The organism is Streptomyces sp. NPDC030021, from assembly GCF_055574035.1.
In genome coordinates this window covers 207,190-288,736 of sequence record NZ_JBVIAH010000002.1, presented here as the reverse complement: position 1 = coordinate 288,736, position 81,547 = coordinate 207,190, and the positions used below count along the sequence as shown (strand labels likewise).

Genomic DNA, 81,547 nt, shown 5'->3' with positions numbered 1-81,547 from the left:
CGCGGGAACGCCCCCCCTCCCTTCCTGTGGGTGCGAGACCACCTACAAGATGTTCTCCACTTTCTAGCCCCTTGGCCCGTTGTTTCCTCTGGGGGGGGGGGGCGCCCCCCCCCCCCCCCCCGCCACCCCTTTCCCCTTTCCGCGCCCACTGGAGACCGCCCATGCGCACGCGTACCCGCAGCCGCACCCGTAGCCGCACCCGCACCCTCCTGCACGGTCTGCTCCTCGGCCTGCTGCTCGGCGGCGCGGGCCTGCTGCCGGTCACCGCGGCGAGCGCCGCGGACAACGGCACGTGGGGGGTGTTCCCGACACCCGCGGCCGGTGCGGCGATGACCGACCGCGCGTACTTCTTCCACCAGGGCGCGGCCGGGAGCACGCTGAGCGACAGCGTGACGATCGTGAACTCCTCCGACAAGGAGCTGGCGTTCCAGGTCTTCGCCACCGACGCCGTGAACACCCCGGCGGGCGGCGCCTTCGCGCTGCTGCCGGTGGAGGCGAAGCCGAAGGACGTCGGCGCGTGGGTCACGCTGACGCCGGAGACCGCGAGCACCGTCACCGTGCCCGCCAAGGGCCGCAAGGACATCCCGTTCACCGTGAAGGTCCCGGCGGACGCGACGCCCGGTGACCACGTCGGCGGGATCGTCGCCCTGGGCACCGCCGTGGAGGGCGTGCAGCAGGAAGGCAAGGTCCAGGTCGGGGTGAAGCGCTCGGTGGGCGCCCGGCTGTACTTCCGGGTCCCGGGGCCGGTCACGGCGGGGCTGAGCGTGGAGGACGTACGGGTCAGCCGCTCGGCGCCGCTGCTGCCCTGGGTGCGCAACGCCCGCGCCACGATCTCGTACGCGCTGGTCAACCGGGGCAACGTGGTCGTCGAGCCCAAGGTGGCGGTGTCCGCCGAGGGGTTGTTCGGGCGCGAGGTGCTGGACCGGCCCGCCCGCGAGCTGAAGCTGTCCCTGCTGCCGGGCCAGCGGATCGAACTGACCGAACCGTGGCCGGACGCCCCCCAGTCGGACTGGGTGACCGTCAAGATCACGGCGGGCGCGGCGGCCCACCCCGATCTGGTCTCGGAGTCCGGGACCGACTTCATCGCCGTGCCCTGGCCGGCCGTGGGCCTGCTCCTGGTACTGGCGGGCGCGGGCGCCATGGTGTGGGTACTGCGCCGCCGCCGCGCGGCGGGCGAACAGCCGCAGTCCGTACCGGACCTGGCCCGGACGCACTGACCGCCGTCGTTGCCCGCGAACGACGCCGTCCGGCGGTCACGGCAGCAGCCCCCGGCCGGGGGAAGGTGGCCGGGGGCTGCTGGGACTGCTGGGGGCGGGGCGGGTCAGTGGTTGCGGGGGAAGCCCAGGTCCACGCCGAGGTGGCCCTCGGCCGGGTCCGGCCAGCGGGTCGTGACGACCTTGCCGCGGGTGTAGAAGTGGATGCCGTCGTTGCCGTAGATGTGGTGGTCGCCGAAGAGCGAGTCCTTCCAGCCACCGAAGGAGTGGTAGCCCACCGGCACCGGGATCGGGACGTTGACGCCGACCATGCCGGCCTCGATCTCCAGCTGGAAGCGGCGCGCGGCGCCGCCGTCGCGGGTGAAGATCGCGGTGCCGTTGCCGAACGGCGAGGCGTTGATGAGGGCCACGCCCTCCTCGTAGGTCTCGGCGCGCAGCACGCACAGCACCGGTCCGAAGATCTCGTCGCGGTAGGCGTCGGAGTCGGTCTTCACGCGGTCCAGCAGGGACAGGCCGATCCAGTGGCCCTTCTCGTTGCCCTCGACCGTGAAGCCGGTGCCGTCGAGGACGACCTCCGCGCCCTGGTCGGCCGCGCCCTTGACGTACGAGGCGACCTTGTCGCGGTGGGCGGCGGTGATCAGCGGGCCCATCTCGGAGGTCGGGTCGTTGCCGGGGCCGATCTTGATCTTCTCGGCGCGCTCGCGGATCTTCTCGACGAGCTCGTCGCCGATCGCGCCGACGGCCACGACGGCGGAGATCGCCATGCAGCGCTCACCGGCCGAGCCGTAGGCCGCGGACACGGCCGCGTCGGCGGCGGCGTCCAGGTCGGCGTCCGGCAGGACCAGCATGTGGTTCTTGGCGCCGCCCAGGGCCTGGACGCGCTTGCCGTTGGCCGAGGCGGTGGTGTGGATGTGGCGGGCGATCGGGGTCGAGCCGACGAAGGAGACGGCCGCGATCCCCGGGTGGGCGAGCAGCGCGTCCACGGCCACCTTGTCGCCGTGGACGACGTTCAGCACGCCGTCCGGCAGACCGGCCTCGCTCGCCAGTTCGGCGAGCTTGTTGGCGGCCGACGGGTCCTTCTCGCTCGGCTTGAGGATGAAGGTGTTTCCGCAGGCCACGGCCAGCGGGAACATCCACATCGGGACCATCGCCGGAAAGTTGAACGGGGTGATGCCCGCGACGACGCCCAGGGGCTGGCGGATCGAGGAGACGTCCACCCGGTTGGAGACCGACGTGGACAGCTCGCCCTTGAGCTGCGTGGTGATGCCGCAGGCCAGCTCGACGATCTCCAGGCCGCGGGCGACCTCGCCCAGCGCGTCCGAGTGGACCTTGCCGTGCTCAGCGGTGATCAGGGCGGCGATGGCGTCGCGGTTGGCGTCCAGCAGGGCGCGGTAGGCGAACAGCACCTTGGTGCGGGCGGCCAGCGAGGACTGGCCCCAGCTGAGGTAGGCCTCCTTGGCGACCTGTACCGCCGCGTCGACCTCGTCGGCCGAGGCGAGCGCCACCTGTGTGGTGACCTCGCCGGTGGCCGGGTCGGTGACCGGGCCGTAGTTGCCCGACGCGCCCTCGACGGTCTTGCCACCGATCCAGTGGTTGACGGTCTTCATTGCCTTGCTCCTTCACAGATGGCGACGTCGCTGCGCGGCTTGCCGGTCGTACTCTTCACGGGCCGTGGCAGCGGCCTTGCGGGTCGCGGTCTCGGCCACAGGAACATCCCACCACGCCTGTGCCGGGGGTGGGCCCGACACAGTGTCGGGCGTTCGGGTCTGTACGTAGACACATGTGGGTCGGGTCGCCGAACGGGCCTCGGCGAGGGCTTCGCGCAGGTCACGCGTGGTGCGGGCGCGGATCACGGCCATTCCGAGGGAGCCCGCGTTGGCCGCGAGGTCCACCGGAAGGGGGTCCCCCGTGTATCCGGAGTCGGGCGCCCGGAAGCGGTAGGCGGTGCCGAAGCCCTCGCCGCCCACGGCCCCCGACAGGCCTCCGATGGAGGCGTAGCCGTGGTTGTCGAGGATTACCACCTTGATCGGGATGCCCTCCTGGACGGCCGTGACGATCTCGGTCGGATTCATCAGGTACGTCCCGTCGCCGACCAGCGCCCACACCGGCCGGCCGGGTGCGGCCAGCGCCACGCCGATCGCCGCCGGGATCTCGTAGCCCATGCAGGAGTACCCGTACTCCACGTGGTACTGGTCCTGCGACCGGGCCCGCCACAGCTTGTGCAGGTCGCCGGGGAGGGAGCCGGCCGCGTTGATCAGGATGTCGGTGTCGTCGACCAGGGCGTCGAGCAGCCCGAGCACCTGGGCCTGGGTGGGTGCGGCGTCCTCCGCCGCCTCCGGGACGGCGTAGGCCCCCTCGACGCGGCTCTCCCAGCGCGCCCGCTCCGCCGCGTACCGCGCCCCGTACGCCGGGTCCGTGCGATGGCCGGCGAGGGCGCCCCGCAGCTCGTCGAGTCCCTCGCGGGCGTCGGCGACCAGGGGCAGGGCGGCGAGTTTGTGGGCGTCGTACGGGTCCAGGTTGAGGCCGAGGAACCGGACGGCGGGGTTCTGGAAGAGGGTCGCGGAGGCGGTGGTGAAATCGGTCAGCCGGGTTCCGGCGGCGATGACGAGGTCGGCCTCCCGGGCGAGCGCGGCGGCGGTGGAGGTGCCGGTGTGACCGATCCCGCCCACGTCGGCGGGGTGCCCGTACGGCAGGACGCCCTTGCCCGCCTGGGTGACGGCGACCGGAATCCCCGTGGCCTCGGCGAAGGCGGCCAGCGCCGCGCGGGCCTCGCTGTGCCGGATCCCGCCGCCGGCGACGATCAGCGGGCGCGCGGAGCCCCGTACGGCCTCGGCGGCGCGGGCCAGCTCGTGCCGGTCGGGCCGCGGCCGGCGCACGCCCCACACGCGCTCGGCGAAGAACTCCTCCGGCCAGTCGTACGCCTGCGCCTGCACGTCCTGCGGCAGCGCGAGGGTGACGGCGCCGGTCTGCACGGGGTCGGTGAGCACCCGTACGGCCTGGAGGGCGGCCGGGATCAGGGCCTCGGGGCGGGTGATCCGGTCGAAGTGGCGGGAGACGGGGCGCAGGGTGTCGTTGACGGAGATGTCCCCGGCGTACGGGACCTCCAGCTGCTGGAGCACGGGGTCGGCGGGCCGGGTGGCGAAGGTGTCGCCGGGCAGCAGGAGCACCGGGATCCGGTTGATGGTGGCGAGGGCGGCGCCGGTGACGAGGTTGGTGGCGCCGGGCCCGATGGAGGTGGTGACGGCGTGCGCGGAGAGGCGGCCGCACTGGCGGGCGTATCCGACGGCGGCGTGCACCATGGCCTGCTCGTTGCGGCCCTGGAGGAAGGGCATGGCCTCGGGCCCGCTCTCCAGGAGGGCCTGGCCGATGCCCGCCACGTTCCCGTGCCCGAAGATGCCCCAGGTGGCGGCGATCAGCCGGTGCCGGTGTCCGTCGCGCTCGGTGTACTGGCGGGACAGGAAGCGGACGAGCGCCTGCGCGACGGTGAGCCTCACCGGTGGTCCTCCGTTCGGGAGAAGGGCAGCCGGGGGTCGATGTCCTGCCCGTCCCAGCTGCCGCGGATCCAGCCGTGGTCGGGGTGGTCGCGGATCAGCCACTCCCGGGTCGCGCCCGGTCCGGCCATCACGTTCAGGTAGTACATGTCGTGCCCGGGGGCGGCCATGGACGGCCCGTGCCAGCCGTCGGGGATCAGCACCGCGTCCCCGGTCCGCACCTCGGTGAGGATGTCGGTCTTCCCGGCCGGGGAGGGGGTGACGCGCTGGTAGCCGAGGCCGGGGGTGTCCCCGTGCGGGGCGATCTCGAAGTAGTAGATCTCCTCCAGGCGGGACTCCTCGCCGGGGTGGTGCTCGTCGTGCTTGTGGGGCGGGTACGAGGACCAGTTCCCGCCGGGGGTGAGCACCTCGACGGCGATGAGCCGGTCGCAGTCGAAGCCGTCCGGGCCGGCGGCGGCGAAGTTGTTGACCTGCCGCGAGCACTGGCCCGCGCCGCGGAGCTCTACGGGGACGCCGGCGGCGGGGCCGTACCGGGCGGGCAGCCGTGTCGCACACCGCGCACCGGCCAGCGCGAACCGGCCCCCCGCGGCCGACCGGACCTCCGCGTCCGCGTCCCGCGGCAGGTAGACGAAGTCGGTGATGCCGTTGAACACCCCTTCTCGCCCCGTCAGTTCGAACACCTGCGGCTCCGCTGCGGGGGCGCCGCCCCCGAACCCCCGCGCCTCAAACGCCGGCGAGGCTGGATTTGCCCCTGGGCCAGAGCCCCCGTCCTCCGGACCCGCCGGAGGACGGGAGGCAGGATTCGGGGCAGAGCCCCGCTCTTTCAGCCCCGCCAGGGGGTACCTCCCAGCGGTAGCTGGGGGAGTTTGAGGCGCGGGTCCGGGCAGAGCCCGGCAGCGGACCTGGCACCCGCCCGACAGGGGGAGCACGATCCACTCGTACTCCCCGCACGCGTGCGCGTACACCTCCCCCGGGGCCAGGTCGAGGATCATCAACCTCGTCCACTCCATCCCCCACTCAGACACCACCGGCACGCCCCAGCACCTCCTCCACCTCGTGAGAGAACGGCATCGCCGCCGCGCACGCCAGCCGCGTGGCGACGATCGCCCCGGCCGCGTTCGCGTACCGCATCACCCGCTCCAGTTCCCACCCCGCCAGCAGCCCATGGCACAGCGCCCCGCCGAACGCGTCCCCCGCGCCCAGCCCGTTGACCACCTCCACCGGCACCGGCGGGACCTCCGCCACCGTGCCGTCGCGGTGGACCGCCAGTACGCCCTCCGGGCCGCGCTTGACGACCGCCAGTTCCACACCCGCCGCGAGCAGCGCCCGCGCCGCCGCATGCGGGTCCGACTCGCCCGTGGCGATCTCGCACTCCTCCGCGTTCCCCACGGCCACCGTCGCCGACCGCAGCGCCCGCTCGTAGTACGGCCCGGGTTTCTCCCGCCACAGCATCGGCCGCCAGTCCAGGTCGAAGACGGTCGTCCCGGTCCGCGCGCGGGCCTCCAGCGCCGCCAGCGTCGCCGCCCGTGAGGGCTCCTCGCTCAGGCCCGTACCCGTCATCCAGAACACGCGGGCCGCCCGTACCGCCGCCAGGTCCACCTCGTCCGCCACGATCTGCAGATCCGGTGCCTTCGGCAGCCGGTAGAAGTACAGCGGGAAGTGGTCCGGCGGGAAGATCTCGCAGAAGGTGATGGGGGTCGGCAGCCCGGCGACCTCGGCGACCCACCGGTCGTCCACCCCGAACCCCCGCAGCTCGGACCGCAGATACCCGCCGAAGGGGTCCGCTCCGGTGCGGGTGATCACCGCCACCCGGCGTCCCAGCCGGGCCGCGGCGACGGCCACGTTGGTCGGGGAGCCGCCCAGGAACTTGCCGAACGTCTCCGCCTCGGCCAGTGGTATGCCCGTCGTCAACGGGTAGAGATCCACCCCGATCCGGCCCATCGTGATCAGGTCGAACGCGAACGGATCGCCGGTGCCGGTCACAGTCAGTCCTCCCATTGGTCCTCCACCCTAAGGTGGCCGTTATGACGTCCTCCCCGCCCGCGTTGACCCGTATCCGCATCGGTTCGGCTCCGGACTCCTGGGGTGTCTGGTTTCCCGACGACCCCCGGCAGACCCCGTGGGAACGCTTCCTCGACGAGGTCGCCGACGCCGGGTACGAGTGGATCGAACTCGGCCCCTACGGCTATCTGCCCACCGATCCCGCCCGCCTCGCCGGGGAAACGGCCAAGCGCGGGCTGCGCGTCTCGGCCGGAACCGTCTTCACCGGACTCCATCACGGGCCCGCCGTGTGGGAGGACACCTGGGAGCACGTGTCGCGGATCGCGGCGCTCACCCAGGCCATGGGCGCGGCCCATCTCGTCGTCATCCCCTCCTTCTGGCGGGACGACAAGACCGGGGAGGTGCTGGAGGACCGCACCCTCACCCCCGCCCAATGGCGTGAACTGACCTCGCAGACCGAGCGCCTCGGCCGGGAGGTCCAGGACCGGTACGGGCTGCGGATCGTCGTCCACCCGCACGCCGACACCCACATCGACACCCCTTCGAACGTGGCCCGCTTCCTGGACGCCACCGACCCCGGGCTGGTCTCGCTCTGTCTGGACACGGGGCACTACGCGTACTGCGGCGGGGACAGCGTGCAGGCCGTGGAGACCTTCGGCGAGCGGATCGGCTACCTCCACCTCAAGCAGGTGGATCCGCGGATCCTCGCCGAAGTCGTCGCGGAGGGGCTGCCCTTCGGGCCGGCCGTGGGCCGTGGCGTGATGTGCGAACCGCCCTCGGGGGTGCCCGCGCTGGAACCGGTGCTCGCGGCGGCCCAGCGTCTGGACGTGGACCTGTTCGCCATCGTGGAGCAGGACATGTACCCCTGTCCGCCCGACCGGCCGCTGCCGATCGCCCGGCGGACCCGCGCCTACCTCCGCTCCTGCGGCGCCCGCTGACCCTTCGGAAGGAAGAGGAGTACGACATGAGCACGCTCGGCATCGCCGTCATCGGCACCGGGAAGATGGGCGCCGACCACGTCCGCCGGATCGGGCGGACGGTGGGCGGGGCCCGTGTGGTGGCCGTGGCCGACCCGGACGGGGACCGGGTCAAGGAGGTCGCGGGCACCCTGGACGGGGCGACGGCGCACACCGACCCGGCGGCTGCGATAGCCGCGCCCGGGGTCCAGGCCGTGCTGATCGCCTCGCCCGGACCCGCCCACGAGGAGGCGATCCTGCACGCCCTGGAGCGGGAGCTGCCGGTGCTGTGCGAGAAGCCGCTGACCCCGGACCCGGCGGGGGCGCTGCGCGTCATGGAGGCCGAACAGCGACTGGGGCGGCGCCTGGTGCAGGTGGGGTTCATGCGGCGGTACGACGCCGAGTACGCCCGGCTGAAGGAGCTGCTGGACGCGGGCGGGATCGGGCGGCCCCTCTTCCTGCACTGCCGGCACCGCAATGCCTCCTCGCCGTCCTTCTTCACCAGCGACATGCTGATCAGTGACTCGGTGGTGCACGAGGTGGACGCGGCCCGCTGGCTGCTGGGGCAGGAGATCACCGCCGTCACCGTGCTCTCCCCGCGGCCCACGGCGGCGGCTCCCGAGGGGCTGAGGGATCCCCGGCTGGTGTTGCTGGAGACCTCCGGCGGGGCCGTCGTCGACGTGGAGATCTTCGTCAACTGCGGTTTCGGCTACCAGGTGCAGTGCGAGGCGGTCGGCGAGGCGGGCAGCGCCCGGATCGGCGACGGACACGCGATGGTGGTGCAGTCGGCGGGCCGGTGGGGCGGCGCCATCGATCAGGACTTCACGGTGCGCTTCGCCGATGCCTACGACCGCCAGCTGCGGAGCTGGGTGGCCGCGGCCGCGCGCGGCCGGGTGGCGGGGCCCGACGCGTGGGACGGCTACGCGGCGGCCGCCGTCTCCGAGGCGGGCCTCGCGGCGGCGCGCACCGGCGTACGAGCCGCCGTGGAGCTGACGGAACGGCCGGCCCTGTACCGCTGACGCCCCGCCAATTCCCCACCTGACCCCTGTGGCCCTCTTGTCACAGGGGTCCCCCTTCTGTCACGCATGTCCGCATTACGCGGGTCTTCCGTCACAGAAGATCGACAGCCCCTCCCTTGCCGTCACTCCGCGTCGTTCCCCGGGCACAACCCGAGTGAACGTCACTGTCCACGCGCCGGCTCCCCCGACGGCCTCCCGGCCGGCCCCGCGGCGTGGACAAGGAGGTGTCCAGCATGAGCGACCGACAGCTGTGGTCGTACAAGGAGATCGCCGCCCACATCCGGGTCCAGCCGGACACCGTGCGCTCCTACCGCAAGCACGGGCTGCTGCCCACGCCCGACCACGTGGAGGCGGGCAAGCCCTACTGGTACGCCGATACCGTGCGCGCCTGGGTGGCCCGCCGGCCCGGGAACCGGGGCCGCCGCGAGGACTGACTCCCGCGGCGCCGGGTGAGGGGCCCGTCCTGGTCATCACCGCCGGGACCAGGAGGCTGCGGACGACCATGGCGTCCATGAGGACCGCCGGCGCGATCCCGAGCCCCAGCATCTTGGTGTCGGTCACCCGGGAGGTGCCGATCGCCACCATCACCACCGCCAGGATCACGGCCGCCGCGGCGATCAGCCCGCGGTGCGGGCCGGCCCGAACGCGCCCACCGCGCCCACCGCCGTACCGGTGAGCGCGGTGCCCGCGTACGCGCCCCCGCGAGGCTTCCCGGGTGATCCATTCAGCCAATTACATACAGTTCGCCCATACCGGCCAGTTTTCCCACCAGGATCGAGAAACCGGGAGCCGATACTCGCCTTGATACCCCCCAGGGGTATAATCTCGAAGTGTCGGGAGGACGGTGGAGCCATCGGCCGCCCCTCCCGGTGACCGGCACACGCCCCTGAAGAGGAGAACGACATGACCGCCGAGACGGACACCCAGACCACCACCGTCTACCGGGTGACCGGCATGACCTGCGGACACTGCGAGGGCGCGGTGACCACCGAGATCTCCGCCCTGCCGGGCGTCAGCACGGTCAAGGCCGTCGCCGCGACCGGCGAGGTCACCGTGGTCTCCGCCGCCCCGCTCGCGGACGAGGACGTCCGCGCCGCCGTGGACGAGGCCGGCTACGAGTTCGCCGGACAGGTCTGAGCGGCCCGCCCCACCCGCACGGCACCCGCGGCAGCCCCGCGGCACCCTGCCGGGCCGTGCCGGCCAGCTCATACTGGTCCCGTACGGCCCGGCCATCCCTCTGGAGCCGGAACATGAGCAGCAGCACAGTGCACGACGGACCGATAACGGCGGTCGAACTCTCGATCGGCGGGATGACCTGCGCCTCCTGCGCCGCCCGCATCGAGAAGAAGCTCAACCGGATGGACGGCGTCGAAGCCTCGGTGAACTACGCCACCGAGAAGGCCCGCGTCTCCTACAGCGGCGACGTGCAGGTCGCCGATCTGATCGCGACCGTCGTCAAGACCGGTTACACCGCCGAGGAGCCCCCGCCGCCGCCCGCCCCGGAAGCCGCCGAGGAAGCGCGGAGCGAGGCGGCCGGGACGGCCGAGGCCCCCGACCCGGCGCTCGCCGCACTGCGGCAGCGCCTGCTGGTCTCCGTCACGCTCGCCCTGCCCGTCGTCCTGCTCGCAATGATCCCGGCCCTCCAGTTCGACAACTGGCAGTGGCTCTCCCTGACCCTCGCGGCCCCCGTCGTCATCTGGGGCGGATACCCCTTCCACAAGGCCGCCTGGACCAACGCCCGGCACGGCGCCGCCACCATGGACACCCTCGTCTCGGTCGGCACGCTGGCCGCCTTCACCTGGTCGCTGTGGGCCCTGTTCTTCGGCCACGCGGGCATGCCCGGCATGCGCCACGGCTTCGCCCTCTTCACAGTTCAGGGGGGCACCATCTCCCGCACCGACGGTTCCTCCGCCATCTACCTGGAGGTCGCGGCCGGCGTCGTCTCCTTCATCCTCCTGGGCCGCTACCTGGAGGCCCGCTCCAAGCGGAAGGCGGGCGCGGCCCTCAGGGCCCTGCTGGAACTGGGAGCCAAGGACGTCGTCGTCCTGCGCGCGGGCCAGGAGGTCCGGATCCCGGTAGGTGCGCTCGCGGTCGGCGACCGGTTCGTCGTCCGCCCCGGTGAGAAGATCGCCACCGACGGCACCGTCGTCGAGGGCAGCTCCGCCGTGGACGCCTCCATGCTGACCGGCGAGTCCGTACCGGTCGACGTCGCCGTGGGCGACTCCGTCACCGGAGCCACCGTCAACACCTCCGGACGCCTGGTCGTCGAGGCCACCCGGATCGGCGCCGACACCCAGCTCGCCCGGATGGCGAAGATGGTGGAGGACGCGCAGAACGGCAAGGCCGAGGTGCAGCGCCTCGCCGACCAGATCTCCGGGATCTTCGTCCCCGTCGTCCTGGTGCTCGCCATCGGCACCTGGATCACCTGGCTGCTGATCACCGACGACCCCACCGCCGCCTTCACCGCCGCCGTGGCCGTCCTGATCATCGCCTGCCCGTGCGCCCTGGGCCTGGCCACCCCGACCGCGCTGATGGTCGGCACCGGGCGGGGCGCGCAGCTCGGCATCCTGATCAAGGGCCCCGAGGTGCTGGAATCCACCCGCCGCGTGGACACCGTCGTCCTGGACAAGACCGGCACCGTCACCACCGGCCGGATGACCCTCGGCGGCGTCTTCACCGCCGCGGGCGTCGACGAACGCGAACTCCTGCGCCTGGCCGGATCCCTGGAGCACGCCTCGGAGCACCCGATCGCCCGGGCCGTCGCCGCCGGGGCTGCGGAGCGGGCCGGCTCCCTGCCGGTTCCGGAGTCCTTCGAGAACGTCGCCGGGCTCGGCGTCCAGGGCGTGGTCGACGGACACGCCGTCCTGGTGGGCCGCGAGCGGCTGCTGGCCGACTGGTCGATCGAGCTGCCGGCCCCACTGGCCGAGGCCAAGTCGGCCGCCGAGGCCGCGGGCAGCACCGCCGTCCTGGTGGCCTGGGACGGCGCGGCACGCGGGGTCCTGACCGTGGCCGACGCGGTCAAGGAGACCAGCGCCGAGGCGGTCTCCCGGCTGCGGGCGCTGGGCCTCACCCCGGTCCTGCTGACGGGCGACAACAAGGCCGTCGCCGCGACGGTGGCCCGCGAGGTGGGCATCGACGAGGTGATCGCCGAGGTCCTCCCGCAGGACAAGGTGGACGTCGTACGCCGCCTGCAGGCGCAGGGCCGTACGGTCGCGATGGTCGGCGACGGGGTCAACGACGCGGCCGCGCTGGCCCAGGCGGACCTGGGGCTGGCCATGGGCACCGGCACGGACGCGGCCATCGAGGCGGGCGACCTCACCCTCGTACGGGGTGACCTGCGGGTCGCGGCGGACGCGATCCGGCTCTCGCGCCGGACGCTGGCCACGATCAAGGGCAACCTGTTCTGGGCCTTCGGCTACAACGTGGCGGCCCTGCCGCTGGCGGCCGCCGGTCTGCTCAATCCGATGATCGCGGGGGCCGCGATGGCCTTCTCCTCGGTCTTCGTGGTGACCAACAGCCTCCGGTTGCGGTCCTTCCGCTAGTAACCTCTCTCCTCATGGTCCGCACACTTCCTTCACGGGAGACGCAGATCACAGTGACCGCAACGTAACCATCCGGGGTCGTCGTGGGTCTAATGGGGCGATACCAAGAACGTCTTGGGGGACGTTTCACGGAGACCTGGGGGGTTTCCGTGGGTATCAGCCGGCCGGGACACGTACCCGCGGGAGGCTTTGAGCGGCCCTCCCGGACGAACGGGTCCCGGCACACCGACGCCCCGGCTCGGGTCCCGTGGGGGGAATCCGTTTCGGGGAAAAGGGAAGCGCCCCGACCGTCGACCCGTGGGGGGATCGACGGCGGGGCGCTTCTCGCATGCTCAGGGTTACCTGCGGTGCGCTCCGCGCGGCCGCACGCCGCGCGGAGGAAAGCCTCGGGTCAGCGGGCTTCTACGGGAACGAAGTCGCGCAGGACCTCGCCGGTGTAGATCTGGCGCGGGCGACCGATGCGGGAACCCGGCTCCTTGATCATCTCGTGCCACTGGGCGATCCAGCCGGGAAGGCGGCCGAGCGCGAAGAGCACGGTGAACATCTCGGTGGGGAAGCCCATCGCCCGGTAGATGAGACCAGTATAGAAGTCCACGTTCGGGTAGAGGTTGCGCTCGACGAAGTAGTCGTCGGCCAGCGCGTGCTCTTCCAGCTTGAGCGCGATGTCGAGCAGCTCGTCGCTCTTGCCGAGCGCCGAGAGGACGTCGTGCGCCGCCGCCTTGATGATCTTCGCCCGGGGGTCGAAGCTCTTGTAGACGCGGTGCCCGAAGCCCATGAGGCGGACGCCGTCTTCCTTGTTCTTCACCTTGCGGATGAAGGCGTCGACGTCGCCGCCGTCGTTCTTGATGCCTTCCAGCATCTCGAGGACGGACTGGTTGGCGCCACCGTGCAGCGGACCCCACAGGGCCGAGATGCCGGCGGAGATCGAGGCGAACATGTTCGCCTGCGAGGAGCCGACCAGGCGCACGGTGGAGGTGGAGCAGTTCTGCTCGTGGTCCGCGTGCAGGATCAGCAGCTTGTCGAGCGCGGAGACCACGACCGGGTCCAGGTCGTACTCCTGGGCCGGCACGGAGAAGGTCATGCGCAGGAAGTTCTCGACGTAGCCGAGGTCGTTGCGCGGGTAGACCACCGGGTGGCCGACCGACTTCTTGTACGCGTAGGCCGCGATCGTCGGGAGCTTGGCCAGCAGGCGGATCGTCGAGAGGTTGCGCTGCGTCTCGTCGAACGGGTTGTGGCTGTCCTGGTAGAACGTCGACAGCGCGCTGACCACGGAGGACAGCATCGCCATCGGGTGCGCGTCCCGCGGGAAGCCGTCGTAGAAGCGCTTCACGTCCTCGTGCAGCAGCGTGTGCTGGGTGATCTCGTTGCGGAACGACGCGAGCTGGTCGACGGTCGGCAGCTCACCGTTGATCAGCAGGTACGCGACCTCGATGAAGGTCGAACGCTCGGCCAGCTGCTCGATCGGGTAACCGCGGTAGCGCAGGATGCCCTGCTCACCGTCGAGGTAGGTGATCGCGGACTTGTAGGCCGCGGTGTTGCCGTAGCCACTGTCCAAGGTGACGAGCCCGGTCTGGGCCCGCAGCTTCGAGATGTCGAAGCCCTGGTCACCGACGGTGCTTTCGACCACCGGGTAGGTGTATTCACCGTCCGCGTACCGGAGTACTACAGAGTTGTCGCTCACGTCATCCCTCACCGACGTAGTGCCTCTTCTTCGAGGTGCCCTGACTGCCTCTACCTTCCCCCATTTGGCGCAGGAGAGTGCACTCGGGGTCGGCCTTTGGTGCTTTTGACGGCACTGAGTGCCGCCAACCTGCTCATCCTGCCCCCCCGCACCGGTTGCCGGAACCCCAAATGATCGATCATCTAGGTGATGTTTCCCACCGGTATCCGGCCGGACAGCCTGGCAGCGACCGCCGTGTACCTCCTGCCTGCGGAAACGGTACGCACCGCCTGGCCGAGGGCCTTGCGGGACCCGACGAGGACGACCAGTTTCTTCGCCCTGGTCACCGCCGTGTAGAGCAAGTTGCGCTGGAGCATCATCCAGGCCCCGGTGGTGACGGGGATCACCACTGCCGGATATTCACTCCCCTGTGAACGGTGAATGGTGACGGCGTACGCGTGGGCCAGCTCGTCGAGCTCACCGAATTCGTACACGATCTCCTCATCCTCCTCCGTCCGCACCGTCAGGCGCTGTTCGTCCACGTCCAGGCCGGTGACCACGCCGACCGTGCCGTTGAAGACACCGTTGGCGCCCTTCTCGTAGTTGTTCCGGATCTGGGTCACCTTGTCGCCCACCCGGAAGACCCGGCCGCCGAACCTCTTCTCCGGCAGGTTCGGCCGGGCCGGTGTCATCGCCTGCTGCAGCAGTCCGTTGAGGTTTCCGGCGCCGGCCGGGCCGCGGTGCATCGGCGCGAGAACCTGGACGTCCCGCCGCGGGTCGAGCCCGAATCTGGCCGGAATCCTTCGGGCCGCCACGTCCACGGCCAGCACCCCGGCCGCCTCGGTGTCCTCCTCCGGGAAGAGGAAGAAGTCCGGCAGCCCGTCCGTGATCGGCGGCAACCCGGTGTTGATCCGGTGGGCGTTGGTGACCACGCCGGACTGCTGGGCCTGCCGGAAGATCCGGGTCAGGCGCACCGCGGGCACCGGGCCGTCCTCGGCCAGCAGGTCCCGCAGCACCTCCCCGGCGCCGACCGACGGCAGCTGGTCCACATCGCCGACCAGCAGCAGGTGTGCCCCCGGCGCCACCGCCTTGACCAGCTTGTTGGCCAGCAGCAGGTCCAGCATCGAGGCCTCGTCGACGACGACCAGGTCCGCGTCCAGCGGCCGCTCCCGGTCGTACGCCGCGTCCCCGCCCGGTTTGAGCTCCAGCAGCCGGTGCACCGTGGAGGCCTCGGCCCCGGTGAGCTCCGCCAGCCGCTTCGCCGCCCGGCCGGTGGGCGCGGCCAGCACCACCTTGGCCTTCTTCGCCCGCGCCAGCTCGACGATCGAACGCACGGTGAAGGACTTCCCGCAGCCGGGCCCGCCCGTGAGGACGGCGACCCGGCGGGTCAGCGCCAGCTTCACGGCGTCCCGCTGCTCGGGGGCGAGCGTGGCCCCCGTCCGCCCGGCGAGCCAGCCCAGGGCCTTCTCCCAGTCCACGTCCTGGAAGCCCGGCATCCGGTCGTCCTCGGCGTGCAGCAGCCGGCGTACCTGCCCCACCAGGGACAGCTCGGCCCGGTGGAAGGGCACCAGGTACACGGCGGTCAGCGGGTCCGGCCCGCCCTGCGGATCCGGTACGGACTCCCGTACGACCCCTTCCGGGTCGGCGGCGAGCTCGGCCAGGCAGTCGATCACCAGCCCCGTGTCCACCTGGAGCAGCTTGACCCCGTCGGCGATGAGCCGGTCCTCGGGCAGGAAGCAGTGCCCCTGGTCCGTGGACTGGGACAGGGCGTACTGGAGGCCGGCCTTCACCCGTTCGGGGCTGTCGTGCGGGATGCCGACGGCCTGGGCGATGCGGTCGGCGGTGAGGAAGCCGATGCCCCACACGTCGGCGGCGAGCCGGTAGGGCTGGTTCTTCACCACGGAGATGGAGGCGTCCCCGTACTTCTTGTAGATGCGCACGGCGATGGAGGTGGAGACGCCGACGCCCTGGAGGAAGACCATGACCTCCTTGATGGCCTTCTGCTCCTCCCAGGCCGCGCCGATCAGCTTCGTCCGCTTGGGACCGAGCCCGGGTACCTCGATCAGCCTCTTCGGCTCGCCCTCGATGACGTCGAGGGTGTCGGTGCCGAAGTGGTCCACGATCCGCTCGGCGATCTTCGGGCCGATGCCCTTGATCAGGCCGGAGCCGAGGTAGCGGCGGATGCCCTGGATGGTCGCCGGGAGCACGGTCCGGTAGTTCTCCACGGTGAACTGCTTGCCGTACTGCGGGTGGGAGCCCCAGCGGCCCTCCATGCGCAGGGACTCGCCGGGCTGGGCGCCCAGCAGCGCGCCGACCACCGTGAGCAGATCGCCGCCGCCGCGGCCGGTGTCCACGCGGGCGACCGTGTACCCGCTCTCCTCGTTGGCGTAGGTGATGCGTTCGAGCACGCCGTCGACCACTGCCAGTTGCACCGCCCGCGGCGCCCCGTCTGCTGCTGCCATGACCCGAAACTACCGGGCGGCGCCGACAGTGCGTCAGGCCTGTGGACAACGCGCGGGGGCGGGGCGGCAGGGGCGGGGCGACGGGGGAACGCAAAGGGGGTCCCGCCTCGCGGCCGGACCCCCTCACGGTTACCCCTCCCGTGTCGGACTTCCCGATCCCCCCAGATCCCTCCCCGGAAGCACCGACGCAACATACGACCCGCGATACGCCCGCACGGTTGCATCCGGAGCCACAGCTTTACGTTTCCGTTACCGAATGCCTACTCAAGGTGCCGGTGAATCACCACAGAAGTAGCGTTTCGGGCATGAGCGAATCTTCATTCCAGGACGACGTGCTGGGCGAACTCGGCGACGACAAGCTGACCGAGATCGCCGGGCTGCTCGGCACGGACACCGCCGGCGCCAAGGAGACCGTCGCCGAGACCGTCGGCTCCATGACCGGCGGCCTCCGGAAGAAGGCCGACGCGGACGACGCCGACGGCGTGGAGGTGCGCCAGGCCATCGTCGAGGTGGCCGAGGCCGAGCCGCCACTGGAGGGCGTGGCCACGCTCGGCGGCCTCGGCGGCCTCGGCGGCCTGCTCAGCGGCGGCATGATGGCCGGGGTCCTTGCCAAGGTGAGCAAGCCGGTGGCCGCCGCCGTCTCGAAGCGGACCGGCATCCCCGCGGCCACCATCAGCCGGGTCATCGAGATGCTGCTCCCGGTCGTCCTGGCGGTCCTCGCCAAGCGCGCCTCCGGCAAGGCGGCGGGCACCGGGGCGGCCGGCGCGGCCCCCGCCGCGGGCGGCGGACTCGGCGACCTGCTCGGCGAGATCCTCGGCGGTGGCAAGAAGTAGGCGGCAGGAAATCGCCCTTCAGAGGCCCCACCGGCGCGCCCTCCCCTTAGGGGGTGTCTTGTCGATCAGGGCGGGTCAGGGAGCGGGGTCCGGTGCCATGGGGTCTCCCCAGGCCCGCAGGGCCTAGGGGAAGGATCGCAAGGCGGACGAGGGAGGCGACGCGGAGCGTCGCCGACCGAGGACAACGCGGCGAGGCGCGGTGCCGGACCCCGCGAGCCCGCCCTGATCGGCAGGACACCCCCTAGAGTTGCCCCATGGCTGAGAGCGTGCGGCTCCGCGACCCGGAACCGGGGGACCTGGGGTGGATCGTGCAGCGCCACGGCGCGCTGTACGCCGCCGAGTACGGCTGGAACAGCGACTTCGAGGGCCTGGTCGCCCGGATCGTCGCGGACTTCGCCCAGGACCACGACCCCCACCTGGAACGGGTGTGGATCGCGGAGCTGGACGGCCGGCCCGTCGGCTCGGTGATGTGCGTACGGGAGGAGGGCTCGCCCGGCACCGCCCGGCTGCGGCTGCTCCTGGTCGACCCGCAGGGCCGCGGCCGCGGCGTCGGCACCCTGCTGGTCGACACCGTCGTGGCCTTCGCCCGCTCGGTCGGCTACCGCGAGCTGGTGCTGTGGACCAACGACGTGCTGGCCGACGCCCGCGACATCTACCTGAAGGCCGGGTTCACCCTGATCGCGGAGCGGCCGCACCGCTCGTACGGAGTGAGCCTGACGGGACAGGACTGGCGGCTGCCGCTGCAGGAGGGCTCCCCGCGCTGACGCCCGAACCGACCCCCGTACGGTTCACGGCGCGCGCGGGGGCCAGCGAGGTCAGCGCCACCCCGCCCACCAGCAGTACGGCCGCCAGCCAGCGCAGCCCCGAGACGGACTCCCCGAGGACCAGGGCCGCGGAGGACATCCCGAAGACCGGGACCAGCAGCGAGAACGGGGCCACCGAGGAGGCCGGGTAGCGGCGCAGCAGGTGGCTCCAGGCGGCGAAGCCGAAGACGGTGGACACCCAGGCGACGTAGCCGATGACGGCCGCCCCGGACCAGTCCAGGGCCCGCAGCGCGGCCAGGTCCCGCTCGGGGCCCTCCAGCAGCAGCGAGAGCGCGAACAGCGGCAGCACCGGAACCGTGCACACCCACACCATGAAGTTCAGGGCGTCGGGCGGGGCGGCCTTGCGGGTCAGGACGTTGGACACGCCCCAGCAGGCGGCGGCCGCCACGACCAGCGTGAAGCCGAGCACCGGACCGGAGGTCCCGCCGTCCACCGCGGCGACCGCGATCCCGGCGAGCGCCACGGCCATCCCGAGCACCCGCACCCGGCCCGGCCGCTCGCGCAGCACGACGGCGGCGAGGACGGCGGTGAAGACGGACTGGATCTGCAGGACGAGCGAGGAGAGTCCGGCCGGCATGCCCGCGTCCATGCCGGTGAAGAGCAGGCCGAACTTGGCGACGCCGAGGGCGATCCCGACGCCGGCGATCCACTTCCAGGCGGCCTTGGGCCGCCCGACGAAGAACACGGCGGGCAGGGCTGCGACGAGGAAGCGCAGGGCGGACAGGAGCAGGGGCGGGAAGTGGTCGAGGCCGATCTCGATGACCACGAAGTTGAAGCCCCAGACGGCTGCGACGAGCACGGCGAGGGCGGTGTGTACGGGACGCATGCTTCGAGCATCGGCCGCCCGACCGTGTAGCACCAGCTCGGATGTCTTCCGGGATGGATGAAGCATTGCTTACGGGTATCCGCGGTGCCACGATGGAGGCATGCTCGATCTCGCCCGGCTGCGCGCCCTGCACGCCGTCTCCGTCCACGGCTCGGTCGCGGGCGCGGCGGCCGCCCTCGGCTACACCCCCTCGGCGGTCTCCCAGCAGATCTCCAAGCTGGAACGGGAGACCCGCACCACCCTGCTGGAGCGGCGCGGGCGCGGGGTCGCGCTCACCGAGGAGGCCCGCCATCTGGCCGACGCCGCCCAGGAGTTGCTGGCGATCGTGGAGCGCACCGAGACCACCCTGGAGGAGCGCCGCGGGCAGCCCAGCGGGCTGCTGACGGTGGCCGCGTTCGCCTCGGCGGCGCGCGGGCTGCTGCCGCAGGTGCTGGCCGACCTGGCCCGCCGGCATCCGGCGCTGGACGTCCGGCTCACCGAGGTGGACCCGCACCTGTCCGTGGAACTGGTGGCCCGGGGGGTCACCGATCTCGCGGTGGCCCACGACTGGGACATCGCCCCGCTGCCCGCGCCGGAGGGGATCGAGCAGGCGGTGATCGGGGACGACCTCTGCGACCTGGTCGTACCGGCCGGGCATCCCTTCACCACGCGCCGGGTCATCCGGCGCTCCGACCTCGGCGGCGAGCGCTGGGTCTGCCAGCCGCCCGGCCGGGTCTGCCACGACTGGCTGGTACGGACCCTGCGCACCGCCGGGTTCGAGCCCGACATCGCCCATGTCGCGGAGGAGAACCACACCATCGTCGCCCTGGTCGCGGCCGGGCTCGGGGTGGCCGTCGTACCCCGGCTGGGCACCGGCGCGCTGCCGCCGGGGGCCGTGACCGTACCGCTGGAGCCGGGCCCCGTACGCCGGTTGTACGCCCTGTGGCGGACCGGGGCCGCCCGGCGCCCCGCGATCACCGAGGCGGTACGGAGCCTTCAGGAGCACTGGGCCCAGACGGCCTGGTCCCGGCACTGAGCTGACGCCGCCCGAAACCCCCGTCCCCTGGCGGCGTCAGCTCAGTGCCGGGCCCGCGAGAGGCCCCCGGTCGTCGGCGGGGGCTCCGGTTTCCCGTCCCCTCACCGACCCTCCGGCGCCCACTCTGCCAAGCGCCGGAGCACCGCGCATTGGCCTGGCGTGCACAGTGTCTTGACGGAGAGTCGCCCCGCCGCCCGTGCCCCGGGGCCGGCTCTTGTTGCGCGGGCCGCCACGGCCGGTGTAAACCCGTGATCATGCTGCCCGAGAGAACGTTCCGCAGCGCGGAACTGGCGCCCGCCGACCGTTTCGAGAGCTGGCGGGCGCTGATGTCGGAGACGCATGCGCCCATGGAGATGCGCAGTGAGCACGCCGCCGACTTCTGGGTGAACCAGCGCGTCATCTCGCTCGGCGGGATCACGGTCTATCCGATGGAATGCCATCCCCTGACCTTCCAGCGCACACCGAAGCTGATAGCGAGGTCGGACCCCGAGGCGTTCCACCTCTCGCTGATCAAACGCGGGGCGGGAGCGGTAACGCTGGGCAAGGACACCGTGGTGCACGGTGTGTTCGACATCCACACCAGTGACACGTCACGGCCGTTCGAGATCAGTTCCGGCCCGCATTCCGTCGAGATCATCGGGGTCGAGGTGCCCAAAGCGCTGCTGCCGCTGCCCCCGCACACCGCTGGCCGGGTCATCGGCAAGCGCATCTCGGCCCGGGAGGGAATGGGGGCCCTGCTGGCCACCTTCCTCGGCCAGGTGACCAAGGACAGCCGGTCCTACCGGCCGGCCGAGGGCCCGCGCCTGAGCGGCGTACTGGCCGATCTCGTCGCCTCGCTCTTTGCCGGCGTCCTCGAAGCGGACCGGTCCTTGACCCCGGAGACGCACCGGCGCGCCCTGGCGCTCCGCGTGATGGCCTTCATCCGGGACAACGCCGACGATCCGCTGCTGGACGTCCCCGCGATCGCCGCCGCCCACCACATCTCCGTCAGCTATCTCCACCGGGTGTTCCAGCAGGAGGGGGACGGGGCGACGGTCGCGGCCTTCCTTCAGGGCCAGCGGCTCGCGCGGGCACGCCAGGACCTGGCCGACCCGCTGCACCAGGAGGTGCCCGTGCACGTCATCGGCGCCCGGCGGGGCTTCCGGGACGCGTCCGCGTTCAGCCGGGCGTTCCGCGAGGCCTACGGCCTGCCGCCCGCGGCCTTCCGCGGGCAGGCCCGGGCGGAAGAGACGGCCTAGCCCCGACGGGGTCGGGTGTGTGCCGGGGTGTCCCCGCAGCGCACCGAACGCAACCACCCCGCACGGCGCGCCACCCCGCCACGTTCGGCGACCGAGGAGACACCCCGGCGCGCGGCCGGCCCCGGCGGCCCCCGGCCGACAGGCCCCGCCCGCAGGCCGCCTACCGCCCCGCCCCGCCCGGAGGGGCGACACGCAGCGACACGCCCGACCCCGCCCGAACAGCACCGGTAGGGTCCGGCGCGTGCCGAACCACGCCTCGCGCCGGAACCTGCTCGCCGCAGCCGCCATGGTCGCCGTCACGGCCGCCGGGGCGGCGTCCGCCGCGGTGGGCTCCCACCACACCCCCGACGACTCACGGCCGCCGGGCCGCCGCCCCGGCCGGGCTCGGCTGCGCGCCCTCGTGGAGCGGATGAGCCTCGACGAGAAGGTCGGGCAGCTCTTCGTCTCACGGGCCTACGGGCATTCGGCGACCGAACCCGATCCGGCGGACGCCGAGCAGAACCTGGCGGCGTTCGGGGTGCGCACCGCCGCCGAGCTGGTCTCCCGCTACCACCTGGGCGGGATCGTCTACTTCGCCTGGGCCCACAACACCCGCGCACCGCAGCAGATCGCCGCACTCTCGGTCGGCCTCCAGCAGGCCGCCCTCACCACCGGTGCCCGGATCCCCCTGCTGCTCTCGACCGACCAGGAGCACGGCGCCGTCGCCCGGATCGGCAAGCCCGCGACCCTGCTCCCGGGGGCGATGGCGCTCGGTGCGGCCGGCTCCACCGCCCACGCCCTGCGGGCGGCGCGCATCGCGGGCTCCGAGCTGGCCGCCATGGGCATCCGGCAGGACTACGCGCCGGTGGCCGACGTGAACGTCAACCCGGCCAATCCGGTGATCGGCGTACGGTCCTTCGGCTCCGACCCGCACGCCGTGGCGGAGCTGGTCGCCGCCCAGGTCCGCGGCTACCAGGGGGCCGGGGTCGCCGCCACCGCCAAGCACTTCCCGGGCCACGGGGACACCGAGACCGACAGCCATGTCGGGCTGCCGGTGATGCGGCACACCCGGGCCGCCTGGGAGGAGCTGGACGAGCCGCCCTTCCGGGCGGCGGTGGAGGCGGGCGTGGACGCCATCATGACGGCGCACATCGTCTTCCCCGCGCTCGATCCCTCGGGGGACCCGGCGACCCTCTCCCGGCCGATCGTCACCGGTCTGCTGCGCGAACGCCTCGGCTTCGAGGGGGTGGTGGTCACCGACGCCCTGGACATGGCCGGGGTCCGCCAGAAGTACGGGAACGACCGCGTCCCGGTCCTGGCCCTGCTGGCGGGCTGCGACCAGCTGCTGAACCCGCCGGACCTGGACCTCGCGCACCGCAGCGTGCGGGCGGCCGTGGAGTCGGGCGAGCTGACGGAGGCGCGCGTCGAGGAGTCGGTGCTGCGGATCCTGGAACTGAAGGCCCGCCGGGGACTGTTCGACGAGGCGTACACCACGGGCCGGGAGGTGGACGCCGCCGTGGGCGTCCGGCAGCATCTCGATGCCGCCGACGCGATCGCGGCCGCCACGACGACCCTGCTGGCCGATCCCCGCGGGCTGGTGCCGTTCGATGCGACGGCCGGGCCACGCCTGCTGGTCACCGGGGCGGACCCGGTCTCCCCCACGGGTACGACCGGACCCCCTACGGCCGTACTGGCCCGGGAGCTGACCGCCCTGGGCTGCCGGGCCACGGCGGTGCCGCCCGCCCGCGCCGTGGCCGCCGCGGCCGGTCACGCGGCGGTGCTGGTGTGCACGTACAACGTCCCGGAGGGCGAGAGTCCGCAGCGCACGCTGGTGGCGGAGCTGATCGCCACCGGGGTCCCGGTCGTCTCGCTGGCGGTCCGCAACCCCTACGACCCGGCCCGGCTGCCGGCCTGCGCGGCGGAGCTGGCGACGTACTCCTGGACGGACGTGGAGATGCGGGCGGCGGCCCGGGTGCTCACCGGGGCGCTGCGGCCCGCCGGCCACCTCCCCGTCCCGGTCCCGGGCCGCTACCCGCTGGGCCACGGGCTGACGCGCTGATCGCTCAGGCGCCGGCCCGCGGCCCGCGTGTCCCGCCTGTCCCGCCCCGTCCCGTTTCCCGGTTACGGCCGCAGCTGCGGCTCGCGCTCCGGGTCACGCTGGTCGAGCTGGGCGTCGGGCGCCGCCAGCGGCGCCGCCTTCCCCGCATCGGCGAGCGCGGCGGCCGGGGCCACCCCGGCCCACTGCAGGATCTTCGAGGTGGCGAGGGCCTTCTCGCCGTCCATCAGCTTGGCGACGTTCGCCCCGTGGTTGGCCCCCGGCGCGATCATCACGTAGCTGTCGCGCACGTTGTAGCCGAGGTGGAACGGCTCGGCGCCCCACGGGTCGTTCTGCCCGTACACGAAGAGCATCTGGTGGGCGTTGTCGCGCACCCACCGGTCCACGTCCGCCATCACCCCCGGCTGGAAGGTCATGGGGATGTCGCGGGGCACGAAGTTGCGCGGCGGCTGGTAGCCGTAGCGGCTCAGGCCCTTGAGGTGCGGCTGCTTGATGTCCGGGGAGCCGAGCTGCGTACCCGCCTGGTAGTAGTACGGCGTGTACGTCTCCAGTCCCTGGTCGGCGTAGGCCGAGAAGCCGGAGATCGCGTCGATGCTGTCCCAGATCTGCTGGTCGGTCGCGGTGGCGGCGGCCGGGACGGAGGCGCAGTCGGCGAGCAGGCTGTACTGCCAGAAGGCCCACACGTAGTCGAGCACGACGGCCTCGTAGGCCTTGTCGAGGTCGCCGACGGTGGTGAAGGTCCAGCCGTTCTCGGCGGCGGCGACCGCGTACTTGGCCTCCAGCGGCACGCGGCGCACCAGTGCCTCGCGCTGCACGGCGTTCAGCTTGTCGCGGCACTCCTTGGTGCCGACCTTGGCGAAGAACCGGTCGTAGGCCGAGTCCTCGTTGTTGACGACGTCGTTGGGCGCGACGTACGCGACGACGCCGTCCATGTCGCGCGGGTAGAAGCGCTCGTAGTACGTCGCCGTCATGCCGCCCTTGCTGCCGCCCGTGGCCAGCCAGTTCTTCTTGTAGATCTTCTTCAGGGCGGTGAAGATGCGGTGCTGGTCACTGGCGGCCTGCCAGATGTCCAGGTTGGACCAGTTGGCCGGGTCGGGCCGGGAGGGGGTGAAGAATCGATACTCCAGGGAGACCTGGTTGCCGTCGACGATGGTCGTCGGCTCACTGCGGCGCGGGCTGGTGTTGACGTTGTAGCCGGAGGTGAAGAACACCGACGGCCGCGAGACGTCCTTGTGCAACAGGGTCAGGCGCTGTTTGAAGGTGCCCTTCCACGGCTGCCGGTGGTCCACCGGCTGCTCGTAGTTCAGTACGAAGAAGCGGTAGCCGGGGTACGGCTTCTCCTCGATCAGGCTCATCCCGGGAATGCCGAGGATCTGGTCCTTGATGTCCGTGGCGGCCGCAGGCTGCGCGGCTGTGGCCGCTTGAGCCGTGAAGCCGGCCGCGCCCATGGTGCCGATGAGCACCACGAGCGACAGCAGCCATCCGAGCGTCTTGCGCATTCACCCTCCCCTTGAGTTCACTTCGGTCGCCGTGAACCTAGCCGGGTCAACGCACCACTGACCAGACCCAGTTGGGCCTGTCCCTCAGCACAGGATCCAGCCGGAATCCGCGGACCCGGCCCCCACGCTCCCCCTTACATACACGCAGCGGTTGATCGCACCCACGGTGACAGGCCCGGCATATCGGGTGAATCGCCCGGCCTCGCGCACCGGGGCGCCACCGCGCGGCTGAATGCTCACCGCCATCCGGCGCCGCTCGCCGGAGGCCCGCGCCACGGTCATCGCGCAGGCCTGGTTGCGGCTCTTGTAGACCCGCACCTCGCCCGCCTCGAACGCCACCGTCCGGGCCAGCCGGCCGCCGCAGCCCTCGGTCGCGGCCCGCGCCGCCGGCGGCGCGCACAGCCCGCCCACCGAGAGCCACAGCGCCGCCGTGAACACCCCCAGGGACACGACCCGTCGGCCGCGACTCCTCCACCCCTGCAACACCCTGTCCCCCGATCGGTCGTACGTACCGCACACGCACGCACGTACGACGCCCGAACTCCCCGGATGGTTGCCGCGCACAAGGGCCCGGCCCACCGGCACCGGCCACCCTCCCTCGTACGGGTGCATCCGCCACCCCCCGGCGGAGCAGCGGGAGTTCACACCCGGGACGGCGATTACGCTAGGTGATCGACACCCCGCTCGCCGTGACCGCAGCCGTGGCTGCAGCCGTGAAAGGCCATGAGATGACGAACGACCTGCTCGACCGCAAGCTGGCGCGCGCCTTCACGCACCTGGACGCCGACAGGAGCGGCGTGATCGACGCCGACGACATCATCGCGCTCGGCTCCCGGCTGCTGACGGCCCTCGCGGAGCCGGCCGGCTCGCCCAAGGCGGAGCTGGTGATGGGCGGGCTGGCCGACTTCTGGCAGGACCTGTTCACCGAGCTGGACATCGACCGGGACGGCAAGGTCACGCCCGAGGAGTACAAGCAGGGCATGACCCGCCTGTACGCGCAGGGCGGGCCCGCCTACGACCGCTCGTTCCGCCCGATGATGAGCGCGATCCTGACGGTCGTCGACACCGACGACGACGGGCTCATCAGCCCGCAGGAGTTCCACCGGGCGCAGGAGGCCTTCGACACGCGGCTGAGCCCCGCCGACACCGAGGCGCTCTTCCGCCGCATCGACGCGAACGGGGACGGCTGCCTCAGCGTCGACGAACTGCTCGCCGCGGTACGCGAGTACTACACCGGCACCGACGAGGACGCCCCGGGGAACCTGCTCTTCGGCGAGTTCTGATCCCGGGGCGTCCCCTTTCGGGCCGGTGTCCGCTCAGGCCGCGGCGCGCTCGTCCTCGCCGACGAAGGTGCGCCACAGTTCGGCGTACCGGCCGCCGCGCGCCAGGAGTTCGGTGTGGGTGCCGTCCTCCACGACCCTGCCCCGGTCCATGACCACGACCCGGTCGGCGCGCGCCGCGGTGGTCAGCCGGTGCGCGACCACCAGGGTGGTCCGCTTGCCCGCGAGCCGGTCCGTCGCCTGGTTGACCTGGGCCTCGGTGGCCAGGTCGAGGGCGGCGGTGGCCTCGTCGAGCAGCAGCACGTCCGGGTCGACGAGTTCGGCCCGGGCCAGTGCGATCAGCTGGCGCTGGCCTGCGGAGAGGTTGCGGCCGCGCTCGGCGACCGTGTGCAGATAGCCGCCGTCGAGGGTGGCGATCATGTCGTGGGCGCCGACCGCGCGGGCGGCGGCCTCCACCTCGGCGTCGCTCGCGCCGGGGAGCCCGTAGGCGATGGCGTCGCGGATCGTCCCCGGGAAGAGGTAGGCCTCCTGGGGGACGACGCCCAGGCGGTGGCGGTACGCCGTCAGGTCCAGCTCGCGCAGGTCGGCGCCGTCGGCGGTGACCCGGCCGGAGGTCGGATCGTAGAACCGGGCCACCATCTTGACCAGTGTGGACTTCCCGGCTCCGGTCTCGCCGACGAAGGCGACGGTCTGCCCGGCGGGTATCCGCAGGGTGATACCGGCCAGGGCCTCGCCCTTCTCGCCCCGCTCCTCGGCCGTCCCGTACTGGAAGCGGACGTTCTCGAAGGCGATCTCCCCGCCCAGGGATTCCAGTGCGCGCGGCCGCTCGGGCAGCGGCGTGGTGGTGGGCTCGCGCAGCAGCCCCTGGATGCGGCCGAGGGCGACCGTGGCCTGCTGGTAGCCGTCGAAGACCTGGGAGAGCTGCTGGACGGGTGCGAAGAACAGGTCGATGTAGAGCAGGTACGCGACCAGCGCGCCGGTGGTGAGCGTCCCGGCCTCCACCCGGCCCGCGCCGACGATCAGCACGGCGGCCGCGGCGCCCGAGGACAGCAGCTGCACGAAGGGGAAGTAGACGGATATCAGCCACTGGCCGCGGACCCGGGCCTCGCGGTACGAGTGGCTGCGCTCGGCGAAGCGCTTGGCGCCCGAGCCCTCGCGGCGGAAGGCCTGGACGATGCGCAGACCCGAGACGGACTCCTGGAGGTCGGCGTTGACCAGGCTGACCCGGTCGCGGGCGAGCTCGTAGGCGGCGACGGACCTGCGGCGGAACACGATGGTGCCGACGACCAGGACGGGCAGGGTCGCGAAGACGATCAGCGCGAGCTCGACGTCCAGGACGAGCAGCGCGATCAGGATGCCGAAGAAGGTGAAGACGGAGACCACGGCGGTGACGAGCCCGGTCTGCAGGAAGGAGCTCAGCGAGTCCACGTCGGTGGTCATCCGGGTCATGATCTTGCCGGTCAGCTCGCGCTCGTAGTAGTCGAGGCCGAGTCGCTGGAGCTGGGCGAAGATCTTGACGCGCAGGGCGTACAGCACGCGCTCGCCGGTACGGCCCGTCATCCGGGTCTCGGCGAACTGCGCGGCCCACTGGGCGACGACGACGGCGAGGGCGAGCCCGGCGGCCACCCAGACGGCGCCGAGCACGGCCTGCTCCACGCCCTGGTCGATGCCGTGTCGGATCAGGATCGGCAGCAGCAGTCCGGCCCCCGCGTCCGCGGCGACGAGGCCGAGGCTGATGGCGAGCGGCGCCCAGAACCCGTGGAGCAGGCGGCGCAGGCCGTAGCTCTCCTCGGCGGCCGCGGCGCGGGTCTCGTCCACCTCGGGCAGGTCGTCGGCGGGCGGCAGCGCGGCCACCTGCGCGAGCAGTTCGGGGGTGGCGGGCATGCCGGAGACGGACCCGGCCATGGAATGCCCGGCTCCGGGCGCGCCACCCGCGGCGGCGGGGGCGGCGCCGGGAGCGGGGGCGGCCGTGTCGTCGGGCTCGTCCTGGCGGCGCCAGAGCTCGGGGGTGACCCCGCCGGCGACCCGGCGCTTGGCGTTGACGGGCTCCGAGTCGATCTCGGCCTCAAGCTCGATGCCGCGTTCGAGGTCCCGGTCGAGCTCGCGCTCGAACTCGGTCATCACCCGGGCGTCCGGGGTCCGCGGCGAGGCGGCGCCGAGCGCGTCGGGGTCGGTGAGCAGCCTGCGGAAGAGCGCGGACCGGCTCTCCAGCTCCTCGTGCGTGCCGATGTCGGCGAGCCGCCCGCGGTCGAGTACGGCGATCCGGTCGGCCAGCGCGAGCGTGGAGCGGCGGTGGGCGATCAGCAGGGTGGTCCGGCCCGCCATGACGGAGCGCAGGGCCTCGTGGATCTCGTGCTCGACGCGGGCGTCCACGGCGGAGGTGGCGTCGTCGAGGAGGAGCAGCCGGGGGTCGGTGAGGATGGCGCGGGCGAGGGCGACGCGCTGGCGCTGGCCGCCGGAGAGGGTGAGCCCCTGCTCGCCGACCTTGGTGTCGTACCCGGCGGGCAGGGCCTGGATGAACCCCTCGGCCTGGGCGGCGCGGGCGGCGGCCTCGATCTGTTCCTCGGTGGCGCCGGGGTGCCCGTAGGCGATGTTGGCGCGGATGGTGTCGGAGAAGAGGAAGGAGTCCTCGGGGACCAGGCCTATCGCGCCGCGCAGGGAGTCGTACGTCAGCTCGCGGACGTCGTGGCCGCCGACGCGGACGGCGCCGCCGTCGACGTCGTAGAAGCGGGGCAGCAGCAGCGCGACGGTGGACTTGCCGCTGCCCGAGGAACCGACGACGGCCACGGTCTCGCCCTGGGCCACGGAGAGCGAGAACCCGTCCAGGACCGGCCGCTCGGGGTCGTAGCCGAAGCGGACGTCGTCGAACTCGACGGTGGCGGGCGCGTCGGCGGGCAGCTCGTGGGTGCCCTCGTGGATCTCGGGCTCGGTGTCGATGAGCTCGAAGACGCGCTCCACGCCGGCCCGGGCCTGCTGTCCGACGGTGAGGACCATGGCGAGCATGCGGACGGGTCCGACGAGCTGGGCGAGGTAGGTGGAGAAGGCGACGAAGGTACCGAGGGTGACCTGGCCGTTGGTGGCCATCCAACCGCCGAGGGCCAGCATGGCGACCTGGGCGAGCGCGGGAACGGCCTGGAGGGCGGGGGTGTAGCGCGAGTTGAGCCGGATGGTCCGCATCCGGCCGGCGAACAACCGGCGGCCGGCTTCGCGCAGCTTGCCGGTCTCCTGCTCCTCCTGGCCGAAGCCCTTGACGACGCGGACGCCGGTCACGGCCCCGTCGACGACGGTCGCGACGGCGGCGGCCTGGCCCTGGGCCCACCAGGTGGCGGGGAAGAGCTTCTTGCGGCTGCGCTTGGCTATGAACCACAGCGCGGGGGCCATGAGCAGGGCGACGAGGGTCAGCAGCGGCGAGAGCCAGAGCATGATCCCGAGGGACATCCCGAAGAGCAGGAAGTTGCCGATCGTCATGGGCAGCATGAAGAGCAGGCCCTGGATCAGCTGGAGGTCGCTGGTGGCGCGGCCGACGACCTGGCCGGTGTTCAGCTCGTCCTGCCGCCGCCCGTCGAGGCGGGCGATCGTGGCGTACATGTCGGTGCGCAGGTCGTGCTGCACGTCGAGGGCGAGCCGCCCGCCGTAGTACCTGCGTATGTAGGTCATCACGTACACGAGGAGGGCCGCGGCTATGAGTATCCCGGCCCAGGGGGCCATGGGCTTCGTCCGGTCCCCGATGACGTCATCGATGATCACCTTGGTGACCAGCGGCACGACCGCCATGACGGCCATACCGGCCAGCGAGGAGCCGAGCGCGAGCAGCACATTGGTCCTATACCGCCAGGTGTAGGCCGCCAGCCGCTTGCCCCAGCCCTGTTTCTCCCCAGCTGCTGTCTCTGCCGCCGCCACGTGAGGCCTCCCCGTTCGTCCTGTCCTGCCGGAAGCGCCAACGCTCCGACCGGCGGATTTCATCCCGCCGCAACAATCGCACTGCCGTACGGCGGGGGCGCGCGGACCGCGTCCGACCGGGGCGGGGAGGCGGCGGGGAGACGGCGCAGAGGCGCGGGGGCGCCATCGGGGAGGCGCGGGGGCGGCGGGGCCGGGCCCTGTCAAGTCACGACTTTCCGGATCTGTGCCGACCGGGTCGCGCTGCCGATGCTGGAAGTCGGCCGCCCGCCGACCCGGTGGCGCAGCGAAGGGACCGAGGACCATGTCCACTCACGAACACCCGACCAGCAGCAGCTTCATGCAGCGCACCGTCCGCGCCGTCGTCCCCTACGTCACCGCGTTCCTGATCGCGCTGCTCGCAGCGAAGATCGTCGGAGTGCTGACCGAGAACCCGTGGGCACGGCTGTGGACGGCGCTGGGGGTGGCCGTGGTCAGCCTCCTCCTCCATCCCTACGAGGAGCCGGAAGGGCGGCGTCGCGACTGACGGCCGCCCCGCCCCGCGGCCGACGGGCAGCGGCTGACGGGCAGCGGCTGACGGCTGACGGCTGACGGCTCGGTCACCCCTCAGAGATGCGTCGGGGCGAACATCTTCAGGGTGGCCGGAAGGACCACCACCGAGGGGCCCGGGGTCTTGAGGGCCTGCGCGAGGTCCTCGCGGAGGGACTCCGGGGTGGTGGTGGAGGCCGGGACGCCGAAGGACTGCGCCAGGGCCACGAAGTCGGGTCCGGCCAGCTGGGTTCCGGTGCCGCAGCCGTACTCGCGCAGGATGCCGTAGCCGCCGTCGTCCACGATCAGCCAGGTGACGTCGAGGTCGTGCTGCTTCGCCGTGGCCAGGTCCGCGACGGAGTACATCGCGCCCCCGTCGCCGGACACCGCCAGCACCGGAGTGTCCGGTTCCGCGACGCACGCGCCGAGGGCCGCCGGGAAGGCGTAGCCGAGGCCGCCCGCGCCCTGCGCCGAGTGCATGGTGTTGGGGTGCTGGGGGTCGAAGGCGGACCAGGCCCAGTAGGACAGGATCGTCATGTCCCAGAAGGACGGGGAGCGGGCCGGGAGGGCGGCCCGGATCGAGCCGAGGAGTTCCTGTTCGAGGGCCACGTCCTGGGTGGCGAGGCGGGCCGCGATGTCCGCGAGGAGCAGGCGGACGCGCTCCGGGGCGGTCGGGTCCTCGCGTTCGGCCACCGTCTCCAGCAGGGCCTGCAGCGCCAGGCGGGCGTCCGCGTGGATGCCGAGGCCGGCGTGGTTCGACTCCAGCTTGCCGAGGTCCGCCTCGATCTGGACGACCCGGCCCGTCGGGAAGAACGTGTGGTAGTTCGAGGAGAGTTCACCCAGACCCGAGCCGACCACCAGCAGGACGTCCGCGTCCTCCAGGAAGTCGGTCATGTGGCGGTCCTCCAGCCAGGACTGGAGGGAGAGCGGATGGGTCCAGGGGAAGGCGCCCTTGCCGCCGAAGGTGGTGACGACGGGTGCGTTCAGCCGCTCCGCGAGCTGCTTGAGCTTGCCCGCCGCGTCCGAGCGGACCACACCGCCGCCCGCGATGATCACCGGGCGGGTGGCGTTCTCCAGCCAGTGGGCGGCGAGCGCCGTGAGCTCGGGCCGCGGCGCGAGCTCGTGCGGGGTCGCGTCCACGCCCGTGACCTGCGGGATGACCGTCTCGGCCCGCAGCACGTCCTCCGGGATCTCCACGAACACCGGGCCGTGCGGGGCGCTCAGCGCCGACTCCCAGGCCTCGGCGATCACGGAGGGGATCTGGGAGGGCGTACGGACCGTGTGGACGGACTTCACCACGTCCCGGAACGACGCCGACTGGTCCCGCAGCTCGTGCAGGTGCCCGCGCCGCCCGCCGCCCAGGCCCGCCACCGGGACCTGGGAGGAGATCGCGAGGACCGGGGCCGAGGCGGCCGCCGCCTCCGCCAGGGCGGGCAGCGCCATCAGCGCGCCCGGGCCGGTGGAGAGCAGCAGTGGCACCGCCTCGCCCGTGATCCGGCCGTACGCGTCGGCCGCGAAGCCCGCGTTGTTCTCCGTACGCAGCCCCACGAGGCGCAGGTCGGAGCGGCCGACCGCGTCGAAGAGGGCGAGCGCGTGCTGGCCGGGCAGGCCGAAGACGGTGTTCGCGCCGAGCGAGCGCAGCGTTTCCACGACCAGGTCCCCGCCCGTCCGCCCCGGCGGCGGCGCGAGCGCGGCCGCCTTCTGGGCTTCGGTGGGGCGGAGTACCAGGTCGTGGTCGTGCGTCACTTCGCTTACTTGCCCTTCGCCTGCGCGATCTGTCGCGACATGATCGTGGTCAGCTCGTACGCGGTGTGCGAGGCCGCGACCGAGGTGATCTCGGCGTGATCGTACGCCGGGGCGACCTCGACGACGTCGGCGGAAACGAGGTTGCAGGAGGACAGACCGCGGATGATCTCCAGCAGCTCGCGGGAGGTCATGCCGCCCGCCTCCGGGGTGCCGGTGCCGGGCGCGTGCGCCGGGTCGAGCACGTCGATGTCGATGGAGATGTACAGCGGGCGGTCACCGATGCGCTGGCGCAGCTGGTCGGCGACCTCGTCGGCGCCGCGGCGGTAGACGTCGGCCGAGGTGACGATGCCGAAGCCCATCTTGGCGTCGTCATCCAGGTCCTGCTTGCCGTACAGCGGGCCGCGGGTACCGACGTGGGAGAGCGCCTCGGTGTCGAGGATGCCCTCCTCGACGGCGCGGCGGAACGGGGTGCCGTGGGTGTACTCGGCGCCGAAGTAGGTGTCCCAGGTGTCCAGGTGCGCGTCGAAGTGGAGCAGCGCGACCGGGCCGTGCTTCTTCGCGACGGAGCGGAGCAGCGGCAGGGCGATGGTGTGGTCGCCGCCCAGGGTCATCAGACGGGAGCCCGCGCCGAGGAGCTCGTCGGCGGCGGCCTCGACCGTCTCGACGGCCTCGTTGATGTTGAAGGGGTTCACGGCGATGTCACCGGCGTCGGCGACCTGGGCGAGCGCGAACGGGGAGGCGTCCTGGGCCGGGTTGTACGGGCGCAGCAGGCGCGAGGCCTCGCGGATGGCGTTGCCGCCGAAGCGGGCGCCGGGGCGGTAGGACACGCCGGAGTCGAAGGGCACGCCGACGACGGCGACGTCGGCGGAACCGACCTCGTCGAGGCGGGGCAGACGGGCGAAGGTCGCCGGGCCCGCGTAGCGCGGGATGCGGGAGGAGTCGACGGGGCCGCGCGGCTGCGTGCTCATGGCTGTGCCTCTTTCTCTGGCCTGACGTGTGCGGTACTTCGAGCGTAAGCGGGCCACCCAGGGGTGGGGAGTGTACGTTTCATCCATCCGGCAGAGCTGAAATAGATGGAGTATCCATGCCCGGCCCTCCTCGCGATCCCCGCGATCCCCGCGATCCGGAGTACGGCAGCGGCCCCGCCGGGGAGCCGCTCACCCCGCCGGTGCCCCTCGCCGCGCTGCTCGGCGACCGGGAGCTCGGCCTGCGCCACCTGGCCGGGCCGGCCGCCGCCGGGGTGCACGGGGTGCACGCCTCCGAGATGCCCGACCCCTCCCCGTACCTGCTCGGCGGCGAGCTGCTGCTGACCGCCGGGGCGGGTCCCGCCGACGACCCGGACGGGTACGTGGCCCGGCTGGCCGGAGCGGGGGCGGCCGCGCTCGGCTTCGGCGTGGCCCCGATGCACGAGGAGGTCCCGGCCGCGCTGGCCGAGGCCTGCGCCCGGCACGGGCTGCCGCTGCTGGAGGTCCCGCCGCGGACCCCCTTCTCGGCGGTCGCCCGCGCGGTGGGGCGGCTGATGGCGGAGGCCCGGACCCGGGAGCTGCGCCGGGTCACCGAGGCCCAGCAGGCCCTGGCGGCGGCCGCGGCCCGCCCCGACCCGGTCCCGGCGGTGCTGGCCCGGCTCGCGGCGAGCCTGGGCGGGTCGGTCGCCCTGTGGCCGGGCGGCCGGGCGGCGGGCCCGGAGCTGCCGGCTCCGGCCCGGGAGGCCCTGTCGGCGCTGCTGGCCCGGGTCGGCCGCGAGGGCGGGCCCGCCACCGCCACCGACCGGGCGGGCGGACACCACCTGGCCGCCTACGCCCTGGCCGGGCGGGCGGCGCTGGGCACCGCGACCCCGGCCCGCGCACCCGGCGACCACACCGTGGCCTCGGTGGCCGCCGTCCTGCTGACCCTGCTCACCGCCGAGCGGCCCGCCGGGGCGGAGGCGGCGGCGCTGACCCGGCTGCTGCTCGACGGGAATCCGGCCGCGGCCCTTACGGCCGGGCCCTGGTACGCCGTCCACGCCCGCGGGTCCGGGGCTCCGCAGGCCCTCGCGGCCGCGCTGGGCACCGTACTGCTGGACCCGCACGAGGGCGTCGTACGGCTGCTCACGGACCGGGAGCCCGCCGCGCAGCCCGGCTGGCGGCTCGGGGTGAGCGCCCCGGCCGCGCCCGCCGCCCTGGCCACGGCCGATGCCCAGGCCGCGCGGGCCCTTCGGCGCGCGGAGGCGGCCCGTACCCCGCTGGCCCGCCACACCGACCCCGGCTTCGCGGGCCTGGTCGGCGAGGCCGAGGCGCGCGCCCACGCCGAGGCCCTGCTGGGGCCGCTCTCCCCCGCCCTGCGGGAGACCCTGCGCGGCTGGCTGGCCCACCACGGCAACTGGGACCGCACGGCCGCGGCCCTGGGCGTCCACCGCAACACCGTCCGCCAGCGCGTCGGCCGTGCCGCCGAACTGCTGGACCGGGACCTGGACGACCCGGACGTGCGGATGGAGCTGTGGTTCGCGCTGCGCGTCGGCGACGGGTGAGGGCGAGGACCCCGCTCAGCCGGGGTGGTCGTCCGGCGGGCGGAAGGCGGAGAGCATCTCGACGAAGCGGGCGGAGCCGGTGATCACCCCGGGCTCCTTGCTGCCGGGCGGGGCGGGCTCGACCCCGACCGACTCGATCCCGTCCTCCCCGATCCACAGCAGGCGCGAGCTCAGCCGGTACCCCTCCGGTGCGTCCTCCCACATCTTCCGGACGAGCGGGCCGTAGGCGATCACGCAGGTGTGCAGTTCCGGCCCTTCTACGGCCCACAGCATCAGGTGGCCGTGGAAGGGGACCATCGCGAGGATGCCGTGGGGCGCCGGACGGTCGACGAGGTCGGCGGCGCGCAGCAGGTGGGTCGAGGTGTAGCCGCCCTCGCCCTCGACGTTCACCAGCGGGTTCTCGTCGTCGTTGTACTGGAGGGAGACCGGCGCGGCGTGGAGGTTGGCCATGGCGGCGGCCCACACCTCGGCCTCGTCCACCCGCCAGGAGCTGAACTGGTCGGGCGGGACGGGGGCGGAGAAGTCGCCGCCCACGTGGATCATCACGACGGCCGCGAGCTCCTCGGTGAGGGCCGTCGCCACCGCGTGCCCCTCGCCCACCGAGTCGACGGTGACCAGCCTCGGCATGAGCAGGTGGCGGACCTCGGCGAAGCCCGCCCGGTGCAGTTCGCGCCGCCGCTCGGCGAGCCGCTGCTTCTGGTTCAGGAAGGAGACGGTGGCCGACCGCCAGTTCGTGTGCGGCAGCGCCCGGACCAGCTCGGCAATCTCCGCGAGGTCCAGCGGTGCGCCGGGTTCGCCCTCAGCGGCGAGCGAGAGGTGGCGGTGCTCCCCGAAGCGCATGGGCGGCCCGCTCGCGTTCCCGTCCAGGAAGACGTCGCCCAGGAGCGCCTCAAAGGCGTGCCAGTCGGCGGGGCTGAACCACGCGCACCAGGCCGGTACCGGGGACGGCTGCTCCGACCCGCCGCGCCCCCCGCCCGGTCCGCCGCCCGACCCCCCGCCCACACCCGTGCCGGCCTTTTTCGCTCTCCGGAAAAGTGGCATGCCGGGCAGATTAGGGGAGGGCAAATCAGTACGTGAGACCGCGAACAAGGCATTCTTGAGCGCATTCAGGCCACATTCCGGCCACCACGGCGCGGACGAACCCCCTCCGCCGGGATCACAGCCGGCATCGCCGCCGGGGTCGCCTCCGGAGGGCCGGGGTGAGCCACCCCACCCTTTCTGCGGCGTCTCCACTCTGGACAGCCAGTTTGACTGGCCGGTAACTTAGACTGAGCAAGCGCTTAGGCATGGCGGCGGACCGCCGCGACCGAAGGGAGCCGGCTGTGCGCCGTACCGTTTTCAACGAGGACCACGAGGCATTCCGCGAGACCATCCGCGCCTTCATCGAGGCCGAGGTCGTCCCGGTCTACGACGAGTGGTTCGCAGCCGGTCAGGCGCCGCGCGACTTCTACTACAAGCTCGGCGAGCTGGGCGTCTTTGGCATCAACGTGCCCGAGGAGTTCGGCGGCGCGGGCCTGGACACCCACAAGTTCGAGGCCGTCCTCTACGAAGAGACCTCGCGCGCGGGCGTCAACTTCGGCGGCTCCGGCGTGCACGTGCTGCTCGCCCTCCCCTACATCAAGATGCTGGCCGACATCGAGCAGAAGAAGCGCTACCTGCCGAAGTTCGTCTCCGGCGAGGAGATGTGGGCCCTCGCGATGACCGAGCCGGGCACCGGCTCCGACGTCGCGGGCATGAAGACCACCGCCAAGCTCTCCGAGGACGGCACGCACTACGTCCTCAACGGCTCCAAGACCTTCATCACCGGCGGTGTCCACGCCGACCGCGTCATCGTCTGCGCCCGCACCTCCGCCCCCAGCGAGCAGGACCGCCGCTTCGGCATCTCCCTCTTCGCCGTGGACACCAAGTCCGAGGGCTACTCCATCGGCCGCAAGCTGGACAAGCTGGGCCTGCGCACCTCCGACACCGCCGAGCTGGCGTTCGTCGACGTGAAGGTCCCGGTCGAGGACCTGCTCGGCGAGGAGAACAAGGGCTTCTACTACCTCGGCGCCAACCTGCCCTCCGAGCGCTGGGGCATCGCCTTCGGCGCCTACGCGCAGGCCAAGGCCGCCATCCGGTTCGCCCAGCAGTACGTGACCGAGCGCACCGTCTTCGGCAAGCCGGTCGCCCACTTCCAGAACACCAAGTTCGAGCTGGCCTCCTGCCAGGCCGAGGTGGATGCCGCCGAGGCCGTCGCCGACCGCGCCCTGGAGGCCCTGGACGCCGGTGAGCTGACCGCCGCCGAGGCCGCCTCCGCCAAGCTGTTCTGCACCGAGGTCGCGCACCGCGTCATCGACAAGTGCCTCCAGCTGCACGGCGGTTACGGCTACATGAACGAGTACCCGATCGCCCGTCTGTACGCCGACAACCGCGTGAACCGCATCTACGGCGGCACCAGCGAGGTCATGAAGTCCATCATCGCCAAGTCCATGGGCCTGTAAGGGATTCGGGCACCTACCCTTCCCCCATGAACGAGGCACTGACGACGCTCCTCGATCTGCTCGACCTGGAGCAGATCGAGGAGAACATCTTCCGCGGTACCAGCCGTCCTTCGCTGGTACCGCGCGTCTTCGGCGGTCAGGTCGCGGCCCAGGCTCTGGTCGCAGCCGGCCGGACCGTCCCCGCGGACCGCATCGCGCACTCGCTGCACTCCTACTTCCTGCGCACCGGGGACACCTCCGCGCCCATCGTCTACTCGGTGGACCGGATCCGCGACGGACGTTCCTTCACCACGCGCCGGGTCGTCGCCGTCCAGCACGGCCAGCCGATCTTCCACCTCTCCGCGTCGTTCCAGACGTACGAGGACGGCCTCGACCACCAGGTCGCCATGCCGTCCGCCCCGGACCCGGAGTCCCTGCCCACCGCGGCCGAGTCGCTGCCCGCGTACCGCGAGATCTTCCGCGACCCCGGCACGGTGGAGCGGCTGATCGAGACGCGGGAGGCGGTGGACCTGCGCTACGCGACGACCCCGCCCTGGGGCAGCGTCGGCGAGCCGGTGGAGCCGCGCTCGCAGGTGTGGTTCCGTACGGCCGGCAAGCTGGACAGCGCCGATCCGCTGCTGCACACCTGCCTGGCCACCTACGTCTCCGACATGACCCTGCTGGACTCGGTGCTGCTCGCGCACGGGCGGGGCGGCTGGGCGGTGGGCGACGTGGTCGGCGCCTCGCTGGACCACGCGATGTGGTTCCACCGGCCCTTCCGGGCGGACGAGTGGCTGCTGTACGACCAGGAGTCGCCCTCGGCGGCCGCGGGCCGGGGCCTCGGCCAGGCCCGCATCTGGACGCAGGACGGCCGGCTGGCCGTGACGGTCATCCAGGAGGGTGTCGTACGCGTGCCGCGTGCGTGATCCGCATCCGTCTCAGTCCCACCAGAATCCCCAGTGGTTGCTGCCCGTGACCGCCTCGCCGGCGTAGGCGCGGATGCTGCCGGAGCCCTGCCAGATGTTGTCGGGCGAGAAGGCGAAGTGCTCCGCGGCGACGGGGAGCGCGCGGGCGACCGTACGCGGCGGGGCCGCCACGGACACGTGGAGCTCGTCGAAGCCGAGGGCGACGACGCGGGCACCGAAGCGGTCCTCCCAGGAGCGCAGGACGGCGCTGATGAGGGCGGTGTCGTTCTCGTGGTTGGTCGGGCCGCACCAGCCCATCGCGGTCGGCACGTCGGCCCCGCGGCCCGCGGGGACCAGCGCGAGCCGGGGGCTCGGCAGGAAACCGCTCGCGATCAGCGCGTCCGCGAGCCCACAGGCGACGGCCTCCGGATCCGGCCCGTCCTCCGGCTGGGCGAGCCCGGGCCAGTCCCGGCCGAAGGGAGCGATGAGCTCCTCCCCTTCCTCCCCCTCCTCGGGATCGGGCACCACCGCGCTCCAGAACTCGCGCAGCACCGGCTCGACGTGGTGGTCGTCGGGGTCGGACATCCGCTCCGGCGAGAACTCCCGCTCCTGCCACCACCGCTCCAGGCCACGCCGCCCCTGGAGCAGCACGGCCTGCAGCCCGGCGGCCGCGAGCGCGGGACTCCGGTGAGCGGCGAGCGCCCCGACCCCCACGGCCTCGTCGGACACCCACAGCAACGGCTGGGGCTCCTTCCACCACGCCCGCCGGCCGGGCCTGTCGACGAGCGCACCGGGCGGCAACTCCAGGCCGAGGGACCGCCCTTGGGGATCCTCGGCCAGGATGGACAGCGGGGTGCGCACCTTCGGAGACTTCGACATGCGGCGACCGTAACGACCACCACTGACAACCGGTGCGACAGGCCGAACAGTGCGGAAGAGGGGGGTGAAGTCCCCGCAGGACCTCACCCCCCTCACTGTTCAGCCCGGGTCAGACCGGGTGGTCAGAGGACGATGTCGTATCCGTTCCAGCCGGTACCGACCAGGGTCTTGCCGGTGCTCAGGAAGTCGTAGAGCTCCCCGGCGCGGGTCACCCCGACGTGTTCCGGCGTGCCGTCACTGTTGAGGTCGGCGGGGTAAGGCATCCATTCCCCGATCCACCAGCCGTCGCCGACGAAGGTGCGGGGGCCGAAGGACATGGGGCCGTCGCCGCTGCTGGTGTTCGAGTAGATGTAGAGGTTGCTGTCCTTGTTGTGTCCGAGGATGTCGACCTTCTGATCGTTGTCGAGGTCGGCGAACCGGATGTTGTTCCAGCCGTCGGTCCACCAGCCGTCGCCGATGAACACCCGGGTGCCGAGGGCTTCGGTGCCGGTGCCGCCCTTGTGGGGATGGACCCACAGATTGCCGTCGCTGCCACGGGCGATGACATCGGTGCGGCCGTCGGCATTCATGTCTCCGAAGCCGAGGTCCGCGTACATGTTCCAGCCGGTGCCGATCAGGACGCGATTGCCGAACGGGTTGGCTCCGCCTCGGCCGGTACCCGGGAACAGGTACAGCTCCCCGACGCTGGTGCGCACGACGAGGTCGGTGTATCCGTCGTTGTTGAAGTCGGTGGAGTAGATGTTCGTCCAGTAGTCACGCCAGAAGCCGTTGCCCACGAAGTAGCGGCTGCCGAGCGTGCTGGTACCCGTACCACCGGTGCCCGGGTAGATCCAGAGATCACCGTTGGCGTCGCGGGCCGCCACGTCCGTGTAGCCGTCTCCGTTGTAGTCCGGCCGGCTCTGGGTGCCGCTGGTCCGCTCGGGTGGGGCGACGAAGGTCGACGATGCGGGCGCGACTGCGTGGAAGGCGCCGAAGGTCTCCTGGCCGACGGCCGGTTCGGCCGAGGTCGAGCTGTCTTCGGCTTCAGGCCCGATCTCGAAGTCGTTCCTGTCAGGTGCCGCTCGGGGGCCGGTCGTCGGCTCAGGCGCCCAGCAGGCGGGCAAGCTCCCGGTGGCGGTCCATGTCGCGCCGGGCAAGGCGGCCGAGGCGCCGTCCAAGGTGAAGGTTTCCGTCGCTGACAAGGACGCCGCCCGTAAGGCGGGGGTCGACGGCGTCCTGCTGTCGGTGGGCCGCTCGGACGGCACGGCGCAGTCTGCGTCCGCGCAGGTCGAGGTCGACTACAACTCGTTCCGGGGCGCCTACGGCGGCGACTACGCCTCCCGGCTGCGTCTGGTGGAGCTTCCGGTGTGTGCGCTGACGACTCCCGATCGCGCGGAGTGCCGTACGCAGAAGCCGCTGCAGACACGCAACGACACGCGCACGGGCAAGCTTTCGGCCCAGGTGACGACCCCGGGCAACGTGGCACCGGCGGTGAAGGCCGGCGGCTCACCAGCGATGTCGGCTGCCTCGGGCGGCGCGACCGTCCTGGCCGCGACGGCGGGCGACGCGGGTCCGACGGGGGACTACAAGGCGACCTCGCTGCAGCAATCGGGGGCTTGGAGTGCAGGCGGCTCAACGGGCGCCTTCTCCTGGACCTACCCGGTCGCGACGCCCTCCGTGCCCGGCGGGCTGGCCCCGCAGATCTCGCTCGGCTACAACTCGCACTCGGTCGACGGCCGCACGGGGACGTCCAACAGCCAGGGCTCGTGGATCGGAGATGGCTGGAACTGGGAACCCGGCTTCATCGAGCGCAAGTACAAGCCCTGCAACGACGACAAGACCGGTGGCACGAACACCACCAAGGTCGGTGATCAGTGCTGGTACAACGACAACGCCACGATGTCGCTGGGCGGCAAGTCGACCGAGCTCGTCTACGAGCAGGGCAAGGGCTGGTACCCGGCTTCGGATGCGGGTGAGAAGGTCGAGAAGCTCACCGGCGCCGTCAACGGCGACAACGACGGTGAGCACTGGAAGATCACCACGACCGACGGTACGCAGTACTTCTTCGGTCTGAACCGTCTGCCGGGCTGGAAGGACGCGTCCACGCCGACGACGAACTCGGCCTGGACCGCGCCCGTCTTCGGCAACCAGGCGGGCGAGCCCTGCTACAACGCCTCGTTCGCGAGCGCCTGGTGCAAGCAGGCCTGGCGCTGGCAGCTCGACTACGTCGTCGCCCCCGGCGGCGCCGCGATGGCGTACTACTGGAAGACCGAGACCAACAACTACGGCCGTAACGTCTCGGAGAGCACCGGCAAGGCCACAGTCACGCAGTACATCCGCGGCGGCTGGCTCGACCACATCGACTACGGCCTGCGCTCCGACACCGTCTACAGCGGCAAGGCCATGGCCCAGGTGAAGTTCGGTGTCGGCGAGCGCTGCCTCACCGCCTGCGGCACCTTCGACGAGGCCAACGCCAAGAACTGGCCGGACTCGCCGTACGACCTGTTCTGCAAGGACGGCTCCACGGAGTGCAAGGGTCAATTCTCGCCGACGTTCTGGTCCCGGATGCGCCTCACCGGGATCACCACCACGATCCTCACCGGCGGCGCGTACCAGGACGTCGACTCGTGGACCCTGGATCAGAACTTCCCGCCGGCGGGCGACGGCATATCCACCCCGATGTGGCTGAAGTCCATCACGCGCACCGCCAAGGCGGGTGCCGCCGCGGACATCTCCCTCCCTCCCGTGACCTTCGCGGGTGAGCAGCGGCCCAACCGGGTGGACAAGACAGGGGACGGTCTGGCCCCCTACGTGCGGCTGCGTATGTCCCAGGTCAACACCGAGAGCGGTGGCACGATCGGTGTCACCTACTCCCAGCAGGACTGCACCCCCACCACGCTCCCGGCCGCGGACGCGACGAACACCACCCGCTGCTACCCGGTCAAATGGGCCTGGGAGGGCGAGGACTCCAAGCTCGACTGGTTCAACGCCTACGTCGTCACCCAGATCGTGGAGGGCGACAATCTCCCTTCGACCCCCGACAAGGTGACCTCGTACGCCTACGTCGGCGGAGCCGCCTGGGACAAGGACACCAGCGAGTTCACGAAGGCCGCGGACCGCGTCCACTCCGTCTCCCGCGGCTACGGTCTGGTACAGACCCGTACCGGTGCGGCCAGTGACCCGAAGACGCTTTCGGAGACCCGCTATTTCCGGGGTCTCGACGGCAAAGAAGTCAAGGACGGCACCGGGGCCGCGGTCACCGACCGGCCCGAGTTCGCCGGCATGGTCCGTGAGTCGGCCACCTACGAAGGCGACGACACGAGCAAGCTCGTGAGTGCCACGTCCAGCACCCCATGGCGTTCGGGAGCGGTTGCAAAGCGCCCCCGCCCCGGCCTGCCCGACCTCGTCTCCTACAAAACGGGAAATGAGAAGCAGTCGACCCGCACCACCATCACCGGTGGTACGCGTACGACCGAGACCAGCCGTCACTTCGACGACTACGGCATGGTCGACTGGGAGTCGGCCACGGGCGACACCGCCAAGACGGGCGACGAGTCCTGCACCACCACCACATACGCGCGCAACAACACGAGCTGGATCCTGGACAGGCCCAGCCGTGTCGAGAAGGTCGCAGTACTGTGCGGAACGGCCGCCGGGGGCCCTTCCGACGTCATCAGTGACACCCGCACCTACTTCGACAACGGGCCGCTCGGAAGCGTCCCAGGTCTCGGTCTTCCGACCCGGACCGAAACCATCAACGGCAAGGGCGACGGCTACGAAGCTCTGTCGTCCGTCCCCAGCACCTGTGGGACAGCCAAGAACGAGCTCTGCTACGACGTGCACGGCCGGGCGCTCGCGGCTGCCGACCCGTACGGGAAGGTGACCACCACCGCCTACACACCGGCCGCGGGCGAGCCACCTACCGCAATGACGACGACGAACCCGCTGGGTCACGCCGTCACCAACCAGATCGACCCGCTTCGCGGTCAGCCCACAAAGGTCACCGACGCCAACGGCAAGGTCACCACGACGGCGTACGACGCGCTGGGTCGGGTGACGAAGGCCTGGGCTCCGAACTGGACAATCGAGGACAACCCGGGCTTGCCGAGCCGCGTCTTCGAGTACACCGTCCGCAACAACGGGCCCAACGTCGTCACCTCCAAGACGCTGACCCACGACTATCAGTACTCCACCGTCCACAGCATCCTGGACGGACTGCTGCGCGAACGTCAGACCCAGACCCAGTCACCCGACCTGGCGGGACGTCTGGTCACGGAGACCTTCTACGACACCCGCGGCCTGGCCTGGCGCAACTCCGGCACGTACTACGCCGACGGCCGGCCCTCGCCCGACCTGGTCACGGGAGAGGAGCTCCACTACCCCGCGTCCACGGACACCGTCTTCGACGGCGTCGGCCGCCCAACGGCGTTGATCTCGAAGAAGTTCGGCACCGAGACGAAGCGCGCCACCACCACCTACACCGGTGACACCACCACGGTCGTCCCGCCCCAGGGCGGTACTACGGCGACCACGGTCACCGACGCGCTGGGACGCACGGTCGAGCTCACGCAGTACACGAACGCGGCCAGGACGACCTCGCTGTCGACCCTCTATACCTACGACAGGCTCGGTCGGCTGGGCCAGGTCACCGATTCCGGCAACGCCAAGTGGACATACACGAGCGATGTCCGCGGCCGCCAGATCGAGTCGAACGACCCGGACAAGGGCGTCACCAAGACGGCCTACGACCTCGGCGGCCGCGTCACGGACGTGACCGACTCCCGGGGCATCACGCTGCACACCGACTACGACGAGCTGGGCCGCCCCGTCGCGACCAAGCAGGGCGCGACGACTCTGACCTCGCTGGTGTACGACACCGTCGCCAAGGGGCAGTTGACGGCATCGAGCCGTTTCGTCGACGGCAAGGCCTACGTATCAGAGGTGCTGGACTACAACGACCTTTACCAGCCCCTGGAAACCCAGGTCACCATCCCGTCCACACCCGACACCGGGGCCATGGCGGGCACCTACAGGTGGTCCAACAACTACAACATCACCGGTCAGACCCTCGGCACGAAGCACCCTGCCATGGGCGGCCTCCCGGCCGAGCGTGTCGGTAGCACCTACCAGGAAATCTCCGGCCTGCTGGACAGCATGAGCGCCGGTAACAGCCGCCTGGTCACGGCGATGACCTACGACCACTACGGCCGAACCAGAATCCAGGAACGGGGCTCCAGCGGGCAGGGCATCTATACGTCGAACAAGTACGACGACCACACCGGTGCCCTCATTCGTACGGTGTCCAATCGCGATGTCGAACCGAAGCAGATCGAAGACATCACGTACACGCGGGACCCGGTCGGAAACCTGACTTCGATCGCCGCCGTGTACGGCCAGGACACCGCGCGTACCACCGACACCCAATGCGCCAACCTTGACGCCCTGCGGCGCATCACCGAAGCCTGGACCAACAAGGGAGAGACCTGCGACGCCGCTCCGTCGGCTTCCGTCATCGGCGGCGAGGACGCGTACTGGACCACGTACACCTACGACGCGGTCGGAAACCGCAGGACCGAAACCAAGCACAAGACCGCTTCGGGCCCGACCGCCGACACCGTCCGCACCTACACGGCGCCGACCGCCGGCAAGCACGACCTGCCCAAGGTCACGCGGACCGGCAGCGAGCCCCACGACGAGACGTTCGCCTACGATGCCTCGGGCAACACCAAGACCCGCAAGAGCGGCACGGGTGAGACGCAGTACCTGGACTGGGACGGGGAGGGACACCTCAAGTCCCTGGTGCAGGGCACGTCCACGAACTCGTTCGTCTACACAGCCACGGGTGAACGTCTTCTGCGCAAGGAGAAGGACGCCACCACGCTGTACCTGCCCGGGGGCAACGAGCTGAAGCTCGACAAGGCCGGCACGATCACCGGGACCCGCTACTACGGCGATGTCGCCGTCCGCACGGGCGGCAAGCTCACCTTCACCCTCGTCGACCACCACAACACCGGCACCACCCAGATCACCGCCGACGCCACGCAGACGGTCACCCGTCGCAAGACGGGCCTGTTCGGCGAAGCCCGCAGCACCCAGCCGACGACCTGGACCGGCGAGAAGACATTCATAGGAGGAACGAAGGACAACGACAGCGGCCTGACCCACATCGGAGCCCGCGAATACGACTCCCTGATCGGCCGGTTCATCTCCGTCGACCCGATCATGGACCTCAAGGACTCCCAGCAGCTCCACGGCTACACCTACGCCGCGAACAATCCCCTCTCCTTCTCCGACCCGGACGGTCTGAAGTACTTCGAAGGAAACAACAGCGACGGCGGCTTCGAGTCTTCGCCCCAGAACGTCGTCAATGCTGCCAGGGCTTACAGCGCCGGATACGGGTCGGTGGTCCGGAAAAGCGGCTGCATACTAGCGTGCGGCCGATCCGGGAGCAGCGGAACCGGAACATACGTCAGAGCGCCAGCGAAAGGTTCGAACCAGAAGCCGCCGCCGCCACCGGTGATCTATGTCCGAACAGCTTCCGGATATCCTGCACAGGGAGTCATAAAGGGAAGCCCCGGGGATCCCAACCTCACTACACACACTACCGCCGACATACCGGATCTTCCGTGCTCTGAGGGTGACGACGCTTTCGTTTGCAACGCCCGCAATGCTGGATACAAAGTGGGCGTGATAACTGGGATGACCGGCGGAAGCCTCGGATGGTTTGCACTCCGCGGCGGCTCCATGCGCCCACCCACCCCCGATCCTGTACCCCCTGCCGCTCCGCGCCCTCCTCTGGAGCTCCTCCCAGCCGCGCCGGGCATTCCGGAGGCGCCTCCGCTGTACGGTCCTTTCCATAGACTGGGGGGCGCGAGCAAGACTCAGACCCAAAGCGATACCGATAAGGTGGTCGCGTCTGGCGAGCTGTGGGGGACGGTTCCAAGAGGCGCAATCGAACCTGCGGCGCAAGCCCACAACGGCCCCCTTCCTCATAACGCCCGCGAGGGAAGCTTCGAATTCTACACAACGATTCAACCCACGGCCCTAAGCGTCCGCACCGGATATGTTTCATGGGATGCCGGGCGCGGCCGGAGCGGAATACGAGAATTTGAATTAGAGGGCAAGGATTGGGCCGCGATTCCAGTCTTCGTAACGTCTCAGAGATAGGATGTTCGATGGAAAGGATTCCCACTGAAGGGATGAAGGGCGGGCGACACCTGATCTATGTCGCATACTTCGAGGTCACCGAAGAAGAAATTTCCGAGCATTGGGGGGAAGCGGAGCGATTCGAAGATGAATGGGACCTCGGACCGCGACGAATCTACTGCTGGAGGCTTTCGACCGGATCATATGTCTCCCTGAGCAGGGTGGAACATGAAGCGGTACCGGGTTTCGGATTCTACGTTCGAGCCGACAGTGAAGATCCTTCCCTGATGAATTCCCTGCTTCGAGGATTTCTCGAAGAATCACACCTGACTGAAGACAGCATCTCCGAAAAAATGTTCTAGAACGCACGGGCTCCCTCGGATCAGGATGCCCGATGGAACCTTGGCATCGCCCCTCAACCAGGCGATCGTTGCGAGGGATGTCGAACGAAAGGCCCCGACCAAGAGTGACGGCCGGGGCCTTTCGGTGTCATCGCCCTGCGGGCCACCTCACTGACGCGCGAGCTCGTCGAGGAGCGAGCGAGGCCCACCTCCATAAAGAGGGCGTCCCGGCCAGCAAAGTCCGGAGAGTTCATGCAATGTGCGTTCTTTGAACGGTGAGAACTGTCCGGCGCGTTACTCCCCCAGCAGGCCCGCCGCGTCCAGGAAGTACGCCACCATCGGGTCGTAGAAGCGCGGGTCGCGGACGTGGTCGTCCAGGGGGATCGTCACCTGGAGGGTGCCCTCCGCCTCGCCGATGAACAGGGCCGGGTCGTTGCAGTCCGCGTAGCCCACCGCGTCCAGGCCGCGCTGGGCCGCGCAGCCCGCCCAGCCGTGGTCCGCGACGACCAGGTCCGGCAGCGGGCGGTTCTCTGCCGTCAGGCCGTCCAGGATCGCGGCCATCGGCTCCGGCGAGTGGGTGTGCCACAGCGTCGCGCCCCGCTCCAGGACCGCGACGTCGGCGAACTGCCACACCGAGCCCTCGTCCGCCACCAGGCCCTGCGGGATGACGACGATCTCGCAGCCCGCCGCCCGCAGGGCCGCCGCCGTGGCGCGGTGGACGTCCAGGAGGCCGCCCGGGTGACCGGTCGCGAAGAGCACGCTCTGCCGGTCCGCCGCCGCCTTGCGCAGCCGCGCCGCCAGCCGGTCCAGGCCGGCCACCGTCAGCTCGGGGTCGATGGTGTCCTGGCCGAACCGGAACCCGGGGTCGTCCACGACGCCGCACCGCTCCGCCATCACCGCGAGCACGTCCTGCTCGTCCGTCCAGCGGTCGCCCAGTTCCAGGCCCAGCCAGTAGTGCCGGTCGCCGTTGGCGAGCTTCCGGTAGTGGCTCAGGTTGTTGTCGCGCGGCGTGGCGACCTGCCCCGCGATCCGGGTCCGGACCAGGTGGTCGATGAGTTCGGCGCGGGTGGGAACAGGCGGCTCTATCGGCTTCGGCATACGGGCCATTCTGCCGCCGCCGGGGCGGAGGCGGCGCGTCCATTCCGGTCGGCGGACGCCGCGGGTCATGCCGACAGCGCCCCGAACGCACCGTGCGCGAGGCGCCGCAGCAGCGATTCCACCGCCTCGCGCCCCAAGGCCGCCAGGTGCGGGGTGGAGTTGAGCAGGCCGAAGACCGCGTGCACGGCGACCCGTACCTCCGCCTCGACGACCTCCGGATGCAGTTCCCGTACGACCTCCACCCACAGCTCCACGTACTGGCGCTGCAGCTGCCGTACGAGCTTGCGGTCGGCGTCCCGGAGCCGGTCGAGCTCGCGGTCGTGCAGGGTGATCAGCGCCCGGTCGTCGAGCGCGAAGTCGATGTGGCCGTCGATGAGGGAGGACAGCACCCGGGCCGGGTCGCCCGCCGCCTGCGCCACGCGGTGCCGGCCGCCGGTCAGCAGCCGCTCGCTGATGCCGACGAGCAGTTCGGCGAGCATGGCGTCCTTGCCCGCGAAGTGCCGGTACAGGCCCGGGCCGCTGATACCCACCGCGGCCCCTATCTCGTCGACGCCCACGCCGTGGAATCCACGCGCGGCGAAGAGACGAGCGGCCTCACTGAGGATCTGCTCGCGACGGGTGGGTGCGGCCGCTCTGGTGCTCATGGGAAACCATTCTAGACAGGGCCGTTAGCGGTCGTTAACCTAAGCCCCATACACGTTAACGCTCACTAACAGCGTGCACCGAGCAAGTGGAACGAGCAAGGGAGCTCGACCGATGCAGCAGGCACCAGTGCTGACGAGCGCCGCGGACCCGGCGTCCGAGGCCTGGCGGACCAACGAGGCCGCCCACCGCGAGCTGACCGAGGGCCTGCGCGCCCGGCTCGACGCGGCCCGGCTCGGCGGCGGCGAGAAGGCCCGCGCCCGCCACACCGCCCGCGGGAAGCTCCTCCCGCGCGACCGCGTGGACACCCTCCTCGACCCGGGGTCACCCTTTCTGGAGCTGGCCCCGCTGGCCGCCGAGGGCATGTACGGGGGCGCGGCCCCCGCCGCCGGGGTCATCGCGGGCATCGGCCGGGTCAGCGGCCGCGAGTGCGTGATCGTCGCGAACGACGCCACCGTCAAGGGCGGCACGTACTACCCGATGACCGTCAAGAAGCACCTGCGCGCCCAGGAGGTGGCCCTGGAGAACCGTCTCCCCTGCCTCTACCTGGTCGACTCCGGCGGTGCCTTCCTCCCCATGCAGGACGAGGTCTTCCCCGACCGGGAGCACTTCGGCCGCATCTTCTACAACCAGGCCCGCATGTCCGGGGCCGGCATCCCGCAGATCGCCGCCGTCCTCGGCTCCTGCACCGCCGGCGGGGCGTACGTACCGGCCATGAGTGACGAGGCCGTCATCGTCCGCAACCAGGGCACGATCTTCCTCGGCGGCCCGCCGCTGGTGAAGGCCGCCACCGGTGAGGTGGTCACGGCCGAGGAGCTCGGCGGCGGCGAGGTCCACTCCCGGATCTCCGGCGTGACCGACCACCTCGCGGAGGACGACGCGCACGCGCTGCGGATCGTACGGAACATCGTGGCGACCCTGCCCGAGCGCGGGGCCCTGCCCTGGTCGGTCGAGGCGCCGGAAGAGCCCAAGGTGGACCCGTACGGGCTGTACGGCGCGGTCCCCGTCGACTCGCGCACCCCGTACGACGCCCGCGAGATCATCGCCCGGATCGCGGACGGCTCCCGCTTCCAGGAGTTCAAGTCCGAGTTCGGCCAGACGCTGGTCACCGGCTTCGCCCGGATCCACGGACACCCGGTAGGGATCATCGCCAACAACGGCATCCTGTTCGCCGAGTCCGCGCAGAAGGGCGCGCACTTCATCGAGCTGTGCGACCAGCGCGGCATCCCGCTCCTCTTCCTCCAGAACATCTCCGGCTTCATGGTCGGCAAGGACTACGAGGCCGGCGGCATCGCCAAGCACGGCGCCAAGATGGTGACGGCGGTGGCCTGCACCCGGGTGCCGAAGCTGACGGTGGTGGTCGGCGGCTCGTACGGCGCCGGCAACTACTCGATGTGCGGCCGGGCGTACTCGCCCCGCTTCCTGTGGATGTGGCCCAACGCCAAGATCTCGGTCATGGGCGGGGAGCAGGCCGCCTCGGTGCTCGCGACGGTCAAGCGCGACCAGATCGAGGGCGCGGGCCAGGAGTGGCCCGCCGAGGACGAGGAGGCCTTCAAGGCCCCGGTCCGCGCGCAGTACGAGGAGCAGGGCAACGCCTACTACGCCACCGCGCGGCTGTGGGACGACGGGGTCATCGACCCGATGGAAACCCGGCAGGCGCTGGGACTGGCCCTGACCGCGTGCGCGAACGCCCCGCTGGGCGACTCGGGCTTCGGCATCTTCCGTATGTGACGTGAGGACCTCACTGATGTTCAGCACTGTTCTGGTGGCGAACCGGGGCGAGATCGCGGTCCGGGTCATCCGCACCCTGCGCCAGCTCGGCATCCGCTCCGTGGCCGTCTTCAGCGACGCCGACGCGGACGCCCGCCATGTCGGGGAGGCCGACACGGCCGTCCGGATCGGCCCGGCCGCGGCCGCCGAGAGCTATCTGTCGGTGGAGCGGCTGCTGGATGCCGCGAAGCGGACGGGCGCCGAGGCCGTCCACCCCGGCTACGGCTTCCTCGCCGAGAACGCGGCCTTCGCGCAGGCCTGCGCCGACGCCGGCCTCGCCTTCATCGGGCCGCCGGCGAGCGCCATCTCCCTGATGGGCGACAAGATCCGCGCCAAGGAGACCGTGAAGGCGGCGGGCGTGCCCGTGGTCCCCGGCTCCTCGGGCAGCGGCCTGACCGACGCCGAACTGGTCGCCGCCTCGGCGGAGATCGGTATGCCGGTGCTGCTCAAGCCCTCGGCGGGCGGCGGCGGCAAGGGCATGCGGCTGGTACGCGACGAGGCGGTGCTGGCCGAGGAGATCGCGGCGGCCCGCCGCGAGGCGCGGTCCTCCTTCGGCGACGACACCCTGCTGGTCGAGCGGTGGGTGGACCGGCCGCGGCACATCGAGATCCAGGTGCTGGCGGACGCCCACGGGCACGTGGTGCACCTGGGCGAGCGCGAGTGCTCGCTGCAGCGCCGGCACCAGAAGGTGATCGAGGAGGCCCCGTCGGTCCTGCTCGACGAGAAGACCCGTGCGGCGATGGGCGCGGCGGCGGTCGACGCGGCCCGCTCCTGCGGGTACGTCGGCGCGGGCACGGTGGAGTTCATCGTGCCGGGCGGCGACCCCTCCTCCTACTACTTCATGGAGATGAACACCCGCCTCCAGGTCGAGCACCCGGTGACGGAGCTGATCACCGGGCTGGACCTGGTGGAGCAGCAGCTGCGCGTCGCGGCGGGCGCGCCCCTCGGCTTCACGCAGTCCGAGGTGACGCTGACCGGGCACGCCATCGAGGCCCGCGTCTGCGCGGAGGACCCGGCGCGCGGGTTCCTGCCGTCCGGCGGCACGGTGCTGGCCCTGTCCGAGCCCTCGGGCGGTGCGGTGCGCACCGACTCCGGGCTGACGGCGGGCGTCCCGGTGGGCTCCACGTACGACCCGATGCTGTCGAAGGTCATCGTCCACGGCCCGGACCGCGCGACCGCGCTGCGGATGCTGCGGGCGGCGCTGGCCGACACGGTGATCCTGGGCGTGCAGACCAATGCCGGTTTCCTGCGGAGGCTGCTGGCCCACCCCGATGTGGTCTCGGGCGACCTCGACACCGGGCTGGTGGAGCGGGACCTTTCCGGTCTCCTCCCTGACGGCGTCCCACCGGAGGTGTACGCGGCGGCTGCGCTGCTGTCTCTCCCCCACCCCGCCCCTTCCCGAAACCGGGGCTCCGCCCCAGACCCCGGTCCTCAAACGCCGGACGGGCTGGATCAGTGGATCGACCCCTTCGACGCCGCCAGCGGCTGGCGCCTGGGCGGCACGCCCGCCTGGACGGTGCACCACTTCCGCCTTCCCGGCCAGGACCCGGTGACGGTCCGATCCCGCGCCCAAGGCACCGACCACGAGCTGCTGATCGACGAGGCCGGGGCCGATCCAGCCTCGCCAGGGGGTACCCCCGGACGGAGTCTGGGGGAGATTGAGGCGCGGGGTCCGGGGCAGAGCCCCGGCGCACCGGCCCGCGGCCGGATCCTCACCCGCACCGTCGACACCGTCACCGTCGAACTCGACGGCGTCACCCACCGCTTCAGCCACGCCGCCTCCCCGGAGGGGACCTGGCTCGGGCGCGACGCCGACTCCTGGCACGTGCAGGCCTACGACCCGGTCGCCGCGAACCTCGGTGGCGGCGGACGCAGCGGCGCCGACACCCTCGCGGCCCCCATGCCCGGCACCGTCACCGTGGTCAAGGTGGCCGTCGGTGACAAGGTCGCGGCCGGGCAGAGCCTGCTCGTCGTCGAGGCCATGAAGATGGAGCACGTCATCTCCGCCCCGCACGCCGGCACCGTCACCGAGCTCGACGTGACCCCCGGCAGCACGGTCGCCATGGACCAGATCCTGGCCGTCGTCACCCCCGACGAGGACGAGGAGGGGGCCGCGTGAACAGGCTGCCCATGACCGTCCCGGCCCCAGGCCTCCCGGCCCGGGTCCGGATCCACGAGGTCGGCGCCCGAGACGGGCTGCAGAACGAGAAGAGCGCCGTACCCACCGAGGTGAAGGCGGAGTTCATCCACCGCCTGGCCGCCGCCGGGCTGACGACCATCGAGGCCACCAGCTTCGTGCACCCCAAGTGGGTGCCCCAACTGGCCGACGCCGAGGAACTGTTCCCGCAGCTCGCCGACGTCGACGCGCAGCTGCCCGTCCTCGTCCCCAACGAGCGCGGCCTCGACCGCGCGCTCGCCCTCGGGGCCACCCGTATCGCGGTGTTCGGCTCGGCCACCGAGACCTTCGCGTCCCGCAACCTCAACCGCACCGTCGCCGAGTCCCTCGCCATGTTCGAGCCCGTCGTGGCCCGGGCCAAGGAGGGCGACGCGCACGTCCGCGGCTATCTCTCGATGTGCTTCGGCGACCCCTGGGAGGGCCCGGTCCCAGTCCACCAGGTCGTCTCCGTCGCCAAGGCCCTGCTGGACCTCGGCTGTGACGAGCTGAGCCTCGGCGACACGATCGGTGTGGCCACCCCGGGCCATGTCCAGGCCCTGCTCGCCGCGCTGAACGAGGCCGGAGTCACGACCGACCGGATCGGCGTCCACTTCCACGACACCTACGGCCAGGCCCTGTCCAACACCCTCGCCGCGCTCCAGCACGGCGTGACCACCGTCGACGCCTCCGCGGGCGGCCTCGGCGGATGCCCGTACGCGAAGAGCGCCACCGGCAACCTCGCGACCGAGGACCTGGTGTGGATGCTCGACGGCCTCGGCATCGAAACCGGGGTCGATCTGGCCGCCCTCACCGCCACGAGCGTGTGGATGGCCGACCAGCTGGGACGCCCCAGCCCCTCCCGTACCGTCCGCGCCCTCTCCCACAAGGAGTAGTCACACCATGTCCCTCGACCACCGGCTCACCCCTGAGCACGAGGAACTCCGCCGCACCGTCGAGGCGTTCGCGCACGACGTCGTCGCCCCGAAGATCGGCGACCTGTACGAGCGGCACGAGTTCCCGTACGAGATCGTCGCCGAGATGGGCCGGATGGGCCTGTTCGGTCTGCCCTTCCCGGAGGAGTACGGCGGCATGGGCGGGGACTATCTCGCCCTCGGCATCGCCCTGGAGGAGCTGGCCCGCGTCGACTCCTCGGTCGCCATCACCCTGGAAGCCGGGGTCTCCCTCGGTGCCATGCCGATCTACCTCTTCGGCTCCGAGGAGCAGAAGCGGCAGTGGCTGCCGAAGATGTGCTCCGGCGAGATCCTCGGCGCGTTCGGCCTGACGGAGCCCGGTGCGGGCTCCGACGCGGGCGGCACCCGCACCACCGCCGTCAAGGACGGCGACGAGTGGGTCATCAACGGCTCGAAGTGCTTCATCACCAACTCCGGTACGGACATCACCGGTCTGGTCACCGTCACCGCCGTGACGGGCCGCAAGGCGGACGGCCGCCCGGAGATCTCCTCGATCATCGTCCCGTCCGGCACCCCCGGCTTCACGGTGGCCGCGCCGTACTCCAAGGTGGGCTGGAACTCCTCGGACACCCGTGAGCTGTCCTTCGACGGCGTACGGGTCCCCCTGGCCAACCTGGTGGGCCAGGAGGGCCGCGGTTACGCGCAGTTCCTGCGGATCCTCGACGAGGGCCGGATCGCCATCTCCGCGCTCGCGACCGGTCTCGCGCAGGGCTGTGTGGACGAGTCGGTGAAGTACGCCAAGGAGCGGCACGCCTTCGGCAAGGCGATCGGCGACAACCAGGCCATCCAGTTCAAGCTGGCCGACATGGAGATGCGCGCGCACATGGCCCGCATCGGCTGGCGTGACGCGGCGTCGCGGCTGGTGTCCGGGGAGCCGTTCAAGAAGGAGGCGGCGATCGCGAAGCTGTACTCCTCGACGGTCGCCGTCGACAACGCGCGCGAGGCGACCCAGATCCACGGCGGCTACGGCTTCATGAACGAGTACCCGGTGGCCCGCATGTGGCGGGACTCCAAGATCCTGGAGATCGGCGAGGGCACGAGCGAGGTGCAGCGCATGCTGATCGCGCGCGAGCTGGGCTTCGCCGGCTGAGGCACCCGATGACGACGTCCGGCGTGGGCCCCGTGCCCGCGCCGGACACCGGCATGTCAACGGGCGGTCACGCGAGGGCCATGAGCGTGACCGAGGGGACCAGGGCCACCAGGGCGCACACCGGCCAGTAGACCCGGGCCTGCGCCGTGTTCCACCGTCGCAGGAAGTCGTTGGCGAGCCACCACAGCAGTGCGAACAGGGTCACGACCGGTGCCGCGATCACCAGCCAGAGCAGCATGCCGTCGTTCTCCGTGGGTTCCCGAGCGGTCCAGCCGAGGTCGGCGAGCGGCCCGTTGACGGCGATGTACCAAAGGAGCCAGACCGGCACGACGCCGGGAACCCCCATCACGAGGTTCGCTCCTGCGGCTGTCCACCATTGCCTTCGCATGTGCCCAGTATTCACGCCGCTGACCGGCGTCACCCGGTGCGGGACGGCCGACGCGATCCGGGCGAACTGCCGCTTCACCGGCGGGTGATGGGGTGCGGGCCGGTCGGCCGGCCCGGTCTTCGGTGAGGGTGATCCACCTCACGGTCGGATCTTGGCCCACCACTGGACAAACCCTTAGGTTAGGCTAACCTTCTCACCGAACGGCCCAGCTGCCGCCCCTGCACGCACGAAAGCGGACATCGACATGCCCAAGTCCCGAACCTCCTCCTTCACCCGTCGCGGCTTCGTCGCGGCCGGTGGCGCCCTCGGCCTCGTCGCGGTCCTCGCCGCGTGCGGTGGCACCGACTCGGCGAAGGGTGACGGCGGCAAGGACAACGGCGCCACGGCGTCCGGCGCCTGGACCTTCAAGGACGACCTCGGCAAGGACGTCACCACCAAGGCCAAGCCGAAGAACATCGTCGCCTTCACCGGCACCGCCGCCGCGCTCTACGACTACGGCGTCCCGGTCAAGGGCGTGTTCGGCCCGACCAAGACCGCCGACGGCAAGGCCGACGTCCAGGCCGGCTCGCTGGACATCTCCAAGGTCGAGATCCTCGGCAACGTCTACGACGAGTTCAACGTCGAGAAGTACGCCTCCCTCCAGCCCGACCTGCTGGTCACCAACAGCTGGGACGGCACCTACTGGTACCTGCCCGAGGCCTCCAAGGACAAGATCCTCGCACTCGCCCCGGCCGCCGCGGTCAAGGTGGGCGGCGACGTCACCCTCGACAAGGCGCTGGAGCGCACCGCGGACCTCGCCAAGTCCCTCGGCGCGGACCTGAACTCCAAGAAGACCGTGGACTCCAAGGCCCGCTTCGAGGCCGCCACCGCGAAGGTGCGCGAGGCCACCAAGGCCAACCCGGGCGTCAAGGTGCTCGTGGGCTCCGGCGCCGACGCCCTGTTCTACGCGTCCACCCCGGACACCGCGGCCGACCTGAAGTACTTCAAGCAGCTCGGCGTCGAGTTCGTCACCCCCGAGAAGCTGGACGAGGGCGGCTTCTTCGAGAGCCTCAGCTGGGAGAACGCCGGCAAGTACAAGGCCGACGTCATCCTGCTCGACAACCGCACCGGCACCCTGCAGCCGGAGCAGCTGAAGGCCAAGCCGACCTGGAACGAGCTGCCCGCCGTCAAGGCCGGTCAGGTCATCCCCCGCGTGACCGAGCCGATCTTCTCGTACGACAAGTGCGCGCAGATCCTGGAAGACCTCGCGAAGTCCATCCAGAACGCCAAGAAGGTCAGCTGACCCTCGGCGCCCGGTGACCCCGGGCGCCGGGCAGGCCGTACCGACTCCCAGGGGGACCTCTCCGCATGACCGCCACCGCATCCGACGCCCCGGCCGTCGCACACTTCCGGTTCTTCGCGCTCGAAGTGCTCCGCACGCGCCGTCTGGGCCACTCGTTCCTGCGGGTCACGTTCGGCGGGGAGGCCCTCGCGGGCTTCCGCTCGGGCGGCTTCGACCAGAGCCTGTCGCTCTTCCTGCCCGCGTCCGGCCAGGAGCACACGGTGCTCCCGTCCACGGACGAGGACACCTGGTTCGCCGCCTGGCGCGGGATGCCGGACGAGGAGCGGCCGGTGATGCGCTCCTACACGGTGCGCGAGCAGCGCCGTACGCCCGAGGGGGCGGACGAGGTCGACATCGACTTCGTCCTCCACGGGGACACCGGCCCGGCGTCCCGGTGGGCGGGGCAGGCCGTGGCCGGCCGCCGGATCCTGGTGATCGGACCGGCCGTCGCGGAGAACAAGTCCGTACGCTTCCAGCCGCCGGCCGGCACCGACGCGATCTGGATGTACGCGGACGAGACCGCCCTGCCGGCCGCGGCCGCGATCCTGGACCGGCTGCCCGCCGGGACCCGGGTCAGGGCCTGGTTCGAGGTCCCGCACGAGGACGACCGGCTCGGCCTCGCCACGCCCGCCGACGCGGACATCACCTGGATCGTGCGCGAGAGCGACGGCCGGGAGCGGACGGAGCAGGTGCTGAGCGTGCTGCGCGCGGCCGAACCGGGTGCGGCCGAAGCCCCGTACGTCTGGCTGGCGGGCGAGGCGGGCACGATTCGCGCGGTCCGCAGGCACTTCGTGCAGGAACGATCCGTCGACCGCCGCGCCGTGCGTTTCACCGGCTACTGGCGGCTCGGCGCGAGCGAGGAGCAGCTCCTCGCCGAGGCGTACGCGGGCAAGGCTCCGAGCGAGGACCCGGCGTCCGAGCTGTAGTCAGCTTCCTTACCCCGTAGAGCAGTTGCGATGGGCCCTGGCTTTTCAGCCAGGGCCCATCTGCGTTTGGCGAAATACTAAGGTTAGGCTAACCTAATTCTCACACGCCACACCCCACCCCCCTCTCCACCCCCTGCCCGGAGGAAAGTTGATGCGCTCGCATCTGCTGAACGAGACGACCGCGGACCTCTACCGGCGCTCCGTCACCGAGGGCGTCGACCGCGTCGCCGCCAAACTCGCGACCACGCAGCGGCCCCACACCGGTATATCCGTCGACGAACTCGCCCCGGTCATCAACGGGATCGACCTGGACAAGCCGCTGGAAGACGCGGCCGCCGTCCTGGACGAGCTGGAGGACGTCTACCTGCGCGACGCGGTGTACTTCCACCACCCGCGCTACCTGGGCCACCTCAACTGCCCGGTCGTCATCCCCGCCGTGCTCGGCGAGGCGATCCTCTCCGCGGTCAACTCCTCGCTCGACACCTGGGACCAGTCCATCGGCGGCACGCTCATCGAGCGCCGCCTCATCGACTGGACCACCCAGCGCATCGGCCTGGGCCCCGCCGCGGACGGCATCTTCACCTCCGGCGGCAGCCAGTCCAACTTCCACGCGCTGCTCCTGGCCCGTGACGAGGCCTGCCGCCTCGTCATGAAGAAGGCCCTCGACGAGGGACGCGAGCTCACCAAGGCCGAACTCCTGCCGAAGCTGCGCATCTTCACCTCCGAGGCCAGCCACTTCAGCGTCCAGAAGTCCGCTGCCATGCTCGGACTCGGCTACGAGGCCGTCATCTCCGTCCCGGTCGACCGCAACCGCCGGATGGACACCGCGGTGCTCGCCCTGGAACTGGAGGAGTGCGCCACCGAGGGCCTCTTCCCGATGGCCGTCGTCGCCACCGCCGGCACCACCGACTTCGGGTCCATCGACCCGCTCCCCGAGATCGCCCGCCTGGCCGACGAGCACTGCGCGTGGATGCACGTGGACGCCGCCTACGGCTGCGGACTGCTGGCGTCCCCGACCCGCCGTCACCTCCTCGACGGCATCGAGCACGCCGACTCGGTCACGGTCGACTACCACAAGTCGTTCTTCCAGCCCGTCAGCTCCAGCGCCATGCTGGTGCGCGACCGCGACACCCTCAAGCACGCCACGTACCACGCGGACTACCTCAACCCGCGACGCATGGCCGAGGAGCGCATCCCCAACCAGGTCGACAAGTCCATCCAGACCACGCGCCGGTTCGACGCGCTCAAGCTCTGGGTGACCCTGCGCGTCATGGGCGCCGACGGAGTCGGCTCGCTCTTCGACGAGGTCATCGACCTGGCCGCGGCCGGCTGGGACATCATCGACGCCGACCCGCGCTTCGAGGTCGTCGTCAAGCCGCAGATCTCCACCCTCGTCTTCCGCTACGTCCCGCAGGGCGAGGACGTCCGCGGCGACCTGGTCGACGAGGCCAACCTGCACGCCCGCAAGGCCCTGTTCGCCTCCGGTGAGGCCGTCGTCGCCGGCACCAAGGTGGACGGGAAGCAGTACCTGAAGTTCACCCTCCTCAACCCGCAGACCACGACGGCCGACATCGCTGCCGTCCTCGACCTTCTCGCCGCACATGCCGTGCAGTTCCTGGGAGAATCCCTTGCCCTCCACCGCTGAGACCCACGACTTCATCGGCATCGGCGTCGGTCCGTTCAACCTCGGACTCGCCTGCCTGACCGCCCCGCTCGACGAGATCGACGGTCTCTTCATCGAGTCGAAGCCGCACTTCGAGTGGCACGCCGGGATGTTCCTGGACGGCGCCCACCTGCAGACGCCCTTCATGTCGGACCTGGTCACGCTCGCCGACCCGACCTCGCCCTTCTCCTTCCTGAACTACCTGAAGGACAAGGACCGGCTGTACTCCTTCTACATCCGGGAGAACTTCTACCCGCTGCGGGCCGAGTACAACGACTACTGCCGCTGGGCCGCCGACCGCCTCGACAACGTCCAGTGGTCCACCTCGGTCACCGAGGTCACCTACGACGGGCAGGCCGGCCTGTACGAGGTCCACACGGACAAGGGCGAGACCCACCGGGCCCCCCGCCTGGTCCTGGGCACCGGCACCCCGCCGCACGTCCCGCAGTCCTGCGAGGGCCTGGGCGGCGACTTCCTGCACAACTCCGCCTACATGCAGAACAAGGCGGAGCTGCAGAAGAAGAAGTCGATCACCCTCATCGGCTCCGGCCAGAGCGCGGCCGAGATCTACTACGACCTCCTCGCCGAGATCGACGTCCACGGCTACCAGCTCAACTGGGTCACCCGCTCGCCGCGGTTCTTCCCGCTGGAGTACACCAAGCTGACCCTGGAGATGACCTCCCCCGAGTACGTGGACTACTTCCACGCGCTCCCCGAGGACACCCGGTACCGGCTGGAGACCCAGCAGAAGAACCTCTTCAAGGGCATCGACGGCGACCTGATCAACGCCATCTTCGACCTGCTCTACCAGAAGAAGATCAGCATGCCGGGCCAGGTCCCGACCACCCTCCTGACCAACACCTCCCTGAACAGCACCGCCTACGACACCACCACGGGCACGTACACGCTGGGGCTGCGCCAGGAGGAGCAGGAGCGGGACTTCTCCCTCACCTCCGAGGGCCTGGTGCTGGCCACCGGCTACAAGTACACGTTCCCGGAGTTCCTGAACCCGGTGCGGGACCGCCTGAACTTCGACGGGCACGGCCGTCTCGACGCCGCCCGCAACTACAGCATCGACACCACGGGCCGCGGGGTCTACCTGCAGAACGGCACCACCCACAACCACTCCCTCACCTCGCCCGACCTGGGCATGGCGGCGTACCGGAACGCGTACATCGTCGGTGAGCTCCTCGGCCGCGAGCACTACAAGGTCGAGAAGTCCATCGCGTTCCAGCAGTTCGCCGCCCCGGAAGGCACCCTCTGATGAGCACCACCGAACTCCTCTTCTCCCGCACCGACAAAGAACTCGGCTCCTTCGCCGTGCGCCCCCTGGACCCCTTCGCCGACGCGGAGCTGCTCCACGGCTGGGTCACCCACCCGAAGGCCTCGTTCTGGATGATGCAGGACGCGTCCCTGCCGGACGTCGAGCGCGAGTACATGAGGATCGCCGCCCACGAGCACCACCAGGCCTTCATCGGCCTGCACGAGGGCCGTCCCGCCTTCCTCATGGAGACCTACGACCCGTCCGAGCTGGAGCTGGTCGGCCTCTACGACGCCCAGCCCGGCGACGTCGGCATGCACTTCCTCGTCGCGCCGAGCGACACCCCGCTGCACGGCTTCACCCGCGCCGTGATCACCACCGTCATGGCCGCGATCTTCGCCGACCCGGCCACCGAGCGCGTCGTAGTCGAGCCGGACGTCGCCAACACCGCCGTGCACGCCCTCAACGAGGTCGTCGGCTTCGTGCCGGAGCGCCAGGTCACCAAGCCGGAGAAGGAAGCCCTGCTGAGCTTCTGCACCCGTGCCCGGTTCGAGGCCGCCACGGCCGCCCAGGGGGTCTCCATATGAGCCTCGCCGACGCCGTCGCCCACCTGACCCCCGAGCTGTGGGCCCGCGCCAACCGCGCCCTGGTCCGCAAGGGCCTCGCGGAGTTCTCCCACGAGCGCCTGCTGACCCCGAAGCCGCTGGGCTCCGGCCTCTACTCGGTCCTCAGCGACGACTCCACCGTGGAGTACCGCTTCAAGGCGGTCCTGCACGCCCTCGACCACTGGTCGGTCGACGAGGCCTCCATCACCCGCCACCGGGACGGCGCCGAGCTGGCGCTGGACGCCCTCGACTTCCACATCGAGCTGCGCGAGTCCCTGGGCCTGAGCCCCGAGGTGCTGCCCGTCTACCTGGAGGAGATCTCCTCCACCCTGGCCGGCACCGGCTACAAGTACACGAAGCCGCAGGTCTCCTCCGACGTCCTCGCGAAGTCCTCCTTCCAGGACATCGAGACGGGCATGACCGAGGGCCACCCCTGCTTCGTCGCGAACAACGGCCGGCTCGGCTTCGGCGTGCACGAGTACCTCTCGTACGCCCCGGAGACCGCCAGCCCCGTCCACCTGGTGTGGGTGGCCGCCCGCAAAGACGTCTCCACCTTCACGGCGGGCGCGGGCCTGGACCACGACTCCTTCATGCGCGAGGAGCTCGGCGACGAGACCATCGGCGTCTTCGCCGAGCGGATGACCGCGCTGGGCCTGGACCTGGCCGACTTCCACCTCTTCCCCGTGCACCCCTGGCAGTGGTGGAACAAGACCACGGTCACCTTCGCGGCCGAGATCGCGAACCACCGCCTGGTGCTGCTGGGCGAGGGCCCGGACGCGTACCTCGCGCAGCAGTCGATCCGCACGTTCTTCAACCGGAGCGCGCCGCGCAAGCACTACGTCAAGACCGCCATCTCGGTCCTGAACATGGGCTTCATGCGAGGCCTGTCGGCCGCGTACATGGAGGCCACCCCGGCCATCAACGACTGGCTGCACCAGCTGATCGAGGGCGACGAGGTCCTCAAGTCGGTGGACTTCTCGATCATCCGCGAGCGCGCGGCGATCGGCTACCACCACCGCCAGTACGAGCGCGCCACCGACCGGTACTCCCCGTACCGCAAGATGCTGGCCGCACTGTGGCGCGAGTCGCCCGTCAACCGGATCGAGGGCGACGAGCGCCTCGCCACGATGGCCTCGCTCCTGCACGTGGACGCCGAGGGCAAGTCCTTCGTCGGCGCGCTGATCGCGGAGTCGGGCCTGACCCCGGCCGAGTGGCTGCGCCACTACCTGCGTGCCTACCTGGTGCCGCTGCTGCACTGCTTCTACCAGTACGACCTCGCGTACATGCCGCACGGCGAGAACACCATCCTCGTCATCGAGGGCGGCCTGGTGAAGCGGGCGATCTTCAAGGACATCGCCGAGGAGATCGTCGTCATGGACGCGGACGCGGTGCTGCCGCCCGCGGTCGAGCGGGTCCGGGCGGACATCCCCGAGGACATGAAGCTCCTGTCGATCTTCACCGATGTCTTCGACTGCTTCTTCCGCTTCCTCGGCGCGATCCTGGCGGACGAGGGCATCTGCGAGGAGGACACCTTCTGGCAGGCTGTCGCGGACTGCGGCCACGAGTACCAGGAGTCGATGCCGCAGCTCGCGGAGCGCTTCGAGCGGTACGACCTGTTCGCGCAGGAGTTCCAGCTGTCCTGCCTGAACCGCCTCCAGCTGCGCAACAACAAGCAGATGGTCGACCTCGCCGACCCGGCGGCGGCCCTCCAGCTGATCGGCAACCTCAAGAACCCCGTCGCGGCCTTCGCCCGGCGGTGACACACGGGGCGGGGGAGGCACCGATACGGTCCCTCGATGCCTCCCCCGCCCCACCCCGGAATCCCGACGGCGTGACTGCGAAGCAACAATGGCCCTCTTCGCGGTCACGCCTTCGTGTGTCCGCCCCCGTGGCCGGAGCGCGCGGCCCGAGTCCGACTGGGAGCCCGCATGCCGTTCCGGATCCGCCCTGGCCGTACGGCCACCCTGCTCCTGTCGGCCGTGCTCATGGCCGGGGGTCTGTCCGGCTGTTCCTTCCTGGCGCCGTTCAAGACCTGCGAGGGGACCGAGGCGCGGATGAAGGAGCTGGAGTCGCTGCCCCTGCTCGCCTCGCCGCCGCCCGGCGCGAGCGCCCCCCGCACCTTCGACGGCGTCTACGCCGAGTGCGCGGACGACAGCGGCGACGCCTGGCTGTCAGCCGGGCGCACCTACGTGTATCCCGGCACCCGCCAAGAGGTCCTCGACCACTACCGCAAGGCCGCCGAGGCCGACGGCTGGCGGTTCGAGCCCGAACCGGTGCGCGGTCAGGAGAGGTACGGCTCGTGCTTCACGAAGGGCGAGGACGGGCAGGCCAAGGTGTTCACCCTCTCCTTCCCGCCCGCCCGCTTCATCACCGAGTTCTACGGTCCCGAGGCAGCCGCGGAGTTCGCCACGGGTTCCGGATTCGAGATAACGGTGGGCTCGGAGGCCGACGGGGCCACGACCTCCTGCTGGGCCTGACCCCGTCCCCCGCCGGTCACTGCCAGGGGACGTCCGGCGCCCGGAAGAAGCCGATGCCCTGCGCTTCCAGCCGGGGCGCCTGCGCGGCCAGGCGGCGGCTGTAGGAGGTCCAGTCGAGCGCGGCCGCCGGCGACCAGCCCAGTTCGGCCAGGCCCAGCACCCGTGGGAAGGCCATCAGCTCCCAGTCGCCGCGCGTCGCGACGGTCTCCGTCCACAGCGGGGCCTCCACACCCAGCACCGCCGACTCGGGAACCCCGGCCAGGTACGCCCCCGGGTCCCAGGAGTAGGCGCGCCGCACCGGGACGTACCCCGCCCAGGCCAGGCCCGGCTTCGTCGCCGGGTCGTACTTCATGTCCAGATACAGCCGGTCCGCCGGCGACAGGATCAGCGGGTGCCCCGCCTTCGCCGCCGCCACCACGGCCGCCTTGTCCGCGGCCGCGGTCTTGTCGTGGCCCCAGTACTGGAGCACCGCGCCCCGGGCCGGGCGGGCCGCCGCCAGCTGGTGCCAGGCCACCACCGTCTTGCCGTACCGCCCCACCACCGCCTGCGCCCGGTCCATGAAGGCCGCGTAGTCCGCCGCCGGCGTCGCGTGCGCCTCGTCGCCGCCGATGTGCAGGTAGCGGCCCGGGGTCAGCTCCGCCAGCTCGCCGAGGACCTCGTCGATGAACTCGTACGTCCGCTCCTTGGCCACGCACAGTGAGCTGAAGCCCACCTTGACGCCGGTGTACCGCTCCGGGGCCTTGCCGTCGCAGTTCAGCTCGGCGTAGGAGGCGAGCGCCGCGTTCACGTGCCCCGGCATGTCGATCTCGGGGACCACGTCCACGTACCGCTGCCCCGCGTAGGCCACCAGCTCCCGGTACTCGTCCTTCGTCCAGTGGCCGCCGGGTCCGCCACCGACCTCGCTGCCGCCCCCGTACTCCGCCAGCCGCGGCCAGGACTCGATCGCGAGACGCCACCCCTGGTCGTCGGTCAGGTGCACGTGCAGGGTGTTGACCTTGTACTGGGCGAGCTGGTCGACGTACCTCTTCACCTGGTCCACCGAGAAGTGGTGGCGCGCGATGTCGACCATGGCCCCCCGGTACGCGAAGCGCGGCCGGTCGGTGACCGTCCCGCCCGGCACCGTGCCCGGACCCGCCGCCGGCAGCAGCTGGCGCAGCGTCTGCCCCGCGTGGAAGAGGCCGGCCGGGGTCCGCGCGGTGAGGGTGACCCCGGTCGGGCCGGACTCCAGCCGGTACCCCTCGTCGCCCACCCCCTGCGCGCCCTGGTCGATCCTGAGCCGGATCCCGTCCCCCTGCGCCCCGTCGACCACCGGCAGCGGCAGCCCGCTCGGGCCGCGCAGCTGCTCGGCGAGGAGCTCGCCCACCCGGCGGACCTCCTCGTCCGGGCCCCGGCCGGTACGGATGACCGTGCCCGCGCCGAAGGAGTACCCGGGGCCTTCGGCGCTCGCGGAGACGGGCGCGGGCAGCAGCCGTTCGAAGGGGGCGAGGGCCACCGGCGGGTCGTCCCCGGGTCTGGCGTCGTCACCGTGGGCGGAGGTGCAGGCCGTGACCAGGGCCGGGGCCGCGGCGAAGGCGAGGAGGGCGCCGAGCGTGCGTCGCAGGACTCTCATGCGCACAGGTATAGGCCAAGCGGGCCGTCCCGTCCGGTGAGTGAATCCAGGACGGGCGGAAATCATCCGAAGGAGGGCACACCGAGCGCCTCGCTGGTCCAGACCAGAGAGATCCTGCCCGAAATCGGGCAGGATCTTTGCGTTCATCGCCGCCAGCCGCCAATATCTACGAGTGCTCGATCGCCGCCCGTCGCATGACGACCTCGTCGACCACCTGGTGCGCAGCACCGCGCTGCAGCGCGGCGAGGCAGCCCGGGTGGTACTGGACGTGCTCGCCTACTTCGACGAGACGACCGAGGAATTCGTCCGCCGCCGCCACCGGGAACTGCAGTCCGGCGGAGCGGTGAACGCGGAGATCTTCGAGCGGATCGCGGCCGAGCTGCCGCACCGCGCCGTGGCGCCGCCGGAGCTCTCGCTCCGGCAGTTGCGCCGCATCGTCTACGGCTGAGCCGACGGCCGCCGCACGCGGCCCCGGACGAGTACAGAACCGAACTTCAGGAGGGGCAGAACCGTATGTGTGGAATCGTCGGTTACATCGGCAAGCGTGACGTGGCACCGCTGCTGCTGGAAGGCCTGCAGCGGCTGGAGTACCGCGGATACGACTCCGCGGGCATCGTGGTCAACACCCCGAAGGCCCCGGCCCTGAAGGTCGTCAAGGCCAAGGGCCGCGTCCGCGAGCTGGAGTCCCGCGTTCCCAAGCGCTTCGCCGGCACCACCGGCATCGCCCACACCCGCTGGGCCACGCACGGCGCCCCGAGCGACATCAACTCCCACCCGCACCTGGACCCCGAGAACAAGGTCGCGGTCGTCCACAACGGCATCGTCGACAACTGCTCCGAGCTGCGCGCCAAGCTTGAGGCCGAAGGCGTCGTGTTCGTCTCGGAGACCGACACCGAGGTCATCGTCCACCTGATCGCCCGCTCCGAGGCCGACTCCCTGGAGGAGAAGGTCCGCGAGGCGGTCAAGGTCATCGACGGCACCTACGGCATCGCCGTCATGCACGCCGACTTCCCCGACCGCATCGTCGTCGCCCGCAACGGCTCCCCCGTGGTCCTCGGCATCGGCGAGAAGGAGATGTTCGTCGCCTCGGACGTCGCCGCGCTGGTCGCCCACACCCGCCAGGTCGTCACCCTCGGCGACGGCGAGATGGCCACCATCAAGGCTGACGACTTCCGCACCTACACGACCTCCGGCACGACGACCAACGCCACCCCGGAGACCGTGGAGTGGGAGGCCGCCTCGTACGACATGGGCGGTCACGACACCTACATGCACAAGGAGATCTCCGAGCAGCCCGACGCGGTCGACCGTGTGCTGCGCGGCCGGATCGACGACCGCTTCAGCACCGTGCACCTGGGCGGCCTGAACCTGGACCCGCGCGAGGCGCGCGGCATCCGCCGGGTCAAGATCCTGGGCTGCGGCACCTCGTACCACGCGGGCCTCATCGGCGCCGGCCTCATCGAGGGCATGGCCCGCATCCCCGCGGACGCCGAGCCGGCCTCCGAGTTCCGCTACCGCAACCCGGTCGTGGACCCCGACACCCTCTACATCGCGGTCTCCCAGTCCGGTGAGACGTACGACGTCCTCGCGGCGGTGCAGGAGCTCAAGCGCAAGGGCGCCCGCGTCCTCGGCGTGGTCAACGTGGTCGGTTCCGCGATCGCCCGCGAGGCCGACGGCGGCGTGTACGTGCACGCCGGCCCCGAGGTCTGCGTCGTCTCCACCAAGTGCTTCACCAACACGGTCGTGGCGTTCGCGCTGCTCGCCGTGCACCTCGGCCGCATCCGGGACCTCTCGGTCACCGACGGCAAGCGGATCATCGAGGGCCTGCGCAAGCTGCCCGCGCAGATCCAGGAGATCCTCGACGGCGAAGAGGACATCAAGAAGCTGGCGGCCGAGTTCGCCGAGGCCAAGTCGATGATGTTCATCGGCCGGGTGCGCGGCTACCCGGTGGCGCTGGAGGCCTCCCTCAAGCTGAAGGAGATCTCCTACATCCACGCCGAGGCCTACCCGGCCTCCGAGCTCAAGCACGGTCCGCTGGCGCTGATCGAGCCCTCGCTGCCGACGGTCGCGATCGTCCCGGACGACGACCTGCTGGAGAAGAACCGCGCGGCGCTGGAGGAGATCAAGGCCCGCAGCGGCCGGATCCTCGCGGTCGCCCACCGCGAGCAGGAGAAGGCGGACCACACCATCGTGGTCCCGAAGAACGAGGACGAGCTGGACCCGATCCTCATGGGCATCCCGCTCCAGCTCCTGGCGTACCACACGGCCCTGGCCATGGGCCGGGACATCGACAAGCCGCGCAACCTGGCGAAGTCGGTCACGGTCGAGTAGTCGTCCGTCCCCGGACCGGCACCGGACACCCGAGAACCCCCGTGCGCGGTGCGCACGGGGGTTCCCTGCCGTGGCGCCCGGACCGGACCGGCCGATCCGCCGGTCCGGTCAGCTCGCGGCGACCGCGCCGCCGCTGCGGGCCTTGCCGAAGGCCATCGGCCAGTGCGCCAGCGCAGCGGTGGCGCCGTACCAGGCCAGCAGTCCGGAGACGGCGGCGACCCAGCCGCCCGCCTTCGCGAGCGTGCCGTTGTCCACGAACGCGCCTATCGCGAGCAGGAGCAGCGACAGGGTCAGCAGGGCGTAGACGCCCTGACTGAACAGACCGCTCGCGGCGGCGACCGTGAGGGTCAGCGCGAGCATCGCGAACAGGACAAGAAACGTTCCGGCGGCTTCGTCGGAGACCGAACCGCCCGCGCCCTTGGCCCACGTGAACCAGAAGATGCCGAGGCCCGCGAACGCGGTGCCGTTGAACCCGTTGCCGCCGCGGTACTCCAGGAGACCGAGGAGGAACAGGGCCGCGCCGCCGACGTACATCGCGAGCGACACGGAGTTGGCAGCGGACACGCCGTCGATGACACCGGTGTGGCCGATACCGAATGCGAGAAGGGTGAGACCCAGGGCGATGTTCCCGAGGGTCGAAGTCGAGGCCGTGCTTCCCGCAGAGACACCATTGTCCACGGCGGGCTCCCTTCGATCTGCAGTTGTTTGCTGCGTCCCAGCAGCATTTATCTACCCTTTACACGGGGGCACAACCGCACAAGCGACTTAACAAGCGGTCACGGAATGACAACAACTGGTCGCTGTGCGCGCTTGGCCAGCCGGCCGGCGACCGATCCGAAGATCCGGCCCACGATCCCGTGCGTGGAGCCGACCACGATGGCGTCGGCCGAATACTCCCGGCCGACCTCCTCCAGCTCATGGCAGATGTCACCACCGCGCTCGACCAGGATCCACGGCACTTCGGCCAGATAGTCCGCGCAGGCGAGCTCCAGCCCGAGCACCTCGGTGCGGTGGTCCGGCACGTCGACGAAGACGGGCGGCTCGCAGCCGGCCCACACCGTGGTGGGCAGCCGGTTGGCGACATGGACGATGATCAGACCGGATCCGGAGCGACGGGCCATGCCGATCGCATAGGCGAGCGCGCGCTCACTGGAGGTGGATCCGTCGAATCCCACAACGACCCCGTGCCGGAAGGCCGGATCGCAGTGCACGCGTGTCTGTTCCACCGCGCGCAGATCGGCGGCCGACGCGGGGTCGACGACGCGTTTGCGCTTGCGGTCCGCGGGTTCGGAGAATTCGTGACCGGCCATGGGTATCTCGGCGAAGAGGTCCTTGGAGGAAGCAACAGGGGCGAAATTGGCGACGCAGTGTGACGGAGCTCTGTCCGGGAAGCATCTTCCCAAGCCCATACCCACCAGGGTACGGCGACACTCCTGTCCTGCACAGGGCATGCCGCCCTTGGAGAGCGTCCCAGGGAGCATGCCGGAGCGAGCGCGCCTTGGCAATGGCCGCTGTCCCCTACAGCCAGTGACGAGCCGGGACATCGCCACCCGTTGGCACAGTGACCGAGCCCGCCGCCGGGCGTTGGGACATGCGTCCGACCTTCAGGTAAGAGCCCGCAGGGAGCACGCCGTGCCCGGTCATCCGGTTCACCCCGTCCAGCCAGCTCGGCCGACGCAGTCCGTCCGGTCCCGCCAGAACGCCGACCCCGCCCCGCACTTCACCCCGTCCCCCCGGTCGGCCCTTCACCCGTCCGTGCGTTCCGCCGGACGCCCCCACGACGACCCCGCGGGTGACGTCGTGCGCTGGGCCGCCTTCAGCTGCCTGCTCGTCCCCGTGGTCCTCGTCGTCTACGGAACCTCCTTCGGCGGGGCCGCCGTCGCGACCCTCGGCCTGCTCGCCGTCACGGCCGCGTGCCGGGTCCTGCTGCGCCACTCGGAGAGGACCCGGCGGGCTGCGGCCCGGGTGCCCGCGGAGGAGCCCCTTCCGCCGGCCCACCGCGGCCGGCACTCGCGCGCCGGCGCCGGGATGCGCCGCGGTTGCCGGGGCTCCGGCCCGGTCTCCCCGCAGGACTGACTCATTCGCACACCCACACACGCATGTTTTCAGCCAACTTCCCGGCAGAGTGGCCTCCTTGCCGGAATGCCCCCCTGTCCCCCTCACCACCAGCGACGACAGACCGCGGGGGGCGTTCTGGCCCTACAGGTACTGGCCATGGCCGGGGAGCGCGCTTCCTGTTCGGGTAGCGGAGTGGAACGCTTACTGATCGAATGCTTTTCGCCAAGTTGAGAAGTCGACATAGCGCTGCGTGCTGAACTTGTCACGCCGACACCACGGGACGCAGTAGATTCGATCATGTATTTACGGCGGGGGATCCACGTGCAAGGCCGAGGGGAAACGTGCAGGTGCGACCAGACCAAGGAGTCGCGACACCCAAGGGGGGCTTAGCGCCATGAGCCAGGATTCCACCGCTGTCGTCACAACAGACGCCGGCCGGAAGCTCGCGGGGCGTCGCCGCAGGGAGATCGTCGCGGTGCTGCTCTTCAGCGGCGGACCGATCTTCGAGAGCTCCATTCCACTTTCCGTGTTCGGCATTGACCGGCAGGACGCGGGAGTTCCACGCTATCGATTGCTCGTGTGCGCCGGTGAGGACGGTCCGCTCAGGACCACCGGCGGGCTCGAACTGACCGCGCCGTACGGGTTGGAGGCGATCGCCCGGGCAGGAACGGTCGTCGTTCCCGCCTGGCGCTCCATCACTTCACCGCCGCCGCCGGAGGCGCTCGACGCACTGCGTCTGGCGCACGAGGAGGGGGCCCGGATCGTCGGACTGTGCACGGGAGCCTTCGTGCTCGCCGCCGCCGGTCTGCTGGACGGCCGGCCCGCGACGACGCACTGGATGTACGCGCCGACGCTGGCCAAGCGGTACCCGTCCGTCCATGTCGATCCGCGCGAACTGTTCGTCGACGACGGCGACGTGCTCACGTCCGCCGGCACGGCGGCCGGAATCGACCTGTGCCTGCACATCGTGCGCACGGACCACGGCAGCGAGGCGGCCGGGGCCCTGGCCCGCAGGCTCGTCGTGCCGCCGCGCCGCACGGGCGGCCAGGAACGCTATCTCGACCGGTCGCTGCCGGAGGAGATCGGCGCCGACCCGCTGGCCGAGGTCGTCGCCTGGGCACTGGAACACCTCCACGAGCAGTTCGACGTGGAGACGCTGGCCGCCCGCGCCTACATGAGCAGGCGCACCTTCGACCGGCGGTTCCGCTCGCTCACCGGCAGCGCTCCGCTCCAGTGGCTGATCACCCAGCGGGTGCTCCAGGCACAGCGGCTGCTGGAGACCTCCGACTACTCGGTCGACGAGGTCGCCGGGCGCTGCGGGTTCCGCTCGCCGGTCGCCCTGCGGGGTCACTTCCGGCGGCAGCTGGGGTCCTCCCCGGCCGCCTACCGCTCCGCCTACCGGGCACGCCGGCCGCAGGCCGACGTGGCACAGGTGGCCGAGATCAACGCGGGTCCGGTTCCGCACCAGCGCACTCCGCAGCCCCACCGGGCGGCCGCGGCCCTGGCCGCGTCGGGTCCCACGGTGACGGAGCTGTACGCCCCGGGCCGGGTCATGCGGGAACACGCCTGACCGCGAACTGAGTACGACGCACGAGGGTCCTCCATCGGCCACCGCCGATGGGGGACCTTCCGCATATGCGGTCCGCGCCCCGGGGGACCGCATAAGGTGGGACACATGAACGATCGCATGGTGTGGATCGACTGCGAGATGACCGGGCTCTCGTTGACGGACGACGCACTTATCGAGGTGGCCGCACTGGTCACCGACTCGGAGCTCAACGTGCTCGGCGAAGGCGTGGACATCGTGATCCGCCCGCCGGACGCCGCGCTGGAGACCATGCCCGACGTGGTGCGCGAGATGCACACCGCCTCCGGCCTGCTCGACGAGCTGGCCGGCGGGACCACCCTCGCGGATGCCGAGGCGCAGGTCCTGGCCTACGTGCGGGAGCACGTGAAGGAACCCCGCAAGGCGCCGCTCTGCGGAAACTCGGTCGGCACCGACCGCGGCTTCCTGCTGCGCGACATGGTCGCGCTGGAGAGCTACCTGCACTACCGGATCGTGGACGTGTCCTCGGTCAAGGAGCTGGCGCGCCGCTGGTACCCGCGGGCGTACTTCAACAGCCCGCCGAAGAACGGCAACCACCGGGCGCTGGCGGACATCAAGGACTCCATCACCGAGCTGCGCTACTACCGGGAGGCGGTCTTCGTACCGCAGCCCGGGCCCGACTCGGACACGGCCCGCAGCATCGCCGCCAAGCACGTCGTGCCGGGCGCGTAGGCCCCTCCGGAGGGGGGCGCCGGGAAAGGGGGGAGCGAGCACCCTCCCGGACCCTGTACGCTTCTCTTCGGCCGGTCGGTTTTCCGACCGGACATGGTGGGTGTAGCTCAGTTGGTAGAGCACCTGGTTGTGGTCCAGGTGGCCGCGGGTTCAAGTCCCGTCACTCACCCTGCGGGAAGGCCCCGGTTCGCGGAAGCGGACCGGGGCCTTCTGCATGACCAGGGGCTTCCGCCCGGCCTGGACCTTCCGCCCGGCCGGGGCCGTCAGGACGACTCCCGGACCACCAGCCGGTTCGGCAGCACGGCGGCCGCCTCGCCCGGCTCCCCCGCGATCCTCCCCAGCAGCATCCGCGTCATGGTCCGGCCCATCTCCTCGATCGGCTGCCGGACGCTGGTCAGCGGCGGGTCCATGTGCCGGGCCACCACCGAGTCGTCGAAGCCGACCAGCGCCACGTCCCGCGGGATCCGGCGGCCGGCCGCGCGCAGCTCCCGCCGGGCGCCCGCCGCCATGACGTCCGAGGCGGCGAACACCGCGTCGAGCCCGGGGTGGCGCTCCAGCAGGGCGCGCATGGCCCGCCGGCCGCCCTCCTCGGTGAAGTCGCCGACCGCGATCAGCAGCTCGTCGACGGGATGTCCGGCGGCGGCCAGGGCCTGCCGGTAGCCGTCGAGGCGGCACTGGGCCCCGTACACGTCCAGCGGACCGGTGATCGTGGCGATCGTACGGCGGCCCCGGTCGAGGAGGTGGCGTACGGCCTCGGCCGCGCCCGCCAGGTTGTCGGAGTCCACGCAGGGCAGGGTCTCGGCGGCGGAACGGCGGCCACTGATCACCGTCGGGATGCCGAGCTCGGCCAGCAGCTCCGGCAGCGGGTCCCCGGCGTGGACGGAGACGAGCAGCACCCCGTCGACGCGGTGCCCGGACAGGTACTGGGCGAGCCGGCGGCGCTCGCGGTCGCTGCCCGCCAGGGTGAGGACGAGCTGGACCTCGGTGTCGGCGAGCTCGGCGCCGACCCCGCGGACCACTTCGGAGAAGTAGGGCTCGGCGAAGAAGCGGGCCTCGGGCTCGGGGATCACGAGGGCTATGGCGTCGGTGCGGTTGGCCGCGAGGGCGCGCGCGGCGCGGTTCGGTACGTACCCCAGCTCGGCCACGGCCGCCTCGACGGCGACCCTGGTGTGCTCGCTGACCTTGGAGGATCCGTTGATCACCCGGGAGGCCGTGCCGCGCCCGACTCCGGCGCGCGCCGCGACCTCCTCAAGGGTCGGTCGTCCCCCACTGCGCCCGTGCCCGTTCATGACTTCCTCCCGGTTGTGAATCTACCTCTTGACGGCTGTGGGAGCGCTCCCACACTGTGTCACACGACACCTGGCACGTTTCGTCCTTCTGGGAGGAAGCACATGCGCGTCCGAGCCCGAGCCCGAGTCCGAAGAACCCTTGTCACGACCGTCGCCGCGGCCGGAACCGCGGCCCTGCTGCTCGCGGGGTGCGCGCAGGACCCCGACGACAGCCCCGACCAGGGCGCCCCCGCCACCGGCACGTCCGGCGGCGCCGCACAGACCACCCTCACCGTCGGGGTCTTCGGGGCCTTCGGACTCCAGGAGGCGGGACTCTACGACGAGTACATGGCGCAGAATCCCGGGATCCGCATCGAGCAGACCTCCATCGAGCGGAACGAGAACTACTACCCCCAGCTCCTCACCCACCTGGGCACGGGCAGCGGGCTCGCCGACATCCAGGCCGTCGAGGTCAACAACATCGCCGAGATCACCGCCACCCAGGCCGACAAACTGGTGGACCTGGCCAAGGTCCCGGGCGTGGACAAGGCCGCGTACCTGCCCTGGAAGTGGGCCCAAGGCACGGCGAGCGCGGCCAGGGGCGGGGCCACGGTCGGCCTCGGCACGGACATCGGCCCGCAGGGCATCTGCTACCGCAAGGACCTCTTCGAGGCGGCCGGGCTGCCCACCGACCGGACGGCGGTCGGGACGCTGTGGGCGGGCGACTGGAACAAGTACCTGGAGGCGGGCCGGACGTACAAGGCGAAGGCCGGCGAGGGGAAGGCCTTCGTCGACTCGGCGTCGGGTGTGATGGCGGCGGTGACCGGGAGCAGCGCCCAGCGCTTCTACGACGACCAGGGCAAGGTCGTCTACAAGACCAACCCGGCGGTGCGCGGGGCCTTCGACCTGGCGGCGTCCTTCGCCACCGACGGGCTGAGCGCCAAGCTGCAGCAGTTCACCCCGGCCTGGGACCAGGGCTTCTCCAACGGCTCCTTCGCCACGGTCTCCTGCCCGGCCTGGATGCTCGGCTACATCCAGGACAAGGCGGGTCCGGCGGGCAAGGACAAGTGGGACGTGGCGCAGGCGCCGAAGCCCAGCAACTGGGGCGGGTCCTTCCTGGTGGTGCCGAAGGCGGGCAAGCACGCCGAGGAGGCGGCGAAGCTCGCGGCCTGGCTGACGGCTCCGGCGCAGCAGGCGAAGCTCTTCGAGAAGCGGGGCAGTTTCCCGAGCGCGAGCGCCGCGTACAAGCTGCCGGCGGTGTCGGGCGCGCAGCACGCCTACTTCGGCGGCGCCCCGATCGGCGAGATCTTCTCCAAGGCCGCCGAGGGCGTGCCTGTGACGGTGGTCGGCCCGAAGGACCTGGTGATCGCGCAGAACCTGGCGGACATCGGGATGCTCCAGGTCGACCAGAAGGGCCGCAGCCCGCAGGAGGGCTGGGAGGCCGCGGTGAAGGCGATCGACAACGCCCTGGACCAGTGAGGTACCGGTGACGGACGAGACGGCTGTGCTGTCCCCCTCCGCCGTCGGCCCGGAGCGGCCGGCGGCGGAGGGGGGCGGCCGGAGCCGGCCGGGCGGGCGGGGCGGGCGGGCCCAGGTGTGGCGCTCGCGCCGCTACCGCTGGGACCTGCGCTGGAGCCCGTACGCCTTCGTGGCGCCCTTCTTCCTCTTCTTCGCCGCCTTCGGGCTGTTCCCGCTGCTCTACACGGGCTGGGCGGCGCTGCACCAGGTGGAGCTGACCGATCCCGACAGCATGACCTGGGTGGGGCTGCGGAACTTCACCCGGCTGTGGGACGACGCGTTCTTCTGGAACGCGCTGCGCAACACGGTGACCATCGGGCTGCTGTCCACGGTGCCGCAGCTGGCGATCGCCCTGGGCCTGGCCCACCTCCTCAACTACCGGCTGCGGGGCTCGGCGTTCTTCCGGGTCGCGGTGCTCACCCCGTACGCGACCTCGGTGGCGGCGGCCACCCTCGTCTTCGTCCTGCTCTTCGGCCGGGACTACGGAATGGTCAACTGGGCGCTGTCGGCGGTGGGTTTCGATGCGGTCGACTGGCAGAACGGCACCTTCGCCTCCCAGCTCGCCGTCTCCACCATCGTGATCTGGCGGTGGACCGGCTACAACGCGCTGATCTACCTGGCGGCCATGCAGGCCGTACCGGGCGAGCTGTACGAGTCCGCCGCGCTGGACGGGGCCTCGCGCTTCCAGCAGTTCCTCCACGTCACCGTGCCCTCGCTGCGGCCGACGATCTTCTTCACCTGTGTGGTGTCGACGATCGGGGCGACCCAGCTGTTCGGCGAGCCGCTGCTGTTCAACGGCGGGGCGGGCGCGACGGGCGGCTCGGACCACCAGTTCCAGACGCTCGGGCTGTACCTGTACGAGCAGGGCTGGGTGAACCTGCACCTCGGGCGGGCCTCGGCGATCGCGTGGGCGATGTTCCTGATCCTGCTGCTGATCGCCGGGGCGGCGCGGCTGCTGCGCGGCCGGAAGGAGGGTTCCCGATGAGGTCACTGCGCGCGGGCCGGCTGACGTACGTGGTGCTCGCCCTGTTCACGGCCGGCTCGCTCTTCCCGCTCCTGTGGACGGCGATCGCGGCGTCCCGGAGCAATACGCGCCTGGCCCAGACCCCGCCGCCGTTCTGGTTCGGCGGGAACCTGGGGCGCAACCTCCAGGTCGCGTGGACCGACGCCAACATGGGGACGGCCCTGCTGAACACGGTGATCGTGGCGGGCACGGTCGCCGCGGGCACCGTGTTCTTCTCCACGCTCGCCGGCTTCGCCTTCGCCAAACTCCGCTTCCGCGGCAGCCGGCCGCTGCTGGCGCTGGTGATCGGGACGATGCTGATCCCGCCGCAGCTGAGCGTGGTGCCGCTCTACATGCTGATCGCGAAGCTGTCGTGGACCGACCGGCTCCAGGCGGTGATCCTGCCGACCCTGGTGGGCGCCTTCGGAGTGTTCTTCATGCGCCAGTACCTGGTGCACGCGCTGCCGATGGAGCTGGTGGAGGCGGCACGCACGGACGGGGCGAGTTCGCTGCGGGTCCTGTGGCACGTGGTGTTCCCCGCCGCCCGGCCCGCCATGGCGGTGCTGGGGATGCTGACCTTCGTCATGGCCTGGAACGACTTCTTCTGGCCGATCGTCGCGCTGACCCAGAACGGCAGCCCGACGGTGCAGGTGGCCCTGACCGGGCTGGGCCGGGGCTACATCCCCGACCAGTCGGTGATCATGGCGGGCGCGCTGCTGGGCACGCTCCCGCTGCTGCTGGTGTTCCTCGTCTTCGGCCGGCAGATCGTCGGCGGCATCATGCAAGGAGCGGTGAAGGGATGACCCAACTCCCGACGAACACGAACACGGACCCGGGCACGAACGCGGACCCGGACGTGGGCACGGACCCGGACACCGGCGCGCGGGAACTGCGGTTCCCCGACGGGTTCCTGTGGGGTACGGCCACGGCGGCCTTCCAGATCGAGGGCGCCGCGGCCCTGCGCGGACCGTCCATCTGGGACACCTTCTGCCGTATGCCGGGCAAGGTGCACGGCGGTGACACGGGCGACGTGGCCGTCGACCACCACCGGCTGTGGCGGGAGGACGTCCGGCTGATGGCCTCGCTCGGGCTCGGCGCCTACCGGTTCTCGGTGTCCTGGCCGCGGGTCCTCGCCGGCGGGATCGGCTTCTACGACGCCCTGGTCGACGAGCTGCTCTCGTACGGGATCCGACCCTGCGTGACCCTGTACCACTGGGACCTGCCGCAGGAGCTGGAGAGCGCGGGCGGCTGGCCCGAGCGGGAGACGGCCTACGCCTTCGCCCGGTACGCCGAGCAGGTCACGGCGGCCCTCGCCGACCGGGTGGAGCTCTGGACCACCCTCAACGAGCCCTGGTGCAGCGCCTTCCTCGGCTACGCCTCGGGGGTCCACGCCCCCGGCCGCACCTCCCCCGCCGACGCGTTGCGCGCCGCCCACCACCTCAACCTGGCCCACGGACTGGCCGCCGCGGCCCTGCCGGCCCGGGCCAGGGCCGGTATCGCGCTCAACCCCAGCGCGGTACGGCCGCTGACCGGCTCGGCGGCCGACCTGGACGCGGCCCGCCGGATCGACGCCCTCGCCAACCGGGTCTTCACCGGCCCGCTGCTGCACGGGGCGTACCCGCAGGACCTGCTCGCGGACACCGCCGCGGTGACCGACTGGTCCTTCGTCCGCCACGGCGACGAGGCGCTGATCCACCAGCCGCTGGACTTCCTCGGGGTGAACTACTACACGCCGGCGTTGGTCTCGGCCGCCCCCGGCGGGAACGGCCCGCGCGCCGACGGGCACGGGGCTGCGGCGCACTCCCCCTGGCCCGCCGCGGAGTCGGTCGCCTTCCACCAACCCCCGGGCGAGCGCACCGACATGGGCTGGACGATCGACCCCACGGGCCTGTACGACCTGCTGATGCGCTTCACCCGCGAGGCGCCCGGGCTGCCGCTGCTGGTCACCGAGAACGGCGCGGCGTACACCCTGGACCTGCACGACCCGCAGCGCATCGGCTACCTGGAGGCCCATCTCGCCTCCGTCCACCGCGCCCTGGCGGACGGCGCCCCGGTGGAGGGCTATTTCCTCTGGTCGCTGATGGACAACTTCGAGTGGTCCTACGGGTACAGCAAGCGCTTCGGCATCGTGCAGGTCGACTACGAGACCCAGGCTCGCACCCCCCGCTCCAGCGCCCACTGGTACGCCCGCCTGGCCCGGAAGGGGAGCTTCCTCACCTACGGGGACGAGGCGTTCTAGACGACGGCCTAGCGGAAGGCCGGGGCCGAGCGGGCCGCCCAGTCCGCGAACGGGCGGGGCGCCCGGCCGAGGATCTGCCGTACGGCGGGGCTCGGCTCCAGTTCGGCGGGCAGGGGTTCCCCGAGGATCCCGAGGGTGCCCTCCACGACCGGCTCGGGCATGAAGGTCAGCATCTGGGCGCGGGCCTCCTCCCGGGTCTGCTCGACGAAACGGACGGGCTCGCCCAGGGCCGCGCCGATCGCCTCGGCCCGCTCCCTCGGGGTGACCGGGGCGGGTCCGGTGAGCTCGTAGGTCCGGCCCGCGTGCCCCGGCTCGCGCAGGACCGCGGCCGCGACCTCGGCGATGTCCGCCGGGTCGACGGTCGGGAGCCCGACGTCGCCGAAGGGCGCGGCGGCCGTGCGCCGCGTACGGATGGTCTCGGCCCAGGCGTAGGCGTTGGAGTTGAGGCCGCCGGAGCGCAGGATCGTCCACTCCAGGCCGCTGCGGCGGACGGCGTCCTCGAACCGCGCGGGGTGGGCGTACACCTCGGGGCGGGTTCCGGCGCCCTGCGACGAGAGCAGGACGACCCGGCGGATCCCGGCGGCCGCGGCCCGGTCCAGGATTCCCTGCGGGTCCTCTCCGGCGACGAGCAGGAACAGTGCGTCGGCCCCTTCGAGCGCGGGACCGAGGCCCTGCGGCTCGGCGAGGTCGCCCTGGTGGTGGCGGACCCCTTCGGGCATGTGCGCGGGCCGTCGGGAGACGGCGGTCACGCGCTCGCCGCCGTCCGCGAGGATCCGTACGAGTTCCTGGCCCACGTTCCCGGTCGCACCTGTCACTACGATCATGACGATCCCCCTTGTGAGTTAGTTGACTGACTTAGTTACGACCATAGCCGCCTCCCGATCACTCGTCTAGAGTCAGTCAGGTGACTGACTCAAATAAGGTCCGGCGGACGTCCGGCAAGCGGGAGCGGCTGGCGGCCGCCGCGGCGCAGGTCCTCCACGCGCAGGGCGTCGCCCAGACCACGCTCGCGGACATCGCCCAGGCCGCCGAAGTCCCGGTGGGCAACGTCTACTACTACTTCAAGACCAAGGACGAGCTCGTCGAGGCCGCGATCGACGCGCACGCCCAGACCCTCCGGGGCCTGATCACCGCCCTCGACGAACTCCCCACCCCCGGGGAGCGATTGAAAGCCCTGCTGTCCGGCTGGGTCCGACAGCGCGAGCTCACCGCCCGGTACGGCTGCCCCACCGGCACCCTCGCCTCGGAACTCGACAAGCGCGCCGACGGCCTCGACCGCTCGATCGCGGAGGTCATGCGGGTCCTGCTCGACTGGGCCGAGCGGCAGTTCGCGGAGATGGGCCGGGCCGACGCCCGCGAACTCGCCGTCGCCCTGATCGCCGCCTACCAGGGCATCTCCCTGCTCACCAACACCTTCCGCGACCCGGACCTCATGACCGCCGAGGCCCAGCGCCTGGAACGCTGGATCGACTCCCTCATCTGAGGGCCCGCCACCGGAGATGACGATGCACCCAGCTGACGGACCGGCCCGCACCACGCCCCAGCGCCCCCTGGACGTGGAGTCCCTCTTCCCGGGCCTGGCCGCCCACCGCCGTACCGCGACCCGGCTGCACCCGCGCCCGGGCAGGCCCGGGCCGCACGACAGCCACGTAGGAGGGCCGCTGCTGTGGCCCGCCGGCGAACCGTGGCCGGTGTGCGCGAGCCCGCACCGGCGCGCCCCGGAACCGGGACCGCTGCCGCTGCTCGCCCTGGCCCAGCTCCACGCCCGGGACATACCGGACCTGCCGGCCGGGCCGGACGGCTGCGATCTGCTCCAGGTGTTCTGGTGCCCCTTCGACGCCCACGGACCCACCGGCTCCGGCATGTACACGCACCTGCGGTGGCGCCGGGCGGCGGAGGTCCGCGCGGTGGCGGCGGAGCAGCCGGCGCCGGCAGCCGTCGGCTTCTCCGGGTACGTGCCCGAGCCGTGCGTGCTGCACCCGGAGCGGGTCACCGAGTACCCGTACATCGAGCTGCTCACCGGGGAGCTGGGCGCGGCGGTCGAGGAGTGGGAGGACGCCCGGGAGGAGGCCGCCTACGAGGCGGCGGAGGAGGGCGGCGAGGAGGCCTGGCTGCCGACCTATCAGAGCGACCTGTCCCTCGCCCCGGGCTGGAAGGCAGGCGGGCACCCCGCCTGGAACCTCACCGGGCCCGGGACCATGGACTGTGACGCCTGCGGGAGCCCGATGGAGCTGCTGCTGACCGTCGCGACGAACGAATGGCACGCGGACACCAGGAGCTGGATCCCGGTGGAGGACGGGCCGCGGAACCCGACCGGGGTGGTCGTCGGCAACCACGGCAAGCTCAACGTCTTCGCCTGCCCCCGGGACCCGTCCCACCCGCACGGCTCCAGCGTCCAGTAGGGGCTTCGACGGGCGACGCGGTGCTCGGGAGGCCGCTCCCTAGGACCGCATCGCCGCCAGGCCCTTCGCCAGTTCCTCGGCGTTCATCACCGGAGCGACCTCGATCTCGGCGTTGAACTGCAGGAACAGGTCCTCCATCAGCGGCGGCATCTGCGCGCTGTCCTGCAGGTCGAAGACCATCCAGCAGGAGCGCACGCCCTCGTGCAGGCCGAAGTAGGCGGCCTCCGGCTTCACCTTCTCCATCAGGGTCTTGATCGCCTGGGGCAGCGCGCCGGTCTTGATGCCCTCGTTGGTGGCGGCCGTGTCCATGTGTGCCCTGAGCATGACTCTCATGCGTGGCTCCTTCCGTCAGGCCCACCCTCGGCCGGGGTCGGGGGCCCGGCAACAGGTGCGCCCCCGTCCGGGGAGGGTGCGGCCCGTCAGGCGCCCTGGATGTGGAAGTTGAAGTCCGCGTGGCCGAGCGCGCCCATCAGGCGGAGCCAGACGGGCAGCAGCATCTCGGTGCCCCGGGCCGTCTCGATGCCCCCGAGGTCGAGGACGCTCGCTTCCGGCCACCCGAAGGCGTACAGCAGTTCGCGCACGGACTTCTTGGCGTCCGCGTCCTCGCCCGAGAGGAAGACGTGGTGCTCGCCGGCGACCCGCGCCGGGTCCACCATGATCTGGCAGTTCATCGTGTTCAGCGTCTTGACCACCCGCAGCCGCGGGAAGGTGCGCTGGATCAGCTCGGCCAGGCTGTCGTCGTTGACCGGGTCCAGGACCGGCGGGAAGCCCCCCGAGAAGTCCAGCGGGTTCGCGATGTCGATGAGGATCTTGCCGTCGAGGTGGGCGGCGTCCGCCTCCGTCAGGGCGGCGATACTGGCCTGCCCGCCGGTGGCGTTGACCAGGGTCTCGCCGTCCCGCGCCGCCTGCGCGAACGTGGCCAGCCCGACGGTCGGGTGGGCCTCCTGCCACTGCGCGTACTCGGAGCGGCCGAGGGTGGCTTCCGGTTCCCGGGTGCCGATGACCACCTGGTGGCCCAGGCCGTCGAGCCGGGCGGCCACCGTACGGCCGACGATCCCGGTGCCGAGGACTGCGTAGCGCATTGCGGAGATCCATTCGTCGAACGGAGGCCGGGCCGCCCCGGCCCATCCCGGGACCGGTCAGCCCAAGATCCCGACATCGTAGAAGAACCGGTACCGGTTCGGGGCGTCCGGAAGGAACCAGTGGAAGCCCTCCTCCAGGAAGACCGCCAGCAGGTTCACGGCGATGACCATGCCCAGGAACCACAGCGCGCACATGCCCGCCGTGCGCAGTACCCCCGGACGGACCGCCGGCACGGCACGGTCGGCCGTCACATGGGCGAAGGCCAGGGCGACGCCGATGGCGACCACCGACAGCTGGAAGAGGATCCACGCCCATACGTACAGGTGCAGGCCGAGCACCTCGCTCCCGTACCCCTTGGCCCCCGGCAGGACGTGCAGCATGGTCTGCCGCCAGGACGCGAAGGAGCCCCCGATCGCCGCGACCAGGGACAGCCCCCAGCCCGTCATGTAGGCGCGACCCGTCACGGTGCCGCTGATCAGCGCCGAGCGGATGATGTACGCCGCGCCCAGGGCGGCCAGCAGCATGAACATCCGCTGCGCGAGGCACAGCGGGCACGGGACGTCCCCCCGGCCGAACTGGTGGTACAGGCCGGCGCAGACGACTGCCGACCAGCCGAGGGCGAAGAAGCAGGCGAACCAGTACTGGACCCGGCTCAGCAGGCCGTTCTCCGGCGGGGCGTCCGGCACGAGGCTCTGCATCGTCGCGGCCACGGTCAGTAGCTCAGCTTCAGGGCGAGGCCGCTGGTGATGTGGTGCACCGTCAGCAGGGTGACGGCGATCAGCACCGCCCACCACGCGCCGAGCACGACCGTCCGGGACGCGCCCCGGTACAGGGCGATCAGCGTGGCGAGGAGCCCGCCGAAGATCAGGGTGTCCATGCCGCGGACCGTACCGAGGCGGTGGCATCACGCCTGCGAGGCGCGCCCCCGGTTACGTCGGTTGCCGCGTCGGCCGCGCCCGGCCCGCCCCGTGCCGGGGCCGCCGAGACTCCGGCCGTCCAGGCCGATCCAGACCCGGACCTCGGTCCCGCCGAGCACCGAGCGCCCCAGCCGTACGTCGCCGCCGGTCGACTCCGCGACCCGCCGCACGATGTCCAGGCCGAGGCCCGTCG

General features: G+C 71.3%; 67 protein-coding genes, 1 tRNA gene and 2 pseudogenes (1 of these 70 cut by a window edge). 41 read left to right on the top strand and 29 right to left on the bottom strand.

Translation table 11 applies throughout. The features are described from left to right. Window positions 1-161 precede the first annotated feature (161 nt). The gene (locus tag ACZ4YL_RS04405; protein ID WP_468113666.1) at window positions 162-1,217 is read left to right on the top strand and encodes a WxL protein peptidoglycan domain-containing protein; all 1,056 of its coding nucleotides are present in this window, start codon (window positions 162-164) and stop codon (window positions 1,215-1,217) included. A gap of 104 nt (window positions 1,218-1,321) precedes the next feature. Here ACZ4YL_RS04405 and ACZ4YL_RS04400 read toward each other — a convergent pair whose 3' ends face one another. The 4 genes from ACZ4YL_RS04400 to iolC are packed head-to-tail and all read right to left on the bottom strand — an operon-like array spanning window position 1,322 to window position 6,703. Then, complete coding sequence (locus ACZ4YL_RS04400) at window positions 1,322-2,821, bottom strand: CoA-acylating methylmalonate-semialdehyde dehydrogenase (protein ID WP_468113665.1); 1,500 nt, start codon at window positions 2,819-2,821, stop codon at window positions 1,322-1,324. Between the two features lie 12 nt (window positions 2,822-2,833). After that, complete coding sequence (iolD, locus tag ACZ4YL_RS04395) at window positions 2,834-4,708, bottom strand: 3D-(3,5/4)-trihydroxycyclohexane-1,2-dione acylhydrolase (decyclizing) (RefSeq protein ID WP_468113664.1); 1,875 nt, start codon at window positions 4,706-4,708, stop codon at window positions 2,834-2,836. Continuing rightward, window positions 4,705-5,715, bottom strand: a complete 1,011-nt coding sequence (gene iolB, locus ACZ4YL_RS04390; protein ID WP_468114090.1) for a 5-deoxy-glucuronate isomerase — start codon at window positions 5,713-5,715, stop codon at window positions 4,705-4,707. The genes iolD and iolB overlap by 4 nt, the downstream gene beginning before the upstream one ends. Window positions 5,716-5,722: 7 nt before the next feature. Continuing rightward, a complete protein-coding gene (gene iolC, locus ACZ4YL_RS04385) occupies window positions 5,723-6,703 on the bottom strand; it encodes a 5-dehydro-2-deoxygluconokinase (protein ID WP_301371023.1) in 981 nt (326 codons plus the stop codon). A gap of 26 nt (window positions 6,704-6,729) precedes the next feature. Here iolC and ACZ4YL_RS04380 point away from each other — a divergent pair, with 26 nt between their 5' ends. The 3 genes from ACZ4YL_RS04380 (at window position 6,730) to ACZ4YL_RS04370 (ending at window position 9,115) form a co-directional block, all read left to right on the top strand. After that, entirely contained in the window at window positions 6,730-7,644 is a 915-nt protein-coding gene (locus tag ACZ4YL_RS04380) for a sugar phosphate isomerase/epimerase family protein (protein ID WP_468113663.1), read from the top strand. A gap of 26 nt (window positions 7,645-7,670) precedes the next feature. Continuing rightward, window positions 7,671-8,681, top strand: coding sequence for a Gfo/Idh/MocA family protein (locus ACZ4YL_RS04375; protein WP_468113662.1), 1,011 nt, complete (start codon window positions 7,671-7,673; stop codon window positions 8,679-8,681). Between the two features lie 233 nt (window positions 8,682-8,914). Beyond that, entirely contained in the window at window positions 8,915-9,115 is a 201-nt protein-coding gene (locus ACZ4YL_RS04370; protein WP_383203117.1) for a helix-turn-helix transcriptional regulator, read from the top strand. Window positions 9,116-9,137: 22 nt separating this feature from the next. Here ACZ4YL_RS04370 and ACZ4YL_RS04365 read toward each other — a convergent pair. Then, a pseudogene (locus ACZ4YL_RS04365) lies at window positions 9,138-9,305 on the bottom strand (MMPL family transporter); the annotation flags it as partial. 279 nt (window positions 9,306-9,584) lie between these two features. Between ACZ4YL_RS04365 and ACZ4YL_RS04360 the strand changes: the two are divergent. Both ACZ4YL_RS04360 and ACZ4YL_RS04355 read left to right on the top strand, forming a co-directional pair. Next, complete coding sequence (locus ACZ4YL_RS04360; protein WP_030384770.1) at window positions 9,585-9,818, top strand: heavy-metal-associated domain-containing protein; 234 nt, start codon at window positions 9,585-9,587, stop codon at window positions 9,816-9,818. 113 nt (window positions 9,819-9,931) lie between these two features. Continuing rightward, the gene (locus ACZ4YL_RS04355; protein WP_468113661.1) at window positions 9,932-12,223 is read left to right on the top strand and encodes a heavy metal translocating P-type ATPase; all 2,292 of its coding nucleotides are present in this window, start codon (window positions 9,932-9,934) and stop codon (window positions 12,221-12,223) included. Window positions 12,224-12,614: 391 nt separating this feature from the next. Here ACZ4YL_RS04355 and ACZ4YL_RS04350 read toward each other — a convergent pair whose 3' ends face one another. Then, window positions 12,615-13,904, bottom strand: coding sequence for a citrate synthase (locus ACZ4YL_RS04350; protein ID WP_052871576.1), 1,290 nt, complete (start codon window positions 13,902-13,904; stop codon window positions 12,615-12,617). 182 nt (window positions 13,905-14,086) lie between these two features. Then, window positions 14,087-16,345 (bottom strand): SF1B family DNA helicase RecD2, encoded by a 2,259-nt coding sequence (recD2, locus tag ACZ4YL_RS04345; RefSeq protein WP_468113660.1) that lies wholly within the window; start codon window positions 16,343-16,345, stop codon window positions 14,087-14,089. Window positions 16,346-16,650: 305 nt separating this feature from the next. Here recD2 and ACZ4YL_RS04340 point away from each other — a divergent pair, with 305 nt between their 5' ends. Both ACZ4YL_RS04340 and ACZ4YL_RS04335 read left to right on the top strand, forming a co-directional pair. Continuing rightward, complete coding sequence (locus ACZ4YL_RS04340; protein WP_468113659.1) at window positions 16,651-17,178, top strand: DUF937 domain-containing protein; 528 nt, start codon at window positions 16,651-16,653, stop codon at window positions 17,176-17,178. A 251-nt stretch (window positions 17,179-17,429) separates the two neighbouring features. Continuing rightward, window positions 17,430-17,942 (top strand): annotated as a pseudogene (locus tag ACZ4YL_RS04335) (GNAT family N-acetyltransferase); the annotation flags it as partial. On the opposite strand, the gene ACZ4YL_RS04330 reads toward ACZ4YL_RS04335, so the two are convergent. After that, the gene (locus ACZ4YL_RS04330; RefSeq protein WP_468113658.1) at window positions 17,848-18,828 is read right to left on the bottom strand and encodes an EamA family transporter; all 981 of its coding nucleotides are present in this window, start codon (window positions 18,826-18,828) and stop codon (window positions 17,848-17,850) included. The pseudogene ACZ4YL_RS04335 and the gene ACZ4YL_RS04330 sit on opposite strands and share 95 nt — an antisense overlap. Window positions 18,829-18,928: 100 nt before the next feature. On the opposite strand from ACZ4YL_RS04330, the gene ACZ4YL_RS04325 reads away from it, so the two are divergent. The 3 genes from ACZ4YL_RS04325 to ACZ4YL_RS04315 all read left to right on the top strand — a co-directional run bounded on the left by ACZ4YL_RS04325 (window position 18,929) and on the right by ACZ4YL_RS04315 (window position 23,119). Continuing rightward, entirely contained in the window at window positions 18,929-19,843 is a 915-nt protein-coding gene (locus tag ACZ4YL_RS04325) for a LysR substrate-binding domain-containing protein (protein WP_468113657.1), read from the top strand. Window positions 19,844-20,097: 254 nt separating this feature from the next. After that, on the top strand, window positions 20,098-21,081 hold the full coding sequence (locus ACZ4YL_RS04320; protein ID WP_468113656.1) for an AraC family transcriptional regulator: 984 nt from the start codon (window positions 20,098-20,100) through the stop codon (window positions 21,079-21,081). A 286-nt stretch (window positions 21,082-21,367) separates the two neighbouring features. Continuing rightward, complete coding sequence (locus ACZ4YL_RS04315) at window positions 21,368-23,119, top strand: glycoside hydrolase family 3 protein (protein WP_468114088.1); 1,752 nt, start codon at window positions 21,368-21,370, stop codon at window positions 23,117-23,119. Window positions 23,120-23,181: 62 nt separating this feature from the next. Here the strand turns inward: ACZ4YL_RS04315 and ACZ4YL_RS04310 are convergent, their stop codons facing one another. Continuing rightward, complete coding sequence (locus tag ACZ4YL_RS04310; RefSeq protein WP_468113655.1) at window positions 23,182-24,615, bottom strand: S28 family serine protease; 1,434 nt, start codon at window positions 24,613-24,615, stop codon at window positions 23,182-23,184. Between the two features lie 84 nt (window positions 24,616-24,699). Next, window positions 24,700-25,065: a hypothetical protein gene (locus ACZ4YL_RS04305; protein WP_468113654.1), complete on the bottom strand. Its 366-nt coding sequence runs from the start codon at window positions 25,063-25,065 to the stop codon at window positions 24,700-24,702. A gap of 278 nt (window positions 25,066-25,343) precedes the next feature. On the opposite strand from ACZ4YL_RS04305, the gene ACZ4YL_RS04300 reads away from it, so the two are divergent. Continuing rightward, on the top strand, window positions 25,344-25,898 hold the full coding sequence (locus tag ACZ4YL_RS04300; protein ID WP_468113653.1) for an EF-hand domain-containing protein: 555 nt from the start codon (window positions 25,344-25,346) through the stop codon (window positions 25,896-25,898). A 33-nt stretch (window positions 25,899-25,931) separates the two neighbouring features. On the opposite strand, the gene ACZ4YL_RS04295 is transcribed toward ACZ4YL_RS04300, so the two are convergent. Further along, complete coding sequence (locus tag ACZ4YL_RS04295) at window positions 25,932-29,795, bottom strand: ABC transporter ATP-binding protein (protein ID WP_468113652.1); 3,864 nt, start codon at window positions 29,793-29,795, stop codon at window positions 25,932-25,934. Between the two features lie 301 nt (window positions 29,796-30,096). Here ACZ4YL_RS04295 and ACZ4YL_RS04290 point away from each other — a divergent pair, with 301 nt between their 5' ends. Continuing rightward, complete coding sequence (locus ACZ4YL_RS04290; protein ID WP_468113651.1) at window positions 30,097-30,318, top strand: hypothetical protein; 222 nt, start codon at window positions 30,097-30,099, stop codon at window positions 30,316-30,318. Between the two features lie 80 nt (window positions 30,319-30,398). Here the strand turns inward: ACZ4YL_RS04290 and ACZ4YL_RS04285 are convergent, their stop codons facing one another. Both ACZ4YL_RS04285 and speB read right to left on the bottom strand, forming a co-directional pair. Further along, window positions 30,399-32,066, bottom strand: a complete 1,668-nt coding sequence (locus ACZ4YL_RS04285) for a thiamine pyrophosphate-binding protein (RefSeq protein ID WP_468113650.1) — start codon at window positions 32,064-32,066, stop codon at window positions 30,399-30,401. Window positions 32,067-32,071: 5 nt separating this feature from the next. Beyond that, window positions 32,072-33,034 carry an agmatinase gene (gene speB / locus ACZ4YL_RS04280; protein WP_030013156.1) on the bottom strand — a complete coding sequence of 321 codons (963 nt, stop codon included), beginning with the start codon at window positions 33,032-33,034 and terminating at the stop codon, window positions 32,072-32,074. A 116-nt stretch (window positions 33,035-33,150) separates the two neighbouring features. Between speB and ACZ4YL_RS04275 the strand changes: the two genes are divergently transcribed. Next, window positions 33,151-34,572, top strand: coding sequence for a helix-turn-helix domain-containing protein (locus ACZ4YL_RS04275; RefSeq protein WP_468113649.1), 1,422 nt, complete (start codon window positions 33,151-33,153; stop codon window positions 34,570-34,572). 15 nt (window positions 34,573-34,587) lie between these two features. On the opposite strand, the gene ACZ4YL_RS04270 is transcribed toward ACZ4YL_RS04275, so the two are convergent. Then, on the bottom strand, window positions 34,588-35,613 hold the full coding sequence (locus tag ACZ4YL_RS04270; RefSeq protein WP_468113648.1) for a hypothetical protein: 1,026 nt from the start codon (window positions 35,611-35,613) through the stop codon (window positions 34,588-34,590). 281 nt (window positions 35,614-35,894) lie between these two features. On the opposite strand from ACZ4YL_RS04270, the gene ACZ4YL_RS04265 reads away from it, so the two are divergent. Together ACZ4YL_RS04265 and tesB are read left to right on the top strand one after the other, a co-directional pair. Further along, window positions 35,895-37,052 (top strand): acyl-CoA dehydrogenase family protein, encoded by a 1,158-nt coding sequence (locus tag ACZ4YL_RS04265; protein WP_351158536.1) that lies wholly within the window; start codon window positions 35,895-35,897, stop codon window positions 37,050-37,052. Between the two features lie 26 nt (window positions 37,053-37,078). Beyond that, a complete protein-coding gene (gene tesB / locus ACZ4YL_RS04260; RefSeq protein ID WP_030757002.1) occupies window positions 37,079-37,957 on the top strand; it encodes an acyl-CoA thioesterase II in 879 nt (292 codons plus the stop codon). Between the two features lie 12 nt (window positions 37,958-37,969). On the opposite strand, the gene ACZ4YL_RS04255 is transcribed toward tesB, so the two are convergent. Next, window positions 37,970-38,815: a DUF4253 domain-containing protein gene (locus ACZ4YL_RS04255; protein ID WP_468113647.1), complete on the bottom strand. Its 846-nt coding sequence runs from the start codon at window positions 38,813-38,815 to the stop codon at window positions 37,970-37,972. A 122-nt stretch (window positions 38,816-38,937) separates the two neighbouring features. Then, a complete protein-coding gene (locus ACZ4YL_RS04250) occupies window positions 38,938-39,996 on the bottom strand; it encodes an FG-GAP repeat domain-containing protein (protein ID WP_468113646.1) in 1,059 nt (352 codons plus the stop codon). Here ACZ4YL_RS04250 and ACZ4YL_RS04245 point away from each other — a divergent pair. Continuing rightward, entirely contained in the window at window positions 39,974-45,961 is a 5,988-nt protein-coding gene (locus ACZ4YL_RS04245; RefSeq protein WP_468113645.1) for an RHS repeat domain-containing protein, read from the top strand. The two genes, ACZ4YL_RS04250 and ACZ4YL_RS04245, sit on opposite strands and share 23 nt — an antisense overlap. Before the next feature lie 8 nt (window positions 45,962-45,969). Next, window positions 45,970-46,302 (top strand): hypothetical protein, encoded by a 333-nt coding sequence (locus tag ACZ4YL_RS04240; protein WP_468113644.1) that lies wholly within the window; start codon window positions 45,970-45,972, stop codon window positions 46,300-46,302. A 273-nt stretch (window positions 46,303-46,575) separates the two neighbouring features. Here the strand turns inward: ACZ4YL_RS04240 and ACZ4YL_RS04235 are convergent, their stop codons facing one another. Further along, complete coding sequence (locus ACZ4YL_RS04235; RefSeq protein WP_468113643.1) at window positions 46,576-47,388, bottom strand: phosphatase; 813 nt, start codon at window positions 47,386-47,388, stop codon at window positions 46,576-46,578. Between the two features lie 56 nt (window positions 47,389-47,444). Then, window positions 47,445-48,023 carry an SACE_7040 family transcriptional regulator gene (locus ACZ4YL_RS04230; RefSeq protein ID WP_030716093.1) on the bottom strand — a complete coding sequence of 193 codons (579 nt, stop codon included), beginning with the start codon at window positions 48,021-48,023 and terminating at the stop codon, window positions 47,445-47,447. 112 nt (window positions 48,024-48,135) lie between these two features. Between ACZ4YL_RS04230 and ACZ4YL_RS04225 the strand changes: the two genes are divergently transcribed. Genes ACZ4YL_RS04225 through ACZ4YL_RS04210 form a run of 4 tightly spaced genes read left to right on the top strand, consistent with a single transcriptional unit; the run spans window position 48,136 to window position 54,007 of the window. Then, entirely contained in the window at window positions 48,136-49,752 is a 1,617-nt protein-coding gene (locus ACZ4YL_RS04225) for a carboxyl transferase domain-containing protein (RefSeq protein ID WP_468113642.1), read from the top strand. A 16-nt stretch (window positions 49,753-49,768) separates the two neighbouring features. Continuing rightward, window positions 49,769-51,910, top strand: coding sequence for an acetyl/propionyl/methylcrotonyl-CoA carboxylase subunit alpha (locus ACZ4YL_RS04220; protein WP_468113641.1), 2,142 nt, complete (start codon window positions 49,769-49,771; stop codon window positions 51,908-51,910). Between the two features lie 11 nt (window positions 51,911-51,921). After that, the gene (locus tag ACZ4YL_RS04215; protein WP_468114086.1) at window positions 51,922-52,839 is read left to right on the top strand and encodes a hydroxymethylglutaryl-CoA lyase; all 918 of its coding nucleotides are present in this window, start codon (window positions 51,922-51,924) and stop codon (window positions 52,837-52,839) included. A gap of 7 nt (window positions 52,840-52,846) precedes the next feature. Next, window positions 52,847-54,007, top strand: coding sequence for an acyl-CoA dehydrogenase family protein (locus tag ACZ4YL_RS04210; RefSeq protein WP_390801202.1), 1,161 nt, complete (start codon window positions 52,847-52,849; stop codon window positions 54,005-54,007). Between the two features lie 67 nt (window positions 54,008-54,074). Here ACZ4YL_RS04210 and ACZ4YL_RS04205 read toward each other — a convergent pair whose 3' ends face one another. Further along, window positions 54,075-54,353 (bottom strand): hypothetical protein, encoded by a 279-nt coding sequence (locus ACZ4YL_RS04205; RefSeq protein ID WP_468114085.1) that lies wholly within the window; start codon window positions 54,351-54,353, stop codon window positions 54,075-54,077. A 286-nt stretch (window positions 54,354-54,639) separates the two neighbouring features. Here ACZ4YL_RS04205 and ACZ4YL_RS04200 point away from each other — a divergent pair, with 286 nt between their 5' ends. The 7 genes from ACZ4YL_RS04200 (at window position 54,640) to ACZ4YL_RS04170 (ending at window position 62,648) form a co-directional block, all read left to right on the top strand. After that, window positions 54,640-55,677, top strand: coding sequence for an ABC transporter substrate-binding protein (locus ACZ4YL_RS04200; protein ID WP_468113640.1), 1,038 nt, complete (start codon window positions 54,640-54,642; stop codon window positions 55,675-55,677). Window positions 55,678-55,742: 65 nt separating this feature from the next. After that, window positions 55,743-56,642: a siderophore-interacting protein gene (locus tag ACZ4YL_RS04195; RefSeq protein ID WP_468113639.1), complete on the top strand. Its 900-nt coding sequence runs from the start codon at window positions 55,743-55,745 to the stop codon at window positions 56,640-56,642. Between the two features lie 151 nt (window positions 56,643-56,793). Beyond that, window positions 56,794-58,287, top strand: a complete 1,494-nt coding sequence (locus ACZ4YL_RS04190) for a pyridoxal phosphate-dependent decarboxylase family protein (RefSeq protein WP_468113638.1) — start codon at window positions 56,794-56,796, stop codon at window positions 58,285-58,287. Continuing rightward, entirely contained in the window at window positions 58,244-59,569 is a 1,326-nt protein-coding gene (locus ACZ4YL_RS04185) for a lysine N(6)-hydroxylase/L-ornithine N(5)-oxygenase family protein (protein ID WP_468113637.1), read from the top strand. Before ACZ4YL_RS04190 ends, ACZ4YL_RS04185 begins: the two co-directional genes overlap by 44 nt. Beyond that, complete coding sequence (locus tag ACZ4YL_RS04180) at window positions 59,569-60,153, top strand: GNAT family N-acetyltransferase (protein ID WP_266441685.1); 585 nt, start codon at window positions 59,569-59,571, stop codon at window positions 60,151-60,153. The genes ACZ4YL_RS04185 and ACZ4YL_RS04180 overlap by 1 nt, the downstream gene beginning before the upstream one ends. After that, the gene (locus ACZ4YL_RS04175) at window positions 60,150-61,931 is read left to right on the top strand and encodes an IucA/IucC family protein (protein ID WP_468113636.1); all 1,782 of its coding nucleotides are present in this window, start codon (window positions 60,150-60,152) and stop codon (window positions 61,929-61,931) included. Before ACZ4YL_RS04180 ends, ACZ4YL_RS04175 begins: the two co-directional genes overlap by 4 nt. A gap of 168 nt (window positions 61,932-62,099) precedes the next feature. Further along, the gene (locus ACZ4YL_RS04170; protein WP_468113635.1) at window positions 62,100-62,648 is read left to right on the top strand and encodes a hypothetical protein; all 549 of its coding nucleotides are present in this window, start codon (window positions 62,100-62,102) and stop codon (window positions 62,646-62,648) included. A gap of 16 nt (window positions 62,649-62,664) precedes the next feature. Here the strand turns inward: ACZ4YL_RS04170 and ACZ4YL_RS04165 are convergent, their stop codons facing one another. Beyond that, window positions 62,665-64,257, bottom strand: a complete 1,593-nt coding sequence (locus tag ACZ4YL_RS04165) for a beta-N-acetylhexosaminidase (protein WP_468113634.1) — start codon at window positions 64,255-64,257, stop codon at window positions 62,665-62,667. A gap of 172 nt (window positions 64,258-64,429) precedes the next feature. Between ACZ4YL_RS04165 and ACZ4YL_RS04160 the strand changes: the two genes are divergently transcribed. Both ACZ4YL_RS04160 and glmS read left to right on the top strand, forming a co-directional pair. Beyond that, window positions 64,430-64,705 (top strand): hypothetical protein, encoded by a 276-nt coding sequence (locus ACZ4YL_RS04160; protein WP_030008735.1) that lies wholly within the window; start codon window positions 64,430-64,432, stop codon window positions 64,703-64,705. 65 nt (window positions 64,706-64,770) lie between these two features. After that, on the top strand, window positions 64,771-66,588 hold the full coding sequence (glmS, locus tag ACZ4YL_RS04155) for a glutamine--fructose-6-phosphate transaminase (isomerizing) (RefSeq protein ID WP_468113633.1): 1,818 nt from the start codon (window positions 64,771-64,773) through the stop codon (window positions 66,586-66,588). A 108-nt stretch (window positions 66,589-66,696) separates the two neighbouring features. Here the strand turns inward: glmS and ACZ4YL_RS04150 are convergent, their stop codons facing one another. Next, window positions 66,697-67,266 (bottom strand): acetate uptake transporter, encoded by a 570-nt coding sequence (locus tag ACZ4YL_RS04150; RefSeq protein ID WP_030008733.1) that lies wholly within the window; start codon window positions 67,264-67,266, stop codon window positions 66,697-66,699. 98 nt (window positions 67,267-67,364) lie between these two features. After that, window positions 67,365-67,898 (bottom strand): universal stress protein, encoded by a 534-nt coding sequence (locus ACZ4YL_RS04145; RefSeq protein ID WP_030008732.1) that lies wholly within the window; start codon window positions 67,896-67,898, stop codon window positions 67,365-67,367. Between the two features lie 445 nt (window positions 67,899-68,343). Here ACZ4YL_RS04145 and ACZ4YL_RS04140 point away from each other — a divergent pair, with 445 nt between their 5' ends. The 4 genes from ACZ4YL_RS04140 to ACZ4YL_RS04125 all read left to right on the top strand — a co-directional run bounded on the left by ACZ4YL_RS04140 (window position 68,344) and on the right by ACZ4YL_RS04125 (window position 71,093). Beyond that, entirely contained in the window at window positions 68,344-68,664 is a 321-nt protein-coding gene (locus tag ACZ4YL_RS04140) for a hypothetical protein (protein ID WP_468113632.1), read from the top strand. A 376-nt stretch (window positions 68,665-69,040) separates the two neighbouring features. Continuing rightward, window positions 69,041-70,216: a helix-turn-helix domain-containing protein gene (locus tag ACZ4YL_RS04135; RefSeq protein ID WP_301370950.1), complete on the top strand. Its 1,176-nt coding sequence runs from the start codon at window positions 69,041-69,043 to the stop codon at window positions 70,214-70,216. Between the two features lie 105 nt (window positions 70,217-70,321). Further along, window positions 70,322-70,924, top strand: coding sequence for an oligoribonuclease (orn, locus tag ACZ4YL_RS04130; RefSeq protein WP_468113631.1), 603 nt, complete (start codon window positions 70,322-70,324; stop codon window positions 70,922-70,924). Between the two features lie 96 nt (window positions 70,925-71,020). Further along, window positions 71,021-71,093: transfer RNA gene (locus ACZ4YL_RS04125), tRNA-His, on the top strand. A 94-nt stretch (window positions 71,094-71,187) separates the two neighbouring features. Here the strand turns inward: ACZ4YL_RS04125 and ACZ4YL_RS04120 are convergent. Next, window positions 71,188-72,213 carry a LacI family DNA-binding transcriptional regulator gene (locus ACZ4YL_RS04120; RefSeq protein WP_301370948.1) on the bottom strand — a complete coding sequence of 342 codons (1,026 nt, stop codon included), beginning with the start codon at window positions 72,211-72,213 and terminating at the stop codon, window positions 71,188-71,190. Between the two features lie 102 nt (window positions 72,214-72,315). Here ACZ4YL_RS04120 and ACZ4YL_RS04115 point away from each other — a divergent pair, with 102 nt between their 5' ends. The 4 genes from ACZ4YL_RS04115 to ACZ4YL_RS04100 are packed head-to-tail and all read left to right on the top strand — an operon-like array spanning window position 72,316 to window position 76,952. Continuing rightward, window positions 72,316-73,671, top strand: coding sequence for an ABC transporter substrate-binding protein (locus ACZ4YL_RS04115; RefSeq protein WP_468113630.1), 1,356 nt, complete (start codon window positions 72,316-72,318; stop codon window positions 73,669-73,671). Window positions 73,672-73,678: 7 nt separating this feature from the next. Then, a complete protein-coding gene (locus ACZ4YL_RS04110) occupies window positions 73,679-74,695 on the top strand; it encodes a carbohydrate ABC transporter permease (RefSeq protein WP_468113629.1) in 1,017 nt (338 codons plus the stop codon). Beyond that, the gene (locus tag ACZ4YL_RS04105) at window positions 74,692-75,516 is read left to right on the top strand and encodes a carbohydrate ABC transporter permease (RefSeq protein WP_468113628.1); all 825 of its coding nucleotides are present in this window, start codon (window positions 74,692-74,694) and stop codon (window positions 75,514-75,516) included. The genes ACZ4YL_RS04110 and ACZ4YL_RS04105 overlap by 4 nt, the downstream gene beginning before the upstream one ends. Then, window positions 75,513-76,952: a GH1 family beta-glucosidase gene (locus ACZ4YL_RS04100; protein WP_468113627.1), complete on the top strand. Its 1,440-nt coding sequence runs from the start codon at window positions 75,513-75,515 to the stop codon at window positions 76,950-76,952. The genes ACZ4YL_RS04105 and ACZ4YL_RS04100 overlap by 4 nt, the downstream gene beginning before the upstream one ends. An 8-nt stretch (window positions 76,953-76,960) precedes the next feature. Here the strand turns inward: ACZ4YL_RS04100 and ACZ4YL_RS04095 are convergent, their stop codons facing one another. Further along, window positions 76,961-77,776 carry an SDR family oxidoreductase gene (locus tag ACZ4YL_RS04095; RefSeq protein ID WP_468113626.1) on the bottom strand — a complete coding sequence of 272 codons (816 nt, stop codon included), beginning with the start codon at window positions 77,774-77,776 and terminating at the stop codon, window positions 76,961-76,963. Window positions 77,777-77,856: 80 nt separating this feature from the next. Here ACZ4YL_RS04095 and ACZ4YL_RS04090 point away from each other — a divergent pair, with 80 nt between their 5' ends. Next, the gene (locus ACZ4YL_RS04090; protein ID WP_468113625.1) at window positions 77,857-78,435 is read left to right on the top strand and encodes a TetR/AcrR family transcriptional regulator; all 579 of its coding nucleotides are present in this window, start codon (window positions 77,857-77,859) and stop codon (window positions 78,433-78,435) included. Window positions 78,436-78,457: 22 nt separating this feature from the next. Then, on the top strand, window positions 78,458-79,354 hold the full coding sequence (locus tag ACZ4YL_RS04085) for a hypothetical protein (protein ID WP_468113624.1): 897 nt from the start codon (window positions 78,458-78,460) through the stop codon (window positions 79,352-79,354). 39 nt (window positions 79,355-79,393) lie between these two features. On the opposite strand, the gene ACZ4YL_RS04080 is transcribed toward ACZ4YL_RS04085, so the two are convergent. The 5 genes from ACZ4YL_RS04080 to ACZ4YL_RS04060 all read right to left on the bottom strand — a co-directional run. Continuing rightward, a complete protein-coding gene (locus tag ACZ4YL_RS04080) occupies window positions 79,394-79,687 on the bottom strand; it encodes a hypothetical protein (protein ID WP_468113623.1) in 294 nt (97 codons plus the stop codon). Between the two features lie 86 nt (window positions 79,688-79,773). Beyond that, complete coding sequence (locus ACZ4YL_RS04075; protein ID WP_468113622.1) at window positions 79,774-80,436, bottom strand: NADPH-dependent F420 reductase; 663 nt, start codon at window positions 80,434-80,436, stop codon at window positions 79,774-79,776. Window positions 80,437-80,493: 57 nt separating this feature from the next. Continuing rightward, complete coding sequence (locus ACZ4YL_RS04070) at window positions 80,494-81,147, bottom strand: disulfide bond formation protein B (protein ID WP_468113621.1); 654 nt, start codon at window positions 81,145-81,147, stop codon at window positions 80,494-80,496. Window positions 81,148-81,149: 2 nt separating this feature from the next. Beyond that, the gene (locus tag ACZ4YL_RS04065; RefSeq protein ID WP_468113620.1) at window positions 81,150-81,314 is read right to left on the bottom strand and encodes a DUF5993 family protein; all 165 of its coding nucleotides are present in this window, start codon (window positions 81,312-81,314) and stop codon (window positions 81,150-81,152) included. A gap of 27 nt (window positions 81,315-81,341) precedes the next feature. Beyond that, a protein-coding gene (locus ACZ4YL_RS04060) for a sensor histidine kinase (RefSeq protein WP_468113619.1) crosses the window boundary here: on the bottom strand, window positions 81,342-81,547 show its 3' end. 1,201 nt of this gene lie beyond the right edge of the window; 206 of the gene's 1,407 nt are visible here — the last part of the coding sequence; the start codon falls outside the window, past its right edge — the gene reads right to left on this strand; the stop codon is at window positions 81,342-81,344.

Excerpts from the sequence above, each read along its gene's own strand:
- ACZ4YL_RS04405 (WP_468113666.1), top strand. The coding sequence starts at position 162 with ATGCGCACGCGTACCCGCAGCCGCACCCGTAGCCGCACCCGCACCCTC.
- ACZ4YL_RS04400 (WP_468113665.1), bottom strand. The coding sequence starts at position 2,821 with ATGAAGACCGTCAACCACTGGATCGGTGGCAAGACCGTCGAGGGCGCG.
- iolB (WP_468114090.1), bottom strand. The coding sequence starts at position 5,715 with ATGGAGTGGACGAGGTTGATGATCCTCGACCTGGCCCCGGGGGAGGTG.
- iolC (WP_301371023.1), bottom strand. The coding sequence starts at position 6,703 with ATGGGAGGACTGACTGTGACCGGCACCGGCGATCCGTTCGCGTTCGAC.
- ACZ4YL_RS04380 (WP_468113663.1), top strand. The coding sequence starts at position 6,730 with ATGACGTCCTCCCCGCCCGCGTTGACCCGTATCCGCATCGGTTCGGCT.
- ACZ4YL_RS04375 (WP_468113662.1), top strand. The coding sequence starts at position 7,671 with ATGAGCACGCTCGGCATCGCCGTCATCGGCACCGGGAAGATGGGCGCC.
- ACZ4YL_RS04370 (WP_383203117.1), top strand. The coding sequence starts at position 8,915 with ATGAGCGACCGACAGCTGTGGTCGTACAAGGAGATCGCCGCCCACATC.
- ACZ4YL_RS04360 (WP_030384770.1), top strand. The coding sequence starts at position 9,585 with ATGACCGCCGAGACGGACACCCAGACCACCACCGTCTACCGGGTGACC.
- ACZ4YL_RS04355 (WP_468113661.1), top strand. The coding sequence starts at position 9,932 with ATGAGCAGCAGCACAGTGCACGACGGACCGATAACGGCGGTCGAACTC.
- recD2 (WP_468113660.1), bottom strand. The coding sequence starts at position 16,345 with ATGGCAGCAGCAGACGGGGCGCCGCGGGCGGTGCAACTGGCAGTGGTC.
- ACZ4YL_RS04340 (WP_468113659.1), top strand. The coding sequence starts at position 16,651 with ATGAGCGAATCTTCATTCCAGGACGACGTGCTGGGCGAACTCGGCGAC.
- ACZ4YL_RS04330 (WP_468113658.1), bottom strand. The coding sequence starts at position 18,828 with ATGCGTCCCGTACACACCGCCCTCGCCGTGCTCGTCGCAGCCGTCTGG.
- ACZ4YL_RS04325 (WP_468113657.1), top strand. The coding sequence starts at position 18,929 with ATGCTCGATCTCGCCCGGCTGCGCGCCCTGCACGCCGTCTCCGTCCAC.
- ACZ4YL_RS04320 (WP_468113656.1), top strand. The coding sequence starts at position 20,098 with ATGCTGCCCGAGAGAACGTTCCGCAGCGCGGAACTGGCGCCCGCCGAC.
- ACZ4YL_RS04315 (WP_468114088.1), top strand. The coding sequence starts at position 21,368 with ATGGTCGCCGTCACGGCCGCCGGGGCGGCGTCCGCCGCGGTGGGCTCC.
- ACZ4YL_RS04310 (WP_468113655.1), bottom strand. The coding sequence starts at position 24,615 with ATGCGCAAGACGCTCGGATGGCTGCTGTCGCTCGTGGTGCTCATCGGC.
- ACZ4YL_RS04300 (WP_468113653.1), top strand. The coding sequence starts at position 25,344 with ATGACGAACGACCTGCTCGACCGCAAGCTGGCGCGCGCCTTCACGCAC.
- ACZ4YL_RS04290 (WP_468113651.1), top strand. The coding sequence starts at position 30,097 with ATGTCCACTCACGAACACCCGACCAGCAGCAGCTTCATGCAGCGCACC.
- speB (WP_030013156.1), bottom strand. The coding sequence starts at position 33,034 with ATGAGCACGCAGCCGCGCGGCCCCGTCGACTCCTCCCGCATCCCGCGC.
- ACZ4YL_RS04275 (WP_468113649.1), top strand. The coding sequence starts at position 33,151 with ATGCCCGGCCCTCCTCGCGATCCCCGCGATCCCCGCGATCCGGAGTAC.
- ACZ4YL_RS04270 (WP_468113648.1), bottom strand. The coding sequence starts at position 35,613 with ATGCCACTTTTCCGGAGAGCGAAAAAGGCCGGCACGGGTGTGGGCGGG.
- tesB (WP_030757002.1), top strand. The coding sequence starts at position 37,079 with ATGAACGAGGCACTGACGACGCTCCTCGATCTGCTCGACCTGGAGCAG.
- ACZ4YL_RS04255 (WP_468113647.1), bottom strand. The coding sequence starts at position 38,815 with ATGTCGAAGTCTCCGAAGGTGCGCACCCCGCTGTCCATCCTGGCCGAG.
- ACZ4YL_RS04240 (WP_468113644.1), top strand. The coding sequence starts at position 45,970 with ATGGAAAGGATTCCCACTGAAGGGATGAAGGGCGGGCGACACCTGATC.
- ACZ4YL_RS04235 (WP_468113643.1), bottom strand. The coding sequence starts at position 47,388 with ATGGCCCGTATGCCGAAGCCGATAGAGCCGCCTGTTCCCACCCGCGCC.
- ACZ4YL_RS04230 (WP_030716093.1), bottom strand. The coding sequence starts at position 48,023 with ATGAGCACCAGAGCGGCCGCACCCACCCGTCGCGAGCAGATCCTCAGT.
- ACZ4YL_RS04225 (WP_468113642.1), top strand. The coding sequence starts at position 48,136 with ATGCAGCAGGCACCAGTGCTGACGAGCGCCGCGGACCCGGCGTCCGAG.
- ACZ4YL_RS04220 (WP_468113641.1), top strand. The coding sequence starts at position 49,769 with ATGTTCAGCACTGTTCTGGTGGCGAACCGGGGCGAGATCGCGGTCCGG.
- ACZ4YL_RS04215 (WP_468114086.1), top strand. The coding sequence starts at position 51,922 with ATGACCGTCCCGGCCCCAGGCCTCCCGGCCCGGGTCCGGATCCACGAG.
- ACZ4YL_RS04210 (WP_390801202.1), top strand. The coding sequence starts at position 52,847 with ATGTCCCTCGACCACCGGCTCACCCCTGAGCACGAGGAACTCCGCCGC.
- ACZ4YL_RS04205 (WP_468114085.1), bottom strand. The coding sequence starts at position 54,353 with ATGGGGGTTCCCGGCGTCGTGCCGGTCTGGCTCCTTTGGTACATCGCC.
- ACZ4YL_RS04200 (WP_468113640.1), top strand. The coding sequence starts at position 54,640 with ATGCCCAAGTCCCGAACCTCCTCCTTCACCCGTCGCGGCTTCGTCGCG.
- ACZ4YL_RS04195 (WP_468113639.1), top strand. The coding sequence starts at position 55,743 with ATGACCGCCACCGCATCCGACGCCCCGGCCGTCGCACACTTCCGGTTC.
- ACZ4YL_RS04190 (WP_468113638.1), top strand. The coding sequence starts at position 56,794 with ATGCGCTCGCATCTGCTGAACGAGACGACCGCGGACCTCTACCGGCGC.
- ACZ4YL_RS04185 (WP_468113637.1), top strand. The coding sequence starts at position 58,244 with ATGCCGTGCAGTTCCTGGGAGAATCCCTTGCCCTCCACCGCTGAGACC.
- ACZ4YL_RS04180 (WP_266441685.1), top strand. The coding sequence starts at position 59,569 with ATGAGCACCACCGAACTCCTCTTCTCCCGCACCGACAAAGAACTCGGC.
- ACZ4YL_RS04175 (WP_468113636.1), top strand. The coding sequence starts at position 60,150 with ATGAGCCTCGCCGACGCCGTCGCCCACCTGACCCCCGAGCTGTGGGCC.
- ACZ4YL_RS04170 (WP_468113635.1), top strand. The coding sequence starts at position 62,100 with ATGCCGTTCCGGATCCGCCCTGGCCGTACGGCCACCCTGCTCCTGTCG.
- ACZ4YL_RS04165 (WP_468113634.1), bottom strand. The coding sequence starts at position 64,257 with ATGAGAGTCCTGCGACGCACGCTCGGCGCCCTCCTCGCCTTCGCCGCG.
- glmS (WP_468113633.1), top strand. The coding sequence starts at position 64,771 with ATGTGTGGAATCGTCGGTTACATCGGCAAGCGTGACGTGGCACCGCTG.
- ACZ4YL_RS04145 (WP_030008732.1), bottom strand. The coding sequence starts at position 67,898 with ATGGCCGGTCACGAATTCTCCGAACCCGCGGACCGCAAGCGCAAACGC.
- ACZ4YL_RS04135 (WP_301370950.1), top strand. The coding sequence starts at position 69,041 with ATGAGCCAGGATTCCACCGCTGTCGTCACAACAGACGCCGGCCGGAAG.
- orn (WP_468113631.1), top strand. The coding sequence starts at position 70,322 with ATGAACGATCGCATGGTGTGGATCGACTGCGAGATGACCGGGCTCTCG.
- ACZ4YL_RS04120 (WP_301370948.1), bottom strand. The coding sequence starts at position 72,213 with ATGAACGGGCACGGGCGCAGTGGGGGACGACCGACCCTTGAGGAGGTC.
- ACZ4YL_RS04115 (WP_468113630.1), top strand. The coding sequence starts at position 72,316 with ATGCGCGTCCGAGCCCGAGCCCGAGTCCGAAGAACCCTTGTCACGACC.
- ACZ4YL_RS04105 (WP_468113628.1), top strand. The coding sequence starts at position 74,692 with ATGAGGTCACTGCGCGCGGGCCGGCTGACGTACGTGGTGCTCGCCCTG.
- ACZ4YL_RS04100 (WP_468113627.1), top strand. The coding sequence starts at position 75,513 with ATGACCCAACTCCCGACGAACACGAACACGGACCCGGGCACGAACGCG.
- ACZ4YL_RS04095 (WP_468113626.1), bottom strand. The coding sequence starts at position 77,776 with ATGATCGTAGTGACAGGTGCGACCGGGAACGTGGGCCAGGAACTCGTA.
- ACZ4YL_RS04085 (WP_468113624.1), top strand. The coding sequence starts at position 78,458 with ATGCACCCAGCTGACGGACCGGCCCGCACCACGCCCCAGCGCCCCCTG.
- ACZ4YL_RS04080 (WP_468113623.1), bottom strand. The coding sequence starts at position 79,687 with ATGAGAGTCATGCTCAGGGCACACATGGACACGGCCGCCACCAACGAG.
- ACZ4YL_RS04075 (WP_468113622.1), bottom strand. The coding sequence starts at position 80,436 with ATGCGCTACGCAGTCCTCGGCACCGGGATCGTCGGCCGTACGGTGGCC.
- ACZ4YL_RS04065 (WP_468113620.1), bottom strand. The coding sequence starts at position 81,314 with ATGGACACCCTGATCTTCGGCGGGCTCCTCGCCACGCTGATCGCCCTG.